The sequence below is a fragment of the Rubrivivax sp. JA1026 genome (genome assembly GCF_011065555.1).
Lineage (GTDB): Bacteria > Pseudomonadota > Gammaproteobacteria > Burkholderiales > Burkholderiaceae_C > Rubrivivax > Rubrivivax benzoatilyticus.
Map to the genome: position 1 here is coordinate 1 of NZ_JAALCQ010000012.1, position 110,963 is coordinate 110,963.

Annotated in this window: 103 protein-coding genes, 2 tRNA genes and 1 riboswitch (1 of these 106 running past the window's edge); of the genes, 60 read left to right on the top strand and 45 right to left on the bottom strand. The window is 71.5% G+C overall.

The features are described 5' to 3' along the window. Window positions 1–248, bottom strand: a 248-nt coding sequence (locus tag G5B56_RS17990; protein WP_164964132.1) for an oxidative damage protection protein, incomplete at its 3' end; no start/stop codon positions are given. Window positions 249–264: 16 nt separating this feature from the next. Next, window positions 265–1,605 carry an amino-acid N-acetyltransferase gene (gene argA / locus G5B56_RS17995; RefSeq protein WP_009855523.1) on the bottom strand — a complete coding sequence of 447 codons (1,341 nt, stop codon included), beginning with the start codon at window positions 1,603–1,605 and terminating at the stop codon, window positions 265–267. Between the two features lie 55 nt (window positions 1,606–1,660). On the opposite strand from argA, the gene G5B56_RS18000 reads away from it, so the two are divergent. Further along, window positions 1,661–2,050, top strand: a complete 390-nt coding sequence (locus G5B56_RS18000; protein ID WP_164964133.1) for a VOC family protein — start codon at window positions 1,661–1,663, stop codon at window positions 2,048–2,050. A 30-nt stretch (window positions 2,051–2,080) separates the two neighbouring features. Continuing rightward, complete coding sequence (hrpA, locus tag G5B56_RS18005) at window positions 2,081–6,067, top strand: ATP-dependent RNA helicase HrpA (protein WP_164964134.1); 3,987 nt, start codon at window positions 2,081–2,083, stop codon at window positions 6,065–6,067. A gap of 186 nt (window positions 6,068–6,253) precedes the next feature. On the opposite strand, the gene G5B56_RS18010 is transcribed toward hrpA, so the two are convergent. The 17 genes from G5B56_RS18010 to mfd all read right to left on the bottom strand — a co-directional run bounded on the left by G5B56_RS18010 (window position 6,254) and on the right by mfd (window position 26,989). Next, entirely contained in the window at window positions 6,254–7,612 is a 1,359-nt protein-coding gene (locus tag G5B56_RS18010) for a TrpB-like pyridoxal phosphate-dependent enzyme (protein ID WP_164964135.1), read from the bottom strand. Between the two features lie 130 nt (window positions 7,613–7,742). Further along, window positions 7,743–8,162, bottom strand: coding sequence for a response regulator (locus G5B56_RS18015; RefSeq protein WP_164964136.1), 420 nt, complete (start codon window positions 8,160–8,162; stop codon window positions 7,743–7,745). Further along, window positions 8,137–9,363 carry a methyl-accepting chemotaxis protein gene (locus tag G5B56_RS18020; RefSeq protein ID WP_164964137.1) on the bottom strand — a complete coding sequence of 409 codons (1,227 nt, stop codon included), beginning with the start codon at window positions 9,361–9,363 and terminating at the stop codon, window positions 8,137–8,139. Before G5B56_RS18020 ends, G5B56_RS18015 begins: the two co-directional genes overlap by 26 nt. A gap of 43 nt (window positions 9,364–9,406) precedes the next feature. Continuing rightward, the gene (locus G5B56_RS18025) at window positions 9,407–9,772 is read right to left on the bottom strand and encodes a response regulator (protein WP_009857440.1); all 366 of its coding nucleotides are present in this window, start codon (window positions 9,770–9,772) and stop codon (window positions 9,407–9,409) included. Window positions 9,773–9,885: 113 nt separating this feature from the next. After that, the gene (locus G5B56_RS18030) at window positions 9,886–10,968 is read right to left on the bottom strand and encodes a methyl-accepting chemotaxis protein (protein ID WP_164964138.1); all 1,083 of its coding nucleotides are present in this window, start codon (window positions 10,966–10,968) and stop codon (window positions 9,886–9,888) included. After that, window positions 10,965–11,357 carry a response regulator transcription factor gene (locus tag G5B56_RS18035; RefSeq protein ID WP_164964139.1) on the bottom strand — a complete coding sequence of 131 codons (393 nt, stop codon included), beginning with the start codon at window positions 11,355–11,357 and terminating at the stop codon, window positions 10,965–10,967. The genes G5B56_RS18030 and G5B56_RS18035 overlap by 4 nt, the downstream gene beginning before the upstream one ends. Window positions 11,358–11,369: 12 nt before the next feature. Next, the gene (locus tag G5B56_RS18040; RefSeq protein ID WP_164964140.1) at window positions 11,370–13,409 is read right to left on the bottom strand and encodes an ATP-binding protein; all 2,040 of its coding nucleotides are present in this window, start codon (window positions 13,407–13,409) and stop codon (window positions 11,370–11,372) included. Between the two features lie 20 nt (window positions 13,410–13,429). Then, window positions 13,430–13,654, bottom strand: a complete 225-nt coding sequence (locus G5B56_RS18045; protein WP_009857444.1) for a hypothetical protein — start codon at window positions 13,652–13,654, stop codon at window positions 13,430–13,432. Further along, entirely contained in the window at window positions 13,654–15,966 is a 2,313-nt protein-coding gene (locus G5B56_RS18050) for a chemotaxis protein CheA (protein WP_164964141.1), read from the bottom strand. The genes G5B56_RS18045 and G5B56_RS18050 overlap by 1 nt, the downstream gene beginning before the upstream one ends. Beyond that, the gene (locus tag G5B56_RS18055) at window positions 15,963–16,400 is read right to left on the bottom strand and encodes a response regulator (protein ID WP_164964142.1); all 438 of its coding nucleotides are present in this window, start codon (window positions 16,398–16,400) and stop codon (window positions 15,963–15,965) included. The genes G5B56_RS18050 and G5B56_RS18055 overlap by 4 nt, the downstream gene beginning before the upstream one ends. After that, window positions 16,397–17,263 (bottom strand): protein-glutamate O-methyltransferase CheR, encoded by an 867-nt coding sequence (locus G5B56_RS18060; RefSeq protein ID WP_009858266.1) that lies wholly within the window; start codon window positions 17,261–17,263, stop codon window positions 16,397–16,399. Before G5B56_RS18060 ends, G5B56_RS18055 begins: the two co-directional genes overlap by 4 nt. Continuing rightward, a complete protein-coding gene (locus G5B56_RS18065; RefSeq protein WP_029718347.1) occupies window positions 17,260–17,886 on the bottom strand; it encodes a HEAT repeat domain-containing protein in 627 nt (208 codons plus the stop codon). Before G5B56_RS18065 ends, G5B56_RS18060 begins: the two co-directional genes overlap by 4 nt. A 10-nt stretch (window positions 17,887–17,896) precedes the next feature. Continuing rightward, entirely contained in the window at window positions 17,897–18,964 is a 1,068-nt protein-coding gene (cheB, locus tag G5B56_RS18070) for a chemotaxis-specific protein-glutamate methyltransferase CheB (protein ID WP_029718348.1), read from the bottom strand. A gap of 25 nt (window positions 18,965–18,989) precedes the next feature. Beyond that, a complete protein-coding gene (locus G5B56_RS18075) occupies window positions 18,990–20,561 on the bottom strand; it encodes a chemotaxis protein CheW (RefSeq protein WP_009855905.1) in 1,572 nt (523 codons plus the stop codon). 34 nt (window positions 20,562–20,595) lie between these two features. After that, the gene (locus G5B56_RS18080; protein ID WP_164964143.1) at window positions 20,596–22,530 is read right to left on the bottom strand and encodes a methyl-accepting chemotaxis protein; all 1,935 of its coding nucleotides are present in this window, start codon (window positions 22,528–22,530) and stop codon (window positions 20,596–20,598) included. 292 nt (window positions 22,531–22,822) lie between these two features. Then, window positions 22,823–23,536, bottom strand: coding sequence for a phosphoserine phosphatase SerB (gene serB, locus G5B56_RS18085; RefSeq protein WP_009855903.1), 714 nt, complete (start codon window positions 23,534–23,536; stop codon window positions 22,823–22,825). A gap of 15 nt (window positions 23,537–23,551) precedes the next feature. Beyond that, complete coding sequence (gene mfd, locus G5B56_RS18090) at window positions 23,552–26,989, bottom strand: transcription-repair coupling factor (protein ID WP_164964144.1); 3,438 nt, start codon at window positions 26,987–26,989, stop codon at window positions 23,552–23,554. Window positions 26,990–27,015: 26 nt separating this feature from the next. Here mfd and ispD point away from each other — a divergent pair, with 26 nt between their 5' ends. Next, the gene (gene ispD, locus G5B56_RS18095; RefSeq protein WP_164964145.1) at window positions 27,016–27,705 is read left to right on the top strand and encodes a 2-C-methyl-D-erythritol 4-phosphate cytidylyltransferase; all 690 of its coding nucleotides are present in this window, start codon (window positions 27,016–27,018) and stop codon (window positions 27,703–27,705) included. Beyond that, window positions 27,702–28,193, top strand: a complete 492-nt coding sequence (gene ispF / locus G5B56_RS18100; RefSeq protein ID WP_009855900.1) for a 2-C-methyl-D-erythritol 2,4-cyclodiphosphate synthase — start codon at window positions 27,702–27,704, stop codon at window positions 28,191–28,193. The genes ispD and ispF overlap by 4 nt, the downstream gene beginning before the upstream one ends. Window positions 28,194–28,206: 13 nt before the next feature. On the opposite strand, the gene G5B56_RS18105 is transcribed toward ispF, so the two are convergent. After that, window positions 28,207–29,535, bottom strand: coding sequence for a sensor histidine kinase (locus tag G5B56_RS18105; protein ID WP_164964146.1), 1,329 nt, complete (start codon window positions 29,533–29,535; stop codon window positions 28,207–28,209). Window positions 29,536–29,625: 90 nt separating this feature from the next. Beyond that, the gene (ompR, locus tag G5B56_RS18110; RefSeq protein ID WP_009855898.1) at window positions 29,626–30,360 is read right to left on the bottom strand and encodes a two-component system response regulator OmpR; all 735 of its coding nucleotides are present in this window, start codon (window positions 30,358–30,360) and stop codon (window positions 29,626–29,628) included. 175 nt (window positions 30,361–30,535) lie between these two features. On the opposite strand from ompR, the gene G5B56_RS18115 reads away from it, so the two are divergent. After that, complete coding sequence (locus tag G5B56_RS18115; RefSeq protein ID WP_164964147.1) at window positions 30,536–31,237, top strand: SIMPL domain-containing protein; 702 nt, start codon at window positions 30,536–30,538, stop codon at window positions 31,235–31,237. Between the two features lie 24 nt (window positions 31,238–31,261). Here G5B56_RS18115 and G5B56_RS18120 read toward each other — a convergent pair whose 3' ends face one another. Continuing rightward, complete coding sequence (locus G5B56_RS18120) at window positions 31,262–32,035, bottom strand: 3-hydroxybutyrate dehydrogenase (protein WP_164964148.1); 774 nt, start codon at window positions 32,033–32,035, stop codon at window positions 31,262–31,264. 78 nt (window positions 32,036–32,113) lie between these two features. Between G5B56_RS18120 and G5B56_RS18125 the strand changes: the two genes are divergently transcribed. The 3 genes from G5B56_RS18125 to G5B56_RS18135 all read left to right on the top strand — a co-directional run bounded on the left by G5B56_RS18125 (window position 32,114) and on the right by G5B56_RS18135 (window position 35,372). Further along, window positions 32,114–32,974 carry an alpha/beta fold hydrolase gene (locus tag G5B56_RS18125; protein ID WP_164964149.1) on the top strand — a complete coding sequence of 287 codons (861 nt, stop codon included), beginning with the start codon at window positions 32,114–32,116 and terminating at the stop codon, window positions 32,972–32,974. Further along, on the top strand, window positions 32,974–35,208 hold the full coding sequence (locus G5B56_RS18130) for a bifunctional (p)ppGpp synthetase/guanosine-3',5'-bis(diphosphate) 3'-pyrophosphohydrolase (protein WP_164964150.1): 2,235 nt from the start codon (window positions 32,974–32,976) through the stop codon (window positions 35,206–35,208). The genes G5B56_RS18125 and G5B56_RS18130 overlap by 1 nt, the downstream gene beginning before the upstream one ends. A gap of 87 nt (window positions 35,209–35,295) precedes the next feature. Then, window positions 35,296–35,372: transfer RNA gene (locus G5B56_RS18135), tRNA-Val, on the top strand. A 144-nt stretch (window positions 35,373–35,516) separates the two neighbouring features. On the opposite strand, the gene G5B56_RS18140 is transcribed toward G5B56_RS18135, so the two are convergent. Next, a complete protein-coding gene (locus tag G5B56_RS18140) occupies window positions 35,517–38,288 on the bottom strand; it encodes a TonB-dependent receptor (RefSeq protein ID WP_164964151.1) in 2,772 nt (923 codons plus the stop codon). A gap of 204 nt (window positions 38,289–38,492) precedes the next feature. Here G5B56_RS18140 and dgcN point away from each other — a divergent pair, with 204 nt between their 5' ends. From dgcN to G5B56_RS18175, 7 genes are all read left to right on the top strand, one after another. Then, complete coding sequence (gene dgcN / locus G5B56_RS18145) at window positions 38,493–39,515, top strand: N-acetyltransferase DgcN (RefSeq protein ID WP_164964152.1); 1,023 nt, start codon at window positions 38,493–38,495, stop codon at window positions 39,513–39,515. Next, on the top strand, window positions 39,508–40,494 hold the full coding sequence (dgcA, locus tag G5B56_RS18150) for an N-acetyl-D-Glu racemase DgcA (protein ID WP_164964153.1): 987 nt from the start codon (window positions 39,508–39,510) through the stop codon (window positions 40,492–40,494). The genes dgcN and dgcA overlap by 8 nt, the downstream gene beginning before the upstream one ends. Before the next feature lie 152 nt (window positions 40,495–40,646). Next, window positions 40,647–41,192, top strand: a complete 546-nt coding sequence (locus G5B56_RS18155; protein ID WP_164964154.1) for a VOC family protein — start codon at window positions 40,647–40,649, stop codon at window positions 41,190–41,192. Then, on the top strand, window positions 41,189–42,511 hold the full coding sequence (gene fahA / locus G5B56_RS18160; protein WP_164964155.1) for a fumarylacetoacetase: 1,323 nt from the start codon (window positions 41,189–41,191) through the stop codon (window positions 42,509–42,511). The genes G5B56_RS18155 and fahA overlap by 4 nt, the downstream gene beginning before the upstream one ends. Window positions 42,512–42,570: 59 nt before the next feature. Beyond that, window positions 42,571–44,631 (top strand): NAD-dependent DNA ligase LigA, encoded by a 2,061-nt coding sequence (ligA, locus tag G5B56_RS18165; protein ID WP_164964156.1) that lies wholly within the window; start codon window positions 42,571–42,573, stop codon window positions 44,629–44,631. Window positions 44,632–44,856: 225 nt separating this feature from the next. Then, window positions 44,857–45,393, top strand: a complete 537-nt coding sequence (gene def, locus G5B56_RS18170) for a peptide deformylase (RefSeq protein ID WP_164964157.1) — start codon at window positions 44,857–44,859, stop codon at window positions 45,391–45,393. Between the two features lie 76 nt (window positions 45,394–45,469). Beyond that, window positions 45,470–47,431: a DUF6600 domain-containing protein gene (locus G5B56_RS18175; protein ID WP_164964158.1), complete on the top strand. Its 1,962-nt coding sequence runs from the start codon at window positions 45,470–45,472 to the stop codon at window positions 47,429–47,431. Between the two features lie 78 nt (window positions 47,432–47,509). On the opposite strand, the gene G5B56_RS18180 is transcribed toward G5B56_RS18175, so the two are convergent. Further along, window positions 47,510–48,154, bottom strand: a complete 645-nt coding sequence (locus G5B56_RS18180; RefSeq protein WP_164964159.1) for an arylesterase — start codon at window positions 48,152–48,154, stop codon at window positions 47,510–47,512. 4 nt (window positions 48,155–48,158) lie between these two features. Here G5B56_RS18180 and G5B56_RS18185 point away from each other — a divergent pair, with 4 nt between their 5' ends. Next, window positions 48,159–48,842, top strand: a complete 684-nt coding sequence (locus G5B56_RS18185; RefSeq protein WP_009857013.1) for an ABC transporter ATP-binding protein — start codon at window positions 48,159–48,161, stop codon at window positions 48,840–48,842. An 87-nt stretch (window positions 48,843–48,929) separates the two neighbouring features. Here G5B56_RS18185 and G5B56_RS18190 read toward each other — a convergent pair whose 3' ends face one another. The 5 genes from G5B56_RS18190 to ettA form a co-directional block, all read right to left on the bottom strand. Continuing rightward, a complete protein-coding gene (locus G5B56_RS18190) occupies window positions 48,930–50,069 on the bottom strand; it encodes an ABC transporter permease (RefSeq protein WP_206023549.1) in 1,140 nt (379 codons plus the stop codon). Beyond that, the gene (locus G5B56_RS18195; RefSeq protein ID WP_164964160.1) at window positions 50,047–50,967 is read right to left on the bottom strand and encodes an ABC transporter ATP-binding protein; all 921 of its coding nucleotides are present in this window, start codon (window positions 50,965–50,967) and stop codon (window positions 50,047–50,049) included. Before G5B56_RS18195 ends, G5B56_RS18190 begins: the two co-directional genes overlap by 23 nt. Next, complete coding sequence (locus tag G5B56_RS20115) at window positions 50,964–51,926, bottom strand: HlyD family efflux transporter periplasmic adaptor subunit (RefSeq protein ID WP_164964161.1); 963 nt, start codon at window positions 51,924–51,926, stop codon at window positions 50,964–50,966. The genes G5B56_RS18195 and G5B56_RS20115 overlap by 4 nt, the downstream gene beginning before the upstream one ends. 1 nt (window position 51,927) lies before the next feature. Beyond that, window positions 51,928–52,572, bottom strand: a complete 645-nt coding sequence (locus G5B56_RS18205; RefSeq protein ID WP_164964162.1) for a TetR/AcrR family transcriptional regulator — start codon at window positions 52,570–52,572, stop codon at window positions 51,928–51,930. A gap of 102 nt (window positions 52,573–52,674) precedes the next feature. Then, window positions 52,675–54,339: an energy-dependent translational throttle protein EttA gene (gene ettA, locus G5B56_RS18210; protein ID WP_009857008.1), complete on the bottom strand. Its 1,665-nt coding sequence runs from the start codon at window positions 54,337–54,339 to the stop codon at window positions 52,675–52,677. A gap of 310 nt (window positions 54,340–54,649) precedes the next feature. Here ettA and G5B56_RS18215 point away from each other — a divergent pair, with 310 nt between their 5' ends. Beyond that, complete coding sequence (locus G5B56_RS18215) at window positions 54,650–56,047, top strand: DEAD/DEAH box helicase (protein ID WP_029718352.1); 1,398 nt, start codon at window positions 54,650–54,652, stop codon at window positions 56,045–56,047. Window positions 56,048–56,131: 84 nt separating this feature from the next. Here the strand turns inward: G5B56_RS18215 and G5B56_RS18220 are convergent, their stop codons facing one another. From G5B56_RS18220 to G5B56_RS18240, 5 genes are all read right to left on the bottom strand, one after another. Further along, complete coding sequence (locus tag G5B56_RS18220) at window positions 56,132–56,944, bottom strand: peptidylprolyl isomerase (RefSeq protein WP_009857006.1); 813 nt, start codon at window positions 56,942–56,944, stop codon at window positions 56,132–56,134. Window positions 56,945–57,014: 70 nt separating this feature from the next. Beyond that, complete coding sequence (locus G5B56_RS18225) at window positions 57,015–57,278, bottom strand: BolA family transcriptional regulator (protein WP_009857005.1); 264 nt, start codon at window positions 57,276–57,278, stop codon at window positions 57,015–57,017. Then, a complete protein-coding gene (locus G5B56_RS18230; RefSeq protein WP_164964163.1) occupies window positions 57,275–57,916 on the bottom strand; it encodes a septation protein A in 642 nt (213 codons plus the stop codon). Before G5B56_RS18230 ends, G5B56_RS18225 begins: the two co-directional genes overlap by 4 nt. A 97-nt stretch (window positions 57,917–58,013) precedes the next feature. Then, window positions 58,014–58,460 carry a peptide-methionine (R)-S-oxide reductase MsrB gene (gene msrB / locus G5B56_RS18235; RefSeq protein ID WP_164964164.1) on the bottom strand — a complete coding sequence of 149 codons (447 nt, stop codon included), beginning with the start codon at window positions 58,458–58,460 and terminating at the stop codon, window positions 58,014–58,016. Then, window positions 58,457–59,941, bottom strand: coding sequence for a YdiU family protein (locus G5B56_RS18240; RefSeq protein WP_240920845.1), 1,485 nt, complete (start codon window positions 59,939–59,941; stop codon window positions 58,457–58,459). Before G5B56_RS18240 ends, msrB begins: the two co-directional genes overlap by 4 nt. 82 nt (window positions 59,942–60,023) lie before the next feature. Between G5B56_RS18240 and G5B56_RS18245 the strand changes: the two genes are divergently transcribed. Genes G5B56_RS18245 through G5B56_RS18260 form a run of 4 tightly spaced genes read left to right on the top strand, consistent with a single transcriptional unit; the run spans window position 60,024 to window position 63,734 of the window. Then, entirely contained in the window at window positions 60,024–61,049 is a 1,026-nt protein-coding gene (locus tag G5B56_RS18245; protein WP_164964166.1) for a branched-chain amino acid ABC transporter permease, read from the top strand. After that, window positions 61,046–62,284 (top strand): branched-chain amino acid ABC transporter permease, encoded by a 1,239-nt coding sequence (locus G5B56_RS18250; protein WP_164964167.1) that lies wholly within the window; start codon window positions 61,046–61,048, stop codon window positions 62,282–62,284. The genes G5B56_RS18245 and G5B56_RS18250 overlap by 4 nt, the downstream gene beginning before the upstream one ends. Further along, entirely contained in the window at window positions 62,281–63,045 is a 765-nt protein-coding gene (locus G5B56_RS18255; protein WP_164964168.1) for an ABC transporter ATP-binding protein, read from the top strand. Before G5B56_RS18250 ends, G5B56_RS18255 begins: the two co-directional genes overlap by 4 nt. Beyond that, window positions 63,039–63,734: an ABC transporter ATP-binding protein gene (locus G5B56_RS18260; RefSeq protein ID WP_164964169.1), complete on the top strand. Its 696-nt coding sequence runs from the start codon at window positions 63,039–63,041 to the stop codon at window positions 63,732–63,734. Before G5B56_RS18255 ends, G5B56_RS18260 begins: the two co-directional genes overlap by 7 nt. A 32-nt stretch (window positions 63,735–63,766) precedes the next feature. On the opposite strand, the gene G5B56_RS18265 is transcribed toward G5B56_RS18260, so the two are convergent. The 3 genes from G5B56_RS18265 to ubiM are packed head-to-tail and all read right to left on the bottom strand — an operon-like array spanning window position 63,767 to window position 65,607. Continuing rightward, window positions 63,767–64,084 carry a type II toxin-antitoxin system RelE/ParE family toxin gene (locus G5B56_RS18265; RefSeq protein WP_164964170.1) on the bottom strand — a complete coding sequence of 106 codons (318 nt, stop codon included), beginning with the start codon at window positions 64,082–64,084 and terminating at the stop codon, window positions 63,767–63,769. Beyond that, entirely contained in the window at window positions 64,081–64,362 is a 282-nt protein-coding gene (locus G5B56_RS18270; protein WP_029718355.1) for a YlcI/YnfO family protein, read from the bottom strand. The genes G5B56_RS18265 and G5B56_RS18270 overlap by 4 nt, the downstream gene beginning before the upstream one ends. 36 nt (window positions 64,363–64,398) lie before the next feature. After that, a complete protein-coding gene (gene ubiM / locus G5B56_RS18275; protein ID WP_164964171.1) occupies window positions 64,399–65,607 on the bottom strand; it encodes a 5-demethoxyubiquinol-8 5-hydroxylase UbiM in 1,209 nt (402 codons plus the stop codon). Window positions 65,608–65,819: 212 nt separating this feature from the next. Between ubiM and G5B56_RS18280 the strand changes: the two genes are divergently transcribed. The 11 genes from G5B56_RS18280 (at window position 65,820) to G5B56_RS18330 (ending at window position 79,241) form a co-directional block, all read left to right on the top strand. Further along, entirely contained in the window at window positions 65,820–67,928 is a 2,109-nt protein-coding gene (locus tag G5B56_RS18280; protein WP_164964172.1) for a 3-hydroxyacyl-CoA dehydrogenase NAD-binding domain-containing protein, read from the top strand. A 23-nt stretch (window positions 67,929–67,951) separates the two neighbouring features. Next, on the top strand, window positions 67,952–69,127 hold the full coding sequence (locus G5B56_RS18285; RefSeq protein WP_164964173.1) for an acetyl-CoA C-acyltransferase: 1,176 nt from the start codon (window positions 67,952–67,954) through the stop codon (window positions 69,125–69,127). 282 nt (window positions 69,128–69,409) lie between these two features. Next, window positions 69,410–71,194: an acyl-CoA dehydrogenase gene (locus tag G5B56_RS18290; protein WP_164964174.1), complete on the top strand. Its 1,785-nt coding sequence runs from the start codon at window positions 69,410–69,412 to the stop codon at window positions 71,192–71,194. A gap of 14 nt (window positions 71,195–71,208) precedes the next feature. Then, a complete protein-coding gene (locus G5B56_RS18295) occupies window positions 71,209–71,499 on the top strand; it encodes a Dabb family protein (RefSeq protein ID WP_014428644.1) in 291 nt (96 codons plus the stop codon). Beyond that, window positions 71,499–72,287, top strand: a complete 789-nt coding sequence (locus G5B56_RS18300; protein ID WP_164964175.1) for an SDR family oxidoreductase — start codon at window positions 71,499–71,501, stop codon at window positions 72,285–72,287. The genes G5B56_RS18295 and G5B56_RS18300 overlap by 1 nt, the downstream gene beginning before the upstream one ends. Before the next feature lie 16 nt (window positions 72,288–72,303). Continuing rightward, entirely contained in the window at window positions 72,304–73,314 is a 1,011-nt protein-coding gene (locus G5B56_RS18305; protein WP_009856989.1) for an NADP-dependent oxidoreductase, read from the top strand. Continuing rightward, window positions 73,311–73,763, top strand: a complete 453-nt coding sequence (locus tag G5B56_RS18310) for a GNAT family N-acetyltransferase (protein ID WP_009856988.1) — start codon at window positions 73,311–73,313, stop codon at window positions 73,761–73,763. The genes G5B56_RS18305 and G5B56_RS18310 overlap by 4 nt, the downstream gene beginning before the upstream one ends. Beyond that, the gene (locus tag G5B56_RS18315) at window positions 73,760–74,671 is read left to right on the top strand and encodes an SDR family oxidoreductase (RefSeq protein ID WP_164964176.1); all 912 of its coding nucleotides are present in this window, start codon (window positions 73,760–73,762) and stop codon (window positions 74,669–74,671) included. Before G5B56_RS18310 ends, G5B56_RS18315 begins: the two co-directional genes overlap by 4 nt. 40 nt (window positions 74,672–74,711) lie before the next feature. Next, window positions 74,712–74,856: riboswitch (FMN riboswitch) on the top strand. A gap of 92 nt (window positions 74,857–74,948) precedes the next feature. Further along, window positions 74,949–75,611 carry a 3,4-dihydroxy-2-butanone-4-phosphate synthase gene (ribB, locus tag G5B56_RS18320; RefSeq protein WP_009856986.1) on the top strand — a complete coding sequence of 221 codons (663 nt, stop codon included), beginning with the start codon at window positions 74,949–74,951 and terminating at the stop codon, window positions 75,609–75,611. After that, entirely contained in the window at window positions 75,604–76,815 is a 1,212-nt protein-coding gene (locus tag G5B56_RS18325) for a TIGR03862 family flavoprotein (protein WP_009856985.1), read from the top strand. Before ribB ends, G5B56_RS18325 begins: the two co-directional genes overlap by 8 nt. 86 nt (window positions 76,816–76,901) lie before the next feature. Then, window positions 76,902–79,241 carry a Tex family protein gene (locus tag G5B56_RS18330; protein ID WP_009856984.1) on the top strand — a complete coding sequence of 780 codons (2,340 nt, stop codon included), beginning with the start codon at window positions 76,902–76,904 and terminating at the stop codon, window positions 79,239–79,241. On the opposite strand, the gene mdoH is transcribed toward G5B56_RS18330, so the two are convergent. Further along, window positions 79,190–81,403 (bottom strand): glucans biosynthesis glucosyltransferase MdoH, encoded by a 2,214-nt coding sequence (gene mdoH / locus G5B56_RS18335; RefSeq protein ID WP_164964177.1) that lies wholly within the window; start codon window positions 81,401–81,403, stop codon window positions 79,190–79,192. The two genes, G5B56_RS18330 and mdoH, sit on opposite strands and share 52 nt — an antisense overlap. After that, window positions 81,400–82,920 (bottom strand): glucan biosynthesis protein, encoded by a 1,521-nt coding sequence (locus tag G5B56_RS18340; RefSeq protein WP_164964218.1) that lies wholly within the window; start codon window positions 82,918–82,920, stop codon window positions 81,400–81,402. Before G5B56_RS18340 ends, mdoH begins: the two co-directional genes overlap by 4 nt. A gap of 122 nt (window positions 82,921–83,042) precedes the next feature. Here G5B56_RS18340 and G5B56_RS18345 point away from each other — a divergent pair, with 122 nt between their 5' ends. The 11 genes from G5B56_RS18345 to G5B56_RS18395 all read left to right on the top strand — a co-directional run bounded on the left by G5B56_RS18345 (window position 83,043) and on the right by G5B56_RS18395 (window position 92,456). Further along, complete coding sequence (locus G5B56_RS18345; RefSeq protein WP_009856978.1) at window positions 83,043–84,116, top strand: hypothetical protein; 1,074 nt, start codon at window positions 83,043–83,045, stop codon at window positions 84,114–84,116. A gap of 173 nt (window positions 84,117–84,289) precedes the next feature. Continuing rightward, complete coding sequence (gene thrS, locus G5B56_RS18350; protein ID WP_164964178.1) at window positions 84,290–86,197, top strand: threonine--tRNA ligase; 1,908 nt, start codon at window positions 84,290–84,292, stop codon at window positions 86,195–86,197. An 87-nt stretch (window positions 86,198–86,284) separates the two neighbouring features. Further along, entirely contained in the window at window positions 86,285–86,821 is a 537-nt protein-coding gene (gene infC / locus G5B56_RS18355) for a translation initiation factor IF-3 (protein ID WP_081467610.1), read from the top strand. 138 nt (window positions 86,822–86,959) lie between these two features. After that, window positions 86,960–87,163 (top strand): 50S ribosomal protein L35, encoded by a 204-nt coding sequence (rpmI, locus tag G5B56_RS18360; RefSeq protein WP_009856975.1) that lies wholly within the window; start codon window positions 86,960–86,962, stop codon window positions 87,161–87,163. 30 nt (window positions 87,164–87,193) lie between these two features. Next, window positions 87,194–87,550, top strand: a complete 357-nt coding sequence (gene rplT / locus G5B56_RS18365) for a 50S ribosomal protein L20 (RefSeq protein ID WP_009856974.1) — start codon at window positions 87,194–87,196, stop codon at window positions 87,548–87,550. A gap of 118 nt (window positions 87,551–87,668) precedes the next feature. Beyond that, window positions 87,669–88,724 (top strand): phenylalanine--tRNA ligase subunit alpha, encoded by a 1,056-nt coding sequence (gene pheS / locus G5B56_RS18370; protein WP_009856973.1) that lies wholly within the window; start codon window positions 87,669–87,671, stop codon window positions 88,722–88,724. 15 nt (window positions 88,725–88,739) lie between these two features. After that, window positions 88,740–91,148 carry a phenylalanine--tRNA ligase subunit beta gene (gene pheT / locus G5B56_RS18375; RefSeq protein ID WP_164964179.1) on the top strand — a complete coding sequence of 803 codons (2,409 nt, stop codon included), beginning with the start codon at window positions 88,740–88,742 and terminating at the stop codon, window positions 91,146–91,148. Between the two features lie 19 nt (window positions 91,149–91,167). Continuing rightward, window positions 91,168–91,527 (top strand): integration host factor subunit alpha, encoded by a 360-nt coding sequence (locus G5B56_RS18380; protein ID WP_014428661.1) that lies wholly within the window; start codon window positions 91,168–91,170, stop codon window positions 91,525–91,527. Between the two features lie 33 nt (window positions 91,528–91,560). Further along, window positions 91,561–91,998 (top strand): MerR family transcriptional regulator, encoded by a 438-nt coding sequence (locus tag G5B56_RS18385; protein ID WP_009856970.1) that lies wholly within the window; start codon window positions 91,561–91,563, stop codon window positions 91,996–91,998. 40 nt (window positions 91,999–92,038) lie between these two features. Beyond that, window positions 92,039–92,115 (top strand) — tRNA-Pro (locus G5B56_RS18390). A gap of 116 nt (window positions 92,116–92,231) precedes the next feature. Continuing rightward, window positions 92,232–92,456 carry a zinc ribbon domain-containing protein gene (locus tag G5B56_RS18395; protein WP_009856969.1) on the top strand — a complete coding sequence of 75 codons (225 nt, stop codon included), beginning with the start codon at window positions 92,232–92,234 and terminating at the stop codon, window positions 92,454–92,456. A gap of 506 nt (window positions 92,457–92,962) precedes the next feature. Here the strand turns inward: G5B56_RS18395 and G5B56_RS18400 are convergent. Then, entirely contained in the window at window positions 92,963–93,691 is a 729-nt protein-coding gene (locus G5B56_RS18400) for an autoinducer binding domain-containing protein (RefSeq protein ID WP_164964180.1), read from the bottom strand. A 119-nt stretch (window positions 93,692–93,810) separates the two neighbouring features. On the opposite strand from G5B56_RS18400, the gene G5B56_RS18405 reads away from it, so the two are divergent. Beyond that, window positions 93,811–94,212: a hypothetical protein gene (locus G5B56_RS18405; protein ID WP_206023550.1), complete on the top strand. Its 402-nt coding sequence runs from the start codon at window positions 93,811–93,813 to the stop codon at window positions 94,210–94,212. A 73-nt stretch (window positions 94,213–94,285) separates the two neighbouring features. Here G5B56_RS18405 and G5B56_RS18410 read toward each other — a convergent pair whose 3' ends face one another. Beyond that, window positions 94,286–95,683, bottom strand: a complete 1,398-nt coding sequence (locus tag G5B56_RS18410) for a TAXI family TRAP transporter solute-binding subunit (RefSeq protein ID WP_081666886.1) — start codon at window positions 95,681–95,683, stop codon at window positions 94,286–94,288. A gap of 321 nt (window positions 95,684–96,004) precedes the next feature. Here G5B56_RS18410 and G5B56_RS18415 point away from each other — a divergent pair, with 321 nt between their 5' ends. After that, window positions 96,005–96,859: a photosynthesis regulator gene (locus G5B56_RS18415; protein WP_240920847.1), complete on the top strand. Its 855-nt coding sequence runs from the start codon at window positions 96,005–96,007 to the stop codon at window positions 96,857–96,859. 24 nt (window positions 96,860–96,883) lie between these two features. Here G5B56_RS18415 and G5B56_RS18420 read toward each other — a convergent pair whose 3' ends face one another. Further along, window positions 96,884–97,261, bottom strand: coding sequence for a hypothetical protein (locus G5B56_RS18420; protein ID WP_164964181.1), 378 nt, complete (start codon window positions 97,259–97,261; stop codon window positions 96,884–96,886). A gap of 43 nt (window positions 97,262–97,304) precedes the next feature. Further along, window positions 97,305–97,691 (bottom strand): hypothetical protein, encoded by a 387-nt coding sequence (locus G5B56_RS18425; protein ID WP_164964182.1) that lies wholly within the window; start codon window positions 97,689–97,691, stop codon window positions 97,305–97,307. Window positions 97,692–98,137: 446 nt separating this feature from the next. Here G5B56_RS18425 and G5B56_RS18430 point away from each other — a divergent pair, with 446 nt between their 5' ends. The 15 genes from G5B56_RS18430 to G5B56_RS18500 all read left to right on the top strand — a co-directional run bounded on the left by G5B56_RS18430 (window position 98,138) and on the right by G5B56_RS18500 (window position 109,683). After that, window positions 98,138–99,295 carry a glycosyltransferase gene (locus G5B56_RS18430; RefSeq protein WP_164964183.1) on the top strand — a complete coding sequence of 386 codons (1,158 nt, stop codon included), beginning with the start codon at window positions 98,138–98,140 and terminating at the stop codon, window positions 99,293–99,295. Between the two features lie 79 nt (window positions 99,296–99,374). Beyond that, on the top strand, window positions 99,375–100,406 hold the full coding sequence (locus tag G5B56_RS18435) for a nitronate monooxygenase family protein (RefSeq protein WP_164964184.1): 1,032 nt from the start codon (window positions 99,375–99,377) through the stop codon (window positions 100,404–100,406). Between the two features lie 88 nt (window positions 100,407–100,494). Beyond that, window positions 100,495–100,737, top strand: a complete 243-nt coding sequence (locus tag G5B56_RS18440) for a GlsB/YeaQ/YmgE family stress response membrane protein (protein WP_164964185.1) — start codon at window positions 100,495–100,497, stop codon at window positions 100,735–100,737. 13 nt (window positions 100,738–100,750) lie between these two features. Continuing rightward, complete coding sequence (locus G5B56_RS18445) at window positions 100,751–101,086, top strand: YqjD family protein (RefSeq protein WP_164964186.1); 336 nt, start codon at window positions 100,751–100,753, stop codon at window positions 101,084–101,086. Between the two features lie 9 nt (window positions 101,087–101,095). Then, on the top strand, window positions 101,096–101,566 hold the full coding sequence (locus tag G5B56_RS18450) for a phage holin family protein (RefSeq protein ID WP_164964187.1): 471 nt from the start codon (window positions 101,096–101,098) through the stop codon (window positions 101,564–101,566). Next, window positions 101,547–102,482 carry a lipocalin family protein gene (locus G5B56_RS18455; RefSeq protein ID WP_164964188.1) on the top strand — a complete coding sequence of 312 codons (936 nt, stop codon included), beginning with the start codon at window positions 101,547–101,549 and terminating at the stop codon, window positions 102,480–102,482. Before G5B56_RS18450 ends, G5B56_RS18455 begins: the two co-directional genes overlap by 20 nt. A 281-nt stretch (window positions 102,483–102,763) precedes the next feature. After that, window positions 102,764–103,183: a hypothetical protein gene (locus G5B56_RS18460; RefSeq protein WP_164964189.1), complete on the top strand. Its 420-nt coding sequence runs from the start codon at window positions 102,764–102,766 to the stop codon at window positions 103,181–103,183. A gap of 118 nt (window positions 103,184–103,301) precedes the next feature. Further along, window positions 103,302–103,664: a carboxymuconolactone decarboxylase family protein gene (locus tag G5B56_RS18465; protein ID WP_009856955.1), complete on the top strand. Its 363-nt coding sequence runs from the start codon at window positions 103,302–103,304 to the stop codon at window positions 103,662–103,664. Between the two features lie 98 nt (window positions 103,665–103,762). Further along, on the top strand, window positions 103,763–104,644 hold the full coding sequence (locus G5B56_RS18470) for an alpha/beta fold hydrolase (protein WP_164964190.1): 882 nt from the start codon (window positions 103,763–103,765) through the stop codon (window positions 104,642–104,644). 71 nt (window positions 104,645–104,715) lie between these two features. Continuing rightward, window positions 104,716–105,516: an alpha/beta fold hydrolase gene (locus G5B56_RS18475; RefSeq protein ID WP_240920852.1), complete on the top strand. Its 801-nt coding sequence runs from the start codon at window positions 104,716–104,718 to the stop codon at window positions 105,514–105,516. A gap of 106 nt (window positions 105,517–105,622) precedes the next feature. Continuing rightward, a complete protein-coding gene (dusA, locus tag G5B56_RS18480) occupies window positions 105,623–106,585 on the top strand; it encodes a tRNA dihydrouridine(20/20a) synthase DusA (protein ID WP_404947965.1) in 963 nt (320 codons plus the stop codon). Between the two features lie 148 nt (window positions 106,586–106,733). Further along, the gene (locus tag G5B56_RS18485) at window positions 106,734–107,603 is read left to right on the top strand and encodes an S-methyl-5'-thioadenosine phosphorylase (protein WP_164964193.1); all 870 of its coding nucleotides are present in this window, start codon (window positions 106,734–106,736) and stop codon (window positions 107,601–107,603) included. Further along, complete coding sequence (gene mtnA / locus G5B56_RS18490; RefSeq protein ID WP_164964194.1) at window positions 107,600–108,691, top strand: S-methyl-5-thioribose-1-phosphate isomerase; 1,092 nt, start codon at window positions 107,600–107,602, stop codon at window positions 108,689–108,691. Before G5B56_RS18485 ends, mtnA begins: the two co-directional genes overlap by 4 nt. Then, entirely contained in the window at window positions 108,688–109,347 is a 660-nt protein-coding gene (locus G5B56_RS18495) for a class II aldolase/adducin family protein (RefSeq protein WP_009856949.1), read from the top strand. Before mtnA ends, G5B56_RS18495 begins: the two co-directional genes overlap by 4 nt. A gap of 117 nt (window positions 109,348–109,464) precedes the next feature. Then, on the top strand, window positions 109,465–109,683 hold the full coding sequence (locus G5B56_RS18500; RefSeq protein WP_009856948.1) for a glycine zipper 2TM domain-containing protein: 219 nt from the start codon (window positions 109,465–109,467) through the stop codon (window positions 109,681–109,683). 107 nt (window positions 109,684–109,790) lie between these two features. Here the strand turns inward: G5B56_RS18500 and G5B56_RS18505 are convergent, their stop codons facing one another. Next, a complete protein-coding gene (locus G5B56_RS18505) occupies window positions 109,791–110,726 on the bottom strand; it encodes a DMT family transporter (RefSeq protein WP_164964195.1) in 936 nt (311 codons plus the stop codon). Beyond that, on the bottom strand, window positions 110,726–110,963 hold the 3' end of the coding sequence (locus tag G5B56_RS18510; protein WP_164964196.1) for a type III glutamate--ammonia ligase. Its footprint extends 1,058 nt past the window's final position; 238 of the gene's 1,296 nt are visible here — the last part of the coding sequence; its start codon lies off the right edge, out of view — the gene reads right to left on this strand; the stop codon is at window positions 110,726–110,728. The genes G5B56_RS18505 and G5B56_RS18510 overlap by 1 nt, the downstream gene beginning before the upstream one ends.

A 110,963-nucleotide genomic window follows, 5' to 3' on the forward strand; every position in this document is an offset into this window, starting at 1 on the left:
GCCGGCGCGTCGGCTCCGCCGCCGAAGAAGAACTGCTCCATCTGGCGGGCGAGGTACTGGCGGGCGCGGGCGTCGGCCAGGTTCAGGCGGTTCTCGTTGACGAGCATCGTCTGGTGGCGCTTCCACTGCTCGAAGGCCTCCTTCGAGACGTTGTCGTAGATGCGCTTGCCGAGCTCGCCGGGGTAGGGCGCGAAGGACAGGCCTTCGGCTTCCTTCTTCAGGTAGACGCAGTTCACCATGCGGGCCATCGGGGTCTCCAGTCGTTCAGAACAGTCGTTTGACCAGCACCTGCGAGCGCCGGTCCCAGTTGTACTTGCGCTTGCGCGCCTCGGGCAGCCAGTCGGGGTCGACCTGGGCGAAGCCGCGCTTGATGAACCAGTGCATCGTGCGCGTGGTCAGCACGAACACGCTGTCCAGGCCCATCGCCTTGGCGCGGTGCTCGATGTGCTTGAGGATGCGCTCGCCGTCGCCCTGGCCCTGCGCCAGCGGCGAGACGGTCAGCGCCGCCATCTCGGCGGTGCGCGCCTCGGGGTAGGGGTAGAGCGCGGCGCAGCCGAAGATGATGCCGTCGTGCTCGATGACGGTGTACGCCGAGACGTCGCGTTCGATCTCGGTGCGCTCGCGTCGCACCAGCGTGCCGTCGCGCTCGAAGGGTTCGATCAGCTGCAGGATGCCGCCGACGTCGTCGGGCGTCGCTTCGCGCAGGCTTTCCAGCTTCTCGTCGACGACCATCGTGCCGATGCCGTCGTGGGTGAAGACTTCCAGCAGCAGCGAGCCGTCGGCGGCGAAGGGCAGGATGTGCGAACGTTCGACGCCGTGTTCGCAGGCCTTGACGCAGTACTGCAGGTAGAAGGCCGGGTCGGTGGGCTTGGTCGGTGCCGGCCACGAGGCCAGCAGCCGGCGCGCGTCGGCCAGCGTCAGCTCGGTGTCGATCGGGCTTTCCGGGTCCGCGGGGTTCTCGCGGATGCCCGGCACCTCGGTCATGAAGACCAGCTTGTCGGCCTGCAGCGCCATCGCGGTGGACGTGGCCACGTCCTCCATCGTCAGGTTGAAGGCCTCGCCGGTCGGCGAGAATCCGAACGGCGACAGCAGCACCAATGCGCCGATGTCGATCGCGCGGCGGATCGCGGCGTGGTCGACACGCCGCACCAGGCCGCTGGACTGGAAGTCGACGCCGTCGACGATGCCGACCGGGCGCGCGGTGAGGAAGTTGCCCGAGACCACGCGCACCGTGGCGTTGGCCATCGGCGTGTTCGGCAGGCCCTGCGAGAACGCGGCCTCGATCTCGAAGCGCAGCTGGCCGGCAGCTTCCTGGGCGGCGTCCAGCGCCACCGGGTCGGTGATGCGGCGGCCGTGGCTGAAGCGCGAGACGTGGCCCTTGGCGGCGAGCTGCTCGTCGACCTGCGGCCTGAAGCCGTGCACCAGCACGATCTTCAGCCCCATCGCGTGCAGGATCGACAGGTCCTGCACGAAGGCGTTGAGCTTGCCGGCGGCGATCATCTCCCCGGTCACCGCGACGACGAAGGTCTTGCCCCGGTAGGCGTGGATGTACGGCGCGACGGCGCGGAACCAGGGGACGAAGGTGTGCGGGAAGACGACACTCATGGCGCGGGCGATTGTGCCGCAGCATCGTCGCCGCACCCCTCAGACAGGAGATCGCATGGACGTCTTCAAGACCCACGGCGCTTTCAGCTGGAACGAACTGCTGACGGCCGACCCTGAGCGCGCCGCCGCGTTCTATACCGGGCTCTTCGGCTGGGCCGTCGAGACCCACGAGATGTCGGTCGGCCCGTACCGTGTCGTCAAGACCGCCGACGGCACCGCGGTGGGCGGCATCATGGCCTTCCCGCCCGACACGCCGAAGGAAGTGCCGCCGCACTGGGCGGGCTACGTCACGGTCGATTCGGTCGACGACACGATCGCCAAGGCGCTCGAACTCGGCGGCAGCGTGCTGGTGCCGGCGATGGACGTGCCCGGCGTCGGCCGCATGGCCGTGCTGCGCGACCCGACCGGCGCGGCGATCAACGTCATCCGCTACGAAGCGATGTGATCCCGCGGGCGCGGCCATAATCCGCGCCCCGTGTCCGACACTCGCCCCGGGCGGCCGGCCAACCCGGTTCCGCCGATCACCTATCCCGAATCGCTGCCCGTCTCGGCGCGCCGAGACGAGATCGCGCGTGCGCTTTCCGAGCACCAGGTGGTCATCGTCTGCGGCGAGACCGGCTCGGGCAAGACGACGCAGTTGCCGAAGATCGCGCTGGAGCTGGGCCGAGGCCTGGCGAACTGGGACAAGGGCGGCCGCGGCCTGATCGGCCACACGCAGCCGCGGCGCATCGCCGCCTCCAGCGTCGCCAAGCGCATCGCCGAGGAGCTGAATTCGCCGCTGGGCGAGGTCGTCGGCTACAAGGTGCGTTTCCAGGACCGGCTGCAGCCGGGCGCCTCGGTCAAGCTGATGACCGACGGCATCCTGCTGGCCGAGACGCAGACCGACCCGCTGCTCAAGGCCTACGACACGCTGATCATCGACGAGGCCCACGAGCGCAGCCTCAACATCGACTTCCTGCTCGGCTACCTGCGCCAGCTGCTGCCGCGCCGGCCCGACCTGAAGATCGTCGTCACCTCGGCGACGATCGACGCCGACCGCTTCGCCAAGCACTTCGAGTCGGCGGCGGGCCCGGCGCCGGTGATCATGGTCTCGGGCCGGCTGTACCCGGTCGAGCAGCGCTGGAGGCCGTTCGAGGAGAAGAAGGACTGGGATCTGGGCGACGCGATCGCCGATGCCGTCGACGAGCTCTGGCGTGGCGGCTCGGGCGACATCCTCGTTTTCCTGCCCGGCGAGCGCGAGATCCGCGAGACCGCCGACCACCTGCGCAAGCACCTGGCCAGCACCGCGCGCGGCGGGCCGCAGCCGGAGATCCTGCCGCTGTTCGCGCGCCTGTCGCAGGCCGAGCAGGACCGCGTCTTCGAGGCCGGCAACGGCCGGCGCATCGTGCTCGCGACCAACGTCGCCGAGACCTCGCTGACGGTGCCCGGCATCCGCTACGTCGTCGACTCGGGGCTGGCGCGCGTCAAGCGCTACAGCTACCGCAACAAGGTCGAGCAGCTGCAGGTCGAGCCGGTCAGCCAGGCCGCGGCCAACCAGCGCGCCGGCCGCTGCGGCCGTGTCGCCAACGGCGTCTGCATCCGCCTCTACGACGAGGCCGACTTCAACCAGCGCGCGCGTTTCACCGACCCCGAGATCCTGCGGTCCTCGCTGGCCGGCGTCATCCTGCGCATGAAGGCGCTGCGCCTGGGCACGGTCGAGGACTTCCCGTTCCTGGAGCCGCCGCCGAAGAAAGCCATCGCCGACGGCTACGCGCTGCTCGACGAACTCGACGCGATCGACGAGCAGGGCGAGCTGACGAAGATCGGCCGCGAACTCGCCAAGCTGCCGCTGGACCCGCGCGTCGGCCGCATGATCATCGAGGCCCGCGACCGCCACGCGCTGTCGGAGGTGCTGGTCATCGCCTCGGCGCTGTCGGTGCAGGACGTGCGCGACCGGCCGCTGGAGCAGCAGCAGGCCGCCGACGAGAAGCACCGCAAGTTCGACGACGAGAAGAGCGAGTTCGTCGGCTACCTGAAGCTGTGGAACTGGATCGAGGAAGGCCGCGGCCATGGGCACGCCGGAGGACTCCCTCTCCCCGCGAGCGGGGAGAGGGTGGGGGTGAGGGGCCGTGCCGCGCCACCACCCTCACCCCAGCCCTCTCCCGCAGGCGGGAGAGGGAGCGAAGCGACCCACAAGCTCAGCAACCGCCAGCAGGAGCAGCGCCTGCGCGAGAGCTTCGTCAACCCGCGCCGCGTGCGCGAGTGGCGGGACATTTATTCGCAACTGCACACCGTCGTCGCCGAACACGGCTGGCGGCTGAACACGGCGCCGGCGACCTACGAGCAGCTGCACCTGTCGATGCTCGCCGGCCTGCTGGGCAACATCGGCTGCAAGTCCGACGACGAGGACTGGTACCTGGGCGCGCGCGGCATCAAGTTCTGGCGCCACCCGGGTGCGCACCTGAGCAAGAAGCCGGGGCGCTGGATCGTCGCCGCCGAACTGGTGGAGACGACACGCCTCTTCGGCCGCGGCATCGCCGCCATCGAGCCGGGCTGGATCCCGGCGGTGGCCGGCCATTTGCTGAAGACCCAGCTGCTGGAGCCGCACTGGGAGAAGAAGGCCGCCGAGGTCATCGCGCTGGAGCGCGCGACGCTGTACGGGCTGGTCGTCTACAACAACCGCCGCGTCAACTACGGCCGTGTCGACGCCAAGGCGGCACGCGAGATCTTCATCCGCGAGGCGCTGGTCAACGGCGACTGGGAGTCGCGGCTGCCGTTCCTGGCGCACAACCGCAAGCTCGTCGCCCAGGTCGAGGAGCTGGAGCACAAGTCGCGGCGCCAGGACGTGCTCGTCGACGACGAGCTGATCTTCGCCTTCTACGACCAGCAGCTGCCGCCCGAGGTGTGCTCGGGCGCGACGCTGGAGAAGTGGTTCCGCGAAGAGGTCAAGAAGAGCCCCAAGCTGCTGCAGCTGACGCGCGACGAGCTGATGCGCCACGAAGCCGCCGGCATCACGACCGACGCCTTCCCGAAGACCGTGCGCCTGGGCGGCATCGACTGCGCGGCCAGCTATCTGCACGAGCCGGGCGACGCCAAGGACGGGCTCACCGTCACCCTGCCGATCTACGCGCTGAACCAGGCCAGCGAGGAACGCTGCCAGTGGCTGGTGCCCGGCATGCTGCGCGACAAGGTGCTGGCGCTGTGCAAGAGCCTGCACCAGCGCCCGCGTTCGCGCCTGGTGCCGCTGCCCGAGTTCGCCGCCGAGTTCTGCGCCACCGCGCCGTTCGCCCAGGGTGAACTCGTCGACGCGCTCTTGAAGGCGGTGCGCGAGCGCACGCAGCTCGCGGTGCAGCGCAACGACTTCAAGCTCGAGCAGCTGCCGCCGCACCTGTTCATGAACTTCCGCGTCGTCGACGAGCACGGCCGCCAGCTCGCGATGGGGCGTGACCTCGCCGGGCTGAAGGCCGAACTCGGCGGCCAGGCGCGCAGCGCGTTCCAGGCGCTGGCGGCGCTGAAGGTCAAGGCGGCGCCCGCGCCGCAACCCTCACCCCAGCCCTCTCCCGCGGGGCGGGAGAGGGAGCCGGGCCGCGGGGTGGCCGCCGAGGTCGTCGCGCCTCCCGCACCGGCCGCGGCGCAGCGGCACACCGCCTGGACCTTCGGCGAGCTGCCCGAGCTGATGGAGATCCGCAAGGGCGCGCAGACGCTGATCGGCTTCCCGGCGCTGGTCGACGGCGGCACGCACGTCGAGATCGAGGTCTTCGACGAGCCCGAGGTCGCCGCCGCCCGGCACCGTGTCGGCCTGCGCCGGCTCGTGATGCTGCAGATCCGCGAGCCGCTGAAGTACCTCGAGAAGAACATCCCCGACCTGCAGAAGATGGGTGTGGCCTTCATGGCGATGGGCGGCACCGTCGAGGAACTGCGCCAGCAGATCGTCGACGTCGCCGTCGACCGCGCCTTCCTGGCCGAGCCGCTGCCGAGCGACGAACGCAGCTTCAAGGCCCGCGTCGACGAAGGCCGCACGCGGCTGAACCTGATCGCCCAGGAAGTGGCGCGCCTGGCCGGCGTCGTGCTGGCCGAGTACGCGGTGGCGGCGCGCAAGCTGAAGGACAGCCGCCCGCCGAAGGACGTGGCCGACGACGTCGCGCAGCAGTTGCAGCGCCTGGTGCCCAAACGTTTCCTGGCGAACACCGACTGGGCGGCGCTGGCGCACTTCCCGCGTTATCTGAAGGCCGTGACGCTGCGCCTGGACAAGCTGCGCGCCGACCCGGCGCGCGACGCCACGCGCCTGGCCGAGCTGCGCCCGCTGGAGCAGCGCTACTGGCGCCGCGTCGCCGAGCTGAAGGGCGCGCAGCATGCGCGCCTGGACGAGTACCGCTGGCTGCTGGAGGAGCTGCGCGTCAGCCTGTTCGCCCAGGAGTTGCGCACGCCGCAGCCGGTCAGCGTCAAGCGGCTGGACAAAGCCTGGGCTCAGCTGTCGGGCTGAGCGTGGACGTGGTCGGTCCGGTGGACCGGCCACGCCTCGCGAAAGCTGCGCAAGCTGGGGTCAGGTCTCATGAGACCTGACCCCGATTCTTCCCCGCCGACACGCACGTTGGGGTCAGGTCTCACGAGACCTGACCCCAGTCTTCCGCGAGACCTGACCCCAGTCTTTCGGTGGTCAGGCAGAACGTCAGGCCGGGATGCTCGGCAGCCCCGACAGCGCCATCGCGAGCTCGGCCTCGTCGTAGCTGGCGTCGACCAGCTTGCCGCTGAGGTAGTTCGTGTACGCGGCCATGTCGAAGTGGCCATGGCCGCTGAGGCCGAAGAGGATGGTCTCGGCCTTGCCTTCGGCCTTGCAGCGCAGCGCCTCGGCCACCGCACCCTGGATCGCGTGGCTGGCCTCCGGCGCCGGCACGATGCCTTCGCAGCGCGCGAACAGCACCGCCGCGGCGAAGCAGTCGTTCTGGGTGTGCGCCTGGGCCTCGATCAGGCCGAGCTCCTTCAGGTGGCTGACCAGCGGCGCCATGCCGTGGTAGCGCAGGCCTCCGGCGTGGAAGCCCGGCGGCGTGAAGGTGCTGCCCAGCGTGTGCATCTTGGTCAGCGGCGTCAGGTGCGCGGTGTCGCCGAAGTCGTAGGCGAACTTGCCGCGCGTCAGGCTCGGGCAGGCGGCGGGTTCGACGGCGACGATGCGGCGCTTGCGGCCGCCGCGCAGCGTCTGGCCGACGTAGGGGAAGGCGAGACCGGCGAAGTTGCTGCCGCCGCCGGTGCAGGCGATGACGATGTCCGGGTCGGCATCGGCCATCTCCATCTGCAGCATCGCTTCCTGGCCGATGATGGTCTGGTGCAGCAGCACGTGGTTGAGCACCGAGCCGAGCGCGTACTTGGTGTCGTCGTTCGTCGCCGCGACCTCGACCGCTTCGCTGATCGCCAGGCCCAGCGAGCCGGGGTGCTGCGGGTGCTCGGCCAGCACGGCACGGCCGGCGGCGGTCTCGGGCGAGGGCGAGGGGATGCAGGTCGCGCCGTAGGTCTCCATCAGCGCGCGGCGGTACGGCTTCTGGTCGTAGGACACGCGCACCTGGAAGACCTTGACCTCCAGCCCGAACAGCGAGCCGGCGAAAGCCAGCGACGAGCCCCACTGGCCGGCGCCGGTCTCGGTGCTCAGCTTGCGGATGCCGGCCTGGGCGTTGTACCAGGCCTGCGGCACGGCGCTGTTGGGCTTGTGGCTGCCCGCCGGCGACACGCCTTCGTACTTGAAGAAGATCTTGGCCGGCGTCTGCAGCGCCTGTTCGAGGCGGCGGGCGCGGATCAGCGGCGCCGGGCGCCACAGGCGGAAGACTTCGCGGATCGGCTCGGGGATCTCGATCTCGCGCTCGGTCGCCATCTCCTGCTCGATCAGCGAGCGCGTGAACAGCGGCTCCAGGTCGGCCGGCGCGACCGGCTGTTTCGTGCCCGGGTGCAGCGGCGGCGCCGGCGGCACCGGCAGGTCGGCCACGATGTTGTACCAGTGCCGCGGCATGCGGCTTTCTTCGAGCAGGAACTTCGTCGTCATCGCATCTCCTGGGGGACGCGAGGATTCTGGCATCGGCGTGCGCGGCCTCCGCCGTGCCGCAGCGCGTCGTGGCGGGCGGCGTGGACGTCGCTTGATTGAAATCAGGCCCGTTGCGGGCGCTGCGCCACGTTCAGACCGCCGGCGCCTGCGGTGCCCGCTGCACGAAACGCGCGACCAGTTCGAGCAGCCCGCGCCCGCCGGTGGGCTTGAGCAGCCAGGCGGTGGCGCCGTCGGCGCGGCCCTGCTGGCGCATCTCGGGTGCCCCCTGGGTCGTCAGCGCGACGATGGGCGTGAAGCGCAGCAGCTTGCGCGCCTCGCGGATCAGCGTCAGGCCGTCGGTGCCCGGCATGACGATGTCGGTCAGCAGCAGGTCCGGGCGCAGCCCCTCGCGCAGCAGCGCCAGCGCCACGGTGCCGTCGGACGCGGTGACGACCTCGTAGCCACCGGTCTGCAGCGTCAGTTCGATGCTGCGGCGCATCGTCACCGAGTCGTCGACGAACAGCACGCAGGGCCGGTCGGCGGCTTCAGAAGAGTTCGATGCGGGGGCCATGGGTGCTCGCCAGGTGGAGGGGAGGATCGGGCGGGGCCGCCGAGGCCGCCCTGGCCGCGGTGCCGAGTCCGTGGGCCACGCGTTGCGCGTGCATCACGTAGTTGTCGGTCCAGCGCGTCAGCAGCTCCTCCAGCATCACCGGAGGCGGCGGCGCGGTGCCGTCGATCAGCTCGTAGACCTGGGCGAAATGCTCCGACAGGCTGCCCAGCGCGGTGTTGATCTGCTCGAGCAGCTGGCGGTTGATGTCCTGGAACTGCATGTCGCCGAGCGTGTCGACGATGTCGCCGGTGACGACCGCCATGCCGTCGTCCATGCGGCCCGACAGCTCGCCGAGATAGGGCACGACATCGGCCAGCGTGTCGCTCATCACCTGGATGTGGCGGGCGATCTCGCCGAGTTGCTGTGCGGCGCTCTCGCCCTGGCTGGCGTCGACGCGGTTCATCTCGGCGTCGATCGCGGTGGCGGCGTGGTGGATGCCGTCGCTGATCTGGCGCGCCGCCTCGCTGGTCTGCGTCGACAGCCGGCGCACCTCGGTGGCCACGACCTTGAAGCCGGCACCCTCGGTGCCGGCACGCGCGGCCTCGATCGAGGCGTTGATCGCCAGCAGATTGGTCTGGCGCGCGATGTCGCCGATCAGCGCGGCCAGCGGCGTGAGCTGGCGCACGCGCTCGGCCACTTCGCGCACGCGCCCGAGGTTCTCGGCCTGCCGGGCCTCGAAGTCCTCCTGGTGCCGGGCCAGCGAGGCGACGGCGCGGCCGTGCTCGCCGGCGCGGCTCAGCGAGTCCGAGGACAGGGCCTGCGAGCGCGAGACCGCCTCGAGGATGCGCTCGCGCAGGTCCATCGTGTTGGCGTGCACGCGGTTCATGCGCTCCATCATCGACATCACGGCCTCCTCGGAGGTCTTGATCGTCGCGCCGACCTGGGCCTTCAGGACGTCGAAGGCCTGTTGCAGCGTCTGGATGTCCTGGCGCACGCGTTGCCCGGCTTCGGAATGCCGGCTCATCGTGTGGCCGTAGCGCTCGCCCAGCCGCAGCCCCAGCAGGGCGCCGCCGAGCGCGGCCAGCGGCGTGCTCCAGGGCACCGACCCGGGCCAGATCAGGTGAAGCGCCAGGCCCGCCAGCGCCAGCGCCGTCAGGATCAGCACACGCTGCCCGGGCAGCCTGCGCCAGGGTCTGGGTGAGGGCTCGGCTCGCTCGTTCATCGTGGGCTCGCTCTTCGATGGCGCGGCGCGTCGTGGCGGGACTTCAGGCGCCCGGCAGCACCTGCTTGATGACCTTGACCAGCTCGCCGCCGCCCAGCGGCTTGACCAGCCAGCCGGTGGCGCCGTTCTTCTTGGCTTCCTCGCGCTTGGCGAGCTGGCTCTCGGTGGTCAGCGCCAGGATCGGCGTGAAACGCAGCAGCTTGCGCGCCTCGCGGATCAGGCCGATGCCGTCCAGCCGGGGCATGTTGATGTCGGTGATGATCAGATCCGGCCGCAGGCCCGCGCGCAGCTTGCCGAGCGCGGCTTCACCGTCCGCGGCGGTCTCGACCCGGAAGCCGCTGATCTCCAGGGTGCCTTTGAGACTCATCAGCATCGTGGCCGAATCGTCGACGAGGAAAACGCATTTCATTGTTGGTGCCTTGTCGTGGCGGGCTTCTGGACCGTGCCCACTTTAAATGATAAAAACGATTTCTTCTGTGAAATCTGATCCGCAATCGGCCTCGGCGACCGTTCGTTCGCGCGCTAGAACAGTTCGATCCTGGGCTGCGATCCGGCCTCGACGCGGCCGGCTCCTGTGGCCTCGGCGTGCACCTCGTGCTGGCTGTGCATGACGTAGTCCTGGGCGTGCTGCTGCAGCCGCTCGCTGGCGCCGGGGCGGCCGTCGGCCATGCCGTCGCCGCGCTCGAGCTGCACGGCCATCAGCTGAAGGTGCTCCTGCAGGCTGGCCAGCGCGTTCTGCACGTGTTCGATGCGCTGGCGTGTCACGTCCTGCACCTGCAGCTGTCCCAGCGCGTCGGCCAGACGGCCGGCGATGTCCACGTGGCCATCGCGCACGGCGGCGACGACGGCGCCGATCTGCAGCCGCTGCATCGAGTCGGCGAAACGCTGGCGCATCGCGGCGATGTCGTCGAGCACGCGGCGCATGTTGCCGGTGGTGCTCTTGCGCTCGCTGGCGTCCATCGCGGTGGCGAGCTCGGCGTCGATGCCGTCGGTGGCGACGCTGATCTTGCGCGCGATGTCGTCGGCCACGCCGGCCGTGCGGGTCGACAGCAGGCGGATCTCCGCCGCCACCACGGCAAAGCCGCGGCCCGCCTCGCCGGCGCGCGCCGCCTCGATCGCGGCGTTGATGGCGAGGAAGTTGGTCTGCTGCGCCACCGCGGCGATGTCGTCGACCAGCGGCCCCAGGTCCTTCACGCCCTGCAGCCGGCGGATGCGCTCGAGGTTGGCGTCGACGTCCTTCTCCTGCTGCTCGACGAACATCTCCAGGATCGCGCCGAGCTGCGCGTCGGCCAGCAGCTTGTCCTTGACGACCTGGGCGAGCTCGTGCCCGTGGGCGTCGGTCTCGTCGATGCGCCGGGCCTGGCGATCGGACACCTCGTGCACCGCCGTCATGCGGCGGATCAGCTCGTGCGCGCCGGTCTCGGCGTCGTGCACGGCGCCGCCGAGCTGGCGCTGCATCACGTCGAGGAAGGCGGCCGACTCGCGCAGCTCGTGCGCCGTGTGCTCCCGGGTGGCGGGGCGCTGCCGGCCGCGCGGCAGCAGCCGCGACCACCAGCGCGCAGCCGACGGGCCGGCACCCGTGCCGGGCGGTGCCTCGTGACTCATGCCGGCTGCTCCTGCGTCGGAGCGCGCCGGACCAGCTGGGCGGTGATGTCCAGCAGCGCCCACGGACTGAAGGGTTTGACCAGGTAGTGCAGCGCGCCGCTGAGCAGCCCGGCCTCGATCTCGGAGGTCTGGCCCAGCGCCGAGATCATCACCACCGGCACCTCGTTCGTGCGCGGGTCGGCGTGCAGCTGGCGGGCGACCTCGTGGCCGTCCATGCCCGGCATCATCACGTCGAGCAGGATCAGGTCCGGCGGCGAGCGCCGCGCCAGCGCCAGGCCCTCCTCGCCGTCGCCGGCTTCGACGACCTCGTAGCCCTTGAACTCGAGTGTCATGCGGATCAGGCGGCGGATGTCGGGTTGGTCCTCGATGGACAGGATGGTGTAGGCCATGGTCTTGCGTGTTCAGGCGCTGGGTGTGGCGGCGCGCTCGCTGCGAAGCTGGCGCAGCGACTTGCGCGGCCGCGGTGAGTCGTCGCTCGGCACTTCGGCTGCCGGCGAGGAGGCCGAGGCCGGCAGGCTGGGGGCCGGCAGCTCGATCGTGAAGCGGGCGCCGCCGCCGTCGCGGTTGGCGGCGGTGATGCGTCCGCCGTGGGCGCCCATGATGCGGCGGCAGATCGCCAGCCCCAGGCCGGTGCCGCCGGCGCCGCTCTTCGTGCGCGAGCTCTGGACGAAGGGCTTGAAGATCGCCTCGATCTCGGCCTCGGGAATGCCGGGGCCGCGGTCGAGGATCTCCAGCCGCCGGCCGGCGGCGCCCAGGTCGGTGGCCGCGATCTCGATGCTGCTGCCTTCGGGCGCGAAGCGGATCGCGTTGGCCAGCACGTTGCGCAGCACCTGCTGCATGCGGAAGGCGTCGACCTCGGCGGTCAGCGCCGCCGCCGCTTCGGGCAGCACGATCTCGACCCGGCGCGCGCCGGCCTGCGGCCGCAGCTCGCGCACGACGGCCAGGGCCAGTTCGCCCAGGTCGGCCGGCCGCCGCACCAGCGAGCCCAGCGTGCCGTCGATCTTGGAGATGTCCAGCAGCCCGTTGACCAGTCGCAGCATGCGCGTGCCGCCGTCGTGGATGTCGCGGAACATCGGCTCGAACTGCGGGTGCCCGGCGGCGAAGTGGCGGCCGAGATCGGAGAAGCCGAGGATGGACTGCAGCGGCGTGCGCAGCTCGTGGCTGATGGTGCCGATGAACTCGCTCTTGCTGCGGTCGGCCTGCTCGGCGGCCTCGGTGGCGCGCACGAGGTCGGTGATGTCGACGCGGAACCCGACGACGTGGCCGTCGGGCATCACGCGGTCGACGACGCGCAGCACCCGGCCGTCGTCCAGGCGCTGCACGAAGGGCCCAGCGCCCGAGCGGTGCACCTGCAGCCGCTGCGCCACCCATTCCTCCTCGCGGCCCTGCGCCGCGGGGTACTGGCCGCCACGCACGCCGGCGCGCAGGATGTCCTCGTAACGCACGCCGGTCAGCAGCTCCATGCCGGGCCGGGCGAACAGCGCACGGTACTTGTCGTTGCAGATGACGAGGCGGTCGTCGGGGTCGTAGAGCACGAAGGCCTCGTCGATGGTCTCGATCGCGTTGCGCAGCAGCGCCGCGTTGTGCAGCGCCTCGGCCTTGACGGCCCGCCGGACGCTGACGTCCTGTACCGTGCCGATCAGGCGCAGCTCGCCGGTGGCGTCGAGCTCGCTCTCGGCGATGACACGCAGCCAGCGTTCCTGGCCGGCGCCGGTGATGACCTGCAGGTCCACGTCCCAGCGGTCGCGTGCGCTCAGTCCGTCGGCGATCAGCATCTCCACCTCGGCGCGGGACTGCGGGCCGACCCGGCGCAGGCAGTCGGCGATCGTCGGGTTCTCGCGCGGCGTCTCGCCGAGCAGCCGCCAGACCTGGCGCGTGAGGTTCAGCCTGCCGCTGGCGGGATCGAAGGACCAGCCGCCGACACCGCCGATGCGCCCGGTGTGCTCGAGGAAGTCCTGGCTCGCGCGCAGCGCGCCCTCGCTGTTGCGGCGTGCGGTGACGTCGGTCTGGATCGCCATGAAGCCCGACAGCCAGCCGTGGGCGTCGAGCAGCGGTTCGATGCGCAGGTCCACCCAGTACAGCCTGCCGTCGCGTGCACGGTTGAGGATCTCGCCGACGTAGCGCTGCCCGGCGCCGAGCGCTTCGCGCATCGCCAGGACGGTGCCCTGGTCGGAGCCGGGGCACTGCAGCATGCGCCCGGGGTTGTGGCCGACCATCTCCTCGAGCGGGTAGCCGGTCAGCTGCTCGAAGGCCGGGTTCACCCAGGTCACGCGTCGTTGCCGGTCGGTGATGACGACGGCGTTGGACGTCTGCCGCGCGACCAGGGCCAGGCGTTCGTTGTCGGCGACGAGGCGGCGCCAGCGCACGTGGGCGCGCCACTGCTGCACCGCCAGCGTCACCGCCAGCAGTGCCGCGAGGGCGATCGCCAGGGCCTGCACCATGGTCGTGTCCAGCCCGGCCTTCAGACGCCGAGCGCCGCGGCCAGCCAGCGTTCGCGCGGCGGCACCTTGACCGCCGGCCGCAGCGCCAGCAGCACCTGCAGCACGGCAGCGTGCAGGTGCTCGCAGTCGCCCAGGTGCACGGCCGGCGCCTTGCGCCGGCGGATCCAGGCCACCAGCGCCTCGGCGTCCTCGGCGCCGACGTGGCCTTCGAGCACCGCGTGGGTCTTCAGGTAGCGGATGGCCATCAGATCAGCTCCTTCGGGTTGAGGATCATCAGCACGCTGCCATCGCCCATCAGCGCCGTGCCGGCGAAGCCGGTGATGCCGGCGAGCACGCCTTCGAGGGGCTTGAGGATGATGTCGCTGGTGCCGTGGAAGTCGTCGACGACGAGGCCGATCGGCTCGCCGCCCAGGCGCACGACGAGCACCGCGTGCTCGTCCTCGGCGTTCAGCCGCGGCGCCTCGTCCAGCGCCAGCAGCTCGTGCAGCGGCCGCAGCGGCACGATGCGCCCGCGCAGCACCGCGGTCTGCGCGCGCTTGAAGTGGTGGATGTGGTCGGCCGGCACGCGCACGGTCTCGACGATCAGGTCCATCGGCACGCCGAAACGCCGGCCGCCGACCTCGATCATCATCACGTTGGTCACCGCCATCGACAGCGGCAGCGCCAGGCGGATCGTCGTGCCGCGGCCGCGTTCGCTGGACAGCGTGACGCTGCCGTTGATGCGCTCGACGGCCGAGCGCACGACGTCCATGCCGACGCCGCGCCCGGACAGGTCGGAGATCGTGTCGGCGGTGCTGAAGCCGGGCAGGAACACGAGCTGCGCCGCTTCGTGCTCGCTCAGCGAGTCGGCGCGGTCGGCGGGGATCAGCCCGCGTTCGACGGCCTTGGCGCGCACGCGCTCGGTGTCGATGCCGGCGCCGTCGTCGCTGATGTCCAGCAGCACGCGGTCGCCTTCCTGGCGCGCGGCCACGCGCAGCGTGCCCTGGGCCGGCTTGCCGGCGGCCAGGCGTGCGGCCGGCAGCTCGAGGCCGTGGTCCAGGCTGTTGCGCAGGATGTGGATCAGCGGGTCGGCCAGGCTCTCGATGACGTTCTTGTCGGCCTCGGTGTCCTCGCCCTCGACGACCAGCTGCACGTCCTTGCCGAGCTTCTTGCTGATGTCGCGCACCAGGCGGCCGAAGCGCTGGAAGATCGTGCCCACCGGCAGCATGCGCACCTGCAGGACGGCGTGCTGCATGTCCTCGGCGATGCGGTTGATGACCGAGTATTGGGTCTTGATCTCGCGTGCCAGCTCGCGCTGCTGGAACACCTCCTCGGCACGCTGCGCGAGGTAGGGCAGGGCGTTCTTGGCGACGACCATCTCGCCGATGAGGTCCATCAGCCGGTCGATCTTGTCCTGCGAGACCTTCAGCACCTTCTGGCCGGCGTCCTCGCCGGCGGCCGCGAGCGGACCGGCGGCACGGCGGCCCGCGGCCGCCGCGACCGTTTCGCCGGGCTCGGCCGCTGGCGTGCCGTCGAGACCGGCAGCCGGGGCGGGGCGGTGCTGCAGCGCCCAGGCCGCCAGCGGCGCGGCTCCGGCCGGCAGGGCCAGCAGCTGCTCGCGCGCGGCGGCCGTGCCGGCGCCGGGCGGCAGGCAGGCCAGCAGTCCGGCGAAGGTGGTGCGCGCGGCGGTCACGGCGGCCGCGGCGACGCCCGGGCGTGCCAGCAGCTGGCGCTGCTGCTCCCAGACGTGGGCCGCGGTGTGCACGATCAGCTCGCCGGCCGCGTCGGACGCGGGCTCGGCGGCCGGGGCGGCGAGCCCGTGCAGCTGCACCTGCTCGGGCACGTAGCGAAAGTGCTCCTCCAGGTACGCGGGCGGCGCGTCGCTGACGAGCAGCAGCTCGAGGTTGCAGCGGTAGCAGTCGAAGGCTTCACCTTCGCCCCAGGGTCCCTGGGTGCCGACCTGCAGGTGGCGCAGGCCGGGCGTGGCCTGCGCCATGCGCCACGGGTCCTCGCCCTTGAAGAAGCACTCGGGCTCGGGCGCGTAGCGCAGCGCGGTGCCGCCGGCGGCGAGCACCGCCGGCGCCAGGCGCGCCAGCCAGGCCGGCGCCGGGGCGGCCGCGGCGGCCGGGCCGGGCGTCGCAGGCGCGGTCGGCGGTGCTGCGGCGGCAGCGGCGGCTGCAGCGGGGGCCAGGTGGCGGCGCAGCTCGGCCGCGTGACGGCCGGCACGTTCGGTCGCGCCGTCGGGCAGGCGGCCTTCGGCGGCGATCGCGTCCACCAGTTCGGCGGTGTAGTCCATCGCCTCGAGCAGCGCGTCGGCGATCGTCGGGTCGTAGGCCAGGCTGCCGTGGCGCACGCGGTCGAGCAGGTCCTCGCCGGCGTGCACCACCGTCTCCAGCGGCTTGAAGTCGAACAGCCCGCAGTTGCCCTTCAGCGTGTGCACCTGGCGGAACAGGTCGTTGAGCAGCTCGGCGTCGCCGGGGTTGCGCTCGACGTCGAGCAGGCGCTGGCCGATCTGCTCGAGGCATTCACGCGCCTCGACGATGAACTGGTCCAGAAGTTCGCTGGCGTTCAGGCTCATGCCCTCGCTCCCTGGGGTTGCACGTGCGCCGTGGCCGCACGCGTGGCTGCGGCCAGGTCGCCCAGCATCAGGGCGACCGTCAGCACGAGCTCGGTCGGTTTGGCCGGTTTGACGAGGTAGCAGTTGGCGCCGGCGTCGTGGGCCGCGGTGGCGTCCTGCGCCTGGGCCTCGGTGCTGACCATCAGCACCGGCGCCTGCGGCACCTGGCCCAGGCGGCGCAGCTCGCGCACGAAGCTGTAGCCGTCCATCTTGGGCATGTTGATGTCGACGACGTAGAGGTCGAAAGGCGCGTCGGCGGGCTGCGCGATGACCTTCTCGAGGGCCTCGACACCGTTGACGGCCTCCTCGACCCGCCAGCCCGCGTCGCCCAGCATCTTGCGGTGGTACATGCGCACGGTGGCGGCGTCGTCGACGACCAGGATCTGCGGCTTCATGCGGAGTCTCCGGCGAGGGGTTTCTGGTAGACCATCGCGTCCTTGAAGCGGCGCACGCCGAACAGCGAGGTGATGCGGCTCATCGACTCCGAGTGCCCCAGGCAGACGAAGCCGCCGGGCGCGAGCGCGTCGTACATCGCCTCGGCGGCGACGCGGCGCGACAGGTCGTCGAAGTAGATGAGCAGGTTGCGGCAGAAGACGACGTCGATGTCGCGGAAGCGCCGCGTGTCCGCCGGCTCCGACAGGTTGACGCGGCTGAAGTCGACCGCGGCGACGAGGTCTTCCGAGATCGCCCACTCGTACTCGCCGTGGCGCTTGAAGTACTTGTCGAGGTAGGGACGAGGCAGCTGCGACACCGAGCGCGGCGAGTAGACGCCGCGCTGCGCCGCGGCCAGCACCTGGGTGTCGATGTCCGAGCTCAGGATCTCGACCTCGTAGTCGTCGATCTGCGCCCAGCGTTCGAGCAGGTAGATCGCGATCGAGTACGGCTCCTCGCCGGTCGACGACGGGATCGACCAGATGCGGATCCGGCTGCCCGGCTTCTTGCGCCTGACGACCTCGGCGAGCATGTCGTTGACCAGGCAGTCGAACTGGTAGGCCTCGCGGAAGAAGTAGGTCTCGTTGACCGTCATCGCGTTGACCAGGTGCTGCAGCTCGCTGCCGCCGGCCTCGAAGCGCAGGCCGATGAAGTAGCTGCGGAAGTCCTCCGCGCCGGTGGCCGCGATGCGCTCGACCAGCCGCTTGTCGACGAAGTAGCGCTTGTTCTCGTCGAAGTGGATGCCGGTCTTGCGATAGAAGAAGTCGCGGAACTTCAGGAAGTCCGCATCGGTGATCTGCACGCGCGACGCGGCGGCGGTTCTCATGCGGCCTCGATGCGCTCGATCGCCATCTGCGCGGCGAAACCGACGAAGGGATCGGCGGCGAAGCGGGCCGCCGCGGCGCGCAGCGCCGGCACGTGCTGCGGCGAGCCGGCCTCGGCCAGCGCGTCGATCGCCGCGGCCACGACGTTGACCTGCGGGTCCTCGGCGAGCACCTGGGCCAGCCAGTCGGGCACCCGGGGGTGACGCAGCTCGGCCAGCAGGTTGACGGCGAAGATGCGCACGTCCGGGTCGGCGTCGTGCAGCAGCGCCTCGACGCGCGGCGAGACGGCCTGCGGCATCTCGGCCAGGGCCTCGATCGCGCCGTTGCGCAGGCCGGCGTCCTCGGTGCGCAGCAGCGGCAGCAACACGTCCACCGAAGCGGCGTCCGCCAGGGCCGTGAGGCTGGTGAACAGCGCGTAGCGCACGCCGGCATCGTCCTCGTGGCTCAGCGCCTCGCCCAGTGCCGGCACCGCCTGTGGGTGCACGGCGAGGTCGCGCGCGGCCCAGCGCCGGCGTTCGGCGTCGGCGCTGCGAAGCTGCGACAGCAGGCCCGGCAGGTCGCGCGGGAACTCGCGTTCCACCACCTCGCGCAGCGGCGCGGGGGCGTCGGTCCTTCTCAATCCCATCGTCGTCCTTTCAGCCTCGGGCGCGAGCCCACAGCAGCAGCTGGCGGCCGATCTCGGGGGCCGGCAGCACCAGCGAGGCACCCCCCTGGGCGATCAGTTCGGCCGGCATGCCGAAGACCACCGCGGTTTCTTCCGACTCGGCGACCGTGCGTCCGCCCTGCTGCTTCAGCCGCGTCATCGCCCGTGCACCGTCGTCGCCCATGCCGGTGAGCTGCACGCCGACCAGGCGTTCGGCGGGCACCAGCTTCATCGCGCTGTCCACGAGCACGTCCACCGACGGGTGCCACGGATGCGCCGGGCTTTCCGGCCGCGGCTGCACCGCCAGCCGGCCCAGCCGTTCGCAGACCACCATGTCGGCGCCGCCGCGGCCGATGTAGACGTGGCCACGCTCGATCGGCATCGTGGCGCCGCATTCACGCACCTGCAGCCGGCACAGGCTGTCCATGCGCCGGGCGAAGGTGCCGGTGAAGTTCTCGGGCATGTGCTGGGCGACCAGCACCGGCCAGGGGAAGTCGGCCGGCAGCGTCGGCAGGATGTCCTCCAGCGTGCGCGGGCCGCCGGTGGAGACGCCGACGATGACCAGGCCGTCGGGCGCGGCGGCGGCCGGGGCCGGCAGCGCCGGCGCGGCGCGCGGCCGCACGGCGGTCGCCGGGCGCGGCGAGGGCGACGGCGTGCGCGCCGGGCGCAGCCGCGAACGTGCCGCCGTGCGCACCTTGTCCAGCAGCTGCACGCGGATGTCCTCCAGGCTCAGCGAGATCGTGCCGCCGGGCTTGGTGATGAAGTCCAGCGCGCCCAGTGCCAGCGCCTCGAAGGTCGCCTGCGCGCCCTTCTCGGTCAGCGAGGACACCATGACCACCGGCGTCGGCCGCGCCTGCATCATCAGCGACAGCGAGGTCAGCCCGTCCATCTCGGGCATGTTGATGTCCAGCGTGACGACGTCGGGCTGCCAGTCGAGCAGGCGCTGCAGGCCCTCGGCGCCGTTGGGCGCCGTCTGGACCTCGTGGCCGGCTTCGGACAGCACGCCGGTCAGCAGCCGGCGCATCAGCGCCGAGTCGTCGACGACCAGCACCCGGCTCATGTTCGCGCTCCGCGCATCGCCATGCTCAGGCCGCCTTCGGCAGCGGAGCGGGGTCGCTGTCGAGCATGCGGCCGACGGCGGCCGACTCGGCGCGGCCCAGCAGCTGCTCGGGGTCGATCAGCATCACCAGGCGCTTGTCGCCGTCGAGCCGCGCGACCTGCGTGATCAGCCGGCCCTGCTCGTCGCTGAGCCGGGGCGCCGGCGCGATCGCCTGGCGGCCGATGCGCAGCACCTCGGCAACGCTGTCGACGATGAAGCCGGTGCGCTGGGCGCCCAGCGTGTAGACCATGATGCGCTGGCGGTCGTTGCGCTCCAGCGTCGCCATGCCCAGGCGCGTGCGCTGGTCGATGACCGGCAGCACCGTGCCGCGCAGGTTGATGACGCCCTCGACGAAGGCCGGTGTCTTGGGCACGCGCGTCAGCGCCTCGGGCACGCGCACGATCTCCTGCACGCTCATGATCGGCACGCCGAACTCCTCGGCGCCGAGGCGGAAGATGACGACCTGCACGTCGTCGTCGCTGCGGCTGGTGGTCTCGTCCATCGTCGTCTCGCGTTCGCTGTGCTCGCCGCGGGCGAAGTCCGCGGCGTCCTGGATGGCCTGCAGCCCGAGCAGCCGGTCGGTGGCGATGATCGACACCAGCCGCTTGCCGTCGTCGAGGCGGCAGATGCGCTCGAACTCCTGCAGCGCGCTGTCGCGCGCCAGCACGCCGGGCATCGCGTCGGCCTGGGTGCGCGGCACCGACAGCACCTCCTTCACCGTGTCGGTCACGAGGCCGACCTGGCCGCCGCCGGGCAGGGCGACGACGACGATGCGGTGGTGCTCGTCGAGTTCCTGCGCCGCCAGGCCGAACAGGCTGCGCAGGCTGACCAGCGGCAGCAGCCGCTGGCGCAGCGAGATCAGGCCCAGCACGTGGTGCGGCGTGTTGGGCACCGCGGTGATGCCGGCCGGCACCTGCACGATCTCCTGCACGTCGGCGATGTCGATCGCGTATTCCTGGCCGCAGACGGTGAAGCTGACCAGCCGCAGCTCGTCGGTGACAGCGCCGCCGTCGGGGGCCTCGGCCACGTCGGCGCTGGCTTCCGTGCCGTTGGTCGAGCCGCGCGCGGCCGACGGGCCGAACTGCTCGTCGACCATGCGCTGGAAGTCCAGCACCAGCAGCAGCTCGCGCCCGCCGTCGGCGGCCGGGCGGTTGATGACGCCGGTCAGGTAGTCGGTCTGGACCACGCTCTGGATGGCGCGCACCGGCTCGACCGCGCCGGGGTCGACGCTGATCACGCTGGCGACACGATCGACGACGAAACCCAGCGGCGTGCCGAGCTGGATGACGAGCGCGCGGGTCGCGTCGTCGCTCTCGCGTTCGCGGGTGCCGAACATGCGCCTCAGGTTCAGGATCGGCAGCACGCGGCCGCGCAGGTTGGCCAGGCCGTCCAGCGCCGCCGGCGCCAGCGGCAGCCGGGCGACCTCGGGCACGCGGATGATTTCCTGCACCGGGGCCATCGGCACCGCGAACATCTCGTCGGCCACCGCGAAGGTGACGAACTGGTTGTCCTGCGCCGCGCCGCCCGCGCCGTCTTCTTGGGTCGGGGTCGTGCTCACGGGCACACCTCCTCTCGGGGTTGGGGGTGTGCGCTCAGTTGCTCTGCAGTTCGTCGGCCAGCGAGGCGATCTCCTCGATCGCGGCGCTCAGCTCCTCGGCGCCCTGGGCCTGCTGCTTGGCCGCGGCCGCGGCCTGCTCGGAGGCCTTCTCGGCCTGCGCCGCCGCCGCCGAGACCTGGTCGACACCGACCTTGATCTGCGCCAGCGCCGCCGCGATCTCCTGCGACGTCGCCAGCGCGTCGATGTTGCCCTGCTCGACGACGGCGATCTCGCCCTCCATTGCCAGCAGGTTGCCGGTCACCGAACGCGCCTTCTCGACCTCGGCCTGCGCCGAGCTCATGATCTCGCCGAGGTCGCGGCCGACCAGGCCGATCTGGTCCTGGATGCCCTTGACCAGGTCCTTGATGCGGTCGGCGTTCTCGGCCGAGTCGTGCGCCAGGTTGCGGATGTCGGTGGCGACGACGACGAAGCCCTTGCCGTACTCGCCGGCACGCGCGGCTTCGATGCTGCCGTTGACGGCCAGCATGTTGGTCTGGATGCTGACCTGGGTGATCGCGTCGACGATCTTGTCGATGCGCCGGCTGACGAGCTCCAGCTCCTTGATCTGCAGCGCGCTGCTGCGCGTGGATTCGACGCCGGTGGAGATGGCCGACACCAGGCTGTCGATGTGCGACTTGTTCTCGCCCATCAGGCTGCGGATCGCGGTCGCGCGGTCGCGCCCGACGCTGGCGCGCTGCTCGGCGAGCTGCGCGCCCATTTCGATCTGGTTGACGGCGGCGGCCGACTGCGCGGCGGCAGCGGCCTGCTGCTGCGCGCCGCGGCGGATCTGGTCGAGCGCGGTCATGATCTGCGCCGCCGAGCGGTTGATCTCCTGCACGGCGCTGGACAGCTCCTCGGCCGACGAGGCCACTTCCTCGGCGCTCTTGGCGATGTCGGTGCTGTTCTTCAGGTCGTCGGCAAGGTCGGACAGGGCCTGCGCGGTCTGCTCGCACTCGGCCAGCGCGGCGCTCTGTTCCTCGACCGTCTTGGCCGCTTCCTCGCTGGCCGAGCTCTGCTCGGCGGCGGCGGCGGCGATCTGCTCGCTGCCCTTCATCGCCTCCTGCGAGGCGATGTTGGCCTGCGCCGCGGCGCCGGCGATCTCGGTGGCCCCGGCGACGATCTGCGCCGCGTCCTGGCGGATCTGGTCGATCTGCCGCAGGATGATCTCGCCCTTGGCGGCTTCGCCCTGGATGGTGTCGGCGGCGTCGTTGATGCCGCCGGCGATGGTCTTCACCTCGCCCTGGATCTGGGCGACGAGGTCCTGGATCTGCTTGGCGCTCTTCTCGCTGGTCTCGGCCAGCGTGCGCACCTCGTCGGCGACGACGGCGAAGCCCTTGCCGTGCTGGCCGGCGCGCGCCGCCTCGATGGCGGCGTTGAGCGCCAGCAGGTTGGTCTGGTCGGCGATGCGCGCCACGGCCTTGACGATGTCGCCGATGCTCGCCGCCTGGCGCTCGAGCTCGGCCACCATCCTGACGCTCTCGCCCTGGCGCTTGGCGGCGATGCCGACGTTGGTGATCGTGGCCTGCACCTCCAGCGCGATCTGGCCGGCGCGCTGCTGCATGCCTTCGGCCTTGGTCTTGGCGGCATCGGCGGCGCCGAGCTGGCGCGTGATCGCGCCGGCGACCTGCGTCACCGCGGCCAGCGATTCCTGCGCCGCGCCGGAGGCCTCCTCGGCGCCGGCGGCGATCTGGTCGGCGGCGCGCTTGAGTTCCTCGGCCGCCGAGGCGGCCTCGTTGATGCCGGCCGACAGCTGGGTGGTGGCGCTGGCGACGCGCTCGGAAGCCTGCTGCTGCTTGGCCAGCGTGCGGGCACGCTTGCGGTTGGCCTCGGCTTCGCGCGTCATGTTGCGCGTCAGGCCCTTGGCCGCGACGGGGGCAGGGGTGCTGCGCGCGATGGCAGCGGCTTCACGGTTCTTCACCACCAGGGACATGGTCGGTCTCTCCGGGCGACGGCGCTTCGGCTCGTCGGGTTGGCCCGTACGGGCGATCCTCCCATCGGGGAGGCGGTCGGGTGACGTCGCGATGTCTGCGGGAACCGCCGGCTTCGTGGCATCAGGGATATCAACAGTGCCTGCCTATATCGGCATCAACTGTTAGAAATGATATTCCCTGGCCGTGTCAAAGCCTGACTCAAGCCGCTGAGTCGTTCACTAATGCACTCAAATTGAGAAAATTATGGGTGTGATGTGGGCGGCGAGCACCTTGCCGGTGCGAGCCGTCCGATCACCCCCGCAGCACGTCCAGCGCGCGGTCGAGGCCGCCGGAGGTGATGGCGATCATCGCCTCGGCGGCGACGGCGGGCTTCGGGTGGTAGGCGATCGACAGGCCGGCGGCGGCCATCATCGGCAGGTCGTTGGCGCCGTCGCCGACGGCGATCACCTGCGAGGGCTCGATGCCCATCAGCTCGGCCACCTCGAGCAGCACGCGGCGCTTCTCGGCGCCGTCGACGATGTCGCCCCAGGGCCGCTGCAGCAGCGTGCCGGTGAGCTTGCCGTGCGCGATGCCCAGCGTGTTGGCCCGCGCGAAGTCCAGCTTCAGGCGCTGGCGCACACGTTCGCTGAAGAACGTGAAGCCGCCGGAGACCAGCATCGTCTTCAGCCCCGCGGCCTGGCAGGCGGCGACGAAGGCCTCGACGCCGGGGTTGAGCTGCAGCCGCTGCTCGGCGACCTGGTGCAGCGCCGTCTCGGGCACGCCGGCCAGCAGCGCCATGCGCCGGCGCAGGCTTTCCTTGTAGTCGGCGATCTCGCCGCGCATCGCCGCCTCGGTGATCGCCGCGACCTCGTCGTAGCGCCCGGCGGCGCGTGCGATCTCGTCGACGCACTCGATGTTGATCAGCGTCGAGTCCATGTCGAAGGCCACCAGCCGGTAGTCGCAGAGGCGCAGCGGCGGCTGGAAGCCGCGGATGTGCAGGCCGGGGGCGTGTTCGATGGCGTCCATGGGGATCTCGGGTTCTCAGGCGGGGCGCGGCTGGCCGAGCGCACGCAGCACGTCGCGCACGTACTGGGCGCGGTCCTGGGCGCCGGCGATCTCGCGGTCGATGCGCAGCTTGTCGTTGCCGGCGAGCTTGATCGCGCGGTTCTTCTGCACCAGCTCGATGATGCGCAGCGGCTCGATCGGCGGGTTGGGGCGGAAGACGATGTTCATCACCTTCGGCCCGGCGTCGATCTTCTGCACGCCGTAGGGCCGCGCCAGCACGCGCAGGCGGTGGGTGTCGAACAGCGTCTGGCCCTGCGCCGGCAGCTTGCCGAAGCGGTCGGTGATCTCCTCGAGCAAGGTGTCGATCTGCTCGGCCTTCTCGGCCGTGGCCAGGCGCTTGTAGAGGTTGAGCCGGGTCTGCACGTCGCCGCAGTAGGCGTCGGGCAGCAGCGCCGGGGCGTGCAGGTTGATCTCGGTGGTCGCCGACAGCGGCGACAGCAGGTCGGGCTCCTTGCCGGCCTTCAGCGAGCGCACGGCTTCCGACAGCATGTCGTTGTAGAGCTGGAAGCCGACTTCCATCATGTTGCCGCTCTGGTTCTCGCCCAGCACCTCGCCGGCGCCGCGGATCTCCAGGTCGTGCATCGCGAGGTAGAAGCCGCTGCCCAGCTCCTCCATCTGCTGGATCGCCTCCAGCCGCTGCGCCGCCTGCTTGGTCAGCGCCTCGACGTCGGGCACCAGCAGGTAGGCGTAGGCCTGGTGGTGGCTGCGGCCGACACGCCCGCGCAGCTGGTGCAGCTGCGCCAGGCCGAACTTGTCGGCGCGGCTGATGACGATGGTGTTGGCCGTCGGCACGTCGATGCCGGTCTCGATGATCGTCGAGCACAGCAGGATGTTGTGGCGCTGGGCGACGAAGTCGCGCATCACGTGTTCCAGCTCGCGCTCGGGCATCTGGCCGTGGGCGACGCCGATGCGCGCCTCGGGCAGCAGCTCCTCGAGCTTCTGGCGCCGCGCCTGGATCGACTCGACGTCGTTGTGCAGGAAGTAGACCTGGCCGCCGCGCTTGAGCTCACGCAGCACGGCTTCGCGGATCGTCGAGTTGTTCTCGCTGCGCACGAAGGTCTTGATCGCCAGCCGGCGCTGCGGCGCGGTGGCGATGACCGACAGGTCTCGCAGGCCTTCGAGCGCCATGCCCAGGGTGCGCGGGATCGGCGTCGCGGTCAGCGTCAGCACGTCGACCTCGGCGCGCATCGCCTTGATCGCCTCCTTGTGGCGCACGCCGAAGCGGTGCTCCTCGTCGATGATCAACAGGCCCAGGCGCTTGTACCTGACGTCCTGGCTGAGCAGCTTGTGCGTGCCGACGACGATGTCCACCGTGCCGTCGGCCAGGCCTTCGAGCGCCGCCTTCACTTCCTTGGCCGAGCGGAAGCGCGACAGCTCGGCGATCTTCACCGGCCACTTGCCGAAGCGGTCGACCAGCGTCTGGTAGTGCTGCTCGGCCAGCAGCGTCGTCGGCGCCAAGAGCGCCACCTGCTTGCCGCCGATCACCGAGACGAAGGCCGCACGCAGCGCGACCTCGGTCTTGCCGAAGCCGACGTCGCCGCAGACCAGGCGGTCCATCGGCCGCGGGCTGACGAGGTCCTGGATGACGGCGTGGATCGCCGCGCGCTGGTCGGGCGTCTCCTCGAAACCGAAGCTGGCGGCGAAGGCCTCGTAGTCGGCCGGGCTGTAGCGGTGGGCGTAGCCCTCGCGCGCGGCGCGGCGGGCGTAGAGGTTCAGCAGCTCGGCGGCGGTGTCGCGCACCTGCTCGGCGGCCTTGCGGCGCGCCTTGTCCCACTGGCCCGAGCCCAGCTTGTGCAGCGGCGCCTCGTCGGCGCTGACGCCGGTGTAGCGGCTGATCAGGTGCAGCTGCGCCACCGGCACGTACAGCGTCGCCTTGTCGGCGTATTCCAGGTGCAGGAACTCGCTGGGGCCTTCGCCGGTGTCGATGTTGACCAGGCCCTTGTAGCGGCCGATGCCGTGGTTCATGTGCACCACGGGGTCGCCGAGCTTCAGTTCCGACAGGTCCTTGATCAGCGCGTCGACGTTGCTCGTCTGCTCCTGCTTGCGCCGGCGGCGGGCCTGCGGCGCGGTGGCGAAGAGCTCGGTCTCGGTGACGAACTGCACCGACACGCCGGCGTCCGGCTCATGCCAGTGGAAGCCCTGGGCCAGCGGCGCGGCGACGATCGCGAAACGCTCCTCGCCGGCCAGGAACTCGGCCAGGTCGGCGACCGAGGGCAGCGCGATGCGGTGGTCGCGCAGCAGCTCCAGCAGGCTCTCGCGCCGGCCTTCGCTCTCGGCGGCCAGCAGCACGCGGTGCGGGGTCGTCTTGAGATGGCGTTCCAGCCCGGCGAGCGGCTCCTGGGCGCCACGGTCGACAGCCAGGTCGGGCAGCGGACGCGCCCAGTCGACGGGCTCGTTGCCGCGCAGCGCCAGCGTGGCGTGCGGCTGGGTGCGGGCGAAGAACTCGTCGGGGCGCAGGAAGATCGCTTCGGGCGGCAGCAGCGGCCGCTCGGGGTCGTGCTGCAGGAAACGGTGGCGCTCGCGCGTGTCGGTCCAGAAACGCTCCAGCGCCTGGTCGACCTCGCCGTGCAGCGCCACCGCCGCGGTCTCGCCGAGGTAGTCGAAGATGCTGGCGATCTCGTCGAAGAACAGCGGCAGGTAGTACTCGATGCCGCCGGTGGCGATGCCTTGCGCGATGTCCTTGTAGATGCGCGAGCGTGTCGGGTCGCCGTCCAGCTTCTCGCGCCAGCGGGCGCGGAACGCGGTGCGCGCCGCCTCGTCCATCGGGAACTCGCGCCCGGGCAACAGCCGGACCTCGGGCACCGGGTAGAGGCTCCTCTGGCTGTCGGGGTCGAAAGTGCGGATCGAGTCGACCTCGTCGCCGAACAGGTCGACGCGGTAGGGCACCGGCGAGCCCATCGGGTACAGGTCGATCAGGCCGCCGCGCACGGCGTACTCGCCGGGCGACACGACCTGGCTGACGTGCTGGTAGCCGGCCAGCGTCAGCTGCGACTTCAGCTTGGCCTCGTCCAGCCGCGCCTTCTGCTTGAAGTGGAACGTGTACCCCGCCATGAACGACGGCGGCGCCAGCCGCACCAGCGCGGTGGTGGCCGGCATCAGCACGACGTCGACCTCCCCCTGCTGCACGCGCCACAGCGTCGCCAGGCGCTCGGAGATCAGGTCCTGGTGCGGACTGAAGGTGTCGTAGGGCAGCGTCTCCCAGTCGGGGAAGACGGCGACACGCAGGCCGGGCTCGAAGAACTTCAGCTCTTCGGCGAGACGGGTGGTGTCGGCGGGGTCGGCCGTGACGACGGCCAGCAGGCGCTGCTCGGCCTGGCGTGCCGCGCCCAGCCGGGCGAGCAGCAGCGCGTCGGCCGAACCGACCGGGCGCGGCAGCGTGTAGCGCTTGCCCGGGGCGATGTTCGGGATCTGCATGGGAGGCGCGATTCTAGAATCGCTGCATGACTGTGCCGCCGACCCGCTGTTTTGCCCTGGTCCCGTGCGCCGGTGTCGGCCTGCGGGCCGGCGCCGGCGGCCCCAAACAATACGCGCCGCTGGCCGGCCGGCCGGTGGTCGCGCACACGCTGGCGGCGCTGGCCGCGGTGCCGCGGCTGGCGGGCACGCTGGTTGTGCTGTCGCCCGACGATGCGCAGTTCGAAGCCGCGGTGCCGGACTGGCAAGGCTGGCTGGCACGCTGCGGCGGCGCCACGCGCGCCGAGAGCGTCGCCAACGGCCTGCCGGTGCTGCGTGAACTGGGCGCCCGCGACGACGACTGGGTGCTGGTGCACGACGCCGCCCGCTGCCTGCTGCGGCCCGAATGGGTCGACCGCCTCATCGACGCCTGCCTGGCCGACCCGGTCGGCGGGCTGCTGGCGCTGCCGCTGGCCGACACGCTGAAAGCCGAGGAGGCCGGGCGTGTCGCCGACACCGTGCCGCGCGCCGGCAAATGGGCCGCGCAGACGCCGCAGATGTTCCGCATCGGCCTGCTGGCGCGGGCGCTGGCCGAAGCCGGTGATCAGGTCACCGACGAATCCAGCGCCGTCGAGGCGCTGGGCCTGGCGCCGCGCCTCGTGCCCGGCGATCTCGAAAACCTCAAGGTGACCTGGCCGGCCGATTTCGCGCTCGCCGCGCGCCTGCTGCAGACCCGATGAACCCTCTGGACCTCCGCATCGGCGAGGGCTGGGACACCCACCAGCTCGTCGCCGGCCGCCCGCTGATCTTGGGCGGCATCACGATCCCGCACAGCCACGGCCTGCTCGGCCACAGCGACGCCGACGCGCTGCTGCACGCCATCACCGACGCGCTGTTCGGCGCCGCGGCGCTGGGCGACATCGGCCGCCACTTCCCCGACACCGCGGCCGAGTTCAAGGGCGCCGACTCGGGCGTGCTGCTGGCCGAGTGCGCGCGCCGCGTGCGCGCTGCCGGCTGGGAGATCGTCAACGTCGACTCGACCATCGTCGCCCAGGCGCCGAAGATGGCGCCGCACATCGCCGCGATGCGCACGCGCATCGCCGAGCTGCTGGCCGTCGGCGTCGAGCGCGTCAACGTCAAGGCCAAGACGGCCGAGAAGCTCGGGCCGGTCGGCGAGGGTCGGTCGATCGAGACGCGAGCCGCCTGCCTGCTGTACCGCGCCGGCTGAGGCGGCCGCGGCGTTACGGCGCCCGGCGCAGCCGCAGGTGCGCCATCAGCCCGCCGTCAGCGGCGTTGGCCAGCTCCAGGCTGCCGCCCATGCGCTGCATCGCCTTGTCGACGATCGCCAGCCCCAGGCCGGCGCCGGTGGCGGCGGTGCGTGCGGCGTCGCCGCGGAAGAACGGTGTCGTCAGCTGCGACAGCTTCTCGGGCGGCACGCCGGGGCCGTTGTCGCGCACCGTCAGCACGACCCACGGCCCGGTGCGCGCGTAGGAGACCGTGACCTCGGCGACGCCGGTGTCGGTGCCGCGGCCGTAGCGGCGTGCGTTCTCGAACAGGTTGGAGAAGACGCGGCCGAGTTCGGTCTCATCGGCCAGCACCTTCAGGTCGATCGCGACGCGCGAGTGGATGCGGATCTGCGCCGGGTCGCGGAAACCGGCGGCCTCGCGGTCGATCAGCTGCGAGACGTGCACCGGGCGCATCTCGGTGTCGCCCGGGCGCGCGTAGTCCATGAACTTGTCGATGATCGCGTCGAGCTGGTCGATGTCCAGCGCCATGTTGCGCTTGGCCTCGTCGTCGGAGACGCTCATCTCCGTCTCCAGCCGCAGCCGCGCCAGCGGCGTGCGCAGGTCGTGGCTGATGCCGGCGAGCATCACCGCACGGTCTTCCTCGACGCGCGCGAGTTCGCGTGCCATGCGGTTGAAGCCGCGGTTGACCTCGCGGATCTCGCTGGTCAGCGTGTTCTCGTCCAGGCGCGAGTCGAGGTCGCCTTCGCGGATGCGGCTGGCCGCGAACGACAGCTGCTTCAGCGGCCGGTTGATCAGCCGCGCGATTGCCACCGAGCCGAGCAGCGTCGCCAGCAGCGCGATGCCGATCCAGACGAACCAGGTGCTGCGGGTCAGCGGGCTGGTGTGGTTGTCGTCGATCTGCAGCCAGTAGGCGTCGCCGTCGATCGAGAACCCGACCCACATGCCCGAGGTGGCGTTGACGCTGCGCGCGACGATCGCATCCTCACCGAGCGTCGCGCGCAGCTCGCGTGCGACGCGGCGCGTGAAGCGGTCGACCTCGAAACCTTCCCAGCGGTCGCCCGGCTCGCGCGGCGTGACGCGCACCGCGCCCTGCTGCCCGAGCGACTTCACCAGCGCGACGCGGTTGATGCCGTCGGCCTGCTGCAGCGCCGCGCGCGACAGGTTCACGAGACCGGCGATCTGCTGCGCGGACTCGACCGCACGCGGCTCGAACTCGAGCGCGCGCAGCGTCTGCACCCAGGCGAAGACCCCGCCGGCCAGCAGCAGGGCCAGCAGGCAAAAGGTGCGCCAGAAGAGGCTCAGGGCGATCGTCTTACGTGCCATCGGCCGCGATGATGCCGTTCAGGATGCGGCCGGGGGGCGGCGTGATGCGTGCGGCGCCGTCGCGGCGCGCGCGCCTGTCGCGCCGGCGCGTCAGCTTGCGCCGTCCGGCACGAAGACGTAGCCGACGCCCCAGACGGTCTGGATGTAGCGCGGCTGCGCCGGGTCGGGCTCGAGCATCTTGCGCAGGCGCGAGATCTGCACGTCCAGGCTGCGGTCGAAGGGCTCGAACTCGCGGCCGCGCGCCAGCTGCGCCAGCTTGTCGCGCGACAGCGGCTGGCGCGGGTGGCGCACCAGCGCCTTCAGCATCGAGAACTCGCCTGTGGTCAGCGCGATCTGCTCGCCGTTCTTGGACAGGCGGCGCAGCGACAGGTCGAACTCGAACGGCCCGAAGTTGACGACCTGCGGCTCCTTCGACGGCGCACCCGGCGCTTCCGGGGCCGGGCGGCGGCGCAGCACCGCGTGGATGCGCGCCAGCAGCTCGCGCGGGTTGAAGGGCTTGGGCAGGTAGTCGTCGGCGCCGACTTCCAGGCCGACGATGCGGTCGACGTCCTCGACCTTGGCGGTGAGCATGATGATCGGCGTGATGTCGTTGGCCGCACGCAGGCGGCGGCAGATCGACAGGCCGTCCTCGCCCGGCAGCATCAGGTCGAGCACGATCAGGTCGACCGTGTCGCGCGTCAGCACGCGGTTCAGCGCCTTGGCGTCCTCGGCCAGCAGGACCTCGAAACCTTCCTGCGACAGGTAGCGACGCAGCAGGTCGCGGATGCGGGCATCATCGTCGACGACCACGATGCGGTCGGGACGGGTATTGGCGGGGGTGTTCATCACCGACTCCAAACTTGTAACAGCGGCATTGTGCGGGCCGATTTCCGGGCGTCCCGGCGTTTGCTGACCTGTTGTTACAAGTCTTGCGGCGTGTCCGCGGTGCCATCGTGCCCTCCGCTGCGTTTTGCCCAGGAGAACACGTGTGCAACCCTTGCCTCTGAAAGGAAACGTTGACATGCCCTTCGTCCGAAAGGCCTTCGTGCTGGCCGCTTTCGCCGCGGTTGCCGCGGCCCAGGCGCAGACCTTGCCGCCGCCGCAGAACGTCGTCAGCCTGTCGGCCAGTGCCACCGCCGAGGTGCCGCGCGACATGCTGTCGGTGACGTTCTCGACCTCGCGCGAAGGCCCTGACGCGCAGACCGTGCAGTCGCAGCTGAAGCAGGCGCTGGACGCCGCGCTGGCCGAGGCCCGCAAGGTGGCCAAGCCGGGCCAGATCGAGCTGCACACCGGCGGCTTCTCGCTGTACCCGCGTTATTCGAACAAGGGCGTGGCCAACGGCTGGCAGGGCAGCGCCGAGCTGGTGGCCGAAGGCCGCGACGTCGCCGGCATCGCCCAGCTCACCGGCCGGGTGCAGACGATGACGATCTCGCGCGTGGGCTACTCGCTGTCGCGCGAGGCGCGCGAGAAGGCCGAGGCCGAGCTGTCGGCCGAGGCGATCACGCGGTTCCGCGCCAAGGCCGACACGATCAGCCGCCAGTTCGGCTTCGGCGGCTGGGGCATCCGCGAGGTCTCGGTGTCGGCGAGCGAACCGCCGTCGGGCGTGTTCCCGATGGCGATGAAGGCGCGTGCCGCGATGGCCGACGAGGCGCTGCCGGTCGAAGCCGGCAAGGCCAGCGTCACGGTCAGCGTCTCGGGCAGCGTGCAGATGTCGGCCAAGTAGCCGACGGGGTCCGGCGGGCGGCGCCTACTGCGCCGTCCAGCCGCCGTCCATGTTCCAGGCCGCGCCGAGCACGTTGTCGCCGGCCGGCGAGCACAGGAACAGCGCCAGCGCCGCCAGCTGCTCGGGCGTCGTGAAGCGCAGCGACGGCTCCTTCTCGGCCAGCAACTGACGCTCGGCCTCGTCGTTGGACAGTCCGTGGGCGGCGGCGCGGGCGTCGATCTGCTTTTGCACCAGCGGCGTCAGCACCCAGCCGGGGCAGATCGCGTTGACGGTGACGCCGCTGCGTGCGCATTCCAGCGCCGCGGCGCGCGTCAGGCCGACGATGCCGTGTTTGGCGGCGACGTAGGCGCTCTTGCCGGCCGAGGCCACGAGCCCGTGCACCGAGGCGACGTTGATGACGCGCCCCCAGCCGCGGTGTTTCATGCCGGGCAGCGCGACACGCATCGTGTGGAAGGCCGAGCTGAGATTGATCGCGATGATCGCGTCCCAGCGTTCGGCCGGGAAATCCTCGACCAGCGCGACGTGCTGGATGCCGGCGTTGTTGACGACGATGTCGGGGCCGCCGAACTGGCGTTCGCACTGGTGCACCAGGTCCTCGATCTCGTCGGGCCGGCGCATGTCGGCGCCGTGGTGGGCGACCTCGCCGGAACCGGCGGCGCGCACCGTCTGCAGCGCGGCGTCGACGTCGCCGAACCCGTTGAGCATCAGCTTCGCACCCTGCTGGGCCAGCGCCACCGCCATGCCGAGGCCGATGCCGCTCGTCGAGCCCGTCACCAGCGCCGTCTTTCCCTGGAGCATGTGCCGTCCCCTTGCCGGTTGCTACGATCGGACGATTATCGGGATCGATTCCCGCGCCTTCCATCCTCGTCGCCCCCCATGAACCCCCGCCTGAACGACGTGTCCTGCCTCGATGCCCGAGGCCTGCACCGCATGGCGTACTGGGAATGGGGCGATCCGACGGCGCGCCATGCGGTGGTCTGCGTGCACGGGCTGTCGCGCCAGGGGCGCGACTTCGACACGCTGGCGCAGGATCTTTCGCCGCAGCTGCGCGTGGTCTGCCCCGACATCGTCGGCCGCGGCCGCAGCGACCGGCTCGCCGACCCCGCCGGCTACACGGTGCCGCAGTACGTCGCCGACGTCGTCACGCTGCTCGCGCGGCTGGACGTCGACACGGTCGACTGGGTCGGCACCTCGATGGGCGGGCTGATCGGTCTGGGTGTGGCCAGCCTGGCCGGCTCGCCGGTGCGCCGCCTGGTGCTCAACGACGTCGGCCCGGCGATCGAGCCGGCGGCGCTGGAGCGCATCAAGGGCTATCTCGGCCAGCCGGTGCGCTGGGCGAGCGTCGAGGACGCCGCCGAGGCGATCCGTCAGGTGTCGCTGGGTTTCGGCCCGCACACGCCTGAACAATGGCTGGCGCTGACCCGGCCGCAGCTCGTCGCCGACGGCGACGGCTGGATCCCGCATTACGACCCGGCGATCGCCGTGCCGTTCCGGGCGATCACGCCCGAGATCGCCGCCGCCGGCGAAGCCGCGCTCTGGGCCGCCTGGGACGGCCTGCGCTGCCCGACGCTGCTGCTGCGCGGCGCCGAGTCCGATCTGTTGTCGCGCGCCACCGCCGAGGCGATGACGCGCCGCGGCCCGCGTGCGCAACTGCACGAGTTCGCCGGGGTCGGCCATGCGCCGATGCTGGTCCAGCCTGAGCAGCGCGCCGTCGTCCGCGATTTCCTCTTGTCCTGATGAGAACCGCCGAACCTTCCGAAGCGGCCGTCGACGCGGCCGCGATCGTCGAACTGGCGGCGCGGGAAACCGGTGTCGCCGAAGACGGCGCCGTCGCGCTCGAACGCGCCCGCGCCTTTGCCGAGCCGCTGCTGGCCGGCCACCTGCTCGACACCGGCGAGCCCGCGCTGGTGCACGCCGACGGCGTCGCCGCGATCCTGCAGGCCATCGGCGCGGCGCCGTCGATGCGCGCCGCCGCTTATCTGGTCTACGCCGGCGACTACCTCCAGCATCCCGAGGAGATGGTCGCCAAGGCCTTCGGCCAGTCCTACGCCAGCCTGGTGACGCACACCCGGCGGCTGGTGCAGATCCAGCGTGCGACGCGTGCCGCCTCGGTGCTGGAGGCGCAGCGCCAGCAGCAGGCCGAGCAGGTGCGCAAGATGCTGCTGGCCTTCTCGCACGACCTGCGTGTCGTGCTGCTGCGCCTGGCCTCGCGGCTGCAGACGCTGCGCTGGTATGCCGCCGAGCGGGTGCCGTGCCCGCAGGAGCTGGCCGAGGAGACGCAGCAGATCTTCGCGCCGCTGGCCAACCGCCTGGGCATCTGGCAGATCAAGTGGGAGCTGGAGGATCTGGCGTTCCGCTTCCTGCAGCCCGAGGAGTACAAGCGCATCGCGCGCCTGCTCGACGAGAAGCGAGTCGAACGCGAGCAGCGCATCGAAGGCGCGCGCCGCCGCATGCGCGAACGCCTGGCCGAGGCCGGCATCCGCGCCGAGGTCCACGGCCGTCCCAAGCACCTGCACAGCATCTGGAAGAAGATGCGCGGCAAGGGGCTGCCGATCGAGCGTGTCTTCGACCTGAGCGCGCTGCGGGTCATCGTCGACGACGTCGCCGGCTGCTACGCCGCGCTGTCGCGTGTGCACGAGTGTTTCCGCGCCGTCGACGGCGAGTACGACGACTACATCGCCCGGCCCAAGCCCAACGGCTACCAGTCGCTGCACACCGTCGTGCTCGACGACGACGGCCGCGCGCTGGAAGTGCAGATCCGCACCCGCGCGATGCACGAGCACGCCGAGCACGGCGTCGCCGCGCACTGGATGTACAAGGAGGCCGGCGTGCGCGGCTACGCCGGCGTCAGCGCCGCGGGCGACTTCAACGAGCGCCTGGCCGAGGCGCGCAAGGCCGTGCTGCGCGAGCTGCTGGCCTGGGAGCGCGACTTCGCGACGACGCAGGACGCCACCGCCTCGGCGGTGTTCGACGACCGCATCTACGTCTTCACGCCGCAGGTCAACGTCATCGACCTGCCGGTCGGCGGCACGCCGGTGGACTTCGCCTACGCGCTGCACACCGACCTGGGCCACCGCTGCCGCGGCGCGCGGGTCGACGGCGCCATGGTGCCGCTGAACACGGCGCTGGTCTCGGGGCAGACGATCGAGATCGTCGCCGCCAAGGAAGGCGGGCCGTCGATGGACTGGCTCAACCCCGAGCTGGGCTACCTGAAGAGCCCGCGCGCCAAGGCCAAGGTGCGCGCCTGGTTCAACGCCCAGGCGCAGGGGCTGACGATCGCGCGCGGCCGCGAGCTCGTCGAGAAGCTGCTGCAGCGCGAAGGCAAGACCGCGGTCAAGCTCGAGACGCTGGCCGAGCAGCTGGGCTTCAAGACCGCCGACGCGCTGTTCGAGGTCGTCGGCAAGGACGAGTTCTCGCTGCGCAACATCGAGCAGATCCTGCGTCCGGCCGCGCCGGCGGTGGCCGAGGAGGACGAGGGCATCGCGCTGCGCCGCCCGCGCCACGAGGGCGGCAAGGGCAAGGGCGGGGTGCTGGTCGTCGGTGTCGACTCGCTGCTGACGACGCTGGCGCGCTGCTGCCGGCCGGCGCCGCCCGACACCATCGGCGGCTTCGTCACGCGCGCCAAGGGCGTGGCCATCCACCGCCGCGACTGCAGCAACTTCCGCCACATGGCGCAGAAGGACCCGGGGCGTGTCATCGAGGTCGAGTGGGGGCGCGAACGCGACGGCGTCTACCCGCTGGACGTCATCATCGAGGCCAGCGACCGCCAGGGCCTGCTGCGCGACATCTCCGAGGTCTTCGCCAAGGAGAAGATGAACGTCATCGGCGTGCACACGCAAAGCGTCAAGGACGCGCGTGGCGGCACCGCGTGGATGACCTTCACCATCGAGGTCGCCGACACCGCAAGGCTCGCGCAGGTGCTCAAGCATCTGGTCGGCATCGCCGGCGTGCGCCACGCGCGGCGTCGCTGAACGCCGGCAAGGCGGCCTGAATTTGGTCCGGTAAAGCACTCAGGTATTTGCAAAAACGCGGATCTCGTATATAGTCATAGGCTCTTCAGGCGCGTAGCTCAGCTGGTTAGAGCACCACCTTGACATGGTGGGGGTCGTTGGTTCGAGTCCAATCGCGCCTACCAAACGGACAGCCCGGTAGATCGGTGATCTACCGGGCTCTTTCGCTTTTGGCGGCCTGAAACGGCTGTCGGTTCGATGCGAGCCGGCCGTCCACTCGTGAAACGGGCCGGCATGGCCGGCCCGTCGTCAGCGTGCTGCGGCCGGGTTCAACGGAACTGGTAACGCGCCGAGACGTAGAAGAAGCGCCCGCGCGGGTCGGTGTAGCTCGGGTCGTAGCCCGAAATGAAGTAGTAGGCCTGGTTCGAGAACGGCGGCGGCGTGTCGAACACGTTCTGCACGCCGGCGCGCAACGTGAACGCCTTCGAGAACTCGTAGGCCCCCGACAGGTCCCACAGCGAGTAGGCCTTGACCCGGTTCTTGGCGACGACGCTGCCGTTCTCGGTGTCGATCGCCGAGTTCTGGTCGTCGTAGCTCGAGTAGTAGGTGTTGCCGACGCTGGCGCTCCACGCGCCGCGCTCCCAGTCGAGGCTCAGCCGGTGGCGCCAGCGCTGCACGACGCTGTCGGTGACGAAACGCCCGAGGTTGCTGATGTAGCCCAGCTCGGGGCTCGGCTGCTGCTTGGACTCGAGCATCCAGGTGCCCGACAGCCGGGCGCCGAACACGCCGACGGCGGTCTTCAGCCCCTTCATCTCGACGACGACGTCCAGCCCCGAGGCCTTCTGCCGGCCGCGGTTCTCCTTGCGCAGCTCGATGTAGCAGATCTCGGGGTCGTCCGGGTCGTAGTCGCAGTCGGCCAGGCCCTCGTCCTCGTTGTAGCGGTGCACGAGGTGCTCGAACTTGTCGAGGTTGCCGAGGATCACGTCGTCGCCGATCTCGCTGATCACGTCGCGCTTCTGGATGTTCCAGTAGTCCAGGCTCACGCTCCACAGCGGATGCGGCGTGAACACCGTGCCGAGCGAGAACTGGCGCGAACGCTCGGGCTTCAGGTCGGGGTTGCTGTAGCGGCGCGTCTCCCAGCTGTCGGCGCACTCGGCGTAGCCGTTCTCCGCCGTCGCGCAGACCACCGGGTCGGGCAGCGTCGAGGTGCTGCTGTACTGGGTCGGACGGTGCAGGTCGGTCATCGACGGTGCGCGGAAGCCCGTGCCGAACGAGCCGCGCAGCAGCAGGTCCGGCGAAGCGAGGTAGCGCAGCCCGACCTTGGGGTTGGCGGTGTTGCCGACGCCTTCGTAATGGTCGAAGCGCGCCGCGAGCTGCAGTTCCAGCTTCTTCGTCACCGGCAGCGCCAGCTCGCCGTAGACGGCCGCGACGCGGCGCTGGTCGCTCGTCGCCGTGCCGCCTTCGGGTGCGTCGTCGTTGTTGATGTTGTCGCTCATCAGCAGCGCCGACGGGTTGAAGCTCGTCTTCTCGCGCCGGATCTCGCCACCCAGCGCCAGGCTCGCCGCGCCGCCGGGCAGGCGGCCCAGCGTGCGGCTGGCGTTGAAGTCCAGCGAGTCCATCGTGCCGCGCGCGCGCCGCACGACGTCGTTGATCTGGATGCTGTCGATGTAGGCCAGCGCCTCGGCGGTGTTGGGCGCAAAGGGGTTGATGAGGCCGCTGTCCAGGCCGTCGATCAGCTTGTCGTAGAGCAGGTAGCCGTGGGTGTCGCGGTCGGCGACTTCGCTGACGCTGTGGTTCAGGCCCCACTCGTAGTCCCAGTCGCCGACGCTGCCGCTCATGCCGACGACGTAACGCTGGCTGGTGCTGGTCAGCTCGCTGGCGCGGCGGCCGGCGTCGGTCAGGCGCAGGCGCAGGCGGATGTCCGGGTCGATGGCCTCGAGCCCGGTGAAGCCGGCGAGTTCCGGGACCTGGCTGTAGTCGATGTAGTACTTGTTCAGGCGCGGCGACGAGCCGACGTACCAGGTCTTCGCGCGCGCCAGCGCGACTTCGGCGAACAGGTCGTGGCCGCCGCCGAGTTCGGTGACCGCGCGGCCCAGGAAGCTCAGCTTCTCGGACTTCGGGTACAGCTCGGTGTCGCGCATGTAGTCGTAGGTGCAGCCCTGCGCCCCGCCGACGCCGCCGGGCAGATGCAGGTTGGCTGGCGGGTTGCACCCCGGGGCCGAGAAGTTGATGCGGTGGCTGTTGATCAGTTCGCCGCCGACCAGCAGGCCCTGGTCGCGCAGGTACTCGAACTGCTCGTCGCTCAGGTCGAGGTTGGCCGGGGACGTGTAGCCCGACAGCAGATGCGGCAGCCGCTCGGCGATCTTCAGGTCCTGGATGAAGCCGCGCTGCGAGGTGCTCAGCGCGTCGGTGCGCTGCACGTCGAAGACGCCGAAGACGTTGAAGCCGTTCTCGGCCAGCGTGCCGTAGCCGGCCGTCACCGACGCGGTGCGCTTGCCGGCGCCGCCTTCCTGGGTGTCGCCGACGTAGACGTTGACCTCCGCGCCGGTGTAGTCCTTGCGGGTGACGAAGTTGATGACGCCGGAGATCGCGTCGGTGCCGTAGATCGCCGAGGCGCCGTCGAGCAGCACCTCGACACGCTCGATCGCCGCGGCCGGGATGCTGTTGAGGTCGACGCCGGCGTCGTCGCCCGGCGACGCGAAGTTGGCCATGCGCCGGCCGTTGAGCAGCACCAGCGTCGACGACGTGCCGATGCCGCGCAGGTTGGCCGAGTTGAAGCCCTTCTGGTCGTAGCCGCCGGTGTTGATGCTGCCGCCGTCGCTCAGGCCGCCGCTGTTGCCGCTGAGGTTGCGCAGCACCTCGGCGGCGGTGGTCACGCCGGACTTGACGATCTCCTCGCGCGAGATCACCTGCACCGGCAGCGCGCCTTCGTCCTCGGTGCGCTTGATGCGCGAGCCGGTGACCTCGATGCGTTCGACCGGCCGCGAGGCCGCCGTGGCCGAGTCCTGGGCCGTCGCGGCCCGTGGCGCGGCGCCGAGCGCCAGCAGGGCCGCACAGGCGGCGGCGATGGGGGTGATGCGGCGCATCGGGTCGCGGCTCATCGATGTTCCTCGTGGCTGGCGGGCGGACCCTCGGGTCCAAAACCCCAGATTTTGTGGTGCGAATTCACAAACGGGAAACACGGCCCGACGGATGACAGCGCGGCGCAACTTCCATCCGGTCTGCCTCAATCCGGGCTGCGGCGGCGCCGCCACAATGGGCCGGCCGCACCGGCGCCGCGCCGTGCCCGACCCACTGGAGCTCCGATGGACATTCCGCATCCGTACCTGATGTTCCTCGGCGACGTGCATGACCAGCTCGCCGCCAAGACCGCCCACGGCATCGTCGACTGGCGTCGCGAGTGGTGCCTGGGCCAGACCCGTTTGCCCGGCTGCCAGGCCGATCTCGGCCTGCCCGAGATGACGATCGCCGAAGGCGTGGCCGCCGGCGCGAAGACGCTGATCGTCGGCGTCGCCAACGCCGGCGGCGTGCTGCCGGCGCACTGGGTGGCGACGATCGTCCAGGCCATCGAGGCCGGGCTCGACGTCGCCAGCGGGCTGCACGTGCGCCTGGCGCAGATCCCCGAGATCCGCGAGGCCGCGGCGCACAACGGCGTGCAGCTCTTCGACGTGCGCCACAACGACCAGACCTTCGCCACCGGCAAGGGCACCAAGCGCCCCGGGCTGCGCCTGCTGACCGTCGGCACCGACTGCTCGTCGGGCAAGAAGTACACCGCGCTGGCGCTGGAACGTGCGATGCGCGCGCGTGGCCTGGACGCCGACTTCCGCGCCACCGGCCAGACCGGCGTCTTCATCTCCGGCCACGGCGTGGCCATCGACGCCGTCGTCGCCGACTTCATCTCCGGCGCCGTCGAGTGGCTGGCGCCGGCCGCCGCGTCCGGCCACTGGGACCTGATCGAAGGGCAGGGCTCGCTGTTCCACCCGTCGTTCGCCGGCGTCTCGCTGGGCCTGCTGCACGGCGCCCAGCCTGACGCCTTCGTCGTCTGCCACGAGCCGACGCGGCGCACGATGCGCGGCGTGAAACACGCGCTGCCGACGATCGCCGAGGTCATCGAGCTGACCGTGCGCTGCGGCCGGCTGACCAACCCGGCGATCCGCCCGGTCGGCATCGCGATCAACACCCGGGCGCTGGACGACGCCGCCGCGCGCGAACTGCTCGCCGCACTGGCGAGCGAACACGGCCTGCCGGCCACCGACCCGGTGCGTTACGGTGTCGACGGGCTCGTCGACCGGCTGCTCGCCGAGTTCCCGGAGAGCGGCCGTGTCTGAGGCCCGGCTCGACGTCGCCGTCGAACGCTGGCCGATCGCCGGTGGCTTCACGATCTCGCGCGGCACCAAGACCGAGGCCGTCGTCGTCGTTGCCAGCGTCACGCAGGGCGGCATCACCGGCCGCGGCGAGTGCGTGCCGTATGCGCGTTATGGCGAGACGGTCGACGGCGTTGCCGAAAGCGTGCGCGCCCAGGCCGGCTGGCTGGCCGCGGGCGGCCGCCGTGCCGATCTCGCCGCCGCGATGCCGGCCGGCGCGGCGCGCAACGCGCTCGACGCCGCGCTGTGGGCGCTGGAGGCGCGCAGCGCCGGCCGCCCGGTGTGGGCGCTGGCCGGCCTGCCCGAGCCGCGGCCGACCGTCACCGCCTTCACGCTGAGCCTGGGCGACCCGGGCGCGATGGCCGCCGCCGCGGCGCGTGCGGCCTCGCGGCCGCTGCTGAAGGTCAAGCTCGGCGGCGACGGCGACGAGGAACGCATCCGCGCCGTGCGCGCCGCGGCACCGGGCGCGACGCTGGTCGTCGACGCCAACGAGGCCTGGACCGAAACGAACCTGGACCGCCATCTCGCCGCCTGCGCCCAGGCTGGCATCGCGCTGATCGAGCAGCCGCTGCCGGCCGCGGCCGACGCCGTGCTCGAAGGTTTCGCCTCGCCGGTGCCGCTGTGCGCCGACGAGAGCTTCCACGGCCGCGAGACGCTGGACACCGTCGCGCGACGCTACGCCTTCGTCAACGTCAAGCTCGACAAGACCGGTGGCCTCACCGAGGCGATCGAGGTGGCGAAGGCGGCACGCGAACGTGGTCTCGGGCTGATGGTCGGCTGCATGCTGGGCAGCTCGCTGGCCATGGCGCCGGCCTTCCTGCTCGCGCCCTGGGCGCGTTTCGTCGACCTCGACGGCCCGCTGCTGCTGGCGCGCGACCGCGTGCCGGGTTTCGCCTTCGACGGCAGCGTCATGCAGCCGGCGCCGGCGGGGCTCTGGGACTGAGGTGACAGGCGCCGTGCGCCGCTAGGGAAAACTCCGGCGCGGCCGGCGGCGCGCCGCGCCACAGTCGCTGGCCGCGGCGCGCGGTGCCGTCATCGGGACGCAGGCGCGCCGTGCACGCGGGCCACGAGCCTGCGCCCGACTGGAGCCTTCCCATGCTGGTCCGCAAGATCCACCACGTCGCCTACCGCTGCCGCGACGCCCGCGAAACCGTCGAGTGGTACGAGCGCCACCTCGGCATGCGTTTCATGCTCGCCATCGCCGAGGACAAGGTGCCGTCGACCCAGGCGCCCGACCCGTACATGCACGTCTTCCTCGACGCCGGCGGCGGCAACGTGCTCGCCTTCTTCGAGCTGCCGACCCAGCCGGCAATGGACCGCGACCGCAACACGCCGGCCTGGGTGCAGCACCTGGCGCTGCAGGTCGACTCGGTCGACACGCTGCTGGCCACGAAAGCCCGGCTCGAAGCCGCCGGCATCGAGGTCGTCGGCCCGACCGACCACACGATCTTCCGCAGCATCTATTTCTTCGACCCCAACGGCCACCGGCTGGAACTGGCCGCCGACTGCGCGACGCCCGAGATGATGTCGCGGCTGGACGCCGTCAAGCGCGAGATGCTCGACGAGTGGAGCCGTACCAAGAAGGCGCCCAAACACGCCGCCTGGATGCACGACGGCAGCCTGGCGAAGGAGGGCGCATGAGGCCGGGCGTCGACGAGACCCACGACCCGGCGCTCGCGAGCTGGGTCGAGTCGGCCAACGCCGACGGCACCGACTTCCCGCTGCAGAACCTGCCGTTCGCCGTCTTCCGCCGCGCCGGCAGCCGCCAGGCCTGGCGTGGCGGCGTCGCCATCGGCGACCAGGTGCTGGACCTGGCGGCGCTGCAGGCCGCCGGTGTCGCCGACGGCCGCGCCGCCGAGGCGCTGGCGCTGGCCGCCGGCGAGACGCTGAACCCGCTGATGGCCGCCGGCCGCGGCCACTGGCAAGCGCTGCGCCAGGCGCTGTCGCGGCTGCTGCGTGCCGGTGCCGTCGAACGCGCGCGCCTCGAGGCCGCGCTGGTGCCGCAGGCGGCGGCCGAGTTCACGCTGCCGGCGCAGATCGGCGACTACACCGACTTCTACACCTCGGTCCACCACGCCACGAACGTCGGCAAGCTCTTCCGCCCCGACCACCCGCTGCTGCCCAACTACAAGTGGGTGCCGATCGGCTACCACGGCCGCACGTCGAGCATCGTCGTGTCCGGCACCGGCATCCGCCGGCCCTGGGGGCAGCAGATGCGCCCCGACGCCGAGCAGCCCGAGCTGGCGCCGACGCGCCGGCTGGACTTCGAGCTCGAGCTCGGCCTGTTCGTCGGCCCCGGCAACGCGCTCGGCGAGCCGGTGCCGGTCGGCGCCGCCGAGGACCAGGTCTTCGGCGTCTGCCTGCTCGACGACTGGTCGGCGCGCGACCTGCAGGCCTGGGAGTACCAGCCGCTGGGCCCGTTCCTGGCGAAGAACTTCGCGACGACGATCTCGCCCTGGGTCGTGACGCTGGAAGCGCTGGCGCCGTTCCGCGTCGGCGCCGCGCGCCGGCCGCCAGGCGACCCGCGGCCGCTGCCCTACCTGGACTCGCCGGCGGCGGCCGAGGTCGGCGCCGTCGACCTGCAGCTGTCGGTCGAGCTGCAGACCGCGGCGATGCGCGCGCGCGGCGAGGCCGGCGCGACGATCAGCCGCACCAGCTGGCGCCATGCCTACTGGACGATGGCCCAGCTCGTCGCCCATCACAGCATCAACGGCTGCAACCTGCGCCCCGGCGACCTGCTGGGAACCGGCACGCTCTCCGGCCCGACGCCGGCCGAGGCCGGCGCGCTGATCGAGCTGTCGGTCGGCGGCAAACGTCCGGTGGGCCTGCCCGGCGGCGAGCAGCGCGCCTTCCTCGAAGACGGCGACACGGTCGTGCTGCGCGGCTGGTGCGAGGCGCCCGGCCAGCGCCGCATCGGCCTCGGCGAGTGCCGCGGCACGGTGCTGCCGGCGCTGCGCTGACGCCTCGGCGGCGGTGGCCGGGGCCGAGCTCGGCGGCCTTCCTGACCGACAATCCCGCCATGTCCCCGACGTCTGCCGCCGAGCGCGCCGCCGAGCTGCGCCGCATCCTCTCGCACCACGCCCACCGCTACTACGTGCTCGACGCGCCGGAGATCCCCGACGCCGAGTACGACCGCCTGTTCCAGGAACTGCAGGCGATCGAGACTGCATATCCGGAGCTGCGAATGCCAGACTCACCAACTCAGAGGGTGAGCGGTGCAGCATTGACCGGACTTGAGCTGGTCAGGCACGCAGTGCCCATGCTGAGCATAAGGACAGAGACCGACACCTCACCAGATGGCGCCGCTGCGTTTGACGCGCGTGTACGGAAGGAGCTCGGCCTAGCGGCGACTGATCCCGCTGTCGATTACTGCGCAGAGTTGAAGTTCGATGGGCTCGCAATCAATCTTCGGTACGAGAACGGTGTTCTCTGGAAGGCTTCAACTCGTGGTGACGGTGAAGTCGGGGAGGAAGTCACTCACAACGTGAGAACCATTCGTTGCATTCCTCTCCGGCTCAATGGCGTTGAGGAAGGAGTCATAGAGGTTCGAGGCGAGGTCTTCATGAGACGAGACCAGTTCGAACGTCTAAATGAGCGGCAGCGTCAGAAGGGGGAGAAGACTTTTGTAAATCCTCGGAACGCTGCTGCAGGAGCTATGCGGCTTTTGGACCCCACTGAGGCACGAAAGCGCCCGCTTGACTTCTATGCCTACGGTCTAGGTGAGGTGGACGGCTGGACCCAACCGCCCACGCACAGCGGCACGCTGGACGCGCTGGCCGCCTTCGGCCTGCCGGTCAACGGCGAGCGCGCCGTGGTGCAGGGCGCCGACGGCCTCGTCGCCTTCCACCGGCGCATCGCCGCGGCGCGCGACGCGCTGCCCTTCGACATCGACGGCGTCGTCTACAAGGTCAACGACATCGCGCTGCAGAAGCGCCTGGGTTTCGTCACCCGCGAGCCGCGCTGGGCGGTGGCGCACAAGTACCCGGCGCAGGAGCAGATGACGCGGCTCAACGCCATCGAGATCCAGGTCGGCCGCACCGGCAAGCTGACGCCGGTGGCCAAGCTGGAGCCGGTGTTCGTCGGCGGCACGACGGTCAGCAACGCGACGCTGCACAACCTGTTCGAGCTGCGCCGCAAGGGCGTGCGCGTCGGCGACGACGTCATCGTGCGCCGCGCCGGCGACGTGATCCCCGAAGTCGTCGGCCGCGTGCCGGGCGAACGTGCCGGCTACGTGCCCAACTTCCGCATGCCGCGCCAGTGCCCGGTCTGCGGCAGCGCCGTCGCCCGCGAGCGCGGCGGCATCGACCACCGCTGCAGCGGCGGCCTGTTCTGCGCCGCGCAGCGCAAGCAGGCGCTGCTGCACTTCGCCGGCCGGCGTGCGATGGACATCGAGGGCCTGGGCGACAAGCTCGTCGACCAGCTCGTCGACGGCGGCCTGATCCGCACGCTGCCCGAGCTGTACACGCTGGGCGTGGCCAAGCTCTCGGCGCTGGAGCGCATGGCCGAGAAGAGCGCCGCCAACCTCGTCGCCGCGCTGGACAGGAGCAAGCAGACGACGCTGGCGCGTTTCCTCTACGCGCTGGGCATCCGTCAGGTCGGCGAGGCCACCGCCAAGGACCTGGCACGCCACTTCGGCGGCCTGGACCGCGTGATGGACGCCAGCGTCGAGCAGCTGCTGGAAGTGCGCGACGTCGGCCCGATCGTCGCGCAGAGCATCCGCACCTTCTTCGAGCAGCCGCACAACCGCGAGGTCGTCGAGCAGCTGCGGGCCGCCGGCATCCGCTGGGACGAGCACGAGGGCGCGGCCGTCGCCAACGCCGCGGCGCTGCCGCTGGCCGGCAAGACGCTGGTGCTGACCGGCACGCTGCCGACGCTGTCGCGCGAGCAGGCCAAGGAGATGATCGAGGCCGCCGGCGGCAAGGTTGCCGGCTCGGTGTCGAAGAAGACGCACTACGTCGTCGCCGGCGAGGAAGCCGGCAGCAAGCTGGACAAGGCGCGCGAGCTGGGCATCGAGGTGCTGGACGAGGACGGGCTCAGGCGGCTGCTGCAGCCCACCGACGGCGCCGCGGCGGGCAGCTGAGGCTGGGGGGCTGGGGTCAGGTCTCTGAGGCTGTGAGTTTGGGGTCAGGTCTCGCAAGACCTGACCCCGTTCCGCCCGTGACCCCGTTCCGCCCGATCCGCCCGGGCTGCGGTCAGCTGAGGTTGGGGTCAGGTCTCGTGAGACCTGACCCCGATCCCCCTGACCCCGATCCCCCCCGATCCCCCGCGCCGGATAATGGCCGGCCTGCCACTGCCCCATCCGCCGATGCCGGTCCGCGAAATCCTGAAGATGGGCGACGCCCGCCTGCTGCGCGTCGCCCAGCCGGTCGAGGCCTTCGACACGCCGGAGCTGCACGCGCTGGTGGCCGACATGATGGAGACCATGGCCGCCGCCCACGGCGCCGGCCTGGCCGCGCCGCAGGTCGGCGTCGACCTCCAGCTCGTCGTCTTTGGCTTCGAGCGCAACGAGCGCTACCCCGAGGCGCCGGCGGTGCCGATGACGGTGCTCTGCAACCCGGTCATCACGCCGCTGTCCGACGAGACCGTCGATGGCTGGGAAGGCTGCCTGTCGGTGCCGGGGCTGCGCGGCGTCGTGCCGCGGTTCGCGCGCATCCGCTACACCGGCTTCGACGCCCAGGGCCGGCCGATCGAACGCGAGGCCGAGGGTTTCCACGCCCGTGTCGTGCAGCACGAGTGCGACCACCTGATCGGCCGGCTGTACCCGACCCGCATGGACGACCTGACGAAACTCGGCTTCACCAGCGTGCTCTTCCCGGAGCTCGACCCGGCGGCCGACGACTGAAGGCCGGCCCGCGGCAGAAACACCGGTTTACATGAGGGCCGGTCGGCGTCACCCCCGCGCTGCGCGTTGGAGACACATGAACCGTGCTGAACGCCTCGTCCGCCGGCTGGCTGCCGGCCTCGTCACCGTCGCGGCGCTGGCCGTGCCGGCGCTGGGTTTCGCGCAGGACGACCCGCCCGGGCGCGTCGGCCGGGTCGCCGCCACCGACGGCCGCGTCTGGCTCTACGACGACGCCCAGGGCGCCTGGGTCGACGTCTCCACCAATCGCCCGCTGACCCGCGGCGACCGCATCTCCACCGACGGCGATGCCCGCGCCACGCTGCGCATCGGCTCGACGACGGTGCGCCTGGGCGGCAGCACCGAGCTGGAGGTGCAGCGCCTGGACGACCAGCGGGTCTCGCTGCGGCTGCACAGCGGCGCGGCGGCGCTGCGCGTGCGCTCCAGCGAGGTCGCCGACGAGACCGAACTCGTCACCGACGAGGCCACGCTGCACCCGCGCCGTGCCGGCTACTACCGCGCCGACCGCGTCGACGACGTCAGCTGGGCCACGGCCTGGCGCGGCGAGCTGAGGGTCGACCCGGCCGGCGCCGCGGCCTTCACCGTCGACGACGGCCGCCGCGTCGAACTCTGGAACGAACGTGGCCGGGCCCAGCGCCGCTGGGACGAGCCGCCCGACGACGAATTCGCCGACTGGGCCCGCCGCGAGGACCGCGCCGACGAACGCAGTGCCGCCTACCGCTACGTCTCGCCCGAGATGACCGGTGCCGAGGATCTGGACCGCTACGGCCGCTGGGACCGTCACCCCGAGTACGGCAACGTCTGGGTCCCGTCGGCGGTGCCGGCCGGCTGGGCGCCGTACCGCTACGGCCACTGGGCCTGGGTCGCGCCCTGGGGCTGGACCTGGGTCGACGACGCGCCCTGGGGCTTCGCGCCCTTCCACTACGGCCGCTGGATGTACTGGGGCAACCGCTGGGCCTGGTATCCGGGCGCCTATGTCGCACGCCCGGTCTACGCGCCGGCGCTGGTGGCCTGGGTCGGCGGCTCCAACTTCAGCCTCTCGATCAACCTCGGCGGGCCGCCGGTCGGCTGGGTGCCGCTGGCGCCGCGCGAGGTCTTCGTGCCGTACTACCGCGTCACGCCGGTCTACGTCGACCGCGTGAACCACCACCCGCACCTGCCGCGCCGCGTGCCGACCGGGCCGATCATGTACACCAACCAGGGTGTGCCCGGCGGCGTCACCGTCGTCTCGCGCGACGTGCTGGTGCGCCGCCAGCCGGTGGCCCGGGCGGTGGTCGACGTGCCGGTGGGCCGCCAGCCGCTGCGCACCGACACCCCGGCGGCGCTGCCGCAGGCGCCGGCCAGCGACGCCGTGCGCCGGCCGCCGCCGCCTTCGCCGCGCTGGAGCAGCGGTGACGACGGCCGCCGCGGCACGCTGCCGCCGGTGCGTCGCGACCCGCCACGCGAGCAGCGCGACGAGCGTGTGCCGTCGCCCTGGCCGGACACCGACCGCGGGGCGACCCGCCCGGGCTCCGGCTTCACCAGAACGCCGGTACCGCCGGCCGAGCGCGCCGACGAGCGCCGCGACGACCGGCGGGACGACCGCCGCGACGAGCGGCAGAACGATCGCACGACGACGCGTCCGCTGCCGGCGACGAACTTCGGCAGCCCGGAGCCCACGATGCCGCGGCGCGAGCCCACCGAGCGCACGGACCCGCCGGCCTTGACCGAGCGCCGCGGCACGACCTGGACCACGCGGCCGGCCGAGGAGCGTGCTCCGCGGCCGCCGCAGACCGTCGAGCGCCGTGCGCCCGACCAGGGCGTCGAACGCCCTGGCCGCGAGTTCACGCGCATGCCGGTCGAGCCGCGCGGCCGAGAGGCGGTGCAGGAGCGCCCACCGGAGCGCCCGCAGATGCAACCGCAGATGCAGCCGCAGATGCAACCGCAGATGCAGCCGCGCCAGCCCGAACGCCGTGACGACAAGGCCGAGGATCGGCGCGGCGGCGAGCGCCGCGGCGGCCCGCGCCAGGACGATCGCTGAATCGGCCCCGGCGTCGGGCTCAGGCGCGCGGGCGGCGTCCTGGTAGCCCGCGTTGGGGCGCCCAGGCGCCGCGGTGGATCAGCGCAGCAGCGGCTTGAGCACCGGCCAGACGTTGTCGAGCATCGTCGGCTGGGCCTGCGCGGTGGGGTGGATGCGGTCGGGCTGGAACAGCGTCTCGGCCTCGGGCACGTCGGCCACGCCGCGCAGCAGGAAGGGCACGAGCGCTGCGCCGGTCTCGCGCGCGACCTTGGCGAACGAGGCGGCGAAGTCCTCGGCGTAGCGGCGGCCGTAGTTCGGCGGCACCTCCATGCCGACGACGACGACCTTGGCGCCGGCCTCGCGCGCGCTGCGCGCCATCGCCGCCAGGTTGTCGCGTGTGTTGGCGATCGGCAGGCCGCGCAGCGCGTCGTTGCCGCCGAGCTCCAGGATCACCAGGTCCGGCTGGTGCTGCTTGAGCAGCGCCGGCAGCCGCGTGCGGCCGCCGGAGGTTGTCTCGCCGCTGATGCTGGCGTTGATGACTTTCCAGCCCGGCGCCTGGGCGCCCAGACGCTTGTCGAGCAACGACACCCAGCCGCTGCCGCGCGCCAGGCCGTACTCGGCCGACAGGCTGTCGCCGAGCACGAGCAGGGTGCGCGTGCCGGCTGCCGCCGCCGGGCCCGCGACCGCCGGGGAGACGGCGAGCGCGCTAGCATGCGCCAGCCACTGCCGGCGGGTCCACCGCATCCGAATGTCCGATCCGATCATCTCCGTCCAACGCATCTCGAAGCAGGTCGCCGATTCGACCGGCACGCTGACGATTCTCCACGACATCGATTTCGCGCTTTTCCCGAAGGAGACGGTGGCCATCGTCGGCGCCTCGGGTTCGGGCAAGAGCACGCTGCTGGCGATCCTGGCCGGGCTGGACACGCCGACCGCGGGCACGGTGACGCTGGCCGGCACCGACCTCTTCGCGCTCGACGAGGACGCACGTGCGGCGCTGCGCGCGCGCCAGGTCGGCTTCGTGTTCCAGAACTTCCAGCTGCTGGGCCACCTGACGGCGCTGGAGAACGTGATGCTGCCGCTGGAGCTGATGGGCCGGCGCGACGCGCGTGCCGCGGCCACCGAGATGCTGCAGCGCGTGGGTCTTGCCGAACGCCTGGGCCACTACCCGAAGCTGCTGTCCGGCGGCGAGCAGCAGCGGGTCGCGCTGGCACGTGCCTTCGTCGTGCGTCCGGCGGTGCTGCTGGCCGACGAGCCCACCGGCAGCCTGGACTTCGCCACCGGCGCCAAGGTCATGGAGCTGATGTTCGAGCTCAACCGCGAGGCCGGCACGACGCTGGTGCTCGTCACCCACGACCTGCAGATCGCCGCGCGCTGCGAACGCCAGCTGCGCATCGAGGCGGGGCGGGTGGCCGAGGCCACGACGGCCTGATCAAGCCGCAGCGTCGCCGCGCGGCGCGCTCGCTCCGATCAGTCGACTTCCGGCCGCGTCACGAGGCAAGGTCTTGAGGCTTCAGCGCTAGTCGATGGTCTGGCGGTAGCGCAGCATCGCCACGCCGCCGGCGGCCAGCGCGAAGGCGGCGATCGCCGCCGCCTCGGGCCACAGGTCGGTGAAGCCGCTGCCCTTGAGCATCACGGCGCGCACGATGCGCAGGAAGTGGGTCAGCGGCAGCACCTCGCCGATCGTCTGCGCCCAGCCCGGCATGCCGCGGAACGGGAACATGAAGCCCGACAGCAGGATGTTCGGCAGGAAATAGAACATCGTCATCTGCATGCTCTGCATCTGCGAGCGTGCGATCGTGCTGAAGGTGAAACCCACCGACAGCGTCGCGACGATGAACAGCAGCACCATCGCCGACAGCAGCACGAAGCTGCCGGCCATCGGCACGTGGAACAGCACGCGTGCCGCGGCGAAGACCAGCAGCACCTGGCCGTAGCCGATGATCACGTAGGGCAGGATCTTGCCGGCCATCATCTCCACCGGACGCACCGGGGTGGCCAGCAGGTTCTCCAGCGTGCCGCGCTCGCGTTCGCGGGTCATCGCCATCGAGGTCATCATCACCAGCGTCATCGTCAGGATGACGCCCATCAGCCCCGGCACGACGTTGAACGCGGTGATGCCCTCGGGGTTGTAGCGCTTGTGCACACGCACCTCGAACGGCGCCGCACCGCCGGCCAGCGGCGCCAGCGCGCCTGTGAGCTCGCTGCGCAGCGCCAGCGTCGGCAGCGCCGCCAGCGCGGCCACCGCCTGCCCGGTGGCTGCCGGGTCGCTGGCGTCGGCCAGCACGACGAGCGGCGGCGTCTCGCCACGCAGCAGCCGGCGCGTGAAGTCGCCCGGGAAGACCAGTGCGAACTGCACCTCGCCGCGCGCGATCAGGTCCTCGGCGCCGGCTTCGCTGGGCGTCGCGACGATCTCGAAGTAGCCGGTGTTGCGCACCGCGGCGACGACGCTGCGCACGACGGGCGACTCGTCCAGCGCGACGACGGCCGTCGGCAGGTGCTTGGGGTCGCCGTTGATCGCGTAGCCGAACAGCACCAGCTGCATCAGCGGCACGCCGATCAGCATCGCGAAGGTCAGCCGGTCGCGGCGCAGCTGGATCAGCTCCTTGCGCAGCACCGCGAGGATGCGGCCCCAGCTAAGCGAGAGGATCCTGGGCATGCTGGGTCAGCGAGATGAAGACGTCTTCGAGCCCGGTGGCGATCGGCTCGACGGTCCAGCGGCCGGGTGCGGCGCTGTCCAGCCAGGCGGCGAAGTCCTCGCCGGCGCGGGCGCTGACGTGCACCGAACCGCCGAAGGGCACGGCCATCCAGCGGGTGTCGGCGGCGAGCAGCGCCACCGCGTCGGCCAGGTTCTCGCCGCGCAGCGTCCAGGTGCGCAGGCCCGCCGCGGCCACCACCTCGGCCGCGGTGCCGGCGGCCAGCAGCCTCCCGTAGCTGATGTAGGCCAGCCGGTGGCAGCGTTCGGCCTCGTCCATGTAGTGCGTCGAGACGAGCACCGTCAGGCCCTCGGCGGCCAGGCTGTGGATCTGCTGCCAGAAGTCGCGCCGCGCCTTGGGGTCGACGCCGGCGGTCGGCTCGTCCAGCAGCAGCAGCTCGGGCTGGTGCAGCATGCAGGCGGCCAGCGCCAGGCGCTGCTTCCAGCCGCCCGACAACGAACCGGCCAGCTGCGTGCGCCGGCCGGCCAGCCCCAGGCGTTCGAGCGCGCCATCGACCGCCTCGCGCCGCCGCGCCATGCCGTAGACGCGCGCGACGAAGTCCAGGTTCTCCTCGATCGACAGGTCCTCGTAGAGGCCGAAACGCTGCGTCATGTAGCCGACGCGGCGCTTGATGCGGCGCGCGTCGCGGCGCAGGTCCAGGCCCAGGCAGCGGCCTTCGCCGGCGTCGGGCTCGAGCAGGCCGCAGAGCATGCGGATCGTCGTCGTCTTGCCGCTGCCGTTGGGGCCGAGAAAGCCGCAGATCTCGCCGCGCCGCACCTGGATCGAGATCGCGTCGACGACGGTGCGTGTGCCGAAACGTTTGCTCAGGCCACTCACGTCGATCGCGAACTCTGCGTTCATCGTGCGGCGTCCGGCAGCGAGACCTGCACCGGCTGGCCGGGCTTCAGCGCCGAGACGCCGTCGGGCCAGGCCTCGGCGCGGAAGACGAGCTTGCTGCGCGACTCGTTGCTGTAGATGACCGGCGGCGTGTACTCGGCCTCGGGCGAGACGTGGCCGATGCGCGCCGTGAGGCCCGCCGGGCAGCCGTCGCAGGCCACCGCGACGCTGGCGCCGACCTGGGCGCGTGGCAGCAGCGCCTCGGGCACGAAGAACCGCAGCTTGACGGCGCCCGGCGGCAGCAGCACGACCACCGGCGAGCCGGCCGGCACCCACTCGCCCGGGCGGTATAGCGTGTCGTAGACCTGGGCGGCGACCGGCGCGCTGCGCGACTTCTGGTCCTCGTGCCAGCGCGCCAGCGCGGCGTCGGCACCGGCGCCGCGGGCGCTGGCGGCCGCCGCCGCCACGGCGTCGGCACGTGCCGCTTCGTCGGCCAGGCGGCGCTCTGCTTCGAGCTCGTGCACGCGCGCGGCGTCGGCGTCGCGTGCGGCGACGAGTTCGTCCAGCCGCGCCGCCGAGACGAAGCCCTGGTCGACCAGCGCACGCTGGCGTTTCAGCGCCGATTCGCTGGCCACCAGCGCGGCACGCGCCTGGGCGAGCTGGGCGTCGAGCGCGGCGCGTTCCAGCGGACGCTTGCCTTTGCGCAGGTCGTCGGCCTGCGACTCGGCGGCCGCGCGCCGTGCGTCGGCGGCCTGGCGCGACAGCGCCTCGGCGTCGGCCTCGAGCGCGAACAGCGACTGGCCGGCCTGCACGGCGTCGCCGCGGCGCACGTGCAGCGTGCGCAGCGTGCCGCCGGCCGACGCGGCGACGTAGACCAGCTCGGCTTCGGCATAACCGGCCAAGGGCGCGTCACGCTCGGCACCGCAGCCGGCGAGCGACAGGACGGCGGCCAGCACGGCGGCGTGGCGGGGCAGGGCGTTCATCTCAGCGCTCCGGGTCGGGGGCCAGGCCACGCAGCGCCCAGTCCAGGCGCTCGGCGATGCGTTCGGGCGCCACGGCCAGCGGCGTCAGGCGCTCGACGAAAGCGGCCGGGGCGATCTCGCGTGCGCCCATCAGCCGCGTCACCAGCACCGGCAGCGCCAGCGAGGCGAGCAGGAACATCAGCTGGTGCAGCGGCTCGGCACGGCGCAGCCGGCCGGCGGCCTGCGCCTGGACGATCAGGCCCAGCAGCACCGCCGGGTGGCGCTGTTCGATCGTCGCGACGAAACGCCGCACCGCCGGTTCGCCGGCCGCGGCGTCGGCCAGCAGCAGGGCGAGGAAGTCGCGGTGCCGCGCGACCCACGCGACGAACTCCAGCAACGCCTCGCGCAGCGCCGGCAGCGGGTCGCCCGGGCGCCGTGCCAGGTCCTGCAGCTGGCCGAACATCGGCGCGTACCAGCGCTCGATCAGCTCGGCGACGAAGGCGTCGCGCGTGCCGAAGTGATGCACGAAGCTGCCGAGGTTGGCGCCGGCCTCGGCGGCGACGGCACGCACCGTCAGCGCCTTCAGCCCGCGCTCGCGCGCCAGCACCAGTCCGGCCTGCAGCAGGCGTTCGCGGGCGCCGGGGTCGGCGGCGGGGCGGGAATTCATGCTGCGCGTTATACGCTTGTACAAGTCAAGCGGCAATCGGACGCCCGGAAACGAAAACGGCGGCCCGCAGGCCGCCGTCCGTTCAGGCGTCGCCGCCCGGTCTCACTTGATCGGCTTGAAGCGCACGCGCTTCGGCCGCGCGCCTTCCTCGCCCAGGCGCTTCTTCTTGTCTTCTTCGTACTCGTGGTAGTTGCCGGCGTAGAAGAACCACTGCGACTCGCCTTCGCAGGCCAGGATGTGGGTCGCGATGCGGTCCAGGAACCAGCGGTCGTGGCTGATAACCATCGCGCTGCCGGCGAACTCGAGCAGCGCCTCTTCCAGCGCACGCAGCGTTTCGACGTCCAGGTCGTTCGACGGTTCGTCGAGCATCAGCACGTTGCCGCCCTGGGCCAGCGTCTTGGCCAGGTGCAGGCGGCCGCGTTCGCCGCCGGACAGGTTGCCGACGAGCTTCTGCTGGTCGTTGCCCTTGAAGTTGAAGCGGCCCAGGTAGGCGCGGCTGGGCATCACGAACTGGCCGACGACGATGTTGTCCAGGCCGCCGGAGACGTCTTCCCACACGGTCTTGTCGCCGGCCAGGCTTTCGCGGCTCTGGTCGACGAAGGTCACCTTGGCGGTCTTGCCGATCACGACCTCGCCGCTGTCCGGCTTTTCCAGGCCCTGGATCATGCGGAACAGCGTCGACTTGCCGGCGCCGTTGGGGCCGATGATGCCGACGATGGCGCCCGGCGGGACCTTGAAGCTGAGGTTGTCGATCAGGCAGCGCTCACCGAAGCTCTTGGTGACGTTCTTGAACTCGATGACCTCGTTGCCCAGGCGCTCGGCGACCGGGATGAAGATCTCGTTGGTCTCGTTGCGGCGCTGGTAGTCGACGTCCGACAGCTCCTCGAAGCGGGCCAGACGCGCCTTGCTCTTGGCCTGGCGGCCCTTGGCGTTGGAGCGGACCCACTTGAGCTCCTCCTTCATCGCCTTGATGCGCGCGTCTTCCTTCTTCTGCTCGACTTCCAGGCGGCGTTCCTTCTGGTCCAGCCACTCGGAGTAGTTGCCCTTGTACGGGATGCCCATGCCGCGGTCGAGTTCGAGGATCCACTCGGCGGCGTTGTCCAGGAAGTAGCGATCGTGGGTGATCGCGACGACGGTGCCCGAGAAGCGCTGCAGGAACTGCTCCAGCCAGTCCACCGACTCGGCGTCCAGGTGGTTGGTCGGTTCGTCGAGCAGCAGCATGTCGGGCTTGGACAGCAGCAGACGGCACAGCGCCACGCGGCGCTTCTCGCCGCCGGACAGCAGGCCGATCTGCGCGTCCCAGGGCGGCAGGCGCAGCGCGTCGGCGGCCAGTTCGAGCTGCAGGTCGGTGTTCTCGCTGCCTGCCGCGGCGATGATCGCCTCGAGCTCGGCCTGCTCGGCGGCCAGCTTGTCGAAGTCGGCGTCGGGCTCGGCGTACTCGGCGTAGACCTCGTCCAGGCGCTTCTTGGCGGCGAGCACGCCGCCGATGCCTTGTTCGACGGCTTCGCGCACGGTCTGGTCGGGGTTCAGCTCGGGTTCCTGCGGCAGGTATCCGATCTTCAGGCCGGGCATCGGGACGGCATCGCCCTCGATGTCCTTGTCCAGCCCGGCCATGATCTTCAGCAGCGTCGACTTGCCGCTGCCGTTGACGCCGAGCACGCCGATCTTCGCGCCAGGGAAGAAGGACAGCGAGATGTCCTTCAGGATCTGCCGCTTCGGCGGCACGATCTTGCCGACGCGGTTCATCGTGAATACGTACTGGGCCATGGAGTCCTGTTCGGTTCTTTCGGTATGGGTGGAGCACGGCCGCGTGGCGCGGCCAAACCGCTATTGTCGCCTTTCCGCGTGTCCTCACCCGCGCCGTTTCCCCGCCGCGGGTGGCGTCGGCCGAGGCGATGGTTTTGCCCGGTGGGGTTTCACTCAGCAGGTTTGATCTGCATCAGATAGAATTTTCGGCACCGATGCAGAGCCCAGTCGCTGCATCGTCGTCGAGCCCGACGCCGCCTCGCGGCCCCATGATCCGACGCCTGCGACTGGCGCCCCCGAGCGGGCGACAGGCCGACCGAATACCAAGTCCATGAATTTTTCCGATCTCGGCCTTGCCGAGCCGCTGCTGCGCGCCGTTCGCGAACAGGGCTACGACGTGCCGACCCCGATCCAGGCCCAGGCGATCCCGGCGGTGCTGCAGGGCGGCGACCTGCTCGCCGGCGCGCAGACCGGCACCGGCAAGACCGCCGGCTTCACGCTGCCGATGCTGCAGCGTCTGTCCGCTTCCAAGCCGGTGCGCGACTCCCGCGGCCGCATCGCCGTGCGCGCGCTGGTGCTGACGCCGACACGTGAACTCGCCGCCCAGGTCGAGGAAAGCGTGCGTGCCTACGGCAAGTACCTGCCGCTGACCAGCATGGTGATGTTCGGCGGCGTCGGCATGCAGCCGCAGATCGACCGCCTCCGCAAAGGCGTCGACATCCTCGTCGCGACGCCCGGCCGGCTGCTGGACCACCACGGCCAGGGCACGCTGGACCTGTCGCAGGTGCAGATCCTGGTGCTCGACGAAGCCGACCGCATGCTCGACATGGGCTTCATCCACGACATCAAGAAGGTGCTCGCGGTGCTGCCCCAGAAGAAGCAGAGCCTGCTCTTCTCGGCGACCTTCAGCGACGAGATCAAGGCCCTGGCCGACCGCCTGCTGAACCAGCCGGCGCTGATCGAGGTCGCGCGGCGCAACGCCACCGCCGACACCATCGCGCAGAAGGTGCACCCGGTCGGGCGCGAGAAGAAGAAGGAACTGCTGGCGCACCTGATCCGCCAGGGCGACTGGCACCAGGTGCTGGTCTTCACGCGCATGAAGCACGGCGCCAACCGCCTGGCCGAGTACCTGAACGAGCAGGGCATCACGGCGATGGCGATCCACGGCAACAAGAGCCAGGGCGCACGCACCAAGGCGCTGGCCGAGTTCAAGGCCGGCACGCTGCAGGTGCTGGTGGCCACCGACATCGCCGCGCGCGGCATCGACATCGACCAGCTGCCGCACGTCGTCAACTACGAGCTGCCGAACGTGCCGGAAGACTACGTTCACCGCATCGGCCGCACCGGCCGTGCCGGCGCCAGCGGCGAGGCGGTCTCGCTGGTCTGCCTGGACGAGGAGATCTTCCTGCGCGACATCCAGCGCCTGATCAAGCGCGAGATCCCGGTGCAGGTGATCCCCGGCTTCGAGCCCCCGGCCGGCGAGCGCGCCGAGCCGATCGTGCTCGGCCGCATGACCATCGGCGTCGGCGGCACGCGCCGCAACGCCGGGGGTGGCATGCCCTCGCGCGGCGGCCGGCCGCAAGGCGCGTCGGGCGGTGGCAACGGGGGTGGTGGCCAGCGCCCGGCCGGCGCCGGGGGGCGCGGTGGTGCGTCGTCGCCGCGCGGCGGGTCCTCGCACGGCCACGGCGGCGGCCGCGCCTCGCAAGGCCCGCGCGGGCCGCGTCGCTGAGCGGCGGCCTCCCGAGACACCAATGAAAAAGGCCCCGCGAGGGGCCTTTTGCCTGTCTGCCGCCGGTTGCCCGGCGGCACCGTGTCACTCGCCGCCGAACTTGTAGTCGGTGCGGGCCTTCTTGCGCAGCTCTTCCTGGTACTGCTGCAGGCGGGCCTGCTCGATGCGCTGCTTGATCTGGTCCTTCACGTCGTCGAAGGCCGGGAACTGCGCCTCGCGCGTGTCGTCGAGGCGGATGATGTGCCAGCCGAACTGGCTCTTCACCGGCGTCTGCGTCATCTCGCCCTTCTTCAGCGCGGCCATGGCCTGGCTGAACTCGGGCACGTAGGCGTCGGGCTTGGCGAAGTCCAGGTCGCCGCCGTTCTCGCCGGAGCCCGGGTCCTTGGAGTGCTTCTTCGCCAGTTCCTCGAAGCTGCCACCGGACTTGATCTGGGCGATCAGCTTCTTGGCCTCGTCCTCGGTCTCCACCAGGATGTGGCGGGCACGGTACTCGGTGCCCGAGGCCGCGGCCTTGAACTTGTCGTACTCGGCCTGGGCGTCGGCGTCGGTCACCGGGTGCGTCTTGCGGTAGCTGTCGAACAGCTCGCGGATCAGGATGCTCTGGCGGGCGAGTTCCATCTGCGCCTTGTAGTCGGCCGAGGTGGCGATGCCCTTCTTCTCGGCTTCCTGGACGAAGATCTCGCGCAGCACGACCTGGTCACGGGCCTGCTGCTGCAGTTCCGGGCCGATCTGCTGGCCGGCACGCGCGGCCTGCTGCAGCAGCGTCTCGACACGGCTCTTGGGCACCGGCTTGCCGTTGACGACGGCGATGTTCTGCGCCTGTGCGGCCAGCGGCATCAGCAGTGCGGCGGCCGCGGTGGCGAGCGCCGTGCGCACGGCGAAGGTCTTCGAGCTCATGGATGGCACTTTCGGATGGGTCGCGGATCGCCCGAAGCGGCGGCGCGACGATGGAGTTGTTCGAGGGGTGTCAGTCCTGGCGGGGCGGCTGCGCGTCGATCGCGAGGGCATGCACACCCCGTTGGCCCAGAGGGCCGAGGGCATCATACACAAGGCGATGGCGCGCCAAGGGGGCCAGCCCGGCGAAGCGCGCGCTGCGGATGCGCACCTGGAAATGGCCGCCTTCGCGCGCGCCGGCGTGGCCGGCGTGGCGGGCGCTGTCGTCGACGACTTCGAGCTCGGTCGGCTCCAGAGCGGCGCGCAGCGCGGCTTCGATGTCGGCGGCGCGGCTCATTGTTTGCCCTCGTTCGGCGCCGCCGGCTCTTCGAGATAACGGCCGAGGTACAGGCCCTGGGCGATCGTGAAGGCGAACATCAGGCCGATGCCGCCGAAGAGCTTGAAGTTGACCCAGGCGTCGGTGCTGAAGCTGTAGGCCACCCAGATGTTGAGCAGGCCCATCGCGGCGAAGAACGCGACCCAGGCGAAGTTCAGCCGGTGCCAGACACGTTCGGGCAGCACCATCTGCTCGCCCAGCAGCAGCTTCAGCAGGTTCTTGCCGGCCAGCAGCGGCGCCAGCCACAGCGCGGTGCCCATCGTCCAGTACAGCACGCTGGGCTTCCACTTGATGAAGGTCTCGTTGTGGAACCAGATCGTCAGGCCGCCGAAGACAACGACCAGCACCAGGCTGATCCACAGCATCGCGTCGATGCGCTTGCCGCGCAGCTTGAGCACCAGCACCTGGGCCAGCGTCGCGAGGATCACGACGACGGTCGCCAGCAGCACCGGCGCCTCCTTCGGGCCGACGACGCCGCCGGAGACGAGCGCGCCGAAGTTGGCGGTGGCGAAGTCCGCCGCCCATTCCGGGCGGCTCTCGGCGAGCTTGAAGCAGGCGAAGAAAAGGACGATCGGCAGGAAGTCCAGCAACAGCTTCATGCGAGGCGACGGGAGCGGTTCATGGGGCGATTGTGCCGGCTGCGTCGGGTGGGTTGCGGCGAAGCCGTGACGGCGGCGGGCCGATACGGGCTGGGGTTCACGCGGCCTCGGGCTTGAAGTCGATGGCCGCCGAGTTGATGCAGTAGCGCTGGCCGGTCGGCGCCGGGCCGTCCTCGAAGACATGGCCCAGATGGTTGCCGCAGCGGCGGCAGCGCACCTCGACCCGCACCATGCCGTGGCTGGTGTCGCGCACCTCCTCGATGACGTCGGCCTCCAGCGGCTGCCAGTAGCTCGGCCAGCCGCAGCCGGCGTCGAACTTGGTCTCGCTGGAGAACAGCGGCGCGCCGCAGCCGATGCAGTCGTAGCGGCCGCGGCCGGTGTGGTCCCAGTACTTGCCGGTGAAGGGGCGCTCGGTGGCCGCGTGGCGCGCGACCTGGTACTGCATCGGGTCGAGCTGGGCGCGCCATTCGGCGTCGCTCTTGCGGACCTCGTAGCGCGGGTCGTCGTGCGGATGGGCGGCAGGTGTTTTGTCGAACAGGCTCATGACGAACAGGAGATCTCCAACTGGCGCGCCCAGTCGGGCGGGAAACCGGCGAGCGCCTCTTGCTCGGGCTGCTCGTCGAACGGATGCTGCAGCACGGCCAGCAGCCGCGAGACCTCGCCGAAGTCGCCGGCTTCGGCCTGGCGGATCGCGGTCTCGGCGAGGTGGTTGCGCAGCACGTACTTGGGGTTGCGGCGCTCCATTCGCAAGCGGCGCTCGGCGTCGAGGCTGGCTTCGGCACGCAGGCGTTCGGCATAACGCAGCGCCCAGGCGTCGAAGGCCTCCCGATCGAGGAACAGGTCGCGCAACGCGTCGTGGTTCGCACCCGGCGTGCTGTCGAAACGCGCCAGGCGGCGGAAGCTGATCGTGTAGTCGGCGCCGTCGGCGGCCATGCGGCGCAGCAGGTCGTCGACCAGCGCGCCGTCTTCGGGGCGTTCGTCACGCAGGCCGAGCTTGGCGCGCATCGCCGTCTGCAGCGCGGCCAGGAACTCGCTCTTGTAAGGCTCCAGCGCGGCCACCGCGGCGTCGGGGTCGCCGAGCAGCGGCAGCAGCGCCTGGGCCAGCGCGTGCAGGTTCCAGAACGCGACGTTGGGCTGGCGCGCGTAGGCGTAGCGGCCCTGGTGGTCGGAATGGTTGCAGACGTGCCCCGGGTCGAAGGTGTCGAGGAAGCCGAAAGGCCCGTAGTCGATCGTCAGCCCCAGCAGCGACATGTTGTCGGTGTTCATCACGCCGTGGCAGAAGCCGACCGCCTGCCACTGCGCCACCAGCCGCGCCGTGCGCCGCGCGACTTCTTCCAGCAGCGCGGCGTAGCGGTTGGCGGCCTCGGCCTGGGCGGGGAAGTAGCGTTCGATCGCCGCGTCGGCCAGCCGGCGCAGCGCCGCCTCGTCGGCCGCGGTGTGGGCGAAGTGCTCGAAGTGGCCGAAACGCAGGAAGCTGGGCGCGACACGCGTGACGACGGCGGCGGTCTCGACCCGTTCACGGCGCACCGGCAGCGGCGAGCCGACCAGCGCCAGTGCCCGTGTCGTCGGGATGCCCAGCGCGTGCATCGCCTCGGAGCCCAGGTACTCGCGGATCGACGAGCGCAGCACCGCGCGGCCGTCGCCCATGCGCGAGTAGGGCGTCAGGCCGCAGCCCTTCAACTGCAGCTCCAGCGGCCCGAGCGGCGTGTCGGCCTCGCCCAGCAGCAGCGCGCGGCCGTCGCCCAGCTGCCCGGCCCAGACGCCGAACTGGTGCCCCGAATAGACGGTGGCCAGCGTGCCGCCGGCCGGCTGGGTATTGCCGGCCAGCAGCGCCAGCGCCTCGTCGTGCTGCAGCCAGTCCCACCAGCCGAGCTCCCGCGCGAAGACCTCGTTGCGCGCCACCCAGTGCGCCTCGGGCACCGGCTGCGGCGGCTGGGCGACGGCCAGCGGCGCGCCGGCGCGGCGCACGAAACCGTCGTCGCGCCAGCGTGGGCCGTCGGGGAAGATCCGGTCGGGAGCGTTCATCGGGACCATTGTCGGAAGCGGGCGCGCGCCACGCCGGCGCAGGGGCTTCAGCGGCGCGGGCCGTTATCGTCACGCCTTCGTGATGGACGCCTCGCACTTCCTCGTCTCGCTGCTCAACGGGCTGTCCGTCGGGCTGCTGCTGTTCCTGCTGGCCTCGGGGCTGACGCTGATCTTCAGCCTGATGGGCGTGCTGAACTTCGCCCACGCCAGCTTCTACATGCTGGGTGCCTACGTCGGCGCCACCGTCGCGGCCGGCGCCGGCTTCTGGGTCGCGCTGGTCGTCGCGCCGCTGGTCGTCGGGCTGGCCGGCGCGGGCTTCGAGCGCTGGGTGCTGCGGCGTGTGCACGCGCAAGGCCACGTCGCCGAGCTGCTCGTCACCTTCGGGCTGGCCTACGTCATCGTCGAGGCGGTGCAGCTCGTCTGGGGCCGTCAGCCGCTGGCCTTCGAGCCGCCGGCGGCGCTGGCCGGGCCGCTGTTCACGCTGGTGCAGGCGCCGGCCGGGCTGGCGCTGGCCTGGGGCGCGGCACCCGAGGCCTGCCGTGGCGACGCGGCGCTGGTCTGCACCCAGTTCCCGGCGCTGCGTGCCTTCGCGATGGCGCTGGCGCTGGCGCTGCTGGCCGTGCTGGCGCTGGCGCTGCGCACGACGCGGCTGGGCCTGGTGATCCGCGCCGCGCTGACGCACCCGCAGATGGCGCAGGCGCTGGGCCACGACGTGCCGCGGGTGTTCATGCTGGTCTTCGGCGCCGGCACCGCGCTGGCGGCGCTGGCCGGGGTCGTCGGCGGCGCGATGCGCGTCACCGAGCCCTCGATGGCGCAGGCCGTCGGGCCGGTCGTCTTCGCGCTGATCGTCATCGGCGGGCTGGGCTCGCTGGCCGGGGCCTTCGTCGCCTCGCTGCTGCTGGGCGTGCTGGACTCGTTCGCCGTGGCCAGCGACCGCTCGCTGGCCGACCTGGCCGCCGCGCTGCACTGGACGCCGGCGCCCGAGACCGCGGCGCTGGCGCTGTGGAGCGTGAAGCTGTCGCAGGTGGCGGCGATCCTGCCGTACCTGCTGCTCGTGCTGGTGCTGGTGCTGCGCCCGCGCGGCTTGTTCGGCACGCGCGAAGGATGACGGCGCGCCGGGTCCGCGCCGCGTCCGTCTGGGGCGTCTACGCGCTGGCGCTGGCCGGCGCGCCGTGGCTGTTCGACAGCAGCCTGGCGCTGACGCTGCTGTCGCAGATCGGCATCGCCATCGTCGCCTGCCTGGCCTTCAACCTGCTGCTGGGGCAGGGCGGCATGCTGAGCTTCGGCCATGCGGTCTATTCGGGGCTGGGCGCCTACGCGGCGATCCACACGCTGCGCTGGATGGCCGCCGGCACGCTGGTGCTGCCGGTCAGCCTGGTGCCGCTGGTCGGCGGCCTGGGCGGGCTGGCCGGCGCGGCGACGCTGGGCTGGCTGACGACACGCACCGCCGGCACGCCGTTCGCGATGATCACGCTGGGCCTGGGCGAGCTGGTCGCCGCGGTGGCGCTGATGTTCCCGACGGTCTTCGGCGGCGAAGGCGGGCTGAGCGCCGACCGCGTGATCGGCGAGCCCGTCTGGGGCATCAGCTTCGGCCCGGCCTGGCAGGTTTACGCGCTGATCGCCGTCTACTGCTTTGTCTGCACCGCGGCGATGTACGGCTTCACGCGCACGCCGCTGGGGCGCATGCTGAACGCCGTGCGCGACAACCCGCTGCGCGCCGAGTTCGTCGGCTACAGCGCACGCCGCGTGCGCTACCGGGCCTTCCTCGTCTCGGGCTTCTTCATGGGCGTGGCCGGCGGGCTGGCGGCACTGCATTTCGAGATCGTCAGCGCCGAGGTGCTGGGCTCGCTGCGTTCGGGCGCCTACCTGCTGTTCACGGTGCTGGGCGGCAGCGGCTATTTCGCCGGGCCCATCATCGGCGCGGTGCTGATGGTGCTGTCCGGCGTGCTGCTGTCGGCGCTGACGCGCGCCTGGCTGCTGTACCTCGGGCTGGCCTTCATCGCCGTCGTGATGCTCGCGCCCGGCGGGCTGGCCGGTGCGCTGGCGGGCCTGACGTGCGCCGCCGCCGCGGGTGTCCTGCGCCGGCTGTGGGCCGGGCTGGCGGCCTTGATCGTGCTGGCCGTCGCGGCGCTGGCCGGTCTGGCGCTCATCGTCGAGCTGCTGTACCGGCGCCAGCTCGATGCCGCTTCGGGCCCGGCGCTGAACTTCATCGGCCTGCCGCTGAGCGCCGAGTCGGCCGACGCCTGGGTCGGCGCGGCGCTGCTGCTGGCCACCGCGGTGGGCTTGTTCGAACTGGCACGGCGGCAGTTGGCGCCGCAATGGGCGCAGGAGGGAGCGCGATGACGCCGGCCTTGGAGTTGCGCAACGTGCAGCGGCGTTTCGGCCGCACCGAGGTCGTGCGCGGCGCCAGCCTGGCCGTGAAACCGGGCGAACGCGTCGCGCTGATCGGCCCCAACGGCGCCGGCAAGAGCACGCTGTTCAACCTGATCAGCGGCCAGCTCGCGCCCGACGCCGGCGAGATCCTGCTGAACGGCCAGGCGATCCACGGCCTGCCGCCCTACGAGATCGTGCGCCGCGGGCTGGCGCGCAGCTTCCAGACCAGCCAGCTGTTCACGCGCCTGTCGACGGCGGAGAACCTGCGCTGCGCGCTGCTGCACAGCGAGGGTGCCGGCTACGCCTTCTGGCGCCCGGCACGGCGCCGCGGCCTCGACGAACGCGCCGACGCGCTGCTGGCGATGCTGCGCCTGGAACACCGCCGCGACGTGCCGGCGGCGCAGCTCGCCTACGCCGAGCAGCGTGCGCTGGAGATCGGCCTGACGATCGCCGGCGGCGCCGGCATCGTGCTGCTCGACGAGCCGACCGCCGGCATGAGCCGCGAGGAGACGGCCTGGTTCGTCGCGCTGATCCGCCGCGCGAGCGAAGGGCGCACGCTGCTCGTCGTCGAACACGACATGAGCGTCGTCTTCGAGCTCGCCGACCGCATCGCGGTGCTGGTCGACGGCGAGGTCGTCGCCTTCGACACGCCCGCGGCCGTGCGTGCCGACGCTCGCGTGCAGCAGGCCTATCTGGGCGCGCTGCCGGCGGCCGGGGAGGGCGCATGCTGACGGTGCGTTGCCTCGAAGCCGGCTACGGCGTGCGTCCGGTGCTGCACGGCGTCGAGTTCGACGTCGCGCCCGGCGAGATCGTCGCGCTGCTCGGCCGAAACGGCTCGGGCCGGTCGACGACGGCCAAGGCGCTGATGGGCCTGCTGCCGGCACGCGGTTCGGTGCGCTGGAACGGTGTCGAACTGCTGGGACGACCGGCGCACCAGATCGCGCATGCCGGCCTGGGCTACGTGCCCGAGAGCCGCGACGTCTTCCCGACGCTCAGCGTCGCCGAGAACCTGCGCCTGGGCGAACGCCCGCGCGCCGGCACCCGGCGCTGGACGACGACCGAGCTGCTGGCCCGCTTCCCGCGCCTGGCCGAGCGCGCCCAGGCGCCGGCCGGCGTGCTGTCCGGCGGCGAGCAGCAGATGCTGACGCTGGCCCGCACGCTGGTCGGCGACCCCGCTGTGCTGATCGTCGACGAGCCGACCGAAGGCCTGGCGCCGCAGGTCGTCGCCCAGGTGGCCGAACTGCTGGCCGAGGCGCGCCGGCGCGGCGTCGGCGTGCTGCTGGTCGAGCAGAAGCTGGCGATCGCGCTGCAACTCGCCGACCGCTGCCTGGTGATGGGCCGCGGCCGCATCGTCTTCGCCGGCACGCCGGCCGCGCTGTCGGCCGACGCCGGCGTGCGGCGGGAGTGGCTGGAGGTCTGAGGGCGCGGGCCTTCGGCAGGCGCAGGACGCCTTCAGTGATAGTCGCTTTCGCGCTGATGGCGCACGGCACCGACGTGCACACGCCGCTCGGCCCGGATCTCGAAATAGACGACGAAGCCGCTGGCGCCGAAGGGCACGATGAGCTCGCGTGCGAACGGGCTGCTGGCCGCCTTGCGGCAGCTGAAGGGACTGACGGCGAGAAACCGGCAGGCCTGGCGGATCGCGTCGATGGCTCTCGCTGCGATCTCGACGTCGCCGCTCGGGCTGTTCAGCTCACGCGCGAAAGCGTGTTCGAACAGCCTCAGCAGATCCTCTTCGGCCTCGCGGCTGAAGACGACCTGGTAGTTCATTCGGCCGGCTTCTGACGGCGCTCGCGCGCCTTGCTCAGCCGGGCTTCGAGCTTGGCGATGACCGTCTCCGCCGGCACCCAGTCGCCGTCGGCCTCGGAGCGCGCGACCGCGGCCAGGCCGCGGCGCACGAACTCGGCCTGGTCACGGCGGCGCGCGACCTCGGTGCGCACCGCCTGCTCGACCAGCGACGCCAGGCTCTCGCCTTCTTCGAGCGCCTGCTCGATCTCCTCGCGGAACTGCGGCTCGATGCGCACCGGCGGGATGGTCGTGGACTTCATCGCGCCACTGTATCGCGTTTGCGATACTTTTGGCGTTCAGGCCGACGCCGGGCCCCGCACGCCCCCGGTGAGCTGGCGCGCGATCAGCGTGCGCAGCGGCGACGCGACGCTGGCCGCCTTCAGCACCGCGCCGCGCACCAGCTTGGCCGGCGGCGTGTCGTCGGTGAACAGGCGCACGATGGCGTTGGTGCCGAGGTAGATCGGCAGCGTGCGCATCCGGTGCTCGCGTTCGTAGGCCGCCAGCACCGCGGCGTCGCCGAGGTCGCGGCGCCCGCGTGCGGCGCGCGCCAGTTCACGCGCCAGCACCTCGACGCCGTAGAGGCCGAAGTTGTAGCCGTGCGCGGTGACCGGGTGCATGCCGACCGCGGCGTCGCCGACGAGCGCGAAACGCGGGCCGGCGAAACGTGTCGCGTAGGCCGCGACCAGCGGGTAGGCGTGGCGCGGCGCGGCGACGTCCATGCGGCCGAGGCGACGGTCGAAGTGCTCCTCGACCCGCAGCGCGAAGGCTTCGTCCGACAGCGCCATCCACTCCGGCGCCTGGTCGCTCTTCAGCGTCACGACGGCCGAACTCTGGCGCCCGGCCATCGGCAGGATGGCCAGCGTGTTGCCGTAGCGGAAGCACTCGTGCGCGGTGTTCTCGTGGTCTTCCTCGTGGCGCATGCGCACGACGATGCAGGTGCGGCCGAAGTCCAGCAGGTGCGCGCCGATGCCGCCCAGGCGCCGCGTCGTCGAGAAGCGGCTGTCGGCGGCGACGACCAGCGGCGCGCGCCAGGCGCGGCCGTCGGCCAGGCGCACGGTCGCGGCCTGTTCGTCGCGCTGCAGCGCGGTGACCTTCGCGTCGCCGACGATCTCGACGCCCGGCGTGGCGGCGGCCGCGGCGTAGGCGGCTTCGCGCAGGCGGTGGTTGGGCACCAGGAAACCCAGCGCCTCGTGGCCGTCGGCCTGGCCGTCGAAGGGCAGCACCAGCGGCGACGCGCCGTTGCGCACCAGCGCGCGCTTCAAGGGCGCGATCTCGTCGGCCGGCAGCCGGTCCCAGTGGCCCAGGCGCTCGAGGATGGCGCGCGCACGGTGCGTCAGCGCGATGTCGCGGCCGTCTTCCGGCGGCGCGACCAGCGACTCGGCGCTGTTCTGTTCGAGCACGGTGCAACGCAGGCCGGCCTGCGCGAGCGCCGCCGCCAGCGCCAGGCCCGCGGGGCCGGCGCCGACGATGGCGACGTCGGTGGTGTGGAAGTCGTTCACGGTCATTTGAGGGGCATCAAGGCCCCGAGTGGCCGGCGCACGATATCGGCGCGTCGCCGTCATGGGCTTGACTGAAGTCATGTGCGAGGCGGCGCCGGCCTTTGTCGCCGCAGGGACAGCGCGCCCCGAAACCCGGCTCCTAGAATGAAACGACCGTTCGAAACCGAGCCGAACCGAGGCCTTCCCGTCTCGGAAAACGGCCCCCAGAAGGAGACATCATGGCCGTCCGTTACGACCTCCACGGCGAGGTCGCCGTGCTCACGCTGGACAACCCGCCGGTCAACGGCCTGGGGCTGGCGACGCGGCGCGAACTGAGCGCCGGCCTCGAACGTGCGCTGGCCGACCCCGCCGTCGTCGCGATCGTCGTCACCGGCGCCGGCAAGGTGTTCTCGGGCGGCGCCGACATCAAGGAGTTCGGCACCGACCGGGCGATCGCCGAGCCCAATCTGCATTCGCTGATCCGCCAGGTGGAGCTGGCGGGCAAGCCGGTGGTCGCCGCGATGCACGGCACCTGCATGGGCGGCGGGCTGGAGCTGTCGCTGGCCTGCCATTACCGCGTCGCCGCGCCGGCCACCCAGGTCGCGCTGCCCGAGGTCAAGCTCGGCCTGCTGCCCGGCGCCGGCGGCACGCAGCGCCTGCCGCGCGTGCTCGACGTCGAGACCGCGCTGAACATGATCGTCTCCGGCGAGCCGGTGGCCAGCGAGCTGCTGGCCTCGCTGCCCGGGCAGAAGCTCTTCGACCAGATCATCGAAGGCGAGCTGCTGGCCGGCGCCGTGGCCTTCGCCGCCGCCAAGGGCCACGAACACGCCGGCGGCGCGCCGCTGCCGCGGGTGCGCGACCTGAAGGCGCGCCACGCCAACCCCGACGCCTTCTTCCAGTTCGCGCGCCACACCGTGAAGGCGATGGCCAAGCACTTCCCGGCGCCGGCCAAGTGTGTCGACGCCGTCGAAGCGGCGGTCAAACGCGACATCGACGCCGGCCTGGCCTACGAGCGCGAGCTCTTCATGGCGCTGATGTTCACGCCCGAGAGCCAGGCGCTGCGCCACGCCTTCTTCGCCGAACGCGCGGCCAGCAAGATTCCCGACGTGCCGGAGGACACGCCGCTGCGCCGCATCGCCAAGGTCGGCGTCGTCGGCGCCGGCACGATGGGCGGCGGCATCAGCATGAACTTCCTCAACGCCGGCCTGCCGGTGACGATCCTGGAGACGACGGCCGAGGCGCTGGAGCGGGGTGTCGCGACGATCCGCCGCAACTACGAGGCCCAGGTCAAGAAGGGCAAGCTGAAGGAAGACAAGTACCAGCAGCGGATGGCGTTGCTGACGACGACGCTGTCGTATGCCGACCTGGCCGACTGCGACCTCGTCATCGAGGCCGTCTACGAGGACCTGGGCGTCAAGCAGCAGGTCTTCGGTGCGCTCGACGAGGTGGTGAAGCCCGGCGCCATCCTCGCCAGCAACACCTCGACGCTGGATGTGAACCGCATCGCCGGCTTCACCAAGCGCCCGGCCGACGTGGTGGGAATGCACTTCTTCAGCCCGGCCAACGTGATGAAGCTGCTGGAGGTGGTGCGCGGCGAGAAGACCGCCAAGGACGTGCTGGCCACCGTGATGCAGCTCGCCAAGACGATCCGCAAGACGGCGGTGGTCTCGGGTGTCTGCGACGGCTTCATCGGCAACCGCATGATCGAGCAGTACAGCCGTCAGGCCGGTTTCCTGCTGGAAGAAGGCTGCACGCCGCAGCAGGTCGACAAGGCCGTCGAGGCCTTCGGCTTCGCGATGGGCCCGTTCCGCATGGGCGACCTGGCCGGCAACGACATCGGCTGGGCGATCCGCAAGCGCCGCTACGTCGAGCAGCCGCAGATGCGCTACAGCCAGACCGCCGACCTGCTCTGCGAGATGGGCCGCTACGGCCAGAAGACCGGCGCCGGCTGGTACGACTACGCGCCCGGCAAACGCGACGCGATCCCGTCGCCGGTGGTCGAGGAGATGGTGGCGAAGCACCGCGCCGGGCTCGGCATCACGGCGCGCACGATTTCCGACGACGAGATCGTGCACCGCCTGGTCTACGCGCTGGTCAACGAAGGCGCCAAGATCCTCGAGGACGGCATCGCCAGCAAGGCCAGCGACATCGACATGGTCTACCTCACCGGCTACGGCTTCCCGCTGTGGCGCGGCGGGCCGATGTGCTACGCCGACAGCCAGGGCCTCTTCAACGTCGTGCAGACGATGAAGGCCTTCGGCCGCAACCCGCTGGACGACGCCGGCTTCTGGGAGCCTGCGCCGCTGCTCGCCCGCCTGGCCGCCGAAGGCCGCCGCTTCACCGCCTGAAGCCCCGAACCCGAGGACCGACCATGAGCCAAGCCGTCATCGTCTCCACCGCACGCACGCCGCTGGCCAAGAGCTGGAAGGGTGCGTTCAACATGACCCACGGCGCGACGCTGGGGGCTGCGGCCGTCGCCGCGGCCGTGCAGCGCGCCGGCATCGAGCCCGCCGCCGTCGAGGACGTGCTGATGGGCTGCGCCAACCCCGAAGGCGCGACCGGCGCCAACATCGCGCGCCAGATCGCGCTGCGCGCCGGGCTGCCGGTCACGACCGCCGGCATGACGATCAACCGCTTCTGCTCCAGCGGCCTGCAGACGATCGCCAGCGCGGCCCAGCGCATCGTCGCCGGCGAAGGCGAGGTCTATGTCGCCGGCGGCGTCGAGAGCATCTCCTGCGTGCAGCAGGAGATGAACCAGCACATGCTGTTCGACCCGGCGCTGAAGAAGAGCAAGCCCGAGATCTACTGGACGATGCTGCAGACGGCCGAGAACGTCGCCCGGCGCTACGGCATCTCCAAGGAGCGCCAGGACCGCTACGGCGCGCAGAGCCAGCAGCGCGCCTGCGCGGCGCAGGAGCAGGGCCTGTTCGCCGACGAGATCGTGCCGGTGACGACGGTCGCCGGCGTCGCCGACAAGGTGCTGGGGCTGCGCAGCCGCGAAGTCACGGTCAGCGTCGACGAAGGCCTGCGCCCGGGCACGACTTACGAAGGCATCCAGGGCATCCGCCCGGCGATGCCCGGCGGCGTGATCACCGCCGGCAACGCCAGCCAGTTCAGCGACGGGGCCGGCGCCTGCGTCGTCGTGCACGAGCGTTACGCCGAGCAGAAGGGGCTGAAGCCGCTGGGGCGTTTCCTCGGATTCGCCGTCGCCGGCTGCGAGCCCGACGAGATGGGCATCGGCCCGGTGTTCGCGGTGCCCAAGGTCTTGCAGCGTCTGGGCCTGACGGTCGACGACATCGACCTCTGGGAACTCAACGAAGCCTTTGCGGTGCAGGTGCTGTACTGCGCCGACCGGCTGGGCATCCCGATGGAGCGGCTCAACGTCAACGGCGGCGCGATCGCGATCGGCCACCCCTACGGCGTCAGCGGCCAGCGCCTGACCGGCCACGCGCTGATCGAAGGCCGGCGCCGCGGTGCCAAACGGGTCTGCGTGACGATGTGCATCGGCGGCGGCATGGGCGCGGCCGGCGTGTTCGAGGTGCTGTGAGGCTCGCGGCTGACAAGCCGGCGCGAGAGCCGGCCGCCGGGGCGCGCCCTTGCGCTCATGTCCCCCGTCCCGGCTGCGCCGGGACTCCTCCTTTACTTCGCTCCAGGGCGCGCCCCACCGTCCGGCTCGGAGACGCCGCATGAGCCCTCAGGACTTGTCCGGGGCTCATTCCCGCCTAGCGGGACCGGCCGCCAGGCCGAAGGGTGCGCCAGTGAGCCCTCAGGACTTGTCCGGGGCTCATTCCCGCCTGGCGGGACCGGCCGCAGGCCGAAGGGTGCCAAAGTGAGTTCGCTGCGCGAACACCTGGACGTCCTGCTGCACGACTGGCTGGACGTCGACGCACTCTTCACCCGCGACCGCCACGCCGAGCACTCGCGCGAGACCGTCGGCGCGGTGCTCGACCTGGCCGAGCGCATCGCCGCCGAACGTTTCGCGCCGGCCAACCGCCGCGCCGACGTCGAGGAGCCGCGTTTCGACGGCGAACGCGTGCACCTGCCCGAGAGCACACCCGCCGCGGTCGCGGCCTATGTCGAGTCGGGGCTGCTGGCGGCGTCGCAGGACGCCGAGTTCGGCGGTCTGCAGCTGCCGTGCGTCGCCGAGATGGCGGCCAACGCCTTCTTCAGCAAGGCCAGCGTCGCGATCGCCGGCTACGCGATGCTGACCACCGGCAACGCCAACCTGATCGCCGCGCACGGCACGCCGGTGCAGCGCGAGACCTTCGCACGCCGGCTGTTCGCCGGAGAATGGTTCGGCACGATGTGTCTCAGCGAGCCGCAGGCCGGCTCGTCGCTGTCGGACGTCGCGACCCGCGCCGAGCCCGACGGCCCCGGCCACGAGGCCGATGCGCTGGGCCCGCGTTACCGGCTGCGCGGCCACAAGATGTGGATCTCCGGCGGCGAACACGAGCTGGCGGCCAACATCGTGCATCTGGTGCTGGCCAAGATCCCCGACGAAACCGGCCGATTGCCGCCGGGCGTCAAGGGACTGTCGCTGTTCATCTGCCCGAAGTTCCTGCCCGGGCCCGATGGCCGGCCGGGCCGGCGCAACGACGTGGCGCTGGCCGGGCTGAACCACAAGCTGGGTTACCGCGGCACGACGAACACGCTGCTGAACTTCGGCGAACGCGACGGCGCCGTCGCCTGGCTCGTCGGCCGCCCCGGCGACGGCCTGCGCTGCATGTTCCACATGATGAACGAGGCGCGCATAGCCGTCGGCCTGGGCGCGGTGATGCTGGGCTGGGCGGGTTACGAGGCCAGCCTGGAGTACGCGCGCCAGCGTCCGCAGGGCCGGCCGCTGGGCGCCAAGGACGCGACGCAGCCGCAGGTGCCGATCCTGCGCCACGCCGACGTGCGCCGCATGCTGCTGGCGCAGAAGAGCTATGTCGAAGGCGGGCTGGCGCTGTCGCTGTACTGCGCCCGCCTCGTCGACGAGGCGCGCACCGGCACGCCCGAGGCCGCGGCCGACGCGCGCCGGCTGCTGGAGCTGCTGACGCCGATCGCCAAGAGCTGGCCCAGCGAGTGGTGCCTGGAGGCCAACTCGCTGGCGATCCAGGTGCTGGGCGGCTGCGGCTACACACGCGACTTCCCGGTCGAGCAGTACTGGCGCGACAACCGCCTGAACATGATCCACGAGGGCACGCACGGCATCCAGGCGCTGGACCTGCTGGGCCGCAAGGTGCTGGCCGACGGCGGCGCGGCGCTGAAGCTGCTGGCGACCCGCATCGACGCCACGGCTCAGCGTGCCGGCCAGGTGGCCGGACTGGCCGAAGCCGGCGTCGCGCTGGCCGGTGCTTTGCAGCGCCTGGGCGCGGCGACACGTTCGGCCTGGGCCACCGGGGACGCCGAAGCGGCGACGGCCAACGCGACGCCCTATCTGCAGGCCTTCGGCCACGTCGTCGTCGCCTGGCTGTGGCTGGATCTGGCCGTCGCGACCGGCGCCTCGCGCCCGGGCACACTGGCGGCCACACGCTACTTCTACGCCTACGAGCTGCCCAAGATCGACGCCTGGCTGGCGCCGGTGGCGCGGCGCGAGGCGCTGGTGCGTGAACTGGACGACTCCTGTTTCTGACCGAGGAACCAACGATGGCTGTACGACACCTGGTGATGTGGACCCTGAAGGACAAGGCCGATGCGCCGCGCTTCAAGGCCGAACTCGATTCCTGCGCGGCGCTGGTGCCGGGCATGCTGCACTTCCGCGCCGCGATCGCCGAGCCCGGCTGCGAGGCCAACGTCGACGTGCTGCTCGACTCGACCTTCGCCGATGCCGCCGCGCTGGACGCCTACCAGAACCACCCGCATCACCAGGCGGTGTCCAAGCTGCTGGGCACGCTGCGCCAGACGCGCCACGTGCTCGACTACACGACGGAGGGCTGATGAGCACGCCGGTGATGGACCTCTTCCGCCTCGACGGGCGTGTCGCGCTCGTCACCGGCGGCTCGCGTGGCCTGGGGCTGCAGATCGCCGAGGCGCTGGGTGAAGCCGGCGCCAAGGTGATGCTGACCTCGCGCAAGGCGGCCGACCTGGAGCAGGCCGTCGCCCACCTGGCCGATCGCGGCGTCGACGCACGCTGGGTCGCCGGTGACGCCAGCCGGCCCGAGGACGTGCAGCGCATCGTCGACGAGACGCTGCAGCGCCTGGGGCCGATCGACATCCTCGTCAACAACGCCGGCGCCACCTGGGGCGCGCCGGCCGAGGACCACCCGCTCGACGCCTGGGACAAGGTCATGGACCTGAACGTGCGCAGCCTGTTCCTGTTCTCGCAGGCGGTGGCGCGCGCCAGCATGATCCCGCGCCGTTCGGGGCGCATCGTCAACGTCGCCTCGATAGCCGGTCTGGCCGGCAGCCTGAACATGCAGTTCATCGCCTACGGCACGAGCAAGGGCGCGGTCGTCAACTTCACGCGCACGCTGGCCGGCGAATGGGGCCGCCACGGCATCAACGTCAACGCGCTGGCGCCGGGATTCTTCCCGAGCAAGATGACGCGCGGCACGCTCGAAGCGGTCGGCGAGCAGCGGCTGGCCGCAGCCGCGCCGCTGGGCCGCATCGGCGACGACGACGATCTGAAAGGCGCCGCGCTGCTGCTGTGCAGCCCGGCCGGCAAACACATCACGGGCCAGGTGCTGGCGGTGGACGGCGGTGTCAGCGCCGTGCACGCTGGCTAGGGCTCCAGGAGACGACATGAACAACCAGCAGATCGTGCTGGCCTCGCGCCCGCAAGGCGAAGCGACGGCCGCCAACTTCCGCTTCGTCGAGGCGCCGCTGCCGGCGCTGGCCGACGGCCAGGTGCTCGTGCGCCACCACTACCTGAGCCTCGATCCGTACATGCGCGGCCGCATGAACGACTCCAAGAGCTACGCCGCGCCGCAGCCGCTGGGCGAGGTGATGATCGGCGGCACGGTCGGCGAGGTCGTCGACTCCCGCCACCCGGGCTACGCCGCCGGCGATGCGGTCGTCGGCATGGGTGGGTGGCAGCTCTATTCGGTGGTCGACGGCGGCGCGGCCGGCATGCTGCGCAAGGTCGACACGCGGCTGCCGCTGTCGGCCTATCTGGGCGCCGTCGGCATGCCGGGCGTCACCGCCTGGTACGGGCTGGTGCGCATCATCGCGCCCAAGCCCGGGCAGACGGTGGTCGTCAGCGCCGCCAGCGGCGCGGTCGGCAGCGTCGTCGGTCAGCTCGCCAAGGCGCGCGGCTGCCGCGTCGTCGGTTATGCCGGCGGAGCGGCCAAATGCGCCTACGTCGTGGACGAACTGGGCTTCGACGCCTGCATCGACTACCGCGAACACGCCGACGCACGCTCGCTGGCACGTGCGCTGCGCGACGCCGCTCCCGACGGCGTCGACGGGTGCTTCGAGAACGTCGGCGGCGCGGTGATGGACGCGACGATGCTGCGAATGAACGACTTCGGCCGCATCTCGCTGTGCGGAATGATCGCCGGCTACGACGGCCAGCCCATCCCGATGACCTGGCCGCAGCTCATCCTGCAGTCGCGGCTGACGGTGCAGGGTTTCATCGTCAGCGAACACATGGGCGACTGGCCCGAGGCGCTGCGCGAACTGGCGGCGGGTGTGGCCGGCGGCACGATCAAGTACCGCGAGAGCATCGCCGACGGCCTGGCCGCGGCGCCCGAGGCCTTCCTCGGCATGCTGAAGGGCCGCAACTTCGGCAAACAACTGGTGAAACTCGTTTGATCCACTGGCACTGGCTGCGCTGGGACGACCTGCGCCTGGACGACCTCTACGACGCGCTGGCGCTGCGCTGCCGCGTCTTCATCCTCGAACAAGGGCCGTACCTGGACCCCGACGGCATCGACCGGCACTGCTGGCATCTGCTCGGCCGCGACGACGCCGGCGTGTTGCAGGCCTATCTGCGTGTCGTCGATCCGGGGCTGAAGTACGCCGAGCCGTCGATCGGCCGCGTCATCAGCTCGGCCGAGCGCCGCGGCACCGGGCTGGGCCGCGCGCTGGTCGCCGAGGGCGTCACGCGCTGTCTGGCGGCGTGGCCGGGGCAGGGCATCCGCATCAGCGCCCAGGCCCACCTCGAACGTTTCTACGCCGGCTTCGGCTTCGAGCCGGTCGGCGAGCCTTATCTCGAAGACGACATCCCCCACCTCGAAATGCTGCTGAGGAGCCCCCGATGAACACCGACTGGCAGGGCCGCGTCGCGGTCATCACCGGCGCCGCGAGCGGCTTCGGGCTGGAGACCGCGCGCATCGCTGCCGCACGCGGCATGAAGATCGTCGCCGCCGACCTGCAGGCCGCCGCGCTGGAGGCCGCGGCCGAGGAGCTGCGTGGCCGTGGCGCCGAGGTGCTGCCGTTCCGGCTGGACGTCGCCAAGGCGGCCGAGGTCGAGGCGCTGGCCGCGGCCACCTTCGAGCGTTTCGGCACGCCGCATTTCGTCTTCAACAACGCCGGCGTCGGTGCCGGCGGGCTGATCTGGGAGCAGTCGGCGCGCGACTGGGAATGGGTGCTGGGCGTCAACCTGATGGGCGTGGCGCACGGCGTGCGCGTCTTCGTGCCGGCGATGCTGGAAGCGGCGAAAGCCGACCCCGGCTACCGCGGCCACGTCGTCAACACCGCCAGCATGGCCGGCCTCGTCAACATGCCCAACATGGGCGTCTACAACGTCAGCAAACACGCCGTCGTGGCGCTCAGCGAGACGCTGTACCAGGACCTGTCGCTGGTCGCCGAACGTGTGCACGCCCACGTGCTGTGCCCGTTCTTCGTGCCCACCGGCATCCACGAGAGCGGCCGCCACCGCCCGCCCGAGCTGGCCGCCGACGGCCGGCCGACACGCAGCCAGATGGTCGCCCAGGCGATGATGGAAAAAGCCGTCACCGGCGGCAAGGTCAGCGCTGCCGACGTCGCGCAGTGGGTCTTCGACGCGATGGACGAGAACCGCTTCTACGTCTTCAGCCATCCGCAGACGCTGGGCTCGGTGCGCCAGCGTTTGGACGACCTCGTCGCCGGGCGTAACCCGAGCGACGCCTTCGCCGACCGACCCCAGGTCGGCGACCAGCTGCGCGCGGCGCTGCGCGGCCGGGGCTGAGCGGCAGCGGTTACAGTCCGGGCGCCGGCATGGTGCCGGCACACGTCTTCAGGGCGGGGTGGAACTCCCCACCGGCGGTAGGCGGCTCCGGCCGCGAGCCCGCGAGCGCCCGGCGCAAGCCGGGGTCAGCAGACCTGGTGCGAAGCCAGGGCCGACGGTCACAGTCCGGATGAAAGAAGACGTGCCGCTGTGCCGCGCCCGGCTCCGGCTGGTTGCGGCGTGGCGGCGCGCAGGCGTCCCTGGAACGTCTCCATCCCACTCGAAGGAGCGTCTCCACATGAATCACTCTGTCCACACCCCGGCGCTGGCCGGTTCTCCGTCCACGCTGCGCCAGCGGCTGGCTGCCGCCGCGGCGGCGATGCGCGCCGGCCGCCCGGTGCTGCTCGTCGACGACGACGACCGCGAAAACGAGGCCGACCTGATCGTCGCCGCCGAACACCTCACCGAGGCGACGATGGCGATGCTGATCCGCGAATGCAGCGGCATCGTCTGCCTGTGCCTGCCGCCCGAGGCCATAGCGCGGCTGCGCCTGGCGCCGATGGTCGTTCACAACGGCAGCCGCCACGGCACGGCCTTCACCGTGTCGATCGAGGCGCGCGACGGCGTCACGACCGGTGTCAGCGCCGCCGACCGGCTGACGACGGTGCGTGCCGCCACCGCGCCCGGTGCCGGTGCCAACGCGCTGGTCAGCCCCGGCCACGTCTTCCCGCTGCGTGCCGAAGCTGGCGGCGTGCTGCAGCGCCGCGGCCACACCGAAGGCGCGATCGAGCTCTGCGACCTGGCCGGCCTGCAACGCGCCGCGGTGCTCTGCGAGCTGATGAACCCCGACGGCAGCATGGCGCGTGGCGCCCAGATCGAGGCCTTCGCCGCGCTGCACGGGCTGCCGACGCTGTCCATCGAGGACCTCGTGCAGTGGCGCCAGGGGAGGGCCGATGGCTGATCGCCTGGCCGTCGTCATCGGTGCCGGCCCGGCCGGACTGATGGCCGCCGAACGCCTGGCCGCCGCCGGGCACCGTGTCGAGGTCTTCGACGCGATGCCCTCGGCGGGGCGCAAGTTCCTGCTCGCCGGCAAGGGCGGGCTGAACCTGACGCACTCCGAGCCCTTCGAGCGTTTCGTCACGCGTTACGGCCCGGCCGCCGGCTGGATGGCGCCGCGGCTGCAGGCTTTCGGCGCTGACGCGCTGCGCGCCTGGGCCGCCGGGCTCGGCGTGTCGACCTTCGTCGGCACCTCGGGCCGCGTCTTCCCGGCGGAGATGAAGGCCGCGCCGCTGCTGCGCGCCTGGCTGCACCGGCTGCGTGCGGCCGGCGTCGTCTTCCAGATGCGCCACCGCTGGACCGGCTGGAGCGATGACGGCGCGCTGGCCTTCGACGGCCCGGCCGGGCCGGTGACGCGCCGCGCCGACGCCACGATCCTGGCGCTGGGCGGCGCCAGCTGGCCGCGCCTGGGCAGCAACGGCGCCTGGTGGCCCTGGCTGGCAGCGCGTGGCGTCGAACTCGCGCCGCTGGCGCCGTCCAACTGCGGTTTCGACGTCGCCTGGAGCGAGTTCCTGCGCACGCGCCACGCCGGCGAGCCGCTGAAGTCGGTGGCCATCACCTTCGGCGGCGAGCGCCGCCCGGGCGAATTCGTGCTGACCGAGACCGGCGTCGAAGGCAGCCTGGTCTACGCCTTCTCGGCCGCGCTGCGCGATGCGATCGCGCGCGACGGCCGGGCGGTGTTCGAGCTCGACCTGCTGCCGGCGCGGCCGCTGGAGTGGGTGCGGCGCGAACTGGCGCACCCGCGTGGCAGCCGCTCGCTGGCCTCGCACCTGAAGTCGCGCCTGAACCTGGGCGGCGTGAAGACCGCGCTGCTGTGGGAGCTGGTGCCCAAGGCCGATCAGCACGACGTCGACAAGCTGGCCGCGGCGATCAAGGCCTTGCCGGTGCCGGTGACGGCGCCGCGGCCGATCGCCGAGGCGATCAGCAGCGCCGGCGGCGTGCGCCTCGGTGCCGTCGACGACGCCCTGATGCTGCACGCGCTTCCGGGCGTCTTCGTCGCCGGCGAGATGCTCGACTGGGAGGCACCGACCGGCGGTTATCTGCTGACCGGCTGCTTCACGACCGGGCTCGCGGCGGGTGACGGCGCCGCGCGCTGGCTGTCGCGCTGAGCCCTCGCGCCGGCCGTGGCCACCGCCGGCGGGCGGTCACGGCCGGCCATTAAACTGCGCGCCTTTCGCTTTCCCGGACTTTGCTTTTGGACAAGATCGTTCTGCAGATCGCCGCCGAACTGAAGGTTCGCCCGGCGCAGGTGCTGGCCGCGGTCGAACTGCTCGACGGCGGCGCCACGGTGCCGTTCATCGCCCGTTACCGCAAGGAGGCGACCGACGGCCTCGACGACGTCCAGCTGCGTGAACTGGAGGCCCGCCTGGCCTATCTGCGCGAGCTGGAGGAGCGCCGCGCCGCGGTGCTCAAGAGCATCGACGAACAAGGCAAGCTGACGCCCGAACTGCGCGCCGCCATCGAGGCCGCGCCGACCAAGCAGGAACTGGAAGACCTGTACCTGCCGTACAAGCCGCGCCGCCGCACCAAGGGCATGATCGCGCGCGAAGCCGGCCTCGAGCCGCTGGCCGACAAGCTCTTTGCCGACCCGACGCTGGAGCCGCTGGCCGAGGCCGCCGCCTTCATCAACGCCGACGGCGGTTTTGCCGACGCGCACGCGGTGCTCGACGGCGTGCGCGACCTGCTCGCCGAACGCTGGGCCGAAGACGCGGTGCTGGTCGGCCAGCTGCGCGAATGGCTCTGGGCCGAAGGCCTGTTCCAGAGCAAGCTGGTCGACGGCAAGGACGGCAACCACGCCGACGCCGCCAAGTTCCGCGACTACTTCGACTACGCCGAGCCGATCCGCACCGTGCCCAGCCACCGCGCGCTGGCCGTGTTCCGCGGCCGCACGCAGGAGTGGCTGGACGCCAAGCTGGTGCTGGACGAGGAACTCGTGCCCGGCCAGCCCTCGCGGGCCGAAGGCCGCATCGCGCGCCACCTGGGCTGGAGCCATGCCAAGCGCCCGGCCGACGACCTGATCCGCAAGACCGTCGCCTGGACCTGGAAGGTCAAGCTCTCGCTGTCGCTGGAGCGCGACCTGTTCTCGCGCCTGCGCGAGGAAGCGGAAGGCGTGGCGATCAAGGTCTTCGCCGACAACCTGCGCGACCTGCTGCTGGCCGCGCCGGCCGGCAAGCGTGTCGTGATGGGCCTGGACCCGGGCATCCGCACGGGCGTCAAGGTGGCCGTCGTCAGCGACACCGGCAAGGTGCTGGACACCTCGACCGTCTACCCGCACGAGCCGCGCAACGACTGGGAAGGTTCGCTGCACGTGCTCGGCCGCCTGGTGGCGACGCACGGCGTCAACCTGATCGCGATCGGCAACGGCACCGCCAGCCGCGAGACCGACAAGCTGGCCGCCGACCTGATCAAACGCATCCGCCAGATGGCGCCCGACGTCCAGATCGACAAGGTCGTCGTCAGCGAGGCCGGCGCCTCGGTCTATTCGGCCAGCGAGTACGCGAGCAAGGAGTTGCCCGAGCTGGACGTCAGCCTGCGCGGTGCCGTCAGCATCGCGCGCCGGCTGCAGGATCCGCTGGCCGAGCTGGTGAAGATCGACCCGAAGAGCATCGGCGTCGGCCAGTACCAGCACGACGTCAACCAGAGCGGGCTGGCGAAGTCGCTGGACGCCGTCGTCGAGGACTGCGTGAACGGCGTCGGTGTCGACCTGAACACCGCGTCGGCGCCGCTGCTGGCGCGGGTGTCGGGGCTGTCGCCGGCCGTGGCGGCGAGCATCGTGCGCTGGCGCGACGCGCACGGCGCCTTCCGCAACCGCCAGCAGCTGCTGGAGGTGTCGGGCCTGGGGCCGCGCACTTTCGAGCAGGCCGCCGGTTTCCTGCGCATCCGCGACGGTGACAACCCGCTGGACCTGACCGGGGTGCACCCGGAGACCTATCCGGTCGTGCAGAAGATGCTGGCCGCCACCGGCCGGCCGGTGCAGGAGCTGATGGGCCGCGCCGAGGTGCTGCGCACGCTGAAGCCCGAACTCTTCGCCGACGACAAGTTCGGCGCCATCACGGTCAAGGACATCCTCGCCGAACTGGAGAAGCCCGGGCGCGACCCGCGGCCCGACTTCACGGTGGCGCGCTTCAACGAAGGCGTCGAGGACATCAAGGACCTGCAGCCGGGCATGGTGCTCGAAGGCACGGTCAGCAACGTCGCCCAGTTCGGCGCTTTCGTCGACCTGGGTGTGCACCAGGACGGCCTGGTGCACGTCAGCCAGCTGTCGAACAAGTTCGTCAACGACGCGCGCGAGGTCGTGAAGACCGGCCAGACGGTCAAGGTGCGTGTGCTCGAGGTCGACCTGGCACGCAAGCGCATCTCGCTGACGATGAAGCTGGATGCGGCGCCGCGCCCGGCGGGGGACCGCGGCGGCAACGCCTACCGGCCCGCGGGACGCGACGAGCGTGCCCGCGGCGGCGGCCAGGCCGCCGCGCAGCAGCAGGGTCAGGGCGCGATGGCCGCGGCCTTCGCCAAGTTGTTGACCAAGCGCTCGTAGTTCTCCTGGCCCTGGGCGCGCTGGACGGCCTCCAGCGCGCGGCGGCGGATGTCGTCGTCGATGCGCGCCGCCGGGCGGTAGCTGGCGTCCAGACGCACGGCCACCGGGCTGGGCTCCAGCTGCACCTGCGGCACGCTGATCGGCGACGAGCGCATCAGCGCGAAGATGTCGCGCTGGGCCTGCAGCGCCGGTGACAGCTGCGGCGTGATGCCGGTCTGCGGCAGCGTGACGAACACCGCCAGCGCGGCCATGCCCGTGGCCATCACCGCGCGCGGCCGGCCGATGGCAGCGGCTGCGCTGCGGGCGGCGTTGACCACCGGCGGCGGCACGAGGTCGGCAAAACCGCGGTTCTCGGCGGCGCGTGCCACCGGGCGCGGCGGCTCGCGGTCTTCCGGCGTCAGCAGCAGGCCGGCGCGGCGCACCGCGCGGCCGACGGCCTCGCTGCCGGTCAGCACCGTGAACGGCACCGCGAGCAGCAGCGGCAGGACGAGCGGCGCCAGGTGCCAGACCCCGATCTCGCCGCTGCGCTGGCCCAGCACCGCCAGCGCCAGCAGCGGCAGCGACATCAGGCCGATGCTGACCGCGGCGTCGCGCCAGGCGACCGTGCCGGCCTGCCGCGGCGGCGACTTCCATTCCAGCTTCAGCCCGGTCAGCGCGCCGATGACGAAGGTCGTGTGGGCGAGCATGCGCAGCGGTGCCTGGATCGCCGAGGCCAGCAGTTCCAGCACCGAGCTGGCGAGCAGCGCGGCGGTGCCGCCGAAGCGGCGCGCCTGGCCGGCGGCCAGCACCGCGACGACGCCGAGCACACGCGGCATCAGCAGCAGCACGGCGGTCATGACCCAGAGCACGACGGCGCTGTCGTGCGACATCTCCGGCGGGTCCAGCAGCGTGCCCAGCACGACGAAGCCGATCCACAGCGGCGCGATCGCGTACGACAGCGCGCCGGTGACGAACATTGCGCGGTGCGCCGGGCGCCAGCCCGGTTCGGCCACCAGGCGCGCGTTCTGCAGGTTGCCCTGGCACCAGCGGCGGTCACGCTGCAGCTCGGCGAGCAGGTTGGGCGGGTACTGCTCCCAGGAGCCGTCGAGCTGCGGCGCCAGCCAGACCTCGTAGCCGGCACGGCGCATCAGCGCCGCCTCGACGAAGTCGTGCGACAGGATCTCGCCGGCCAGGCCGCCGCGGCCCGGGATCGGCGCCAGCGCGCAGTGCTTCATGAAGGCTTCGACGCGGATGATCGCGTTGTGGCCCCAGTAGTGCGACTCGCCGAGCTGCCAGAAGGCCATGCCCAGCGAGAACAGCCGGCCGGTGACCCGCGTGGCGAACTGCTGCAGCTGCGAGTGCAGCGTGTCCTGCGCCCGCGCCGTCGGCAGCGACTGCACGATGCCGGCGCGCGGGTTCTCTTCCATCAGCCGCACCATGTCGACCAGCGTGCGGCCGCTCATCGTGCTGTCGGCGTCGAGCACGACCATGTAGCGGTACTGCGAGCCCCAGCGGCGGCAGAAGTCGGCGACGTTGCCGGCCTTGCGCTTGGTGCGCCGGCGGCGCCAGCGGTAGAAGACACGCGCGCCGCCGTCGACCTCGCCGTCGCCCAGCATCGTGCGCAGCCGCTCCCAGGCGGCGACTTCGGCCGCGCGCAGCTTCGGGTCGGCGGTGTCCGACAGCACGTAGATGTCGAACAGCGACAGCGCCCCGGTGGCGGCGAGCGACTCGCAGGTCGCGCGCAGGCCGCCGTACACGGTGGCGATGTCCTCGTTGCAGATCGGCATGATCACCGCGGTGCGTGCGCCGCGGTCGATCGGCGCGTGCGGGCGCTTGAGCGTCAGCGCGTGCGGGTCGCCGCGCAGCATCACCCAGCCGCCCATCAGCGCGGTGACGAAGCCGATCGCCACCCAGGCGAAGAGCAGCGTCTGCAGCAGCGCCTGCGGCCATGGCGTGCCCTCGGGTGTCAGCGACCAGGCGGCGACGGCGAACGCCGCCACCAGCGCCAGCAGCAGCCGGCGGCGCGCCATCGCGGCGGCCAGCCAGGGCGTGTCGCGTGGCACCGCGCCGTAGCTCATGCCGGGCATCGCGGCGAACAGCAGGCCGCGCAGGAAACCGAACCAGGGGTGCGGTCGCATCGGCGAACGCGCGACCGGGGGTGCGGTGCGTAGAGTGGTTTTCATTGGGGTGCGAGGGCGTAGGACCAGGTTTCGGACAGCGTGCGGTCGCCCAGGCGCAGGAACGCACGCAGCTCGAGGGCGCGGCCGGCATCGGCGCGCTCGACATCGATCGAGACACGCCAGCCGCCGCGCGCCGGATTGGGATAAGCGACCGCGCGCAGCGCACGCGCGTTGTCATTGCCGCTGACGACCGCCTCGACGGCGGCGTCGGCCGGCAGCCCGGCCAGCGCCGGGCCGTCGAAGTCGAGGTGGAACTGCAGGCGCTGTGGCGGGATCGGCGCCTCGCGGTAGCCGTGGCCGAAACGCGTCTGCACGACGCGCGCGCCCGGCGGCTGGGTCGCGGCATCGGCGGCCCAGTGCATGCGCCAGCCGATGGCCATCGGCTGTCCCGGGGGCGGCAGCGTCTGCGGCACCCAGTAGGCGGCGATGTTGTCGTGGGTTTCGTCGGGCGTGTGGAACTGCAGCAGCTCGACACGGCCGGCGCCCCAGTCGCCGAGCGGCTCGATCCAGACGCTGGGCCGGCGCTCGTAGGCGGCTTCGAGGTCTTCGTAGCTGGTGAAGCTGCGGTCACGCTGCTGCAGGCCGAAACCGCGCGGGGACTTCAGCGCGAACGAGGTGACGAAGGCGCCTCGCCTCGGGTTGGTCAGCGGACGCCAGATCCACTCGCCGTCGCCGGTGGCGATCTGCAGGCCGTCGGAGTCGTGCACCTCGGGGCGGTAGTCGTCGGCCACCGGCTGGTTCTCTCCGTGCAGGAACATGCTCGACAGCGGCGCGATGCCCAGCGTCGCGACCGGCGCGCGCAGCCACAGCCGGGCCTGCACGTCGACGACGGTCGTCTGCCCGGGCTTGACGTCGAACTGGTAGGCGCCGGCCACACGCGGGCCGTCGAGCAGGGCGTACAGGCGCAGCGTCTGCGCGCCCGGCACCGGGCGTTCGAGCCAGAAGGCGGTGAAGGCCGGGAACTCCTCGCCGTTGCCGCCGGCGGTGTCCACCGCCAGGCCACGTGCCGACAGGCCGTAGCGCTGGCCGGCGCCCAGCGCGCGGAAGTAGCTCGCGCCGAGGAAGACGATCAGCTCGTCCATCACTATCGGCGTGTTCAGCGCGTGGTGCACACGCAGCCCGGCGATGCCGGAGACCACCTCCGACGGCGGCAGCACGCCTTCGTCGCTGAACGCGGCGCGCGGGATCTCCAGCGGCCGGGCCTGGCCGTCGACGATCTCCATCAGCTTCAGCGGCCGCGTGAAGCCGCGGCCGACGTGGAAGAACTGCAGCTCGAAGGGCAGGGCCTCGGGGCGCCACAGGCCCTGGTCGGGGCGGAAGCGGACCTTGCGGTAGTCGTCGTAGCTGAGCTGGGCGAGTTCGGCCGGCAGCGGCGCCGGTTCCCGGTAAGGCTGGCGCGCCAGGGCTTCGGCGTCGCGGGCGACATCGTCGAGGCCGAAGGCGCCGGCCTGGCCGGCCGTCAGGGAGGAGGCGGCGACCACGAGGGTCGTCAGGGCACGCAGCCAGCCGCTGCGGCGCATCACGGACGTCGCTTCAATTTGCATTGCCTTGGAACATAGGGTCGCAACCGCCGCGTGTCGCGGGGTGCGGGCGTATCGGGCCGTGAGCGATGGCAACAAGACCTGCCCTAGCATCGCGGCCCATGCGTGCTTTGCAACTCTTCGCCGGGCCACGCGCACGGCGTGCACTCCAGGAACGCGGCCTGCGGGCCACCGACGTCCGGGTGATGCCGGGTGCCGCCGGCGGGCCGAAAGGTCTGGTGCTCATTCCGCTCGACCGGTTCATTTTCGGGCATTGGCTGCGTGACACGACGGAGACCGTGCACCTTCTGGGCGCATCGATCGGCTCCTGGAGACTGGCTTCGGCCTGCCTGCCCGACGCCGACGGGGCGCTGGCGACTCTGGCCGAGGACTACATCACGCAACACTACGAGCACGAACCGGGCCGGCCGCCGACGAAGCGGCAGGTCAGCGAATCATTCGGACAGACCGTCAACGCACGACTGGGTGTTCGCGCTGACGAGGTGTTGTCGCATCCGCGTTTTCGGCTGCACGTTTTCACGAGTCGCGGCCGCCATGTCCTGCGGCGGGAAGGGCGCTGGCGCACGCCGATCGGCTACGCCGGCGCCTTCGTCGCCAACGCCGCCAGCCGGCGAGCGCTGGGCGGCTGGATCGAGCGGGTCGTCTTCAGCGACCCGCGCGACGCGCTGCCGTTCGCGCTGTCGGACTATCCGAGCCGGGTCTGCGCGCTGACACCGCACAACCTCGCGCCGGCGGTGCTGGCCAGCTGCTCGATCCCGTTCTGGCTCGACGCCGTGCACGACGTGCCGGGTGGCCCGCGCGGCGCCTACTGGGACGGTGGCATCACCGACTACCACCTGCACCTGGGCTACGCGGCGATGACCGACGGCCTGGTGCTGTACCCGCACTTCCAGCCACAGGTCGTGCCCGGCTGGCTGGACAAGGCCTGGAAACGCCGCCATCGCGCGACACCGCTGCTCGACAACGTCGTCGTCCTGGCCCCGACGCCCGAGTGGGTGGCCTCGCTGCCGAACGGCAAGCTGCCCGACCGCGCCGACTTCAAGGCCTACGGCGACGACCTTGCGGGCCGTGTGCGCGTGTGGCGCCGCGCAGTCGACGAGAGCCGCCGCCTGGCCGACGAATTCGCCGAGCTGGTGGCTTCCGGGCGCACGATCGACGCTGCGGCGCTTGCATGAGGGCTAAAATGCCCGTTCCCATCAACCCAACAAGGGCGAGAAAGGCATGACGGTTATGACACCGCGGACTACCCCGTTCACCACCGAGGTCTGAGCCCCGCGCGTCCCGCGATTCCCTTTCTCCGGACAAAGCGCGGCCTGGCTCCGCGCTTTTTCATTTCCCGAGGTTGAACATGATCCAGATCACCCTGCCGGATGGTTCCCGGCGTGAATACCCGGCGCCGCTGACGGTCGCCGACGTCGCCGCCTCGATCGGCGCCGGCCTGGCCAAGGCCGCACTGGCCGGCCGCGTCGACGGCAAGCTGGTCGACACGAGCTATCGCATCGAACGCGACGCGCAGCTCGCGATCGTCACCGAGAAGGACCCCGACGCGCTGGAGCTGATCCGCCACTCGACGGCCCACCTCCTGGCCTACGCGGTCAAGCAGCTGTTCCCCGAGGCCCAGGTGACGATCGGCCCGACGGTCGAAAACGGCTTCTATTACGACTTCGCCTACAAGCGCCCGTTCACGCCGGAAGACCTGGCGGCGATCGAGAAGCGCATGGCCGAACTCGCGGCCAAGAACGAGCCGGTCGTGCGCCGCGTGCTGCCGCGCGACGAGGCCGTGGCCTATTTCAAGGGTCTGGGCGAGGACTACAAGGCCGAGATCATCGGCAGCATCCCGAGCAACGAAGACGTCTCGCTGTACCGCGAAGGCGACTTCGAGGATCTGTGCCGCGGCCCGCACGTGCCGAGCACGGGCCGGCTCAAGCACTTCAAGCTGATGAAGGTGGCCGGAGCCTACTGGCGCGGCGACCAGAACAACGAGCAGCTGCAGCGCATCTACGGCACGGCCTGGGCGACCAAGGACGAGCTGCAGGGCTATCTGCGCATGCTCGAGGAAGCCGAGAAGCGCGACCACCGCAAGCTTGGCCGCGAGCTCGACCTGTTCCACCTCGACGAGCATTCGCCCGGCACGGTGTTCTGGCACCCCAAGGGCTGGACCGTCTGGCAGGAGGTCGAGCAGTACATGCGCCGTGTCTACCGCGACAACGGCTACCAGGAGGTCAAGGGCCCGCAGATCCTGGACAAGGCGCTGTGGGAGAAGACCGGCCACTGGGACAAGTACCGCGAGAACATGTTCACGACGGAATCGGAGAAGCGCGACTACGCGCTGAAACCGATGAACTGTCCCGGCCACATCCTGATCTTCAAGCAGGGCATCAAGAGCTACCGCGACCTGCCGCTGCGCTACGGCGAGTTCGGCCAGTGCCACCGCAACGAGCCCACCGGCGGCCTGCACGGCATCATGCGCGTGCGCGGCTTCACGCAGGACGACGGCCACATCTTCTGCACCGAGGACATGATCCTGGGCGAGTGCGTGGCCTACACGGCGCTGCTGCAGAAGGTCTACGCCGACTTCGGCTTCACCGACATCCTCTACAAGGTCGCCACGCGGCCCGAGAAGCGCATCGGCAGCGACGCCATCTGGGACAAGGCCGAGGAGGCGCTGATCGAGAGCCTGAAGCGCTCGGGCTGCGACTACGTCATTGCCCCGGGCGATGGCGCGTTCTATGGCCCGAAGATCGAGTACACGCTGAAGGACGCGATCGGTCGCCAATGGCAGTGCGGCACGATGCAGGTCGATTTCTCGATGGCCGAGCGGCTGGACGCCGAGTACGTCGCCGAGGACGGCTCGCGCCGCCACCCGGTGATGCTGCACCGCGCGATCGTCGGCAGCCTCGAGCGTTTCATCGGCATCCTGATCGAGCAGCACGCCGGCGCGTTGCCGGTCTGGCTGGCGCCGGTGCAGGCGGTGGTGGCGTCGATCACGGATTCCCAGGCCGATTACGCCGCCGAAGTGGCGAAATCGCTGCAAAAGCAGGGGCTGCGAGTGCACCTGGACCTGCGCAACGAGAAAATCAACTATAAAATCCGCGAGCACTCTGTGCAGAAGGCCCCGTTCATCCTCGTCGTCGGTGACAAGGAGAAGGCAAACGGGGCTGTTGCCGTGCGCGCGAGGGGCAACCTCGATCTCGGCGTGATGCCTCTCGCAGACTTCCAGCAGAAGATCGCCAGCGACATCGCCGCCAAGGTATGAGCCTTGCCCGCGCCGCCCGCACCTACGTCTTGGATTGACGGTCCGTCGCCTTCGGGCCGCTCGAGGAGTTGACACATCGCTACGTTCATGGATCGCCGCACTCCCAACGCGGAGCGCAAGCACAGGCTGAATCGGGAGATCATGGCGCCGCAGGTGCGCTTGAACGGGGTCGACAACGAACCCCTGGGCATCGTCCCGACGATGGAGGCCCTGCGCATGGCTGGCGAGCTGGACGTCGATCTCGTCGAGATCGCGGCCACTGCGGATCCGCCGGTGTGTCGGCTGATGGACTACGGCAAGTTCAAGTACCAGGAGCAGAAGAAGGCTGCCGAAGCCAAGTCCAAGCAGAAGGTCATCGAGGTCAAGGAAGTCAAGTTCCGTCCCGGTACCGACGAAGGCGACTACGCGATCAAGATGCGCAACCTGCGCCGCTTCATCGCGGAGGACGGCGACAAGGGCAAGGTCACGCTGCGTTTCCGCGGCCGCGAGATCACGCACCAGGATATCGGCATGCGTCTCCTGGAGCGCATCCGCGACGAGTTGGCGGACGTGGCGGTCGTCGAGCACATGCCCAAGCTCGAAGGCCGGCAGATGATCATGGTGCTGGCGCCCAAGCGGAAGTGAAGGCGCGGGCCGTTTGAGTTGATGGAATTCCGCCGCCGCGGTCGGTCACCGCGGCGGGGGAGCAGAAGCCGCTGCAGGCCGACAAGCACGCCGGATTCTTCCGGCGACGCCTGCAGGGGTCACTTAGAAGGAGCAGTCATGCCCAAGATGAAGACCAAGAGCAGCGCGAAGAAGCGCTTCCGCGTGCGTCCGGGTGGCACCGTCAAGCGGGGCCAGGCGTTCAAGCGCCACATCCTGACGAAGAAGAGCACGACCCGTAAGCGCCACCTGCGCGGCGCCGCGAACGTGCACGAGACCGACATGGGCCACATCGCCTCGATGCTGCCCTTCGCCGGCCTGTAATCTTCTTACGCACGCACAAGGAGCCACACAATGCCTCGCGTCAAACGCGGTGTAACCGCCCACGCCCGCCACAAGAAGATCCTGGCCCTCGCCAAGGGTTTCCGTGGCCGTCGCAAGAACGTCTTCCGCATCGCCAAGCAGGCGGTGATGAAGGCGGGCCAGTACGCCTACCGCGACCGTCGTACCCGCAAGCGGGTGTTCCGTCAGCTCTGGATCGCGCGTATCAACGCCGCGAGCCGTGAGCTCGGCATCACCTACAGCAAGTTCATGGCCGGCCTGAAGAAGGCGCAGATCGACATCGACCGCAAGGTCCTGGCCGATCTGGCGGTCAAGGACCCGGCGGCCTTCGGCGCCATCGTGGCGAAGGTGAAGGCCCAGCTCGCTTGACCGGCAAGCCCCGGCTCGCCGGGGCATGAGCGTTCCAAAGGCCGTCAGCTTGCAGGCGGCCTTTTTTGTTTTCTCGAGCCGACACCGTGGGCGCCGGCTCTCCGCAGATCCTGCCGACATGAACGACCTCGAATCGCTGGTGCAGGCTGCCGTTGCCGACTTCGGCGCGGCGCCCAACCCGGCCGAACTGGAGAACGCCAAGGCGCGCTACCTCGGCAAGAGCGGTCGCGTGACCGAGCTGCTGAAGGGCATGGCCGCCTTGCCGCCCGAGCAGAAGAAGACGCTCGGCGCCGAGATCAACCAGGCCAAGGCCCGCATCGAGACCGAGCTGACGGCCGCGCGCGAGCGCCTGGCCGAAGCCGAACTCGCCGCGCAGCTGCGCGCCGAGGCGCTGGACGTCACGCTGCCCGGCCGCGGGCGTTCGGTCGGCGGGCTGCACCCGGTCAGCCGCGTCATCGAGCGCATCGAGCAGATCTTCGGTTCGATGGGCTTCGACGTCGCCGAGGGTCCCGAGATCGAGACCGACTGGATGAGCTTCACCGCGCTGAACAACCCGGAGAACCATCCGGCGCGTTCGATGCAGGACACCTTCTACGTCGACCTGAAGGACGAGCAGGGCCGCTGGCTGAACCTGCGTCCGCACACCAGCCCGATGCAGGTGCGCTACGCACGTGCCCACGCCGCCAAGCACGCTGCCGATCTGGCTGCCGGCAAGAGCATCCCCGAGATCCGCGTCGTCGCCCCCGGCCGCACCTACCGCGTCGACAGCGACGCCACGCACTCGCCGATGTTCCACCAGTGCGAAGGCCTGTGGATCGGCGAGAACGTCAGCTTCAAGGACCTGAAGTTCGTCTTCTCGGAGTTCATCCGCCAGTTCTTCGAGACCGACGACTTCGACGTGCGCTTCCGGCCGTCGTTCTTCCCGTTCACCGAACCGTCGGCCGAGATCGACATCGCCTTCCGTAGCGGCCCGCTGGCCGGGCGCTGGCTCGAGGTCGCCGGCTCCGGCCAGGTGCACCCGAACGTCGTGCGCAACTTCGGCCTCGACCCCGAGCGCCACATCGGCTTCGCCTTCGGCATGGGCCCGGACCGCCTGGCCATGCTGCGCTACGGCGTGCCCGACCTGCGCCTGTTCTTCGACAACGACCTGCGCTTCCTTTCCCAGTTCCGCTGACCCGACGAGAGCCGCATGCAGTTCCCAGAATCCTGGTTGCGCGAGTTCTGCAACCCCCCGCTCGGCACGCAACAGCTCGCTGACCTGCTGACCATGTCCGGCCTCGAGGTCGAGAGCCTGGCGCCGGTGGCGCCGCCGTTCAGCGGCATCGTCGTCGCCGAGATCCTCGAAGCCGAGCCGCACCCTCAGGCCGACCGCCTGCGCGTCTGCAAGGTGTCCATCGGCGCCGCCGAGCCGCTGCAGATCGTCTGCGGCGCGCCCAATGCGCGCGCCGGCCTGAAGGCGCCGCTGGCCACCGTCGGCGCGGTCCTGCCGCCCGGCGAGGACGGCAAGCCGTTCAAGATCGGCGTCGGCAAGCTGCGCGGCGTGCAGAGCTTCGGCATGCTGTGCTCGGCGCGCGAACTGAAGATCGCCGACGAGCACGGCGGCCTGCTCGAACTGCCGGCCGACGCGCCGGTGGGCACCGACATCCGCGAGTACCTGAAGCTCGACGACACCGTCTTCACGCTGAAGCTGACGCCCAACCTGGCGCACGCACTGAGCGTCTACGGCATCGCGCGCGAGGTCTCGGCGCTGACCGGCACGCCGCTGGTGACGCCGGCCATCGCGCCGGTCGTGCCGGCGCACGACCAGCGCCTGCCGGTCGAGGTGCAGGCCGCCGACCTGTGCGGCCGCTTCTCCGGCCGCGTCGTGCGCGGCGTCGACACGAAGGCCAGGACGCCGCAGTGGATGGTCGACCGCCTGGCGCGCTGCGGCCAGCGCAGCGTCAGCGCGCTGGTCGACATCTCGAACTACGTGATGTTCGAGTTCGGCCGCCCGTCGCACATCTTCGACCTCGACAAGATCCACGAGAAGCTGGTCGTGCGCTGGGGCCGCGAAGGCGAGACGCTGAAGCTGCTCAATGGCAACACGATCACCGTGGATGCCAAGGTCGGCGTCATCGCCGACGCGGTGCAGGTCGAGTCGCTGGCCGGCATCATGGGCGGCGACGCCACCGCGGTGTCCGACGACACGAAGAACGTCTACGTCGAGGCCGCGTTCTGGTGGCCCGAGGCGGTGCAGGGCCGTTCGCGGCGCTACAACTTCAGCACCGATGCCGGCCACCGTTTCGAGCGTGGCGTCGACCCGGCGCTGACCGTCGAGCACATCGAGCGCATCACGCAGCTGATCATCGACATCTGCGGCGGCGAAGCCGGCCCGATGGACGACCAGACGCTGGCGTTGCCGAAGGCCGAGCCGGTGACGCTGCGTGTCGAGCGTGCCGCCAAGGTCACCGGCCTGCCGCTGACGCAGCCGCAGTGCGCCGAGGTCTTCCGCCGCCTGGGACTGCAGTTCAGCGAGGAAGCCGGCCGCCTGACCGTGACGCCGCCGAGCTGGCGCTTCGACCTGAAGATCGAGGAAGACCTGATCGAGGAGGTCGTGCGTGTCGTCGGCTACGACAAGCTGCCCGCGACGCCGCCGCAGGCGCCGGTGACGGCGCGCGTGCGCCCCGAGGCGCGCCGCAGCGCGTCGGCGCTGCAGCGTGCGGTCGCCGCACTCGACTACCAGGAGACGATCAACTTCAGCTTCGTCGAGGAGCGCTGGGAGCGCGAGCTGGCCGGCAATGCCGACCCGATCAAGGTGCTGAACCCGATCGCCGCGCCGCTGGCGGTGATGCGCTCGAGCCTCGTCGGCAGCCTGGTGGCCGTGCTGCGCGGCAACCTGGCGCGCAAGGCGACGCGTGTGCGCGTCTTCGAGCTCGGCCGCGTGTTCCGCCGCGACCCGGCGGCCGTGGACGGCCCGCTGGCGGTCGCTGGCGTCGCCCAGCCGCTGCGCGTGGCCGGCCTGGCCTACGGCGGCGTCGTGCCGCTGCAGTGGGGCCAGAAGGAGCGCCTGGTCGACTTCTTCGACGTCAAGGCCGACGTCGAGGCGCTGTTCGCGCCGCGCAAGCCGGTCTTCGTCGCCGCCGAGCACCCGGCGCTGCACCCGGGGCGCTGCGCGCGCATCGAGGTCGACGGCCGCGCCGTCGGTTACGTCGGCGAACTGCACCCGAAGTGGCGGCAGGCCTACGAACTGCCGCAGGCGCCGGTGGTCTTCGAACTCGAGGCTGCGGCGCTGCTCGAGCGCCCGCTGCCGAACGTCGAACCGCTGTCGCGCCAGCAGTCCGTCTGGCGCGATCTGGCGCTGGTGGTGGGCGAGGGCGTTCGCCACGATGCGCTGATCGCCGCGCTGCGTGCCGACGCCCTGGTGCGTCAGGCGACGCTGTTCGACCTGTACAAGCCGGCTCAGCCGGGTGGCGGTCTGGCCGCGGGCGAACGCAGCCTGGCCGTGCGCCTGGAACTGCTGGACCCGGCCGCGACACTGACCGAGGAGCGCATCGAAGCGGCCGTCACCGCCGCCGTCGAGCGCGTGCAGGCCGCCTGCGGCGCGCGTCTTCGCACCTGAGCCCTAGCCGAGATCCGACATGACCGACACCGCACCGAAGGAACGCGTCATCCTGCCGTCGCTGGAGACGCCGACCCTCACGAAGGCCGAGCTCGCCGACCTGCTGTTCGACCGTCTGGGCCTGAACAAGCGCGAGTCCAAGGACATGGTCGAAGCCTTCTTCGAGATCGTGCACGGCACGCTCGTCGAAGGCGACGACGTCAAGCTCTCGGGCTTCGGCAACTTCAACATCCGCCGCAAGGCGCCGCGCCCGGGCCGCAACCCGCGCACCGGCGAGCTCATCCCGATCAAGGCGCGCAACGTCGTCACCTTCCACGCGAGTCACAAGTTGAAGGCGATCGTGCAGGGCGACACGCCGGCCGAGGGGGACTTCGAGTAAAGTCTCGATCCCGCGTCGATCCTGTTGTTTTCAATGGAGAAAACGCTCCCCTCCATCCCTGCCAAACGCTACTTCACGATCGGTGAGGTGAGCGAGCTGTGCGGCGTCAAGCCGTATGTGCTGCGGTACTGGGAACAGGAGTTCACGCAGCTCAAGCCGATGAAGCGGCGGGGCAACCGCCGCTATTACCAGCATCACGAGGTGCTGCTGATCCGGCGCATCCGCGAGCTGCTTTACGACCAGGGCTTCACGATCAGCGGCGCACGCAACCGGCTGGCCGACGGCCATCCGGCAGCGCGTGCCGCCGCGCTCGACGCCATCGACGGCTCGGTGCCGGCGGAGTTCGAGGGCGCCGCCGATCCGGCGGCCGAGGCGGTCGACTCCGAGCTCGCGACGGCTGCGGACTGGTCGGACGGGGTGTCGCATCTGCGGGCCGAACTGCTGTCGATCCGCGAGTTGCTGACGCCATGATTCACAAGCGCATTCCCTGAGGTATACTGCAGGGCTTCGTCGGGGTGTAGCGCAGCCTGGTAGCGCACTTGCATGGGGTGCAAGGGGTCGCGAGTTCGAATCCCGCCATCCCGACCATTGATAAGCCGAGGCCCGGTATCGCAAGATACCGGGCCTTTTGCTTGGGCCGCCAGTTGTGCCGCGTCTTTCCATTCGCGCCGGTGCGGCCTTGCGCTCGATTTGGACGATTGACGATGCCGATCTACGAATACGCCTGCCAGGACTGCGGCCAGCGCTTCGAGACGCTGGTGCGCTCGGACACTGTTCCCGAATGCCCGCACTGCCACTCGACGGCGCTGGACAAACAGCTGTCGGTTTTCGCCGCGGGCAAGTCCGAAGCCCATGCGCCCGCACCGATGCCGAACCCGTGCGCCGGCTGCGGCCGCGCTGGCGGCCCGGGTTCCTGCGCCTTCGACTGAGCCCGGCCGCCGCAGGCGGGCGGCTCAGGCCCCTCGTCGCAATCCGCCGCCCCTGAGCCGCGGGGTGCTCCTCCTCTGGCAGCGCCCCGTCACCAGACGTCGGGCGGCGCCGGCGCGCGTCTGCGGGTCATACCTGCAAAGGTTTGGAGGACCGGAAACGGCGTTCCGCTGGTGGAATTCGTCTCACTGAATTGGCAGCCGCAAGGCTTAATCGGGAGACGATCATGTGGGACATCATTGCTGAAATCCTGGGCTTCCCTCGCACCGGCGGCCTCTGATTGATTATTGAATTGCGGTGCTGACCCGATGGAATTCGGCGGGATTTCGCTCCCGGCGCCATCGGTTTTCAGCGCGCAATGTTTTCTGCGCCCGGCAAGTGCTGGTGATCACGACCCGGGCCTTCGATGCGGGAGCGTTCGTCCCTCCAGCGCACTCGCGTCAGGCGTCGCCCGTCATGGGCGACGCCTCTTTTTTCGCCAACCGGGAGGCTCTCGCGTGCCGAGGCCTCAGAGCAGCCCGATCTCCATGGCTTTCAGCACCGCGCTGTGCTTGCTGGAGACCTCGAGCTTCGTCATCGCATTGCGAAGATGAAACACCACCGTGTGCTCGCTCATCGACAGGATCTGGCCGATCGCCCAGGCCGACTTGCCCTCGCGGGTCCATTGCAGCACCTCGCGTTCGCGCGGCGTGAGCTTCGGACGCTTCGGGAGGCTGTCGAGCTTCGGCATCATCACCCGCGCCGCAGTCTCCTGGGCGTGCACCGCCAGCAGCTGCAGGTCGGCCATCAGGCGCATCAGTTCGCGCTCGTCGGCCGGCAATGCCTGTTCGCGGTCGACGCCGAACAGGAACTGGCGGCCGCCGGGCATGTGCAGCGACATCGAGATGCCGGTGCGGAACCCGTAGCGCGCCTGCGTTTCCCAGAGGTCGCCGGCGCCGGCCTCGACGTACGTCGTCTGGTCGTACACGAAGGGCACGCTCGCGGTGCGCAGGCGCTGCAGCACCGGGTCGCGCCGCGAGTCCGCCTCGTCCATCGACGCCTCGGCGAAGTCCGACGGCAGGTTGCTCAGGCGCGAGACGATGGACGGCTGCGACGGGCGCTTGATCATCAGCACGGCCTGGACGATCTGGAAGTCGAGATTCTGGGCAAAGCTCACGAGCCGCGACTTGAACGTCGCGTGATCGCTCGCGGTGCCAATGTCCAGAAAATCCCGGTATCTCATCGCCGTGACCAACATGCCGACCGCGGCGCATCGTCGCGCCCTTGCCGGCGAATTCCTTTGCAGATCGTCATCTAATGGGCACCGTTTGCGTCGAACCCTGGATGATCCGGATGTGGCCCATCCGTGAATGGTACATGCCGGACGACCCCGCCGAATGGCCGGCGTGGTGGCACATGGGAACTCGGGTGCGCGCGCCGCGTGACGAGCAGGGCCGCTGGCAAGGCGACACCGTGTGGGCTGCCACGCTCGAAGGCGTCGAGGTGGCCGCGACATGGAGCTGGACCGAACTGCGGCCCGGCGTGGTGGTGCTCAGCGATCCCAACGGGATCGAGTCCAACCTGCGCTGCGTCGGCGCGACCGCGCCGGCCGAAGAGGGGCTGTCGGCGATGGTCGCCCTCAACCGCCTGGCACACGAACTGCCGTGGTGCGAAACCGTGTGCACCATCCTGCGCATGGTGCGCCACCACTCGCCGGCGAAGGCCGAGCCGGCGCGTGTGCGATCGCCCCGGCGCCAGCGCGCATCCGTCGCCTGCTGAGCCGCGGCCCACACGCTCCGTTCGCCTCATTCCGGCGCGAACAGACGGCCTCGCGGTCCCCAGCGCTGCGGCGTCAGCCCGCGGCAGTCTCCGCCGCCTGAGCCGAGGCGCGCACCAGCAGCCGCTTGCGCACCAGCTGCACGTGGCTGCGCAGGTCGTACAGCTCGCCCGTGTAGGCCAGCGGCAGGCCGATACGGGCGATCTGCGCGTCGATGCGGTCGAGCTCGGCGTGCAGGCGGCCAAACTCCGCATCCGGCCGCTCGATGGCCTGCTCGAGCTCCCGCAGATTGGCGTACCAGCGGTAGACGCGCGAGCGGAAGCGCATCGCCAGCAGCGGCGGCAGCACGCGCGACAAGGGGATCAGTGCCGCGGCCAGCGGCAGCAGCACGATCCACATGCGGTCGACGAAGCTTGCGAACCAGAACGGGAAGTAGCGCTGCAGCCAGGGCGGGCCGCTGCGCGCGAATCGCTCGGCCTCCGGCGCCAGCGGCCACTCGGCACTGGCCGCCTGCGGGAACTCGTTGGGTGCGTGCAGCCAGCCGGCACCTCCATGCGCCTGGCGGGCGGCCTGTACCAGCAGTTGAACCAGCGCCGGGTGCAGGTCCTGCCGGGCCACCAGCGAGGCGCTGGTGGCCACCAGGTGCAGGTCGTGCGGCGGCTGGTCGTGCGCCAGGTCGACGACGCCTCGCGGCAGCGCCAGCGCGTGCAGGAACGGGAACCGACGGGCGTAGGCCTGGGCCTGCTCGAAGTCCATCAGCCGCACGCCGGGTGCGCGCAGCAGGTACTGCACCAGCGGCGCATCGGCGGCCGAGACCATCGCCAGCGCGTCGGCCCGGCCCTCGACGAGCTCGACGACGCCGAACACGGTCGGCCGGTGCTCGAGCCGCATCGCTCTTGGGTCGACGCCGTTGGCGGCCAGGATCTGCCGCCACAGCGGCGCCGTGCCGCCGCCTTGCGGGCCGACCTCGACGCGCCAGCCGGCCATCTGCGCCACGCGGTTCGGCCCCCTTGGCCCGAAACCCCGCGCACTGGCCTCGCGGTAGAACACCCACAGCGGCTCGTGCGCGATCGTGCCCAGCGACTGCAGCGTGTCGGAGTCCCGGTCAACGATCTCGTCGACGCCGCCTTGCACGAACGCCACCTGCACGCCGGAGGCCGGATCGCGCAGCAGCCGGAGGTTGTCGGCCGAGCCGCCGGTGGGCCGGATCTCGACCTCGACACCGTGCGCGCGCAGCAGCGGGACGTAACGCCGCGCGAACTCCTCGTAAGCGCCTTGTGCCGGCCCGCTGGCCATGACGATGCGGCGCTCGGGCGTCGGCTCCAGCCAGCGGTAGGCCACCCAGGCCGCCGCCACGGCCGCCACCGCCAGGGCCAGCGAGGCCCAGGCCGACAACTGCAGCAGCGCGTCACGCCAGCGCAGCGCGAGCGGGCGGGCCAGCGGTGCGCGCGGGGAAGGGGGGCCGGAGTCCATCGGGCACGACGATAACGGAGAGAAGATCGGGCTGCTTTCCGTCACATGGCATCGTCTCTCGTGTTCCGGCAGGCGGACGCACGCAGGACTCAGGGAAAGTGACTAGTGTTTGTCGCAACCACATGCCCGTCCGGCATTCGTGATTAGGATTGGCGCATGACGGAACGCAGTACCGGACCTGCGCCCGCCTCGGAGCCGTCACCGCGGGACGCTGGCAAGTCGATCTCGCCCCGGTGGAGCGGCACCCTGCGCGCGGCACTCTGGCTTCTTGGCCCAGCAGACCGCCTGGCACGCCTGTGGTACGCGCTGCGCAGCGCTGCGGTGCGCCGGCGCTCGGTCGTCTTGCCGCTGCAGATGGGCGTCTCGGCCTGTGCAGGCGGCGTCGCGATGGCGCCCTGCACGATGCCGGCCGTGGTGTCCGCCGGGCGCCATGGCGCACCGGCGCCCGCCGGGCGCTCGCAGCCCGAGGTGATGCGCCTGATCGAGTCCGTGCTGCTGCCCGGCCTCGTGGCCTGGCACCAGTCGCTGCCGGCTGTTGTCGACGAGCGCCGGGCCATCGAACTGGCCCGCCGCCTGGTGGGGCCCACCGGCACCGGCGTGCGAGAGCTGCTTTGCGAGCACTACGCCGGCCACGGTTCACTGCACCGCCTGTTCACCGGGCTCGTCGAGCCGGCGGCTCGCCGCCTGGGTGATCTGTGGTCGTCCGACGACTGCACCGAGAGCGAGGTCACCATCGGGCTGTGCCGGCTGCTGTCGGAGCTGCGCCAGCTCGACGGCTGCGGCTCGCGCGTCGCCGGCCATGCCGGCCGTGCCGCGCTGGTCGTGCCTTTGCCCGGCGAGCCCCACATGCTCGGCGCCGCGCTCGACGCGGAGTCGCTCTGGCAGGCCGGCTGGCTGCCGCAGTCCGAGTACCCGGAAACCGACGACGCCCTGCAGACCCTGGTTGCCGCGCGCCACTACGACGTGCTCTGCATCTCGCTGAGCCCGTCGTTCCGTCGCTCGCACCGGCTCGACCGCCTGGCGCAGTTCATCTCCCGGGCCCGTGCCGTGTCGCTCAACCCGAACTTGGTCGTCGTCGTTAGCGGGCGGGCCTTCCACGAGGACCGCAGCGCGGCGCGCCGCGTCGGCGCCGACGGCAGCAGCCGCTGGGCCTCGCGCTTCGAGCTGCTGCACTGACTCCGGCGGCCGCGCCGGCCGGGATCACCCGCAGCGCCGCAGCTGCGCGTCGGGCAGCTCGGCCAGTGGCCGCCAGCCCAAGGTCCGTGCCTCGTCCAGCATCGCGCCGGGCACATCGACGACCAGGATGCGGCCGTCTGACAGGCCGCACATCGCCGCGCGGATGCGCCCATCGTGGCCGCAGCGCGGTGCGGTCGCCTGCACGCCGGCAGCCGCCAGGCGCTGCAGCGCGGCGTCCATCGGATCGGCCGCGGCCGGCTCGCACTGCCGCGTGCCCGCGGAAAGAAAGACGCTCACGCGCTCGCCATCGGCCGATGCGCAGCCGCCGCCCAGCGTCGAAACCAGCACCAGGCCGATGACGGCCCGCCTCTGGCGGCGGGCGCTGCGAACAGGATCGTTCATCGGCCCATGCTCGCGCCGGGCGCGCCCCGGGTCAAGCGCGGCCTCAGTGGCGCGAGAAGAGGTCACGCAGCTTGCACAGCAGCCGCGTCACGTCCGGTCGGGTGTCGGGCAGCGGGTCGCCCGCGATCAGGCGCTCGAGCGCGCGGCGCGGGTCCGACTCGCCGGTGCGCACGACCTCCGCGCCCCAGCTGGCCATGTGACGCACGAAGCCGTCACCGGCACTGCCCACGACCAGCATCTCGCAGCCGCGCAGCGGATGCGGGCCGTCGTCCCTGAAGTGATGCGGAAGCTGCTCCCGGCTCAGCTCGAGGGTCTGCGGCTGCGGCAGCGGCTGGCCGGCGCGGCATTCGTAGACGAGCCAGTGGCGACACTGGCCGGCGTGGCCGGCGATGCGGCCGGCGTTCTCGTCGACGGCGACAGCGATGCGCATGGCGCGGCGGGCCTCAGCGTGCCGGTGCGGCCGGCGTCGCCACCCGCGCCTGCAGCGGCGCAGGCGCGGCGGCCTGGACGACGGGGACCGACCGATCGTGGACGGCGAGCGGGGGCAAGAAGCGGTTCATGGCGTCAGCGGTCACCAGGATGAGTCCTTATACCAGAGCGTTGCTGCGCTGCAGCATGTTCCATGCGTGGCACCGTGACGGTCGTGCTCGACACGGTCCGCGCCGGATGCAGCACGCCCAGGCCGCTCACGTCACTGTCACGCAGCGCCGGCTCAATGAGCGGCAGGTCGCAATCGACCGCCTGGCGGGCGGCCGACGCGTCGGCGAAACGGCGTCAAGGCAGGTCGGCATTCGGGGTCATGCGCACGCGGGGCCAAGACCGCGCCTGCGGCCAAGGCGCCCTGTGCCGCCTGCGGCGTCATTCACGAGAGGGAACGTGCAGATCGTCTACGTCACCGAAACCTATCCGCCCGAAGTCAACGGCGTCGCGCTGACGACCGCGCGCACCGTGGCCCACCTCCGGGCCGCAGGCCACCCGGTGCATCTGGTGCGCCCGCGCCAGCGTGGCGAGGCGGCACGCGACGACGCCGACGAATGGCGCTGTGCCGGCGCGCCGATCCCGATGTATCCCGAGCTGCGCTGGGGACTGGCGACACGGGCCGCGTTGCGTCGGCGCTGGCGTCGGATCGCGCCGGCACTGGTGCATGTCGCGACACCCGGGCCGCTGGCGCACGCCGCGCTGGCCGCCGCCCGCGCCGAGGGCATCCCGACCAGTGCCGACTTCCGCACCAACTTCCACGCCTACGGCCGGCACTACGGGCTGGGCTGGCTGGAGCCGCTGGTGATGGCCTGGCTGCGGCGTCTGCACGAGCGCGCCGACTGCAGCTTCGTGCCGACCGCCGCGCTGGCGGCCGAGCTCGCGGCAGCCGGCTTCCGGCGGCTGGCGGTCAGCGGCCGCGGCGTCGACGCCCGGCGTTTCGATCCGGCGCGGCGCGACGACAGGCTGCGTGCCGCCTGGGGCGCCGCCGCCGCCGACCCGGTGCTGTTGCACGTCGGCCGGCTGGCGGCGGAGAAGAACGTCGCGCTGGCGCTGCGCTGCTGGGAGCGGCTGCGCGCCGCCCGGCCGGGGCTGCGCATGGTCGTCGTCGGCGACGGCCCGCAGCGCCCGAGCCTGCAGCGCCGTCACCCCGAGGCGTGTTTCGTCGGCCAGCGCACCGGCGAGGAGCTCGCGCGTCACTACGCCAGCGCCGACGCCTTCGCCTTCCCGAGCCTGACCGACACCTTCGGCAACGTGACGCTGGAAGCCCTGGCCAGCGGGCTGGCGCTCGCCGCCTTCGACACCGCCGCCGCCGCGGTGCACGTGGTCGACGGCGACAACGGCTGCCTGGCGCCGCCGGGCGACGAAGCCGGCTTCGAGGCCGCACTGGCCCGTGCGCTGGCGCAGGCCCGGCCCGGCTCGGCCCTGCGCCGCCGGGCCCGCGAGAGCGCTGTCGCGGCCGACTGGCCTCTCGTGCTGCAGCGTTTCGAGCAGGTCTTGTGCGCGGTGGCCGAGCGCCGCGGCGCAGGGCGGCTGGGCGATGCCGCTCCGGCCTGATCTCTCGCGCCGGCACGGCGCCGCGTCCGGCCTGCCACCAGCGGAACCGGGGCCATCTGCAGCGACGCAGTATCGATGCATGCGCCTCCCGTTCCAGACCCTGGCCCTGATTCAGGCCCCGATGGCCGGCGTACAGGACGAGTGCCTGGCGCTGGCTGCCGCCGACGCCGGCGCGATCGGCTCGCTGGCAGCGGCGATGCTGCCGCTGCCAGCGCTCGAGCAGTCGCTGCAGCGGCTGCGTGACGCCGGCCGGCCATACAACGTCAACTTCTTCGCCCACGTGCCGCCGCCGCCCGCGGCGGCGTTCGACCGCCGCTGGCTGGCCGCGTTGGCGCCGTACTACGACGAACTGGGCCTGCCGCCGCCCGGGCCCGGTGCGGCAGTGGCCAGCCGACAACCCTTCGGCGCCGAGGCCGCGGAGCTGCTGGAGGCCGTGCGTCCGCCGATCGTCAGCTTCCACTTCGGCCTGCCCGAGCCGGCCTTGCTGGCGCGCGTGCACCGCTGGGGCGCCTTCGTGCTGGCTTCGGCGACGACGCTGGACGAGGCGTTGTGGCTGCAGGCTCGCGGCGTCGACGCCGTCATCGCCCAGGGGCTGGAGGCCGGCGGCCACCGCGGCCACTTCCTCGACCCGGACCCGGCGCGCCAGCTCGACACTGCGACGCTGGTCTCGGCGCTGGTGGCGCGGCTGGACGTGCCGGTCATCGCCGCCGGCGGCATCGCCGACGCGGCCGGCGTGCGTGCGGCGATGGAGCGCGGCGCCGCGGCCGTGCAGTGCGGCACCGCCTTCCTGCTCTGCGACGAGGCCCGCACCTCGGCGCTGCACCGCGCCCGGCTGCGCGAGCCGTCGGAGCCAACGGTGCTGACCAACCTGTTCTCCGGCGGCCTGGCGCGCGGGCTCGTCAACCGGGCGATGCGCGAGCTGGGCCCGCTGAGCGCGGTGGCGCCGCCGTTCCCGCTGGCGTCGGCGGCGCTGGCGCCGCTGCGTGAACGTGCCGAGGCGCTGGGCCGCGACGACTTCACGCCGCTGTGGTCGGGCACGCGCCGCGACGGCTGCCGCGAAGCGCCCGCGGCCGAGGTCGTCAAGGCCCTGGCCGCCGGCTTCGACGCCTGAGCGCGCCGCGCCCCGGCCTCGGCGCGAAGCCCCCCGCATCGGTCCGGGCACTGCGATTGCCAGATGATGGAGACAGGAGCTGCCGGTGATGAACCCCGTCGTCTGGCTTGCCGTCGGCGGGGGCGCCCGCAGGATCACGCGCTCCGACGCGCAGCAGGGCCTGTTCCTCCACGCCGTCGGCGGCGTCATCGGCGCGGCGTTGGCGGTCTGGCTGCTGTCGCCGCAGGTCGGCATCGGCGAGCCCAGCCTTGGCGCGCTCCTCGTTTCGCTGGCCGGCGCGGTCATCGTGCCGACCCTCGTCAACCTGTTCCGTCGCGGCACGCCGCGTTGACTGGAGATCCCCGATGACTTCGACTCCCGACGACACCCCCCGCGCTGCCGCCGCCGCCACGGCCGGCAGCCCCGACGGCCGCGTCCAGCAGGACGAACTGCTGCAGCGCGTGGTGCAGGGCGCGCACGAGACCATCGACCGGCTGGCCGATCGTGCCGCGCCGCACGTCGGCCGGCTGCACGACGGCGTGCACGACGCCCAGGAGCGCCTGCACGCCAAGGCCGATGCCTTGCGCGAGACCGGCGACGAGTGGACCGAGAGCCTGCGCGAGACGGTGCGCGAGCACCCGATCGCCGCGATCGCCACCGCGCTGGCCGTCGGTGTGCTGATCGCGCGCCTGACGCGCTGAGCGGCGCCGATGGACGACGCCCGCGGCGCAGCACCGGGCGGCGAGGGCGGGGCCGATGCGGCCTCGTCCCCGCCGCCGCCCCAGGGCTGGCTGGACACGCTGCAGTCGTTGCTTCAGGAACTGCCCGGCCTGGTCAGCGACCGGGTCGAGCTGCTGTCGCTCGAGCTGGTGCGCGCCGGCCGTGCGCTGGCGCAGATCCTGATGCTGGTCGTGGCGGTCGCGGTGCTGGCCGTCACCGGCTGGCTGGCGCTGTGGGCCGGCGCCACCGTCGCGCTGCTCGAAGCCGGCCTGCACTGGGCCTGGGCACTGGCCCTGGTGCTGGCGCTGAATCTGGCGGCGGCGCTGCTGGCGCTGCGGCGCATCCGCCGTCTGGTGCCGCTGCTGCAACTGCCGCGCACGCGGCGTCACCTGACGCTGACGCCGACGTCCCCGCCGCGCCAGGCCAACCCGGACCCTGCCGATGAACGTGCTGCCGCCTGACGCCGACCTGGACGCGCGCATCGAGGCGGCCGAGGCGGCGCTGATCGCGCGTCAGCGGCGGCTGGTCGCCGGCGCCGAGACGCTGGGCCGGCGTGCGCGCCGCGCGGCCAGCCCGTGGCGCCTGGCGGCCTCGGGGCTGGCCGTGCTGCTCGCCGGAACAGCGCTGTGGCGCGTGCTGAAGACGGGGCCTGCCACCGTTCCGCCGTCCGCCCGCGTGCCGCCGCCCGTGGGTGGCGACGCCGCCGCGCTGCCCTGGGCCAGCCTGCTGGGGCTGCTGTGGCCGCTGCTGCCGGCACGCTGGCGCGACCGCACCAGCCCCGCCACGGCGGCTGCCGTGCTCGGAGTCGGCGTGCCGCTGCTGCAGAAGTGGATGCAGCCGCCGGCCTGGCCGCCGCTGGCCACCGTCGAGCACGTCGATCTGGCGCGCTACGCCGGCACCTGGCACGAGGTGGCGCGGCTGGGCTCGCGGCGCGCTGCCGCGGGCGTCGGCTCGCCGCAGGTGCACTACATCCTGTCCGGCGACGGGCTGCGGGTCGAGAACCGCGGCCGTGGGGCCGACGGCCGCGAGCGTGTCGCCCGCGGCGTGGTGCGCGTGGTGCCGGGCAGCGGCAATGCCCGGCTGGAGCAGAACTTCCTGCCGTCCTGGCTGCACGCGCTGCCGCTGGGCTGGGCCGACTGCCGCATCCTCGCGCTGGATCGCGGCTACACGGTGGCGCTGCTCGGCCACCCGAGCCGGGAGTCGCTGTGGCTGCTGTCGCGCACGCCGTCGGTTGCGCCGCAGACGCTGCAGGCCCTGCTGGACATCGCGCGCAGCGAAGGCTTCGCCGTCGAGCGGCTGCACCTGCATCTCCCGCCGGAGGACGGAGCCGCCGACCCGGGCGGCGACGCCGCGACGCGCACACCGGGCCGCGTCTGACGACGCGAACAGCGGGGGCACCGCGTTCCCCCGCGGCGGTCACACCGTCAGGCGTGCGGGCTCGCGCCTCGTCGCGCCTGCTCCAAGGCCGGGTGCGCGCTGCACACGGCTTCGTCCTACGCCACCGTGCCTTGCCGCCCGACCTGCACCCGCCGGGTGGCGGCGTACGGTTGTCGTCATGGGGCAGCCTTCCCGGCGGCCCGTCACGAGGATGGCGACGAGCCTGTACGACCGCCCGATGCCGGCCGGCTCGACCCCGCCCTCGCACCAGGAGGTGTCCGATGAACCCGATGTCCCCCTTGATCGCCGCGCTGGCCGTGGCCGCCGGCAGCGCCGTCGCCCAGGAGCCGCTGGCCGAGCCGGCCCGCGTGCCGCCCGGCGTGCGCCTGGTGCCGGTGGCCGCTCCCGAGGCGCCGTCACGCGCGGCCGTGCGCGACGAGTACCTGCGTGCGCGCGCCGATGGCACGCTGACCCCCGACGGCGAAGCCGGCGACACGCCGGCGGTGCTGGCGGCGCGTGAACAGGCGCACCGGCAGCAGCATGCCGCCTGGGACGCCGTGCCCGACCGCCTGGCGGCGCTGGCTGCGGCCCGGGCGGCCGCGACCCGGATGTCCGGCCCGGCGGCGGTGGACGGCGCCGACGTCTACGAGATGCAGGACGAGCGCGGCGAGCTGGTCGGCTTCCTCTTCGTCGTCGAGTGAGACGCTGGTGCGGGCGGGCAGGCCGCTGGCCCGACGCTGCCGCGGCTTGTGCCAGGGCAAGCACACGGCCGTCGGAAGGGGCAGAATGCGGGTTGGCAATCATACCCCGCCCCGTATCATGACCGACTCCTATCGCGACCTCACCGCCTCGATCTCGGCCTCGCTGGCCAAGCTGCGCGCCGACATTCCCGACACCACGCGGGGCTTCTCCGCCCTGGCCATGGCGGCCACGAAGAGCGGCACGCTGGACAAGAAGACCAAGGAACTGATCGCGATGGCGCTGTCGGTCGGCGCACGCTGCGATCCCTGTGTCGGCTTTCACGCCGACGCGCTGGTCAAGCTCGGCTGCACGCGTGCCGAGTTCGAGGAGATGCTGGGGCTGTGCGTCTACATGGGCGGCGGGCCTTCGCTGATGTACGCGGCCAAGGCCCTGCAGGCCTACGAGGAGTTCGGCGGCGAACGTGCGGCGCCCGCCGCCTGAGACCGCGGCGGCACGGCTGCCGATAACATCGGCGCCATGACTGTCCGCGTCCCGTGCCGCCGCCGCGGCCCGTTCCGCGCCGGGGCAGGGGGCCGCTGATGCAGGTCACCGCCAACGGCATCGCCATCGAAGTCGACGACCGCGGCCCGCCCGACGGCACGCCGCTGGTGCTCGTGATGGGGCTGGGCATGCAGCTCACGGCCTGGCCCGAGGAGTTCGTGCAGCAGTTCGTCGAGCGGGGCTTTCGCGTCGTGCGCTTCGACAACCGCGATGCCGGCCTGAGCCAGGGTTTCGACGCGCTGGGCGTGCCCAACCTCGCGTTCGCCGGCATCCGCTACGCGCTGCACCTGCCGTCACGCTCGCCGTACCGGCTGGCCGACATGGCGGCCGACACGCTGGGCGTGATGGACGCGCTGGGACTGGCTTCTGCGCACCTGTGCGGCGCCTCGATGGGCGGCATGATCGCCCAGCACATCGCCGCGCGTCGCCCGGAGCGCGTGCGCAGCCTGGCGCTGATGATGACGACCTCGGGCGCGCGCGGCCTGCCGCAGCCGACGCTGCGCGCGCGCCAGGCGCTGCTCGCTCGCCCGGCGGACAACTCGCGCGCCGCGATCGTCGCCCACCTGGAGCGCGTGATGCAGCGCATCGGCAGCCCGGGCTACCCGCCCGACCCGGCGGTGATGCGCCGCCGCTTCGAGGAAGCCGTCGACCGCGCCTGGCGCCCGGCCGGCACGGCGCGCCAGATCGCCGCCGTCATCGCCGACGGCGACCGCACGCCGATGCTCGGTGCGATCCGCGCGCCGACCGTCGTGCTGCACGGCCGCGCCGACCCGCTGGTGCCGCCGGCGGCGGCGCACGACCTGGGCGTCAAGATCCGCGGCGCGCAGGTCGAGATCGTCGACGGCATGGGCCACGACCTGCCGGCCGAACTGCTGCCGCGTTTTGCCGACACGATCGAAGCCAATACACGCCGGGCCTGAGACCGGCTTCTTGCCGTCCGGTCGCTGGTGACAATCGCTCGCGGAGGACCTTGGGGAGGCCGCTCTTGGAAGTGCGAGACAAGCACCACGTCCACATCGTGGGCCGCGCCGGCGCGGCCCGGAGCCTCGTGTTCGCGCACGGTTTCGGCACCGATCAGCGCGCCTGGGACACGATCTGGCCCGCATTCGCCGACGAGTTCCGCATCGTGCTGTACGACCACGTCGGCGCCGGCCGTTCGGACCCGGCGGCCTTCGAGCAGCATCGTTACCTGACGATGGACGGCTACGCGCGTGACCTCAACATGCTGCTCGACGAACTGGCGCTGAAGGACGTCGTGCTGGTCGGCCATTCGATGGGCGCCACGGCCTCCATGCTCGCCGCGATCGCGCGTCCGGAGCAGTTTGCGCGCCTGGCCTGCATTGGCGCGTCGGCGCGTTACCTCGACGAGCCCGGCTACCACGGCGGCTTCAGCGAGGCCGACCTGAACGCGCTGTACCGCGCGGTGACGATCGGCCGCGACGCCTGGGCCGAACAGTTCGCGCCGGTGGCGATGGGCAACCGCGACCGGCCCGAACTCGCCGAGCACTTCGCCCGGGCGATCAAGAGCGTGCCGGCCGACGCGATCCTGACCGTGCTGTGCTCGATCTTCCAGTGCGACTACCGCCAGACCCTGCAGCGCCTGCAGCGCCCGACGCTGCTGCTGCAGACACGAGCCGACGCCGCCGTGCCGCTGGAGGCGGCCGAGTTCCTGCACCGCACGATCGCCGGCAGCACGCTGCGTGTCATCGATGCCGAAGGTCATCTGCCGCACATGAGCGCCCCGGAGTGCGTGATCGAGGCCCTGCAGGACTTCGTGCGCGCGCCGGGCTGAGACAATCGCCGGCTGCGCCGCCCGGCGCGCGAGCCCTGCGATGTCTGCCGTTCCTGCTTCCGTCCCTGCCGTCGAACCCAGCCCCTGGCGCCTTTGTGTTGCGCCGATGCTGGACTGGACTGACCGCCACTGCCGCCACTTCCACCGCCTGCTGACCCAGCACGCGCGCCTGTACACCGAGATGGTGACCACCGGTGCGCTGCTGCACGGCGACCAGCCGCGGCACCTCGACTTCGGCGACGAGGAGCATCCGGTCGCGCTGCAGCTCGGCGGCAGCGAGCCCGCCGATCTGGCCGCCTGCGCGAAGCTGGCCGAGCGCTGGGGCTACGACGAGGTCAACCTGAACTGCGGCTGCCCCAGCCCGCGTGTGCAGCGTGGTGCCTTCGGCGCCTGCCTGATGAACGAGCCGGCGCTGGTCGCCGACGCGGTGAAGGCCATGCGCGACGCGGTCTCGCTGCCGGTCACCGTCAAGCACCGCATCGGCCTGGGCAAGGACGAGAGCTACGCCTTCGTGCGCGACTTCGTCGGCAGCGTGGCCGAGGCCGGTTGCGAGGTCTTCATCGTGCACGCGCGCAACGCCTGGCTCGAAGGCCTGAGCCCGAAGGAGAACCGCGACATCCCGCCGCTGCGCTACGAGGTCGCGCACCGGCTGAAAACCGAGTTCCCGCAGCTCACCATCGTCGTCAACGGCGGCATCGCCGGCGACGAGGCGATCGCCGCGCAGCTCGCCCACGTCGACGGCGTGATGGTCGGCCGCGCCGCGTATCACGAGCCCTGGACGCTCTCGACCTGGGACGAACGTTTCTTCGGCGCACCGGCGCCGGCGTCCGACCGCGCCGCGGTGGAGCTGGCGATGGTGCGCTACATGGAGCGTCAGGCCGCCGCCGGCGTGCCCTGGGCGCACGTCGCGCGCCACATGCTGGGCCTGTGGAACGGCGAGGCCGGCGCGCGGCGCTGGCGCCAGGTCTGGTCGGACCACCGCCTGAAGGCCGAGCCGGCGGCTGCCGTGCACGCGCTGGCGCAGCGTCCGGCGCGTGCCGCGGCGGAGCAGGGCGCTCCGGCGGCTTGACATTCGGCAGCCGCAGACGCGGCAGCGCGACGTAGGATGCGGCCATCGCCGGCGGCGTGAACGCCGGCGGCACGAGGCCGGCCGCCTGCGCGGGCGCCGGCCTTCCTCGTTCCCGACTCCGCCGCGTGCCGCGGCGCCTCGACGACCTATGACGAAACGACTCGCCATCATCGGCGGCAGCGGCCTGTACGACCTGCCCGGCCTCACCGACACCCGCTGGGTCTCGGTCGACACGCCCTGGGGCGCGCCCTCCGACGAGATCTTCCTCGGCCGCCTGGGCGACGCCGAACTGGCCTTCCTGCCGCGCCACGGCCGCGGCCACCGCATCCCGCCGAGCGAGGTCAACTACCGCGCCAACATCGCCGCGCTGAAGCAGCTGGGCGCCACCGACGTGCTGTCGTGCAGCGCCGTCGGCGGCCTGCGCGCCGACTTGCCGCCGGGCACCTTCGTCATCGTCGACCAGTTCATCGACCGCACGTTCGCGCGCGAGAAGAGCTTCTTCGGCACCGGCTGCGTGGCCCACGTCTCGATGGCCGACCCGACCTGCCCGCGCCTGGGCGACCACGTGCAGAAGCGCCTGGCCGAGCAGGGCGTGCCGCATGTTCGCGGCGGCACCTACCTGACGATGGAAGGGCCGCAGTTCTCCACGCGCGCCGAGTCGCACCTGTACCGCTCGTGGAACTGCAGCGTCATCGGCATGACCAACATGCCCGAGGCCAAGCTCGCACGCGAGGCCGAGCTCTGCTACTGCTCGGTCAGCATGGTCACCGACTTCGACTGCTGGCACGTCGGCCACGACGCCGTGACCGTCGACGCGATCGTCAAGGTGCTGCTGGACAACGCCGAGAACGCGCGCCAGATGGTGCGCGGCCTGGCCGAGGACGTCGCCCACGACGAACACGCCGCCGCCTGCCGCTGCCGCCACGCGCTGGACAACGCGATCATCACCGCGCCTGCCGCACGCGACCCCGAGGTCGTGAAGCGCCTGCAACCCATCGCCGGCCGGGTGCTCGGATGAAGGTCGACGGAACCCCGCTGCGCACCATCCGCGCCGTCGCCGGCCGCGCGGCGGTCGAGATCATCGACCAGCGCCTGCTGCCGCACCGCCTGGTCATCGAACGCGTCGCCAGCGCCGACGAGATGATCGTCGCGATCCGCGACATGTGGGTGCGCGGCGCGCCGCTGATCGGCGCCAGCGCCGCCTACGGCGTGGCGCTGCTGATGAACGCCGACGCCGGCGATGCCGCGCTCGAAGCCGGCTGCGAACGCATCCGCGCCGCGCGCCCGACCGCCGTCAACCTGGCCTGGGCCGTCGACCGCATGCTGAGCCACCTGCGCCCGCTGCCGGCCGCCGAGCGCCGCGCCGCCGCCTGGGCGCTGGCCGACGCGATCGCCGAGGAAGACGTGGCCGTCAACCGTGCCATCGGCGACCACGGCCTGGCGCTGATCGAGGCCATCGCGGCGAAGCGCCCCGGCCCGGTCAGGGTGCTGACGCACTGCAACGCCGGCTGGCTGGCCACCGTCGACTGGGGCACCGCGACGGCGCCGATCTACCGCGCCCAGGAGCGTGGCATCGAGCTGCACGTGTGGGTGGACGAAACGCGCCCGCGCAACCAGGGCGCCAGCCTGACGGCCTGGGAACTGGGCAAGGCCGGCGTGCCGCACACGCTGGTCGCCGACAACGCCGGCGGCCATTTGATGCAGCGTGGCGAGGTCGACCTGTGCATCGTCGGCTGCGACCGCGTGACGATCCGCGGCGACGTCTGCAACAAGATCGGCACCTATCTGAAGGCGCTGGCCGCGCACGACAACGGCGTGCCGTTCTACGTCGCGATGCCGACCTCGACGCTGGACCCGCAACTCGCCGACGGCGTGCGCGAGATCCCGATCGAGGAACGCAGCGCGCGCGAGGTGACGCACATCGCCGGGCTGACGGCGGCCGGCGAACTGGCCGAGGTCTGCCTGGTGCCCCAGGGCACGACGGCCGCCAACCCGGCCTTCGACGTCACGCCGGCGCGCCTGGTCAGCGGCCTCGTCACCGAGCACGGCGTCTTCCCGGCCGACGAGACGGCGCTGCGCGCGCTGGCCGCCCGGAGCGCACGATGAGCGTGCCCTTCGTCGAGGTCGCCGCACGCGAGGACGCCGCCGCCGCGGTGCGGCTGCTCGACGCGCGCGGGCTGAACCGCGGCAGCACCGGCAACCTCAGCGTGCGCTGCGGCGACGCGATGCTGATCACGCCGACCGGCATGGGCTCCGAGGTCTGCGGCGAGGACTTCGTGCGGGTCTTCCTCGCCGACGGCCGTGTCGAAGGGACCTGGCAGCCGTCGTCGGAATGGCATTTCCACCAGGCGGTCTACCGCGCCCGGCCTGACCTGAACGCCGTCGTGCACACGCATTCGCCCAACGCGACGGCGCTGGCCTGCCTGGACCGGCCGCTGCCGGCCTTCCACTACATGATCGCGGTGGCCGGTGGCGACACCGTGCCGCTGGTGCCGTATCACACCTTCGGCACCGAGGCGCTGTCGGCGGCGGTCGGCGAGGCGATGGCCGATCGCAAGGCCTGCCTGCTGGCGCACCACGGGCTGGTGGCCGCCGGCGCGACGCTGGCCGAGGCGATGAAGGTCTGCCAGGAGATCGAGTCGCTGTGCGAGGTCTACCTGAAGGCGCTGGCGGTGACCGAGCCGCGTGTGCTCGGCCGTGCCGAGATGGACGAGGTGATCGCCAGGTTCCGCAGCTACGGCCGCAGCGCGCGCCGCGGCTGACGGCGTAGGACAGGCCGTACAGCGGCTTAGGAGCCCGCCGACGCCGGCCGCACCGGCGGTGTTCCACACTGGTTCCATCGGGGCCACCGAGCCCCGGATCCTGCAAGGAGTGGAACCATGAACACGACACGCCCTCTCGCCATTGCCAGCGTTGTGGCCGCCGTGGCGCTCGCCGGGTGCTCCGGCATGACGACCCAGCAGCGCGACACCGCGATCGGCGCCGGCATCGGCGGTGTCGCCGGCTCGGTGCTGACCGGCGGCAGCGCGGCCGGCACGATCGGCGGCGCCGCGGTCGGTGGCGTCATCGGCCACGAGACCAGCAAGGGCAAGAAATGAGGCTGGGGTCAGAAAGGCCGGAAAGGCCGGGGTCAGGTCCCTCGGGACCTGACCCCTACCGCTGACCCCTACCGCTGACCCCTACCGCTGACCCCTACCGCTGACCCCTACCGCTGACCCCTACCGCTGACCCCTGCCGCTGCCCCCTGCCGCGCCGGCCAGGTGGCGAGCAACAGCCCGCCCAGCGCCAGCGCAAATGCCCAGGCATGGCTGGCGCCGAAGTGCTCGCCGAGGAAGACGACGCCGACCAGTGCGGCGGCAACCGGCAGCATCACGGTGAACACCCCCGCCTGCGACGCCGGCACGTGGCGCAGCCCGGCCATCCACAGCCAGACCGTCACCATGCTGGCGGCGATGGCGTAGAACACCAGCAGCGCCCAGGTCGACGGCGCGACGGCGCCGAAGTCGAAACTGAGCGCCTGCCAGACGCCGAACGGCGTGACCAGCGCCAGCCCCCAGAGGTTGATCAGCGCGCTGATGCGCTTGGGCGAGACGTTGCCGGTGAGGCGTTTGCCGATGACGACGTAGCTCGCTTCGCAGACCACGGCGCCCAGCAGCAGCGCGTAGCCCCACCAAGGGGCCTCGGCCTCGGCGCTGCCGGCCGGCGCCTTGGCCAGCGCCAGCAGCGCGATGCCGGCCACGGCCAGCACGATGGCCGCCATCACGCGGCGCGAGATGCGTTCGCCGAGGAAGATCCGCGACAGGATCGCCACCGCGGCGGGGATTGCCGCCATCACGACACCGGCGGCCAGCGCCGAGGTCGCCTTGACGCCGAACAGCATGCAGATGCTGAACAGGAAGTTGCCGAGAAAACTCTCCCAGAACAGCAGCTTGCGGTCGTGCGCCGACAAGGGCGCTTCGTCGGCCGGGCGCTTGACCCAGTGCGCCATCGCCACCGCGGCGATGCCGAACCTCAGCCAGGCAAGCAGAAAGACGGGCAGCGCCGCGACGAGCAGCCGCGACAGGCCGACATAGCAGCCGACCAGCGCCATGCCGGAGGCCAGGCAGGCATAGGCCAGCAGCGGAACACGAGGCGAGGTCATCAAAAAGCCGCGGCGTAGCGCTCCAGTTCCCAGCCGCTGACGTGGCGCGCGTACTCGGTCCATTCGGCGCGTTTGAGGCGCAGGAACTCCGGGCCCAGCGTGGGCCCGAGCGCGCCCAGCACCACCGGGTCGGCGGCCAGCGCGTCCAGCGCCTCGGCCAGCGACTGCGGCAGCAGGCCGATGCCGCGTGCGCGGATCGTCGCCAGGTCGAGCGCGAACAGGTCGTCGTCGACGGCC

What these genes read in the sequence shown, in the direction of transcription:
- G5B56_RS18465 (WP_009856955.1), top strand. Translation starts at nt 103,302, where the DNA reads ATGACCGACTCCTATCGCGACCTCACCGCCTCGATCTCGGCCTCGCTG.
- ribB (WP_009856986.1), top strand. Translation starts at nt 74,949, where the DNA reads ATGAATCACTCTGTCCACACCCCGGCGCTGGCCGGTTCTCCGTCCACG.
- G5B56_RS18215 (WP_029718352.1), top strand. Translation starts at nt 54,650, where the DNA reads ATGAATTTTTCCGATCTCGGCCTTGCCGAGCCGCTGCTGCGCGCCGTT.
- G5B56_RS18255 (WP_164964168.1), top strand. Translation starts at nt 62,281, where the DNA reads ATGACGCCGGCCTTGGAGTTGCGCAACGTGCAGCGGCGTTTCGGCCGC.
- pheS (WP_009856973.1), top strand. Translation starts at nt 87,669, where the DNA reads ATGAACGACCTCGAATCGCTGGTGCAGGCTGCCGTTGCCGACTTCGGC.
- G5B56_RS18285 (WP_164964173.1), top strand. Translation starts at nt 67,952, where the DNA reads ATGAGCCAAGCCGTCATCGTCTCCACCGCACGCACGCCGCTGGCCAAG.
- G5B56_RS18190 (WP_206023549.1), bottom strand. Translation starts at nt 50,069, where the DNA reads ATGCCCAGGATCCTCTCGCTTAGCTGGGGCCGCATCCTCGCGGTGCTG.
- G5B56_RS18020 (WP_164964137.1), bottom strand. Translation starts at nt 9,363, where the DNA reads ATGAACGAGCGAGCCGAGCCCTCACCCAGACCCTGGCGCAGGCTGCCC.
- G5B56_RS18305 (WP_009856989.1), top strand. Translation starts at nt 72,304, where the DNA reads ATGAACAACCAGCAGATCGTGCTGGCCTCGCGCCCGCAAGGCGAAGCG.
- G5B56_RS18205 (WP_164964162.1), bottom strand. Translation starts at nt 52,572, where the DNA reads ATGAATTCCCGCCCCGCCGCCGACCCCGGCGCCCGCGAACGCCTGCTG.
- G5B56_RS18405 (WP_206023550.1), top strand. Translation starts at nt 93,811, where the DNA reads ATGCCGGACGACCCCGCCGAATGGCCGGCGTGGTGGCACATGGGAACT.
- argA (WP_009855523.1), bottom strand. Translation starts at nt 1,605, where the DNA reads ATGAGTGTCGTCTTCCCGCACACCTTCGTCCCCTGGTTCCGCGCCGTC.
- G5B56_RS18265 (WP_164964170.1), bottom strand. Translation starts at nt 64,084, where the DNA reads ATGAACTACCAGGTCGTCTTCAGCCGCGAGGCCGAAGAGGATCTGCTG.
- G5B56_RS18505 (WP_164964195.1), bottom strand. Translation starts at nt 110,726, where the DNA reads ATGACCTCGCCTCGTGTTCCGCTGCTGGCCTATGCCTGCCTGGCCTCC.
- ompR (WP_009855898.1), bottom strand. Translation starts at nt 30,360, where the DNA reads ATGAACACCCCCGCCAATACCCGTCCCGACCGCATCGTGGTCGTCGAC.
- rpmI (WP_009856975.1), top strand. Translation starts at nt 86,960, where the DNA reads ATGCCCAAGATGAAGACCAAGAGCAGCGCGAAGAAGCGCTTCCGCGTG.
- G5B56_RS18060 (WP_009858266.1), bottom strand. Translation starts at nt 17,263, where the DNA reads ATGAGAACCGCCGCCGCGTCGCGCGTGCAGATCACCGATGCGGACTTC.
- G5B56_RS18410 (WP_081666886.1), bottom strand. Translation starts at nt 95,683, where the DNA reads ATGGACTCCGGCCCCCCTTCCCCGCGCGCACCGCTGGCCCGCCCGCTC.
- G5B56_RS18180 (WP_164964159.1), bottom strand. Translation starts at nt 48,154, where the DNA reads ATGCGGTGGACCCGCCGGCAGTGGCTGGCGCATGCTAGCGCGCTCGCC.
- G5B56_RS18230 (WP_164964163.1), bottom strand. Translation starts at nt 57,916, where the DNA reads ATGAAGCTGTTGCTGGACTTCCTGCCGATCGTCCTTTTCTTCGCCTGC.
- G5B56_RS18270 (WP_029718355.1), bottom strand. Translation starts at nt 64,362, where the DNA reads ATGAAGTCCACGACCATCCCGCCGGTGCGCATCGAGCCGCAGTTCCGC.
- G5B56_RS18025 (WP_009857440.1), bottom strand. Translation starts at nt 9,772, where the DNA reads ATGAAATGCGTTTTCCTCGTCGACGATTCGGCCACGATGCTGATGAGT.
- G5B56_RS18080 (WP_164964143.1), bottom strand. Translation starts at nt 22,530, where the DNA reads ATGTCCCTGGTGGTGAAGAACCGTGAAGCCGCTGCCATCGCGCGCAGC.
- G5B56_RS18000 (WP_164964133.1), top strand. Translation starts at nt 1,661, where the DNA reads ATGGACGTCTTCAAGACCCACGGCGCTTTCAGCTGGAACGAACTGCTG.
- msrB (WP_164964164.1), bottom strand. Translation starts at nt 58,460, where the DNA reads ATGAGCCTGTTCGACAAAACACCTGCCGCCCATCCGCACGACGACCCG.
- ispD (WP_164964145.1), top strand. Translation starts at nt 27,016, where the DNA reads ATGACTGTGCCGCCGACCCGCTGTTTTGCCCTGGTCCCGTGCGCCGGT.
- G5B56_RS18175 (WP_164964158.1), top strand. Translation starts at nt 45,470, where the DNA reads ATGAACCGTGCTGAACGCCTCGTCCGCCGGCTGGCTGCCGGCCTCGTC.
- G5B56_RS18485 (WP_164964193.1), top strand. Translation starts at nt 106,734, where the DNA reads ATGACGAAACGACTCGCCATCATCGGCGGCAGCGGCCTGTACGACCTG.
- G5B56_RS18440 (WP_164964185.1), top strand. Translation starts at nt 100,495, where the DNA reads ATGAACCCCGTCGTCTGGCTTGCCGTCGGCGGGGGCGCCCGCAGGATC.
- G5B56_RS18105 (WP_164964146.1), bottom strand. Translation starts at nt 29,535, where the DNA reads ATGGCACGTAAGACGATCGCCCTGAGCCTCTTCTGGCGCACCTTTTGC.
- mtnA (WP_164964194.1), top strand. Translation starts at nt 107,600, where the DNA reads ATGAAGGTCGACGGAACCCCGCTGCGCACCATCCGCGCCGTCGCCGGC.
- G5B56_RS18450 (WP_164964187.1), top strand. Translation starts at nt 101,096, where the DNA reads ATGGACGACGCCCGCGGCGCAGCACCGGGCGGCGAGGGCGGGGCCGAT.
- G5B56_RS18500 (WP_009856948.1), top strand. Translation starts at nt 109,465, where the DNA reads ATGAACACGACACGCCCTCTCGCCATTGCCAGCGTTGTGGCCGCCGTG.
- G5B56_RS18015 (WP_164964136.1), bottom strand. Translation starts at nt 8,162, where the DNA reads ATGGCCCCCGCATCGAACTCTTCTGAAGCCGCCGACCGGCCCTGCGTG.
- infC (WP_081467610.1), top strand. Translation starts at nt 86,285, where the DNA reads ATGGATCGCCGCACTCCCAACGCGGAGCGCAAGCACAGGCTGAATCGG.
- G5B56_RS18435 (WP_164964184.1), top strand. Translation starts at nt 99,375, where the DNA reads ATGCGCCTCCCGTTCCAGACCCTGGCCCTGATTCAGGCCCCGATGGCC.
- G5B56_RS18250 (WP_164964167.1), top strand. Translation starts at nt 61,046, where the DNA reads ATGACGGCGCGCCGGGTCCGCGCCGCGTCCGTCTGGGGCGTCTACGCG.
- cheB (WP_029718348.1), bottom strand. Translation starts at nt 18,964, where the DNA reads ATGAGCCGGGTGCTGGTCGTCGACGACTCGGCGCTGATGCGCCGGCTG.
- G5B56_RS18245 (WP_164964166.1), top strand. Translation starts at nt 60,024, where the DNA reads ATGGACGCCTCGCACTTCCTCGTCTCGCTGCTCAACGGGCTGTCCGTC.
- G5B56_RS18395 (WP_009856969.1), top strand. Translation starts at nt 92,232, where the DNA reads ATGCCGATCTACGAATACGCCTGCCAGGACTGCGGCCAGCGCTTCGAG.
- ispF (WP_009855900.1), top strand. Translation starts at nt 27,702, where the DNA reads ATGAACCCTCTGGACCTCCGCATCGGCGAGGGCTGGGACACCCACCAG.
- def (WP_164964157.1), top strand. Translation starts at nt 44,857, where the DNA reads ATGCCGGTCCGCGAAATCCTGAAGATGGGCGACGCCCGCCTGCTGCGC.
- G5B56_RS18125 (WP_164964149.1), top strand. Translation starts at nt 32,114, where the DNA reads ATGAACCCCCGCCTGAACGACGTGTCCTGCCTCGATGCCCGAGGCCTG.
- G5B56_RS18300 (WP_164964175.1), top strand. Translation starts at nt 71,499, where the DNA reads ATGAGCACGCCGGTGATGGACCTCTTCCGCCTCGACGGGCGTGTCGCG.
- G5B56_RS18055 (WP_164964142.1), bottom strand. Translation starts at nt 16,400, where the DNA reads ATGAAGCCGCAGATCCTGGTCGTCGACGACGCCGCCACCGTGCGCATG.
- G5B56_RS18030 (WP_164964138.1), bottom strand. Translation starts at nt 10,968, where the DNA reads ATGAGTCACGAGGCACCGCCCGGCACGGGTGCCGGCCCGTCGGCTGCG.
- G5B56_RS18040 (WP_164964140.1), bottom strand. Translation starts at nt 13,409, where the DNA reads ATGGTGCAGGCCCTGGCGATCGCCCTCGCGGCACTGCTGGCGGTGACG.
- ligA (WP_164964156.1), top strand. Translation starts at nt 42,571, where the DNA reads ATGTCCCCGACGTCTGCCGCCGAGCGCGCCGCCGAGCTGCGCCGCATC.
- G5B56_RS18225 (WP_009857005.1), bottom strand. Translation starts at nt 57,278, where the DNA reads ATGAGCCGCGCCGCCGACATCGAAGCCGCGCTGCGCGCCGCTCTGGAG.
- rplT (WP_009856974.1), top strand. Translation starts at nt 87,194, where the DNA reads ATGCCTCGCGTCAAACGCGGTGTAACCGCCCACGCCCGCCACAAGAAG.
- G5B56_RS18445 (WP_164964186.1), top strand. Translation starts at nt 100,751, where the DNA reads ATGACTTCGACTCCCGACGACACCCCCCGCGCTGCCGCCGCCGCCACG.
- G5B56_RS18295 (WP_014428644.1), top strand. Translation starts at nt 71,209, where the DNA reads ATGGCTGTACGACACCTGGTGATGTGGACCCTGAAGGACAAGGCCGAT.
- mfd (WP_164964144.1), bottom strand. Translation starts at nt 26,989, where the DNA reads ATGCAGATCCCGAACATCGCCCCGGGCAAGCGCTACACGCTGCCGCGC.
- G5B56_RS18220 (WP_009857006.1), bottom strand. Translation starts at nt 56,944, where the DNA reads ATGAGCTCGAAGACCTTCGCCGTGCGCACGGCGCTCGCCACCGCGGCC.
- dgcN (WP_164964152.1), top strand. Translation starts at nt 38,493, where the DNA reads ATGGACATTCCGCATCCGTACCTGATGTTCCTCGGCGACGTGCATGAC.
- G5B56_RS18115 (WP_164964147.1), top strand. Translation starts at nt 30,536, where the DNA reads ATGCCCTTCGTCCGAAAGGCCTTCGTGCTGGCCGCTTTCGCCGCGGTT.
- mdoH (WP_164964177.1), bottom strand. Translation starts at nt 81,403, where the DNA reads ATGAAAACCACTCTACGCACCGCACCCCCGGTCGCGCGTTCGCCGATG.
- G5B56_RS18010 (WP_164964135.1), bottom strand. Translation starts at nt 7,612, where the DNA reads ATGACGACGAAGTTCCTGCTCGAAGAAAGCCGCATGCCGCGGCACTGG.
- G5B56_RS20115 (WP_164964161.1), bottom strand. Translation starts at nt 51,926, where the DNA reads ATGAACGCCCTGCCCCGCCACGCCGCCGTGCTGGCCGCCGTCCTGTCG.
- G5B56_RS18045 (WP_009857444.1), bottom strand. Translation starts at nt 13,654, where the DNA reads ATGGCCATCCGCTACCTGAAGACCCACGCGGTGCTCGAAGGCCACGTC.
- pheT (WP_164964179.1), top strand. Translation starts at nt 88,740, where the DNA reads ATGCAGTTCCCAGAATCCTGGTTGCGCGAGTTCTGCAACCCCCCGCTC.
- G5B56_RS18420 (WP_164964181.1), bottom strand. Translation starts at nt 97,261, where the DNA reads ATGAACGATCCTGTTCGCAGCGCCCGCCGCCAGAGGCGGGCCGTCATC.
- G5B56_RS18065 (WP_029718347.1), bottom strand. Translation starts at nt 17,886, where the DNA reads ATGGGATTGAGAAGGACCGACGCCCCCGCGCCGCTGCGCGAGGTGGTG.
- G5B56_RS18130 (WP_164964150.1), top strand. Translation starts at nt 32,974, where the DNA reads ATGAGAACCGCCGAACCTTCCGAAGCGGCCGTCGACGCGGCCGCGATC.
- G5B56_RS18185 (WP_009857013.1), top strand. Translation starts at nt 48,159, where the DNA reads ATGTCCGATCCGATCATCTCCGTCCAACGCATCTCGAAGCAGGTCGCC.
- G5B56_RS18155 (WP_164964154.1), top strand. Translation starts at nt 40,647, where the DNA reads ATGCTGGTCCGCAAGATCCACCACGTCGCCTACCGCTGCCGCGACGCC.
- G5B56_RS18050 (WP_164964141.1), bottom strand. Translation starts at nt 15,966, where the DNA reads ATGAGCCTGAACGCCAGCGAACTTCTGGACCAGTTCATCGTCGAGGCG.
- G5B56_RS18035 (WP_164964139.1), bottom strand. Translation starts at nt 11,357, where the DNA reads ATGGCCTACACCATCCTGTCCATCGAGGACCAACCCGACATCCGCCGC.
- G5B56_RS18120 (WP_164964148.1), bottom strand. Translation starts at nt 32,035, where the DNA reads ATGCTCCAGGGAAAGACGGCGCTGGTGACGGGCTCGACGAGCGGCATC.
- G5B56_RS18260 (WP_164964169.1), top strand. Translation starts at nt 63,039, where the DNA reads ATGCTGACGGTGCGTTGCCTCGAAGCCGGCTACGGCGTGCGTCCGGTG.
- G5B56_RS18340 (WP_164964218.1), bottom strand. Translation starts at nt 82,920, where the DNA reads ATGCGCCGCAGCGGCTGGCTGCGTGCCCTGACGACCCTCGTGGTCGCC.
- ettA (WP_009857008.1), bottom strand. Translation starts at nt 54,339, where the DNA reads ATGGCCCAGTACGTATTCACGATGAACCGCGTCGGCAAGATCGTGCCG.
- G5B56_RS18315 (WP_164964176.1), top strand. Translation starts at nt 73,760, where the DNA reads ATGAACACCGACTGGCAGGGCCGCGTCGCGGTCATCACCGGCGCCGCG.
- G5B56_RS18240 (WP_240920845.1), bottom strand. Translation starts at nt 59,941, where the DNA reads ATGAACGCTCCCGACCGGATCTTCCCCGACGGCCCACGCTGGCGCGAC.
- dusA (WP_404947965.1), top strand. Translation starts at nt 105,623, where the DNA reads ATGCTGGACTGGACTGACCGCCACTGCCGCCACTTCCACCGCCTGCTG.
- serB (WP_009855903.1), bottom strand. Translation starts at nt 23,536, where the DNA reads ATGGACGCCATCGAACACGCCCCCGGCCTGCACATCCGCGGCTTCCAG.
- fahA (WP_164964155.1), top strand. Translation starts at nt 41,189, where the DNA reads ATGAGGCCGGGCGTCGACGAGACCCACGACCCGGCGCTCGCGAGCTGG.
- G5B56_RS18195 (WP_164964160.1), bottom strand. Translation starts at nt 50,967, where the DNA reads ATGAACGCAGAGTTCGCGATCGACGTGAGTGGCCTGAGCAAACGTTTC.
- thrS (WP_164964178.1), top strand. Translation starts at nt 84,290, where the DNA reads ATGATCCAGATCACCCTGCCGGATGGTTCCCGGCGTGAATACCCGGCG.
- G5B56_RS18380 (WP_014428661.1), top strand. Translation starts at nt 91,168, where the DNA reads ATGACCGACACCGCACCGAAGGAACGCGTCATCCTGCCGTCGCTGGAG.
- G5B56_RS18385 (WP_009856970.1), top strand. Translation starts at nt 91,561, where the DNA reads ATGGAGAAAACGCTCCCCTCCATCCCTGCCAAACGCTACTTCACGATC.
- G5B56_RS18470 (WP_164964190.1), top strand. Translation starts at nt 103,763, where the DNA reads ATGCAGGTCACCGCCAACGGCATCGCCATCGAAGTCGACGACCGCGGC.
- G5B56_RS18280 (WP_164964172.1), top strand. Translation starts at nt 65,820, where the DNA reads ATGGCCGTCCGTTACGACCTCCACGGCGAGGTCGCCGTGCTCACGCTG.
- ubiM (WP_164964171.1), bottom strand. Translation starts at nt 65,607, where the DNA reads ATGACCGTGAACGACTTCCACACCACCGACGTCGCCATCGTCGGCGCC.
- G5B56_RS18455 (WP_164964188.1), top strand. Translation starts at nt 101,547, where the DNA reads ATGAACGTGCTGCCGCCTGACGCCGACCTGGACGCGCGCATCGAGGCG.
- G5B56_RS18345 (WP_009856978.1), top strand. Translation starts at nt 83,043, where the DNA reads ATGCGTGCTTTGCAACTCTTCGCCGGGCCACGCGCACGGCGTGCACTC.
- G5B56_RS18425 (WP_164964182.1), bottom strand. Translation starts at nt 97,691, where the DNA reads ATGCGCATCGCTGTCGCCGTCGACGAGAACGCCGGCCGCATCGCCGGC.
- G5B56_RS18325 (WP_009856985.1), top strand. Translation starts at nt 75,604, where the DNA reads ATGGCTGATCGCCTGGCCGTCGTCATCGGTGCCGGCCCGGCCGGACTG.
- G5B56_RS18495 (WP_009856949.1), top strand. Translation starts at nt 108,688, where the DNA reads ATGAGCGTGCCCTTCGTCGAGGTCGCCGCACGCGAGGACGCCGCCGCC.
- G5B56_RS18140 (WP_164964151.1), bottom strand. Translation starts at nt 38,288, where the DNA reads ATGAGCCGCGACCCGATGCGCCGCATCACCCCCATCGCCGCCGCCTGT.
- G5B56_RS18460 (WP_164964189.1), top strand. Translation starts at nt 102,764, where the DNA reads ATGAACCCGATGTCCCCCTTGATCGCCGCGCTGGCCGTGGCCGCCGGC.
- G5B56_RS18400 (WP_164964180.1), bottom strand. Translation starts at nt 93,691, where the DNA reads ATGTTGGTCACGGCGATGAGATACCGGGATTTTCTGGACATTGGCACC.